Source organism: Streptomyces sp. NBC_01142 (genome assembly GCF_026341125.1).
Classification (GTDB): Bacteria; Actinomycetota; Actinomycetes; order Streptomycetales; family Streptomycetaceae; genus Streptomyces.
The window spans coordinates 3,472,201-3,571,565 of record NZ_JAPEOR010000002.1 but is presented as its reverse complement, the minus strand read 5'-3'; the positions used below and the strand labels follow the sequence as shown (position 1 = coordinate 3,571,565).

At 69.9% G+C, this 99,365-nt stretch carries 87 protein-coding genes, 1 tRNA gene and 5 pseudogenes (1 of these 93 running past the window's edge); 47 read left to right on the top strand and 46 right to left on the bottom strand.

Translation table 11 applies throughout. From position 1 onward, the window contains the following. Positions 1 to 327: 327 nt before the first annotated feature. From OG883_RS33965 to OG883_RS33930, 8 genes are read left to right on the top strand one after another with little or no spacing between them, the layout of a single operon-like run. A complete protein-coding gene (locus tag OG883_RS33965; RefSeq protein WP_266549122.1) occupies positions 328 to 1,356 on the top strand; it encodes a hypothetical protein in 1,029 nt (342 codons plus the stop codon). 33 nt (positions 1,357 to 1,389) lie between these two features. Continuing rightward, positions 1,390 to 2,229 (top strand): fumarylacetoacetate hydrolase family protein, encoded by an 840-nt coding sequence (locus OG883_RS33960; protein ID WP_266549119.1) that lies wholly within the window; start codon positions 1,390 to 1,392, stop codon positions 2,227 to 2,229. A 25-nt stretch (positions 2,230 to 2,254) separates the two neighbouring features. Then, positions 2,255 to 3,973: a non-ribosomal peptide synthetase gene (locus OG883_RS33955; protein ID WP_266549116.1), complete on the top strand. Its 1,719-nt coding sequence runs from the start codon at positions 2,255 to 2,257 to the stop codon at positions 3,971 to 3,973. A gap of 5 nt (positions 3,974 to 3,978) precedes the next feature. Next, entirely contained in the window at positions 3,979 to 5,751 is a 1,773-nt protein-coding gene (gene asnB / locus OG883_RS33950) for an asparagine synthase (glutamine-hydrolyzing) (RefSeq protein ID WP_266549114.1), read from the top strand. A gap of 51 nt (positions 5,752 to 5,802) precedes the next feature. Continuing rightward, entirely contained in the window at positions 5,803 to 6,492 is a 690-nt protein-coding gene (locus OG883_RS33945) for a thioesterase II family protein (RefSeq protein ID WP_266549111.1), read from the top strand. 37 nt (positions 6,493 to 6,529) lie between these two features. Then, positions 6,530 to 8,023, top strand: coding sequence for an FAD/NAD(P)-binding protein (locus OG883_RS33940; RefSeq protein WP_266549109.1), 1,494 nt, complete (start codon positions 6,530 to 6,532; stop codon positions 8,021 to 8,023). 23 nt (positions 8,024 to 8,046) lie between these two features. Continuing rightward, positions 8,047 to 9,342, top strand: coding sequence for an ATP-grasp domain-containing protein (locus tag OG883_RS33935; RefSeq protein ID WP_266549107.1), 1,296 nt, complete (start codon positions 8,047 to 8,049; stop codon positions 9,340 to 9,342). After that, a complete protein-coding gene (locus OG883_RS33930; protein ID WP_266549105.1) occupies positions 9,342 to 10,313 on the top strand; it encodes a hypothetical protein in 972 nt (323 codons plus the stop codon). Before OG883_RS33935 ends, OG883_RS33930 begins: the two co-directional genes overlap by 1 nt. A gap of 164 nt (positions 10,314 to 10,477) precedes the next feature. On the opposite strand, the pseudogene OG883_RS33925 reads toward OG883_RS33930, so the two are convergent. Together OG883_RS33925 and ssd are read right to left on the bottom strand one after the other, a co-directional pair. Beyond that, positions 10,478 to 11,335, bottom strand: a pseudogene (locus OG883_RS33925) (TadA family conjugal transfer-associated ATPase); the annotation flags it as partial. Beyond that, positions 11,332 to 12,435, bottom strand: a complete 1,104-nt coding sequence (gene ssd, locus OG883_RS33920) for a septum site-determining protein Ssd (RefSeq protein WP_266549103.1) — start codon at positions 12,433 to 12,435, stop codon at positions 11,332 to 11,334. The pseudogene OG883_RS33925 and the gene ssd, both read right to left, overlap by 4 nt. A 467-nt stretch (positions 12,436 to 12,902) precedes the next feature. On the opposite strand from ssd, the gene OG883_RS33915 reads away from it, so the two are divergent. Continuing rightward, positions 12,903 to 13,781, top strand: coding sequence for an HAD family phosphatase (locus OG883_RS33915; RefSeq protein ID WP_266549100.1), 879 nt, complete (start codon positions 12,903 to 12,905; stop codon positions 13,779 to 13,781). A 331-nt stretch (positions 13,782 to 14,112) separates the two neighbouring features. Here OG883_RS33915 and OG883_RS33910 read toward each other — a convergent pair whose 3' ends face one another. Further along, positions 14,113 to 14,943, bottom strand: a complete 831-nt coding sequence (locus OG883_RS33910) for an oxidoreductase (RefSeq protein ID WP_266549075.1) — start codon at positions 14,941 to 14,943, stop codon at positions 14,113 to 14,115. A 102-nt stretch (positions 14,944 to 15,045) separates the two neighbouring features. Here OG883_RS33910 and OG883_RS33905 point away from each other — a divergent pair, with 102 nt between their 5' ends. Beyond that, the gene (locus OG883_RS33905) at positions 15,046 to 16,041 is read left to right on the top strand and encodes an ATP-binding protein (RefSeq protein WP_266549072.1); all 996 of its coding nucleotides are present in this window, start codon (positions 15,046 to 15,048) and stop codon (positions 16,039 to 16,041) included. Here the strand turns inward: OG883_RS33905 and OG883_RS33900 are convergent. After that, entirely contained in the window at positions 16,019 to 17,284 is a 1,266-nt protein-coding gene (locus OG883_RS33900) for a hypothetical protein (protein WP_266549069.1), read from the bottom strand. The two genes, OG883_RS33905 and OG883_RS33900, sit on opposite strands and share 23 nt — an antisense overlap. A 276-nt stretch (positions 17,285 to 17,560) precedes the next feature. On the opposite strand from OG883_RS33900, the gene OG883_RS33895 reads away from it, so the two are divergent. The 3 genes from OG883_RS33895 to nhaA all read left to right on the top strand — a co-directional run bounded on the left by OG883_RS33895 (position 17,561) and on the right by nhaA (position 23,765). Beyond that, on the top strand, positions 17,561 to 19,948 hold the full coding sequence (locus tag OG883_RS33895; protein ID WP_266549065.1) for a SulP family inorganic anion transporter: 2,388 nt from the start codon (positions 17,561 to 17,563) through the stop codon (positions 19,946 to 19,948). A gap of 178 nt (positions 19,949 to 20,126) precedes the next feature. Continuing rightward, positions 20,127 to 22,082 carry an acetate--CoA ligase gene (acs, locus tag OG883_RS33890; RefSeq protein ID WP_266549063.1) on the top strand — a complete coding sequence of 652 codons (1,956 nt, stop codon included), beginning with the start codon at positions 20,127 to 20,129 and terminating at the stop codon, positions 22,080 to 22,082. Between the two features lie 285 nt (positions 22,083 to 22,367). Then, the gene (gene nhaA / locus OG883_RS33885; protein ID WP_266549060.1) at positions 22,368 to 23,765 is read left to right on the top strand and encodes a Na+/H+ antiporter NhaA; all 1,398 of its coding nucleotides are present in this window, start codon (positions 22,368 to 22,370) and stop codon (positions 23,763 to 23,765) included. Between the two features lie 293 nt (positions 23,766 to 24,058). Here the strand turns inward: nhaA and OG883_RS33880 are convergent, their stop codons facing one another. Continuing rightward, entirely contained in the window at positions 24,059 to 24,313 is a 255-nt protein-coding gene (locus OG883_RS33880; protein WP_266549049.1) for a hypothetical protein, read from the bottom strand. Between the two features lie 41 nt (positions 24,314 to 24,354). Beyond that, positions 24,355 to 24,575 (bottom strand): annotated as a pseudogene (locus tag OG883_RS33875) (site-specific integrase); the annotation flags it as partial. Positions 24,576 to 24,847: 272 nt separating this feature from the next. On the opposite strand from OG883_RS33875, the gene OG883_RS33870 reads away from it, so the two are divergent. The 3 genes from OG883_RS33870 to OG883_RS33860 all read left to right on the top strand — a co-directional run bounded on the left by OG883_RS33870 (position 24,848) and on the right by OG883_RS33860 (position 26,785). Next, the gene (locus OG883_RS33870; protein WP_266549046.1) at positions 24,848 to 25,297 is read left to right on the top strand and encodes a phage holin family protein; all 450 of its coding nucleotides are present in this window, start codon (positions 24,848 to 24,850) and stop codon (positions 25,295 to 25,297) included. A 115-nt stretch (positions 25,298 to 25,412) separates the two neighbouring features. Then, complete coding sequence (locus OG883_RS33865; RefSeq protein ID WP_266549043.1) at positions 25,413 to 26,360, top strand: alpha/beta fold hydrolase; 948 nt, start codon at positions 25,413 to 25,415, stop codon at positions 26,358 to 26,360. A 236-nt stretch (positions 26,361 to 26,596) separates the two neighbouring features. After that, entirely contained in the window at positions 26,597 to 26,785 is a 189-nt protein-coding gene (locus tag OG883_RS33860; RefSeq protein WP_266549040.1) for a hypothetical protein, read from the top strand. A gap of 39 nt (positions 26,786 to 26,824) precedes the next feature. Here OG883_RS33860 and OG883_RS33855 read toward each other — a convergent pair whose 3' ends face one another. The 3 genes from OG883_RS33855 to nth form a co-directional block, all read right to left on the bottom strand. Continuing rightward, the gene (locus OG883_RS33855; protein ID WP_266549037.1) at positions 26,825 to 28,024 is read right to left on the bottom strand and encodes a MarP family serine protease; all 1,200 of its coding nucleotides are present in this window, start codon (positions 28,022 to 28,024) and stop codon (positions 26,825 to 26,827) included. A 114-nt stretch (positions 28,025 to 28,138) separates the two neighbouring features. Next, complete coding sequence (locus OG883_RS33850; RefSeq protein ID WP_266549035.1) at positions 28,139 to 28,846, bottom strand: CoA pyrophosphatase; 708 nt, start codon at positions 28,844 to 28,846, stop codon at positions 28,139 to 28,141. Between the two features lie 85 nt (positions 28,847 to 28,931). Continuing rightward, a complete protein-coding gene (nth, locus tag OG883_RS33845; protein WP_266549033.1) occupies positions 28,932 to 29,774 on the bottom strand; it encodes an endonuclease III in 843 nt (280 codons plus the stop codon). 274 nt (positions 29,775 to 30,048) lie between these two features. Here nth and OG883_RS33840 point away from each other — a divergent pair, with 274 nt between their 5' ends. Continuing rightward, a complete protein-coding gene (locus OG883_RS33840) occupies positions 30,049 to 30,723 on the top strand; it encodes a Crp/Fnr family transcriptional regulator (RefSeq protein ID WP_266549031.1) in 675 nt (224 codons plus the stop codon). A gap of 69 nt (positions 30,724 to 30,792) precedes the next feature. Here the strand turns inward: OG883_RS33840 and OG883_RS33835 are convergent, their stop codons facing one another. The 7 genes and pseudogenes from OG883_RS33835 to OG883_RS33805 all read right to left on the bottom strand — a co-directional run bounded on the left by OG883_RS33835 (position 30,793) and on the right by OG883_RS33805 (position 34,930). After that, the gene (locus tag OG883_RS33835; RefSeq protein ID WP_266549028.1) at positions 30,793 to 31,659 is read right to left on the bottom strand and encodes a prohibitin family protein; all 867 of its coding nucleotides are present in this window, start codon (positions 31,657 to 31,659) and stop codon (positions 30,793 to 30,795) included. A 269-nt stretch (positions 31,660 to 31,928) separates the two neighbouring features. Then, the gene (locus OG883_RS33830; RefSeq protein WP_266549025.1) at positions 31,929 to 32,759 is read right to left on the bottom strand and encodes an MBL fold metallo-hydrolase; all 831 of its coding nucleotides are present in this window, start codon (positions 32,757 to 32,759) and stop codon (positions 31,929 to 31,931) included. A 40-nt stretch (positions 32,760 to 32,799) separates the two neighbouring features. Next, a complete protein-coding gene (locus OG883_RS33825) occupies positions 32,800 to 33,666 on the bottom strand; it encodes an NUDIX hydrolase (RefSeq protein WP_266549023.1) in 867 nt (288 codons plus the stop codon). Between the two features lie 67 nt (positions 33,667 to 33,733). Continuing rightward, on the bottom strand, positions 33,734 to 33,856 hold the full coding sequence (locus tag OG883_RS33820) for a hypothetical protein (RefSeq protein ID WP_266549021.1): 123 nt from the start codon (positions 33,854 to 33,856) through the stop codon (positions 33,734 to 33,736). Positions 33,857 to 34,019: 163 nt separating this feature from the next. Continuing rightward, positions 34,020 to 34,175: pseudogene (locus OG883_RS33815) on the bottom strand (PQQ-dependent sugar dehydrogenase); the annotation flags it as partial. 126 nt (positions 34,176 to 34,301) lie between these two features. Next, positions 34,302 to 34,772, bottom strand: coding sequence for a RidA family protein (locus OG883_RS33810; RefSeq protein ID WP_266549018.1), 471 nt, complete (start codon positions 34,770 to 34,772; stop codon positions 34,302 to 34,304). Continuing rightward, a complete protein-coding gene (locus tag OG883_RS33805; protein ID WP_003975360.1) occupies positions 34,769 to 34,930 on the bottom strand; it encodes a DUF4177 domain-containing protein in 162 nt (53 codons plus the stop codon). Before OG883_RS33805 ends, OG883_RS33810 begins: the two co-directional genes overlap by 4 nt. 72 nt (positions 34,931 to 35,002) lie before the next feature. Between OG883_RS33805 and OG883_RS33800 the strand changes: the two genes are divergently transcribed. Together OG883_RS33800 and OG883_RS33795 are read left to right on the top strand one after the other, a co-directional pair. After that, positions 35,003 to 35,965, top strand: coding sequence for an ArsA-related P-loop ATPase (locus tag OG883_RS33800; protein WP_266549015.1), 963 nt, complete (start codon positions 35,003 to 35,005; stop codon positions 35,963 to 35,965). Beyond that, positions 35,962 to 37,365, top strand: a complete 1,404-nt coding sequence (locus OG883_RS33795) for an ArsA family ATPase (RefSeq protein WP_266549013.1) — start codon at positions 35,962 to 35,964, stop codon at positions 37,363 to 37,365. Before OG883_RS33800 ends, OG883_RS33795 begins: the two co-directional genes overlap by 4 nt. Positions 37,366 to 37,413: 48 nt before the next feature. On the opposite strand, the gene OG883_RS33790 is transcribed toward OG883_RS33795, so the two are convergent. Beyond that, the gene (locus OG883_RS33790) at positions 37,414 to 37,758 is read right to left on the bottom strand and encodes a WhiB family transcriptional regulator (protein WP_177149633.1); all 345 of its coding nucleotides are present in this window, start codon (positions 37,756 to 37,758) and stop codon (positions 37,414 to 37,416) included. A gap of 395 nt (positions 37,759 to 38,153) precedes the next feature. Between OG883_RS33790 and OG883_RS33785 the strand changes: the two genes are divergently transcribed. Next, the gene (locus OG883_RS33785; RefSeq protein ID WP_266549010.1) at positions 38,154 to 40,430 is read left to right on the top strand and encodes a transglycosylase domain-containing protein; all 2,277 of its coding nucleotides are present in this window, start codon (positions 38,154 to 38,156) and stop codon (positions 40,428 to 40,430) included. A gap of 155 nt (positions 40,431 to 40,585) precedes the next feature. On the opposite strand, the gene OG883_RS33780 is transcribed toward OG883_RS33785, so the two are convergent. Together OG883_RS33780 and OG883_RS33775 are read right to left on the bottom strand one after the other, a co-directional pair. After that, entirely contained in the window at positions 40,586 to 41,050 is a 465-nt protein-coding gene (locus OG883_RS33780) for a GatB/YqeY domain-containing protein (RefSeq protein WP_266549007.1), read from the bottom strand. 250 nt (positions 41,051 to 41,300) lie between these two features. Continuing rightward, positions 41,301 to 41,588, bottom strand: coding sequence for a hypothetical protein (locus OG883_RS33775; RefSeq protein ID WP_266549005.1), 288 nt, complete (start codon positions 41,586 to 41,588; stop codon positions 41,301 to 41,303). Positions 41,589 to 41,835: 247 nt separating this feature from the next. Here OG883_RS33775 and mptB point away from each other — a divergent pair, with 247 nt between their 5' ends. The 7 genes from mptB to OG883_RS33740 all read left to right on the top strand — a co-directional run bounded on the left by mptB (position 41,836) and on the right by OG883_RS33740 (position 49,030). Further along, a complete protein-coding gene (gene mptB, locus OG883_RS33770; protein WP_266549002.1) occupies positions 41,836 to 43,296 on the top strand; it encodes a polyprenol phosphomannose-dependent alpha 1,6 mannosyltransferase MptB in 1,461 nt (486 codons plus the stop codon). Continuing rightward, positions 43,293 to 44,702: a glycosyltransferase 87 family protein gene (locus tag OG883_RS33765; protein ID WP_266548999.1), complete on the top strand. Its 1,410-nt coding sequence runs from the start codon at positions 43,293 to 43,295 to the stop codon at positions 44,700 to 44,702. Before mptB ends, OG883_RS33765 begins: the two co-directional genes overlap by 4 nt. Then, positions 44,642 to 45,454, top strand: coding sequence for a metallophosphoesterase (locus tag OG883_RS33760; protein WP_266548996.1), 813 nt, complete (start codon positions 44,642 to 44,644; stop codon positions 45,452 to 45,454). Before OG883_RS33765 ends, OG883_RS33760 begins: the two co-directional genes overlap by 61 nt. A gap of 87 nt (positions 45,455 to 45,541) precedes the next feature. Next, positions 45,542 to 45,615, top strand: a tRNA-Pro gene (locus tag OG883_RS33755). Positions 45,616 to 46,138: 523 nt separating this feature from the next. Beyond that, positions 46,139 to 46,534 carry a hypothetical protein gene (locus tag OG883_RS33750; protein ID WP_266548993.1) on the top strand — a complete coding sequence of 132 codons (396 nt, stop codon included), beginning with the start codon at positions 46,139 to 46,141 and terminating at the stop codon, positions 46,532 to 46,534. A gap of 672 nt (positions 46,535 to 47,206) precedes the next feature. Next, positions 47,207 to 48,166 carry an ATP-binding cassette domain-containing protein gene (locus tag OG883_RS33745; RefSeq protein WP_266548991.1) on the top strand — a complete coding sequence of 320 codons (960 nt, stop codon included), beginning with the start codon at positions 47,207 to 47,209 and terminating at the stop codon, positions 48,164 to 48,166. Between the two features lie 48 nt (positions 48,167 to 48,214). Then, positions 48,215 to 49,030 (top strand): ABC transporter permease, encoded by an 816-nt coding sequence (locus OG883_RS33740; RefSeq protein WP_266548989.1) that lies wholly within the window; start codon positions 48,215 to 48,217, stop codon positions 49,028 to 49,030. 85 nt (positions 49,031 to 49,115) lie between these two features. On the opposite strand, the gene OG883_RS33735 is transcribed toward OG883_RS33740, so the two are convergent. Both OG883_RS33735 and OG883_RS33730 read right to left on the bottom strand, forming a co-directional pair. Then, positions 49,116 to 52,280 (bottom strand): BTAD domain-containing putative transcriptional regulator, encoded by a 3,165-nt coding sequence (locus OG883_RS33735; RefSeq protein ID WP_266548987.1) that lies wholly within the window; start codon positions 52,278 to 52,280, stop codon positions 49,116 to 49,118. 210 nt (positions 52,281 to 52,490) lie between these two features. Next, a complete protein-coding gene (locus OG883_RS33730; RefSeq protein ID WP_266548985.1) occupies positions 52,491 to 53,513 on the bottom strand; it encodes a UvrD-helicase domain-containing protein in 1,023 nt (340 codons plus the stop codon). On the opposite strand from OG883_RS33730, the gene OG883_RS33725 reads away from it, so the two are divergent. Then, complete coding sequence (locus OG883_RS33725) at positions 53,512 to 53,793, top strand: hypothetical protein (RefSeq protein WP_266548983.1); 282 nt, start codon at positions 53,512 to 53,514, stop codon at positions 53,791 to 53,793. The two genes, OG883_RS33730 and OG883_RS33725, sit on opposite strands and share 2 nt — an antisense overlap. 240 nt (positions 53,794 to 54,033) lie before the next feature. Here OG883_RS33725 and OG883_RS33720 read toward each other — a convergent pair. After that, positions 54,034 to 54,402, bottom strand: a pseudogene (locus tag OG883_RS33720) (nuclease-related domain-containing protein); the annotation flags it as partial. A 246-nt stretch (positions 54,403 to 54,648) separates the two neighbouring features. Between OG883_RS33720 and OG883_RS33715 the strand changes: the two are divergent. The 6 genes from OG883_RS33715 to OG883_RS33690 all read left to right on the top strand — a co-directional run bounded on the left by OG883_RS33715 (position 54,649) and on the right by OG883_RS33690 (position 60,193). Beyond that, positions 54,649 to 54,942 (top strand): hypothetical protein, encoded by a 294-nt coding sequence (locus OG883_RS33715; protein WP_266548981.1) that lies wholly within the window; start codon positions 54,649 to 54,651, stop codon positions 54,940 to 54,942. A gap of 765 nt (positions 54,943 to 55,707) precedes the next feature. Beyond that, positions 55,708 to 56,376 (top strand): hypothetical protein, encoded by a 669-nt coding sequence (locus OG883_RS33710; RefSeq protein ID WP_266548979.1) that lies wholly within the window; start codon positions 55,708 to 55,710, stop codon positions 56,374 to 56,376. 108 nt (positions 56,377 to 56,484) lie between these two features. Further along, positions 56,485 to 56,721 (top strand): ferredoxin, encoded by a 237-nt coding sequence (locus OG883_RS33705; RefSeq protein WP_266548978.1) that lies wholly within the window; start codon positions 56,485 to 56,487, stop codon positions 56,719 to 56,721. Beyond that, entirely contained in the window at positions 56,711 to 58,105 is a 1,395-nt protein-coding gene (locus tag OG883_RS33700) for an NAD(P)/FAD-dependent oxidoreductase (protein ID WP_266548976.1), read from the top strand. Before OG883_RS33705 ends, OG883_RS33700 begins: the two co-directional genes overlap by 11 nt. Positions 58,106 to 58,151: 46 nt before the next feature. After that, the gene (locus tag OG883_RS33695) at positions 58,152 to 59,390 is read left to right on the top strand and encodes a cytochrome P450 (RefSeq protein WP_266548974.1); all 1,239 of its coding nucleotides are present in this window, start codon (positions 58,152 to 58,154) and stop codon (positions 59,388 to 59,390) included. 311 nt (positions 59,391 to 59,701) lie between these two features. Then, a complete protein-coding gene (locus tag OG883_RS33690; RefSeq protein WP_266548972.1) occupies positions 59,702 to 60,193 on the top strand; it encodes a hypothetical protein in 492 nt (163 codons plus the stop codon). 284 nt (positions 60,194 to 60,477) lie between these two features. On the opposite strand, the gene OG883_RS33685 is transcribed toward OG883_RS33690, so the two are convergent. Further along, positions 60,478 to 61,047, bottom strand: a complete 570-nt coding sequence (locus tag OG883_RS33685) for a PadR family transcriptional regulator (RefSeq protein WP_266548970.1) — start codon at positions 61,045 to 61,047, stop codon at positions 60,478 to 60,480. A gap of 99 nt (positions 61,048 to 61,146) precedes the next feature. Here OG883_RS33685 and OG883_RS33680 point away from each other — a divergent pair, with 99 nt between their 5' ends. Together OG883_RS33680 and OG883_RS33675 are read left to right on the top strand one after the other, a co-directional pair. Beyond that, positions 61,147 to 61,599, top strand: coding sequence for a nuclear transport factor 2 family protein (locus OG883_RS33680; RefSeq protein WP_266548968.1), 453 nt, complete (start codon positions 61,147 to 61,149; stop codon positions 61,597 to 61,599). Positions 61,600 to 61,698: 99 nt separating this feature from the next. Then, positions 61,699 to 62,274 (top strand): TerD family protein, encoded by a 576-nt coding sequence (locus OG883_RS33675; protein WP_266548966.1) that lies wholly within the window; start codon positions 61,699 to 61,701, stop codon positions 62,272 to 62,274. 92 nt (positions 62,275 to 62,366) lie between these two features. On the opposite strand, the gene OG883_RS33670 is transcribed toward OG883_RS33675, so the two are convergent. Then, complete coding sequence (locus OG883_RS33670; protein ID WP_266548964.1) at positions 62,367 to 62,978, bottom strand: TetR/AcrR family transcriptional regulator; 612 nt, start codon at positions 62,976 to 62,978, stop codon at positions 62,367 to 62,369. 126 nt (positions 62,979 to 63,104) lie between these two features. Here OG883_RS33670 and OG883_RS33665 point away from each other — a divergent pair, with 126 nt between their 5' ends. Then, positions 63,105 to 63,866, top strand: a complete 762-nt coding sequence (locus OG883_RS33665) for a 4'-phosphopantetheinyl transferase superfamily protein (protein WP_266548943.1) — start codon at positions 63,105 to 63,107, stop codon at positions 63,864 to 63,866. A 55-nt stretch (positions 63,867 to 63,921) separates the two neighbouring features. On the opposite strand, the gene OG883_RS33660 is transcribed toward OG883_RS33665, so the two are convergent. Further along, positions 63,922 to 64,332, bottom strand: a complete 411-nt coding sequence (locus tag OG883_RS33660) for a nuclear transport factor 2 family protein (protein ID WP_266548941.1) — start codon at positions 64,330 to 64,332, stop codon at positions 63,922 to 63,924. Between the two features lie 74 nt (positions 64,333 to 64,406). On the opposite strand from OG883_RS33660, the gene OG883_RS33655 reads away from it, so the two are divergent. Both OG883_RS33655 and OG883_RS33650 read left to right on the top strand, forming a co-directional pair. Then, positions 64,407 to 66,203, top strand: a complete 1,797-nt coding sequence (locus OG883_RS33655; RefSeq protein ID WP_266548939.1) for a prolyl oligopeptidase family serine peptidase — start codon at positions 64,407 to 64,409, stop codon at positions 66,201 to 66,203. A gap of 156 nt (positions 66,204 to 66,359) precedes the next feature. Continuing rightward, complete coding sequence (locus OG883_RS33650; protein ID WP_266548936.1) at positions 66,360 to 67,115, top strand: SURF1 family protein; 756 nt, start codon at positions 66,360 to 66,362, stop codon at positions 67,113 to 67,115. Positions 67,116 to 67,303: 188 nt separating this feature from the next. On the opposite strand, the gene OG883_RS33645 is transcribed toward OG883_RS33650, so the two are convergent. The 4 genes from OG883_RS33645 to OG883_RS33630 form a co-directional block, all read right to left on the bottom strand. Next, the gene (locus OG883_RS33645; protein ID WP_266548934.1) at positions 67,304 to 68,434 is read right to left on the bottom strand and encodes a hypothetical protein; all 1,131 of its coding nucleotides are present in this window, start codon (positions 68,432 to 68,434) and stop codon (positions 67,304 to 67,306) included. Positions 68,435 to 68,505: 71 nt separating this feature from the next. Next, entirely contained in the window at positions 68,506 to 69,081 is a 576-nt protein-coding gene (locus OG883_RS33640) for a SigE family RNA polymerase sigma factor (RefSeq protein ID WP_266549694.1), read from the bottom strand. Positions 69,082 to 69,578: 497 nt separating this feature from the next. Next, positions 69,579 to 70,628: an aspartate-semialdehyde dehydrogenase gene (locus OG883_RS33635; protein ID WP_266548931.1), complete on the bottom strand. Its 1,050-nt coding sequence runs from the start codon at positions 70,626 to 70,628 to the stop codon at positions 69,579 to 69,581. Beyond that, the gene (locus OG883_RS33630) at positions 70,625 to 71,896 is read right to left on the bottom strand and encodes an aspartate kinase (RefSeq protein WP_266548928.1); all 1,272 of its coding nucleotides are present in this window, start codon (positions 71,894 to 71,896) and stop codon (positions 70,625 to 70,627) included. Before OG883_RS33630 ends, OG883_RS33635 begins: the two co-directional genes overlap by 4 nt. Positions 71,897 to 72,124: 228 nt before the next feature. Between OG883_RS33630 and OG883_RS33625 the strand changes: the two are divergent. After that, positions 72,125 to 73,067 (top strand): annotated as a pseudogene (locus tag OG883_RS33625) (class I SAM-dependent DNA methyltransferase); the annotation flags it as partial. 76 nt (positions 73,068 to 73,143) lie between these two features. On the opposite strand, the gene OG883_RS33615 reads toward OG883_RS33625, so the two are convergent. From OG883_RS33615 to OG883_RS33600, 4 genes are all read right to left on the bottom strand, one after another. Beyond that, positions 73,144 to 73,563 carry a PIN domain nuclease gene (locus tag OG883_RS33615; RefSeq protein ID WP_266548919.1) on the bottom strand — a complete coding sequence of 140 codons (420 nt, stop codon included), beginning with the start codon at positions 73,561 to 73,563 and terminating at the stop codon, positions 73,144 to 73,146. Continuing rightward, positions 73,560 to 73,814 carry a hypothetical protein gene (locus OG883_RS33610; RefSeq protein ID WP_266548917.1) on the bottom strand — a complete coding sequence of 85 codons (255 nt, stop codon included), beginning with the start codon at positions 73,812 to 73,814 and terminating at the stop codon, positions 73,560 to 73,562. The genes OG883_RS33615 and OG883_RS33610 overlap by 4 nt, the downstream gene beginning before the upstream one ends. 49 nt (positions 73,815 to 73,863) lie before the next feature. Next, positions 73,864 to 74,802, bottom strand: coding sequence for a hypothetical protein (locus OG883_RS33605; protein WP_266548914.1), 939 nt, complete (start codon positions 74,800 to 74,802; stop codon positions 73,864 to 73,866). A gap of 272 nt (positions 74,803 to 75,074) precedes the next feature. After that, positions 75,075 to 75,266, bottom strand: coding sequence for a DUF397 domain-containing protein (locus tag OG883_RS33600; RefSeq protein WP_266548912.1), 192 nt, complete (start codon positions 75,264 to 75,266; stop codon positions 75,075 to 75,077). A gap of 66 nt (positions 75,267 to 75,332) precedes the next feature. On the opposite strand from OG883_RS33600, the gene OG883_RS33595 reads away from it, so the two are divergent. Further along, positions 75,333 to 75,485, top strand: coding sequence for a hypothetical protein (locus OG883_RS33595; RefSeq protein WP_266548909.1), 153 nt, complete (start codon positions 75,333 to 75,335; stop codon positions 75,483 to 75,485). Positions 75,486 to 75,551: 66 nt separating this feature from the next. Here the strand turns inward: OG883_RS33595 and OG883_RS33590 are convergent, their stop codons facing one another. The 6 genes from OG883_RS33590 to OG883_RS33565 form a co-directional block, all read right to left on the bottom strand. Continuing rightward, a complete protein-coding gene (locus tag OG883_RS33590) occupies positions 75,552 to 75,884 on the bottom strand; it encodes a hypothetical protein (protein WP_266548907.1) in 333 nt (110 codons plus the stop codon). After that, positions 75,877 to 76,221, bottom strand: a complete 345-nt coding sequence (locus OG883_RS33585) for a hypothetical protein (protein ID WP_266548904.1) — start codon at positions 76,219 to 76,221, stop codon at positions 75,877 to 75,879. The genes OG883_RS33590 and OG883_RS33585 overlap by 8 nt, the downstream gene beginning before the upstream one ends. 2 nt (positions 76,222 to 76,223) lie before the next feature. Continuing rightward, positions 76,224 to 76,964: a hypothetical protein gene (locus OG883_RS33580; RefSeq protein ID WP_266548901.1), complete on the bottom strand. Its 741-nt coding sequence runs from the start codon at positions 76,962 to 76,964 to the stop codon at positions 76,224 to 76,226. 127 nt (positions 76,965 to 77,091) lie between these two features. Beyond that, positions 77,092 to 77,751, bottom strand: a complete 660-nt coding sequence (locus OG883_RS33575) for a DUF5063 domain-containing protein (protein ID WP_266548899.1) — start codon at positions 77,749 to 77,751, stop codon at positions 77,092 to 77,094. After that, positions 77,744 to 78,343: a recombination mediator RecR gene (gene recR / locus OG883_RS33570; RefSeq protein WP_266548897.1), complete on the bottom strand. Its 600-nt coding sequence runs from the start codon at positions 78,341 to 78,343 to the stop codon at positions 77,744 to 77,746. The genes OG883_RS33575 and recR overlap by 8 nt, the downstream gene beginning before the upstream one ends. 55 nt (positions 78,344 to 78,398) lie before the next feature. Then, complete coding sequence (locus tag OG883_RS33565) at positions 78,399 to 78,734, bottom strand: YbaB/EbfC family nucleoid-associated protein (protein WP_266549692.1); 336 nt, start codon at positions 78,732 to 78,734, stop codon at positions 78,399 to 78,401. Positions 78,735 to 79,021: 287 nt separating this feature from the next. On the opposite strand from OG883_RS33565, the gene OG883_RS33560 reads away from it, so the two are divergent. Then, the gene (locus tag OG883_RS33560) at positions 79,022 to 79,768 is read left to right on the top strand and encodes an SLATT domain-containing protein (RefSeq protein WP_266548895.1); all 747 of its coding nucleotides are present in this window, start codon (positions 79,022 to 79,024) and stop codon (positions 79,766 to 79,768) included. A gap of 168 nt (positions 79,769 to 79,936) precedes the next feature. On the opposite strand, the gene OG883_RS33555 is transcribed toward OG883_RS33560, so the two are convergent. The 4 genes from OG883_RS33555 to OG883_RS33540 all read right to left on the bottom strand — a co-directional run bounded on the left by OG883_RS33555 (position 79,937) and on the right by OG883_RS33540 (position 85,068). Then, on the bottom strand, positions 79,937 to 80,908 hold the full coding sequence (locus OG883_RS33555; protein WP_266548893.1) for a class I SAM-dependent methyltransferase: 972 nt from the start codon (positions 80,906 to 80,908) through the stop codon (positions 79,937 to 79,939). A 189-nt stretch (positions 80,909 to 81,097) separates the two neighbouring features. Continuing rightward, on the bottom strand, positions 81,098 to 81,748 hold the full coding sequence (locus OG883_RS33550) for a hypothetical protein (protein WP_266548891.1): 651 nt from the start codon (positions 81,746 to 81,748) through the stop codon (positions 81,098 to 81,100). Between the two features lie 90 nt (positions 81,749 to 81,838). Next, a complete protein-coding gene (locus OG883_RS33545) occupies positions 81,839 to 84,385 on the bottom strand; it encodes a dolichyl-phosphate beta-glucosyltransferase (protein WP_266548889.1) in 2,547 nt (848 codons plus the stop codon). Positions 84,386 to 84,387: 2 nt separating this feature from the next. Further along, complete coding sequence (locus OG883_RS33540; RefSeq protein ID WP_266548887.1) at positions 84,388 to 85,068, bottom strand: GntR family transcriptional regulator; 681 nt, start codon at positions 85,066 to 85,068, stop codon at positions 84,388 to 84,390. A gap of 93 nt (positions 85,069 to 85,161) precedes the next feature. On the opposite strand from OG883_RS33540, the gene OG883_RS33535 reads away from it, so the two are divergent. Then, a complete protein-coding gene (locus OG883_RS33535; protein ID WP_266548886.1) occupies positions 85,162 to 85,599 on the top strand; it encodes a hypothetical protein in 438 nt (145 codons plus the stop codon). 3 nt (positions 85,600 to 85,602) lie between these two features. Here OG883_RS33535 and OG883_RS33530 read toward each other — a convergent pair whose 3' ends face one another. Beyond that, complete coding sequence (locus OG883_RS33530; RefSeq protein WP_266548885.1) at positions 85,603 to 87,102, bottom strand: glycosyltransferase family 39 protein; 1,500 nt, start codon at positions 87,100 to 87,102, stop codon at positions 85,603 to 85,605. A gap of 91 nt (positions 87,103 to 87,193) precedes the next feature. Between OG883_RS33530 and OG883_RS33525 the strand changes: the two genes are divergently transcribed. Then, positions 87,194 to 90,886: a hypothetical protein gene (locus OG883_RS33525; protein ID WP_266548884.1), complete on the top strand. Its 3,693-nt coding sequence runs from the start codon at positions 87,194 to 87,196 to the stop codon at positions 90,884 to 90,886. Here the strand turns inward: OG883_RS33525 and OG883_RS33520 are convergent. Then, positions 90,876 to 91,883: a GlxA family transcriptional regulator gene (locus OG883_RS33520; protein WP_266548883.1), complete on the bottom strand. Its 1,008-nt coding sequence runs from the start codon at positions 91,881 to 91,883 to the stop codon at positions 90,876 to 90,878. The two genes, OG883_RS33525 and OG883_RS33520, sit on opposite strands and share 11 nt — an antisense overlap. Before the next feature lie 117 nt (positions 91,884 to 92,000). Between OG883_RS33520 and OG883_RS33515 the strand changes: the two genes are divergently transcribed. Next, complete coding sequence (locus OG883_RS33515; protein WP_266548881.1) at positions 92,001 to 92,936, top strand: NADP-dependent oxidoreductase; 936 nt, start codon at positions 92,001 to 92,003, stop codon at positions 92,934 to 92,936. A gap of 160 nt (positions 92,937 to 93,096) precedes the next feature. Here the strand turns inward: OG883_RS33515 and OG883_RS33510 are convergent, their stop codons facing one another. Continuing rightward, positions 93,097 to 94,452 (bottom strand): aspartate aminotransferase family protein, encoded by a 1,356-nt coding sequence (locus OG883_RS33510; RefSeq protein WP_266548879.1) that lies wholly within the window; start codon positions 94,450 to 94,452, stop codon positions 93,097 to 93,099. 167 nt (positions 94,453 to 94,619) lie between these two features. Here OG883_RS33510 and OG883_RS33505 point away from each other — a divergent pair, with 167 nt between their 5' ends. Further along, entirely contained in the window at positions 94,620 to 99,320 is a 4,701-nt protein-coding gene (locus OG883_RS33505; RefSeq protein ID WP_266548876.1) for an RHS repeat-associated core domain-containing protein, read from the top strand. 8 nt (positions 99,321 to 99,328) lie between these two features. Next, positions 99,329 to 99,365, top strand: partial view of a HEAT repeat domain-containing protein gene (locus OG883_RS33500; RefSeq protein ID WP_266548873.1) — the 5' end (the start) only. It continues 497 nt past the right edge of the window; only the first 37 of its 534 coding nucleotides appear in the window; its start codon is at positions 99,329 to 99,331; its stop codon lies beyond the right edge, outside the window.

Genomic DNA, 99,365 nt, shown 5'->3' with positions numbered 1-99,365 from the left:
CACTGCCTGGCCGGGTAGGCCTGGATTACATGGGAACTCCGCTCTGAACTCCTCCACAGAATCCTCCGTGAAGGGCGCGCCGTCGCGTCGCTCTCTGATGAGTCCGTGCGCTATGTGTTGCCATGCCGCACCGGACGCGGCGGAATACAGGCGTCGCCCTGGAGTACCGGTGCGCACTGCGTCGATGTGAAGTCCGCGGATTCCATAACGGTTTCGCGGAATCAGGGGTCAATCTCCTGCTCTACTCCTGGTTCTTGTGCTGTCGGCGCTCAATTCGCGACGGTAGACCAAGTCCATGTCCACACTTCCGAGCTCCGGAGGAAACATATGTCTGCAGTACATACCCCGCCGTTCCAGCCGCGGAAGGCGGAAATTCTTGACGCGACACTGCGTGATGGTTCCTACGCAGTCGACTTCCAGCTCGACGAGAAGTTCGTCGGTGAGCTCCTCGGCCGGCTCAATGAGACGCCGATCGGCAAGGTCGAGATCGGACACGGCCTCGGCTTCGAGGCGGAGCGGTCCGGCATCAAGGCCTGCAACATCGATCTCGCGCGCTGGTGCGCGATCGCGCGGGAGGAGCTGACGGCCACCTCGTGGGGCATGTTCGCGCAGCCAGAGTTCAGCCGGCTCTCCACGCTCCGCGAACTTTGTGACGAGGGAATGTCGTTCGTCCGCATCGGCATGGAGCCCGAGCGGGTCCCGGACCACCTCGAGTACATCGAGCGCGCCACCGAGATCTGTGGCGAGGTCTACCTCAACCTGATGAAGACGAGCGGCACGCCCGCTGAGGAGATTCCCGGCCTGCTGAGTGGCGTCACTCCCGCCATCGCCGGTGTGTACGTGGTGGACTCGTACGGCTCCATGCTTCCCAGCGACGTCCACCGCTACGTGGCCGTCGCGAAGGAGAGCTTCTCCGTCATCGGATTCCACGGCCATGACAACCTGGGCATGGCAAACGCGAACAGCATCGCCGCGATCGAGGCGGGCGCCGCGATCGTCGACGGAACGCTCGACGGAATAGGCCGCGGCGCCGGCAACGCGGAGACCGAGTCGCTGGCCGGGATCATCAGCACTCTCGGTGAAGATCGGTTCGACTACAAGCAGCTGGCCAGGCTCGCGCACTTCTGCCGGACCAGCCTGGACCTCCTGCCCGAAGACCGGAACATGCAGGTGCTCGGCGGCGTGATCGGCATGCACTCCGGATTCTTCCCGCTCATCGAGCAGTTGTGCTCCGAGCTCATCGTCGACCCGGCTTCCTTGATGGAGGCCGCCGTCGAGCTGGCCCCGCGGAGCGCGGGCAAGAACGACATCCGTGCCGCGGCTCAGCGAATTTCCCAGCGCACGGCCGTGGCCTGACCCCTTCAAACCACGCGAATAGGGAGCAACAAAGTGCGACTGGCACGGTTCAACACCGAAGACGGGCACCAGATTCTGGCGAGCCACCGCGGCGGCTGGATTTCACTGTCCGGCATCGAAGGCTACAAAGCCCCGCACCGCCTGGCCGACCTGCTGGACGCGTCCCGCAGGAGCGAGCTCGCCGGGCTGCTCGAGTCCCGGCCGGACGCCGAGCCGGCCGACGTCCGCCTGGAGGAGGCCGCGACCATCATCGACGCCGGCGACATCTGGGGGGCCGGCCTCAACTACAAGGGGCACTCCCAGGACCTGAGCGCACAGCAGCCCTCGTCCGGGCCCGGCTCGTATCTGCGGCCGGCCAACTGCCTCATCGGAAACGGCGGGGTGATCGAGCTTCCGTCGCAGAGCAAGCGGGTGACCGCGGAAGCGGAACTGGGCCTCGTCGTCGGGACGGAATGCAAGAACGTGCGGCGCGACGAGTGGAGGTCGGTCATCGCGGGTGTCACGGCCGTCCTCGACATGACTGCGGAAGACGTCATCCGAGAGAACCCCCGCTACATTCCGTGGGCCAAGGGATTCGACACGTTCTGCAGCGTGGGCCCGCAGCTGGTGACCCTCGACGAGTTCGAAGACGCGGACCTTCAGTCGATCCGGGTCTCGACCGTGCGCAACGGTGAGGTCGTCGCCTCCGCACAGGTCTCCGACATGAAGTACGACCTCGGCTACCTGGTCGAGTACTTCACGGCCGGCCGCACCCTCGTGCCCGGAACCGTCATCTGCACGGGAACTCCGGGAGCCGCAGTGATCAACTCCGGCGATTCCATCACCTCTGTCGTAGAGGGCATCGGCACCCTCTCCCACTCCGTGAAGGGCTGAAGGCGTGCCCGTACAGCAGATATCAGTGGCAGACGCGATCGAGCACACCATCCAGGAGCGTCCCGAATGCACTGCCCTGGAGACCGCGGACGGGGTGCTCAGCTACCGGGAATTCGGCGAGCAAGTGCGGGAGTTCATCGGGCAGCTCGAAGCACTGACCGCGCCCGGTGAGTTCATCGGGATCGAGGCCATACGTACCTCGGGCTCCATTGTCGCCATGGTGGGCGCATTGCGGGCCGGACGCCCGTTCGTGTTCATCGACCCCCGTGACAGCGGGTCCTCGAACAGGACCAAGGTGTCCTCGCTCGGTATCAACAGGGTCGCCAAGAGCCCTGCCTTGTCGCACCCGCCAGAGCTCGTCGACACGCCGGCCGAGTGGCGCGGGGACGCGGGAGAGCGGCAGCTGCGGGCACCTGCGGAGCTTGCGCCGTACCAGGGCAGTGTGGGTTACGCGATCCACACCTCGGGATCGACGGGGGAGCCCAAGTGTGTGCTGGTGCGCACCGGACCGCTGGCCCGGATGGTCCAGGACCATGTGCGCTCTCTGGAGTTGGGCACAAAGAGCCGTACGCTGCAGTTCGCCCGACTGACCTTCGACGGATGCATCACGGAGATCCTGTGGACCCTGACCGCAGGCGCGTGCCTGGTGGTTCTCGGTGAGGAGCAGCTCAGCCCAGGAACGGTGCTCCAGGCCACTCTGGAGAAGTTCCGCATCACTCATCTGAAGACGACTCCGTTCGCGCTGACGGCGACCGAGCCGTCGAGCGCGATGAGCCTGGAGCACGTCATCAACGGCGGCGGAGCCTGCCGCCAGGCGGTGGTACAGAAGTGGTCGTCGGAGGCGGCGCTCCACAACGCGTACGGGACCACGGAGACCACCGTCTGCAACTTCCTCAGCGACCCGCTGGACCCGGACGACTGCACCGAGTCCGTGCCGCTCGGCGCGGTGGTGGGCGATTGCAGTTACGACATCCTCCCCCTGCCGACGGCGGGCGGGGACGGGCCCACCGGATCGCAAGTCACCCGTGGTGAGCTGGTCATCACCGGCGAGAGCGTCGCGATCGGCTATCTGACCGCGCAGGGCCTGCGGCCCTTCACCGACGGCGCGGCGAGCCGGGTCTACCGGACCGGCGACATCGTCGAACGCCGCGGCGGGCAGGTCTTCTTCGTCGAACGGCTGGACCGGCAGCTGAAGATCCGGGGCTACCGGCTCGATCCCGGCGAGATCGAGAGCGCGGCATGCCGGCTCGACGGAGTCGTGGAGGCGGTGGTGACCGCAGAGTCGCATGAGGGCGCGGACGACTACGCCGCTGAGGCTCTGGTCTGCTACTACCAGGGCACCGTCACCCCCCGGGCGCTGCGTGCGCACCTGGAGACGGTCCTCGACTCCTACAAGGTCCCCTCGGTGATCCAGCAGATCGAGTCGCTTCCCTACACGCGTAACGGCAAGGTCGATCGCGACGCTCTCAAGGCCAGCCGTCATTCCGCGCCGGAAGTTGGTGAGACCGGCGGCAAAACCGTCCCGCCGGAGGAGCAGATCCTCGATCTGGTGCGCCACCTCACCGGTGTGAACGACGCCGCCCTCAACGACAACTTCTATGACATCGGTGGCGATTCGGCCTCCACGGTGATCCTCGTCAACAAGCTGAAGGAACTCGGCTGGATGGATGCCGGTGTCCGGGACGTACTCCGGGCGGAGAACTTGAAGGTCCTTGCCGACGAACTTCGTGACCGGGGTGTGTGAAAGCGATGTGTGGCGTATGCGGGACTTTTTCCCCGAACGGTGGGGTTGATCGCAGCATTGCCGCTGCCATGCACTCCCGGCTCATCCACCGTGGGCCCGACGAGACCTACTCGCTGAACACCGAGACGATCTCCGCGAAGCTCGGCCGCCTCGGCTTCACCGGCCTGACCGACGGGTGGCAGCCGGCCGAGGACCGCAGCGGCCGCTACGTGGCCATGACGAACGGCGAAGTGTTCAACGCTCGGGATCTGCGCGCCAGAGTGGGCGCCGACCGGCAGAACAACGGCGTCGACGTATCCGTCATCCCAGAGCTAGTCGCACAGTACGGGATCGAGGGACTCCGACTGGTGGACGGACAGTTCGCCACGGTCGTTCTCGACCGCGCCGAGAATGCGATGTTCCTGGCCAGGGACCGGTTCGGCATCTGCCCGATGTACTACACCGCTACGGGTCCGGACGTGCACTTCGCCTCGGAGATCAAGCCGCTGGTTCAGTGCGTCAGCCGGTCCTGGAAGGTGGATATGGGGGCGGTCGACCAGTATTTCTCGATGGGCAACATCGTCGCGCCGCGCACTCTCGTGAAAGAGGTGCAGGCCGTTCCCCCCGGCTGCGCCGTCCGGTTCGACGCCAGTGGCCGGGAGACCCTGCGTTACTGGCGCTACGGCGACTTCGCACCGGCCGCGGAACCCGTATCCGGCGAGGCGCTGCGCGAGGGACTGCAGCGGTCGGTCCGGGACCGCCTGCATGCCGACGTGGAGATCGGCGCCTATCTGAGCGGAGGATTCGACTCCACCGCGATTCTGACGGAAGCGGTGGCTCTCACTGCCCGGCCTGTCCGGACGTTCTCGGTAGTCTTCGACGATCCGGGCCTCGACGAGGGACGTTTCCAGCGGGAAGTGGCGCAGGCAGTCGGAAGCAAACACGAGCAGATCCTGTGCCGGCAGACCGACATCGCCTCGAAGTTCGAGCAGATGGTCCGGCACTGCTGCTATCCGCAGCGTGAGACGTACAACGTGGCCGCCATGATGCTGGCCGATAGCGTGCGCTTCTCCGGAATCAAGGGAGTGGTGTCCGGCGAAGGCGCGGACGAGCTGTTCTTCGGCTATGACTCCTACGCCTTCGACAGTGCGACCCGCTCGAGCCGGACTTCCCGCGCGGAGAACGAGCGGGCGTGGGGCAGGGCGGACTTCAGCTGGGAGGTCGACTGGCGCAAGGTGGGCCAGCGGCGGGACGACTACCTCGCCCCTGTGGCGCAAGAAGCGCTGGAAGGCGACGAGTTCTGGCGTACGAGGCTCATCCCGTTCTCCGAGGACGAGGTGAAGTCGCTTTCACCGATGCAGTTGCGCTCCATCGCCGACGTGTACGTCCAGCTGTCGGGCCACCTGCTCGGCGATCACGGCGACTCGATGCTCATGGGAAATTCCATTGAGGGGCGCTACCCGTTCCTCGGCAATGCGGTCGTCTCACTCGCCCTGCAAGTCGAAGACAGCGCGAAGGTGGTCGACTTCGAGGGGAAGGCCTGCCTGAAATCGGCGTACGAGGGAATCGTCCCGGACTCGGTTCTCCGCCGTGGGAAGCACGGATTCACCGCATACGATCTGCGCTCGGTCACGGATGCGCGGACCTGGGACGAGTGGCGCGGCCTCGTCGAGGCCAGTGGCATCTTCACTCCCGGCTGTCTCGGCACACGCGCCGGTCAGGGCGCGGAGAAGTGGGACTTCAGGCTCAGCGCGATCAGCATCGCCATGGTCATGGACGAGCTCGGCCTTGGACTCTGACTCCCGTGGCCCCGATACGCGCGCACTCGTGTCTGAGGATTGGAGAATTCAGTGAGTCCCGAGAGCCCAGGCATCATCGTCTTCCCGGGTGCCGGTTCGTTCGGCAGTGAGCTCCGTCCACTGCTGCGTGAGCTGGAACCCTCCGCGTGGCTCGCCCGGTATCCAGGCCGTTTCGGTAGGGATTTCGGCAAGGCGGCGGCATCGTTCCAGAAGGTCGTGGAGTCGTGCGTCACCCAGGTGGGGCGGCTTCAGCCGTATCGCCCGGTTCTCGTCGGGCACAGCTTCGGCGCCTACGTCGCCTATGCCACGGCAAGGGAACTGGAGGACCGCGGGACGGAGGTCTCCGCACTGGTGGTCGCCGGAGCCACCGCGCCGGCCCTGCTCACGGTGCCAGAGCAGGCGTGTCGGAGCCGGTCGGACACTGCGGCCTACCTGGACGGTATCGACCCTGGCCTGCTGCCGGACGAGTCCGATGAGTGGCGGGACATCGTTGTGGACACCGCGGGGGAGGACCTCCGGGTACTCAGGGAATTCACCGCCTCGGCCCATCCGGAAGTGCGGTGTCCGGTCTTCGCCGTGCGTGGTGAAGAGGACCCGCTCACGTCCGCAGGCGGAATCGGCGCATGGGCCGGTGTCACTGCCAAGGGGTGTATCCACCGGGAATTCCCAGGCGGTCACTCGGCCCTGCTGAACTCGCCCGAATTCGCCGCATGGCTGCGTGAGATACGTGTACGCGGCTGAGCAAACGCCGTCCCTGGCGGGAAAGGAGATCTGTCCTGTGAACAGCCGTCCCCTCACCGCGGGCGGGCACCTGGTGGTTATCGGCGGTGGTGCCGCCGCGACGGCGGTGCTGCACCAACTGACGGAGCACGCCGGGTTCCGGCCCGGATCGGTGACGGTGGTGGACCCGCGGCCGGCCGGGTTCGGCGTGGCCTTCGGCACCACCGACCCAAAGCTGCGCTGCAACACCTCGGTCGATGTCACCTCGCTGTACCGCGCTGACCGCTCTGACCTCCAGCGCTACCTGGCGGCACGGGGCTGGCCGGTGGGCCGCGCCGACTTCGTCCCGCGTGCGCTGGTCGGGCAGTACTGCCGGGAACGGTTCGGGCAGCTGAGCCGGGAGCTTCAGGCGCGGGGGGCCCAGGTGCGCCAGGTGACCACGCGGGCCCGTACGGTACTCCCGGCAGAACGCGCGGGCGAGGGATACCGGGTCACCCTGGACGACGGCAGCACGCTGGAGGCCACCGATGTGGTGGTGGCGGCCGGTGGCGACCAGCCGCACCTGCCCGAGCTGCTGCGCGCGTATGCGGACCATCCGGATCTACTTGCCGGCCCCTACCCCACGGACCGGCTCCGGGCACTGCCCACCGACGCCAGAGTGCTGGTCGTCGGCAGCAAGCTGTCCGCGGTGGATGCCGCTCTGGTGCTGTGCGGGGCTGACCGGCAGGTCACCTTGTGCTCGCCTTCCGGCGAACTGCCAGCCGTCCGCAACCGGCTGTGCCGTACGGCCCGGCCGACCGGGCTGTTGGCCGACTTGCGCGAACTGAACCCCGGCACCCCGGATTTCGACCGGACGCTCACCCGGGTCCTGGCGCGCGCCGTCCGGAGCGCCAGGGCCGGCTGGGGGCACCCGGCGGCCGCGCTGCGTCGGCAATTCGGCACCGAACCCAAGGCGCTGGAGCGGCTCACCACAGAACTGCGGCAGACCGAGGCGGGCGACAATGCCTGGCAAGACGTGATCGCCGAACTCATCGAGGCGGTGAACGACTGGACCGAGGGCTGGCCCTCCGCCGAGCGAGACCGTCTGCTCACGCGCTTCCGCCCGCTGATCGCCCGCCACATCTCGGCCATCCCGGTGTCCAGCGCCCGCGCCCTGGCCGGGCACGGCCTGGCCGGACGGCTCGCCGTGCGCCGCGGCACCCCTGCGGCGCTCACACCGGACCCGGACGGCGGCTGGCAGGTGCGCTGGACGGCCGCCGGCCCGGCCGAGCACCACACTCATGTGCTGTCGGCCTCCGGATACCTCAGGCCTGCCGTGTGCACGCACGGCCCCGCGCTGCTCGCCCTCGGTCCCGCCGCCTGCTCCCCGCACTGCGCTCCACCGCTCACCGGCCCGGACCTACGGCTGCTGCGTCCCGGCGGAGCCGACCCGGAACGCATCTGGATGGTCGGAGCCATGGGGGCCGCCCGCACCGCCATCGTCAACTACCTGTGGACCGCGGCTGGCCAGGCGGGCACCGTCGCCCAGGCCCTCGCCGTCTCCACCCGTTGAATCCTGTCGAAAGGACGCCGCCCATGTACGTGCTCGTCGATCCCGTCTCCACCGGCCGTGAGCTGGCCGCCGCCTTCCGCGAGGAGGGTGCGGACTGCCTGCATCTCTACGAGGCCGCCCTGCACGCCGAGCACGCGAGCGACCCGGCCCCGCACACCGGCCTGCTGACTGCCACCGGACCGCAAGCCGTTGCCGAGGCCGCAGAGCTGCTGCGCGACAAGCAGATCACCGCGGTGATCGCGGCCAGCGAACGCGGGGTGCTGCTGGCCGACGCCCTCGCTCACGCACTCGGACTGCCGCACCACGACGTCCAGCTGGCCGCCGCCCGCCGTGACAAGGAACTCATGGTGCGCGCCCTCGAGGCCGAGAGCGTGCCGGCCGCCCGCACCCGGGCAATCAGCTCGCTCACGGAGCTCGACGAGACCCTCGACGCCTGGGGCGCTGCCCCCGGCACCCCGCTGGTGGTCAAGCCGCGCAACAGCGCGGGCAGCGACGGCTGCACCGTGGTCGCCAGCCGCGCCGAAGCCCGCGCAGCGGCCGAGGCCACCCTGCTCCAGCCCAATCTGATGGGCGAGACCAATACCGACGTGCTGCTTCAGGAGTACCTGGAGGGGACCCAGTACATCGTCAACACCGTCAGCATGGACGGCCGCCACCTGCTCTCGGAGGTGTACCGGGAGCGCATCGACACCATCGCCGGGGCGCCGGTCCTGCGCCACATCGTCTCCCGACCCCAACTCGACGACCGCGAGCAGGACCTCGTCGCGTACGTGCTGCGCTGTCTGGACGCCCTCGGCATCCGGGAAGGCGCCGCGCACACCGAGGTGATGCTCACCACGGCCGGACCACGCCTGGTGGAGGTCAACTCCCGGGTGATGGGGCCGTCCCTGGCACCCGACCCGTACCACGCCGCCTTCGGCTACAGCCACCAGCACCTGGTCGCCGAGCGTTTTCTGCGCCCGGACGACTTCGCCCAGCGCTTCGAGCTGCCCTACGGGGGAGGCCGTACCCTCGCCAAGATCTTCCTGCGCACCTTCCGGGAGGGGGTACTGGCCGCCGTGGACGGAGCGCGCATCCTGCGCCGACTGCCCGGCTTCCACTCCATCGACCGGCTGCCCGCGACCGGCGTGCCGATCCCGGACCCGACGCTGACCACCGGCGCCTCCGGCATCGCCTACCTCGTCCACGATGACGAGGAACTTCTTTACAGCTCCCTGGGGTTCATCCACCACCTGGAGGACGACGGCGCCTTCTACCGCATGGCCGACCCCGGCCAACGGCACGACGCCAGCGAGCCGCTGCAGCGGACGGCGGCCTGATGGCAGGGGCACCCGCACTCATCGCCCTCTCGGTGCTGCTTCAGGCCGCCGCTGAGGCGTTCCTGTCCGGCCGCATCAGTAGCGGCGACAGCCTGCGCTTCTCTCTGGTGGCCTTCTTCGGCTGCACGCTGCTGTTCCTGGCTGTGAGCCGGATACGCCGCACACCGGCTCGCCGGGCGGCAGAGCCGCATGCCGGGCCGGGGAAACTGCGCCTGTTCGCGGCCCTCAACGTAGCCAGCGCGGTGACGTTCCTGGGCCTGTACCTGGCGCTGGTGTGGGTGCCAGCTGCGTTCGCCGCCAGCCTGATGGCGGGGGTCGGCCCGACCGCCGCGACGGTGCTCGCCACCCTGTCAGGCCGACGCCACACGGCGGCGAGCTGGCTGCGCTCCGCAGGTCTGTTCGCCGCCTCCGTGATCACCGCTGCGGCCGTCCAGCCCTCCCTCCTGGACACCTCCACTTGGCAGTCCGGGCCAGCCGCCAGCGCGGTCGGCGCCGGGCTCGCGGTACTGGCCGGGGTGGGCGCCGCGGCCATCGCCCACCTGTCCCTGCAGCTCGGTGCACACGGAATCGCACCAGCCGTCGTGATGGCTCACCGCTTTCACCTGACCTACCTGCTCGCCGCCCTCGCCCTGACCAGCGACGGCCTGACCCAACCCCCTCGCCTCAGCTGGACGGTGACCGCGCTGATCGCCCTCGTCGGCGTGGTCCTGCCTCTGTACATCCTGCAGATCGGTGTCCAACGGACTCCGGCCGCCGTCACCATGGCTCTCCTCGCCACCCAACCCGGCCTCGCTTACCTCGTGCAAGGCGTACTCGGCTACCCACTTACCTGGACCGGCACCATTGCCGTCCTCTTCCTGATCGTGGCGGCCATCGTCGTCGCCCGAACCGAACACCGCGCCAGCTCCAGCGGCCCGCCCGCGGGAAAGGACACGGGTGGGGTCAAGGGAAAGGTGGGCAGCAGCCCCTAACCACGCTGCACCGTACGACAGCTTGCGCCCGTCACGCACCCGAGCTGCGGCAAGGGCGCACCAGTCACCGTCACCCTTGGTGGTCGCACTGAAATCTTTCGTGCGCTACTGAAATCTCTACTGAAATGAATCTTGCGCTACTGAAATCTTCAGAGCCACCCGACACCGCAGCCGCCTTCGTGGCCGGTGTTCAAGGCGCTGAGGAGCTCCGTCACCTCGGCTCCCCGCACTTCCCCCACCACCAGCCGGTCGGGCCGCATCCGCAGCGCCTGTCGCACCAGGTCCCGCAGCGTCACCCGGCCCGCGCCCTCTTGGTTGGCCGTCCGCGACTCCAGCCGCACCACGTGCGGGTGCTCGGGCCTGAGCTCCGCCGAGTCCTCGGCCAGCACGATCCGCTCGCGCACCCCCACCAGCCCCAGCAGACTCGAGAGCAGGGTCGTCTTCCCCGATCCCGTACCACCGCTGATCAGGAACGACAGCCGGGCCTCGATGAGAGCCCGCAGCACCCGGTCCCCGCCCGGCGGCACCGTCCCCGCCGCCACCAGTTCCCCTACCGAGAACGCCCTGGGCCGCACCACCCGCAGCGACAGGCACGTCGAGCCGACCGCGACCGGTGGCAGCACCGCATGCAGCCGGGTACCGTCCGGAAGCCGGGCATCCACCCACGGCCGCGCGTCGTCCAGCCGCCGCTCCGCCAGCCCCGCGAGCCGCTGAGCCAGCCTGCGTACCGAGGCCGCGTCCGCGAACGTCACCTCAGTGAGCTCGAGCCCACCGCCCCGGTCCACCCACACCCGGTCCGGCGCGGACACCAGCACATCCGTCACCGCCGGGTCGGCCAGCAGCGGCTCCAGCGGCCCCGCGCCGACCAGGTCGCACCGCAACTCCTCGGTACCGCCCAGCACTTCCGTGTCCCCGAGCAACCGCCCCTGTGCTCGCAGGGCGGCCGCCACCCGCGCCGGCGTCGGCTCGGCACCGCTCTGGGCGAGCCGCTGCCGTACGGCATCCAGCAGCCCGGCGCTCATGAGACCCCACCCCCGGCCAGCGCCCGCTCCCAGAAGGCCGTACAGAACCGGGCCAGCGGCCCGCGCGCGCTCCCGCCCGGCGGAGCTCCCCCGTCCTGCGCGGCCAGCAACCCTGCTTCCAGGGGCAGTTCGCCCGCCAGTGGCAGCCCCAGCGCGTCCGCAACCCACTGCTCGTCCAGCCCTGCGGCGTACGGACCGCGCACCACCGCTCGCAGGTCCTCAAGGACCATGCCCACCGTCGACGCCACCCGGTTGGCCGCGGCGACCGCCCGCAGCTCGCCGGGCACCACCAGCAGTCCGAGATCCAGCTGGGCGAGCGCCTCCACCACACCCTCGTCGACCCGGCGCGGCAGATCCACGACCACCACCCCGCCGCGCCTGCGGGCAGCGGCCAGCACCGACCGCATCGCTTCCGGCGGGATCACCACCGAGTCGCCGCGATCCCAGCTGAGCACCCGCAGCGCATGCAGCTCGGGCAGCGACTCCTCCAGCGCGCCGCCGGCGACCCGGCCCTTGGAAGCGGCGAAATCCGGCCATCGCCTGCCTTCCGCTTGTTCCCCGCCGAGCAGGATGTCGAGGCCTCCGCCCAGCGGGTCGCCGTCGACGAGCATGGTGCGCCGCCCCGTACGGGCCGAGGTCACTGCCAGGGCGCAGGCCAGCGTCGATGCGCCGGCGCCGCCTCGTCCGCCGATCACCCCGACGGTCAGCGCCTGGCGCCCCACCCCCTCGACCACATCGGCGATCCGGTCGACGAGCCATCCCTCCGCATCGGGCAGCCGCAGCACACAGTCGGCCCCGATCTCCACCGCCCGCCGCCAGACGTCCGGGTCGTCCTGATCACGCCCGACGAGCAGCACACCGCGTCTGCGCGTGGCTCCGCGGCAGCGCGCGGCCGCGTCGTCGCCGACGAGGACCAGTGGCGCGCCCTCCCAGCTTCCCCTGCGCTCCGGCACCGAATGATGAACGTCCGGCTCGGCTCCCGCCGCGGCGCACAGCCGCAGCAGATCGTCGAGCAGTTCCACATCTTCAGTGACGATCAGCGGTCCGTCCCGCCGCCCTTCGGCGACCGGCGGTCGATCAGATGTGATGGATCCAGCCACGATCTCCACCCCCTCATTACTGCGATCTCGCTTCACGCCGAGATCTGCGATTCCTTCGGTCCGCGAACTGCGCGGGTGGAATCACCGTGCAGCGCACCGGCAAATCGTGTGGATCTTGCTGAAAAACTGTGGACAACTAGCCACTTGTGAATATCCCGCTAGCTCATACCGGTGACTCCCGGAGAGCAGCGCAACCACTACGCACAGTGACAAGTCTGGGCAGTGGGGAGCCAGTGCCTGCACGGCCCGAACAAGGGAAGAACGATCGGAGTCGATCGCGAAAGGCGGACGAAACGCGTCCGGACATGCGACGACCCCCGCCGGGGGGGAGAGCGGGGGTCGTCTCTCCGGCCGACTCGGGGGGGGGAGGAGCCGGACCGGGTTAGCACGGTCGCGAACGATCCGTGACTTCCATGGTGTACCCGAGAGCCTTCTCAGGCAAACCCACGCGCCCGAGCGTACGCCGAATGGCGGGCACCTATGCTCGGCTCGTGGAAAACCACTCCTTGCCGCGCACAGCCGCCTTCTTTGACCTGGACAAGACGGTCATTGCGAAGTCATCGACTCTGACCTTCAGCAAGTCCTTCTACCAAGGCGGGCTGATCAACCGCCGCGCCGTGCTGCGCACGGCCTATGCCCAGTTCGTTTTTCTCGCCGGCGGAGCCGACCACGACCAGATGGAGCGGATGCGCCAGTACCTCTCCGCCCTCTGCCGGGGCTGGAACGTCCAGCAGGTCAAGGAAATCGTCGCCGAGACCCTCCATGACCTGATCGACCCGATCATCTACGACGAGGCCGCCTCGCTCATCGAGGAGCACCACACCGCGGGCCGCGACGTCGTCATCGTCTCCACGTCGGGCGCGGAGGTCGTCGAGCCGATCGGCGAGCTCCTCGGCGCGGACCGGGTGGTGGCCACGCGCATGGTGGTCGGCGACGACGGCTGCTTCACCGGCGAGGTGGAGTACTACGCGTACGGGCCGACGAAGGCAGAGGCGATCAGAGAGCTCGCCGCGTCCGAGGGATACGACCTGTCGCGCTGCTACGCGTACAGCGACTCGGCCACCGACGTGCCGATGCTGGCGTCGGTCGGCCACCCGTACGCCGTCAATCCGGACCGTACGCTGCGCCGCGAGGCGACCGCCCGAGAATGGCCGATTCTCGTTTTCAACCGGCCGGTACGACTGAAACAGCGACTGCCCGCCTTCTCCATGCCGCCGCGCCCCGCCCTGGTCGCCGCGGCCGCCGTGGGTGCGGCGGCCGCGACCGCCGGCCTGGTCTGGTACGCCAGCCGTCGACGCAGTGCCGCTTCCCAGGCGGCCGCTATGAATCAGTTCGTCCGCATTTGAACCTAAAAGTAAAGAAGTGCAGGCAGGGGTTCCGCTTCCCGGCGGACAGGAGTAGAAAGGAGTCAACGGCCCGCGAGACCAAGGACATCCGAAAGGATCACCTTTAACGCATGAAGGCCCCACGGACCGAAGCATGAAAACCGAGTACCCACGCGACGTCGACCCGTCGATTACGGGCCAGCCGCACCAGGTGACGGGCAGAAGTTCCCGACCTGATGGGCAACACTTCGAGGACGCTTGGTAACACGGTGGACGTGCCAGCGGCGGTACCAATTCCGGTACCGCCGCAACCCTGTTCAGGGGCTTTTTCCGGGGACTCTGCAGGAGTGGTTCAGGCAGCGCCGCGCTGCAGCGCCTCGCATACCGCCGTCGACTCCCTGACTCCCAGCTCCACCGCCCGCCCGCAGTGCGCGATCCAGGCGGCCATGCCCTCAGGGGTCCCCGTCAGGTAACTCTCGAAAGCCGCGACGTACGCCGCCCGGCCCTGCTCCGCGTGACCGACCTCGGCCGGACAGATCGACTTGGGGTCGAGACCGCTGCCGATCAGCACGATGCGCTCGGCCGCCCGCGCGACTAGGCCGTTGTACGAGCCGAAGGGGCGCAGCGCCAGCAGTTCCCCATGGACCACGGCCGCCGTCACCAGCGCCGGCGCGGAACCGCCCGCGATGATCAGCTCCGCCAGGCCGTCCAGCCGGCCATTCACCTCACTCGCGTCCGGCAGCGGCGCCTCGATCAGCGGCTCGTCGACCTTTTCGCCGTCGAGGCGCGGGCGTCCCACACTCTCCTCGTCGTCGGCGCCGGACGCCGCGACCAGATGCAGCCTGGCCAGCACCCGCAGCGGCGACTGCCGCCAGATGGAGAGCAGTTGACCGGATTCGGCGGTCAACCGCAGCGCCGCGCCGACCGTGCGTGCCTCGGGCTCGACGCTGAAGTCGGTGCGCCGCCGCACCTCTTCCAGCGCCCAGTCGGCGCCGGAGAGCGCGGCGGAACCGCGCGCTCCGCGCAGCGCCGCCTCCGAGGTGACCTCGTTGCTGCGGCGCCGCATGACCCGGTGTCCGTAGACCCGGTCGACGGCCTTGCGCACGGAGTCCACGGCGTCGGCGACACCCGGCAGGGTGCCGAGAGCCGCGAGGGGGTCGGCCGACGAGGCATTCGTACTCATAGGTAGCGAGGCTACGCGCCCACGGCGCACGCCCCACCTTGGAGTGGTCTTCTTCACGCACTTCGACCACACCATGCGATCGAACCACTACCCTAGGTGAACATGAAGATCGCTTTCGTAGGGAAGGGCGGCAGCGGCAAGACCACGCTGTCCTCGCTCTTCATCCGCCACCTTGCCGCCAATGAGGCTCCCGTCGTCGCGGTGGACGCCGACATCAATCAGCATCTGGGGGCCGCGCTCGGCCTCGACGAGGCGGAGGCCGCCGCGCTGCCCGCGATGGGCGCGCACCTGCCGCTCATCAAGGAGTACCTGCGCGGCTCCAACCCCCGGATCGCCTCCGCCGCAACGATGATCAAGACCACGCCGCCCGGGGAGGGCTCGCAGCTGCTGCGTGTCGACGAGGACAACCCGGTCTACGACGCCTGCGCCCGCACCGTCCGCCTCGACGACGGGGACATCCGGCTGATGGCGACCGGCCCGTTCACCGAGTCGGACCTGGGGGTGTCCTGCTATCACTCGAAGGTCGGCGCGGTCGAGCTCTGCCTCAACCACCTCGTCGACGGCCCCGACGAGTACGTGGTCGTGGACATGACCGCGGGATCGGACTCCTTCGCCTCCGGGATGTTCACCCGCTTCGACATGACGTTCCTGGTGGCCGAGCCGACCCGCAAGGGCGTCTCGGTCTACCGCCAGTACAAGGAGTACGCGCGGGACTTCGGCGTCGCGCTGAAGGTCATCGGCAACAAGGTCCAGGGCCAGGACGACGTGGACTTCCTGCGCGACGAGGTGGGCGACGACCTGCTGGTCACCCTCGGGCACTCCGAATGGGTGCGGGCGATGGAGAAGGGACGGCCGTCCCACTTCGAGCTGCTGGAGGTGGACAACCGCATGTCGCTCCAGGTCCTGCAGAACGCCGCGGAGGACTCGTACGAGAACCGCGACTGGGAGCGCTACACACGCCAGATGGTGCACTTCCACCTGAAGAACGCGGAGAGCTGGGGGAACGCGAAGACCGGGGCCGACCTGGCTGCGCAGGTCGACCCCGCCTTCGTGCTCGGTGAGCCCATGTCAGGGGTCAGCGCCGCTCAGCCCGCTTGACCTCGGTCGAGGCGGGCCGGACCGGCGGCTGGGCGGCGAGGAAGCTCGCCCAGCCGCCCTTCGGTGCCTGGCCGACCTTCAGGGTGCGCATCTTCTGCACCACCTTCGGATCCTGGGCGTCCAGCCAGTCGGCGAGTTGCCGGAACGACACGCACTTCACGTCGGGCTTCACACAGACCGTCGCGATCGTCTCCTCGACAGCGCGCATGTACGTGCCGCCGTTCCAGGACTCGAAGTGGTTGCCGGCGATCAGCGGTGCCCGGTTGCCCCGGTACGCGCGGTCGAAGGCCTGCAGCAGGCCATCACGCATCTGGTTGCCCCAGTACCTGTGCATCGACGGGGCGCCACTGGCGGTGCCGGACTGGTTGACCATGAAGTTGTAGTCCATGGAAAGCGTCTCGAACGCGCGACCCGGCACCGGGACCATCTGCAACGAGAGGTTCCACAGGCCCAGTTCCTTCTCGGGCCAGACCTGGGGGTTGATGCCGCTGGTGTCGTAGCGGAAGCCGAGTTCACTCGCGGCGCGCAGGAAGTTCGGCCGGCCCTCCAGGCACGGGGTGCGGGCGCCGATGAGCTCCTTCTCGTAGTCGAAGGGCAGCGGCTTCTCTTTCTTCAGGCCGGCGTTCGTCTTCCAGTTCCTCACGAAGGACTTGGCCTGGCTGATCTCGCTCTTCCACTCCGCGACCGACCAGGTGCCCACCCCGCCGTCCTTGCCGCAGAAGTGGCCGTTGAAGTGGGTGCCCACCTCGTTGCCGTCGTACCAGGCCCCGCGCAGCTCCCGCACGGTGTTCTTGACTCCCTGGACGTCGTTGAAGCCGATGTCCGAGCGCCCGGCCGCGTGCTTGGGCGGGTCGTAGAGGTCCGACTTCTCCTCGGGGAGCAGATACACACCGCTGAGGAAGTACGTCATCGTCGCGTTGTACTTCTTGCCCACCCGGCGGAAGTGGGAGAAGAGCTTCTGGTTGTCCTCGCCGGCTCCGTCCCACGAGAAAACAACGAACTGCGGCGGCTTCTCGCCGGGCTTCAGTCGCTCCGGTTTGAGCAGGCCCGGCTGGGCTCCGGTGACCGCGGTGGAGCCGTCGCCGATGAGGCGTGCCGAGCTCTTGGGGGCGGCGGCGCCCTCTTCCGCCTCCGGGGAGCCCATTTTGGGGTCCGACTCGTCCGAGCCGGAACATCCGGTGAGTCCTGCGACCAGCGCCGCGGCAACTGCGGCGACGGCGATCCTCTTCGTGGCGGCCAACATCCGCCCACCTCTTTCCCTCTCCCTGTACGACGCGGGTTCCTGCGGCGCCGACAAAGTTGCATCGCGGTGCTGAGGGGGAGGCGCGACGAGCCGCGATGAAATTACTAATCACTGAATCGGGTGAACAACTGCCCTATTTGCCCCGAAAATCATGCCTGATTCTTTACTCTGCATTACGATCCATTTACCGAGAGTTGAAGCATCCCGCCACTGCACGCCGTGACCCACGGCCGCGCCCCATCCCGCGACCGCGCTGCCCCGGAGGAGACGGGAACCATGTCCGCCTGCGTCCCCACTCGCACCGATGACCCTTCGCGCAAGCCCCGCAAGAAGCGTTCATCTCGCACCTACATCGCCGCGCGCTTCCAGCGCCTGAACCGCCCAAACCGACCGCACGGCCCGCCACCGCCCGGAGGCGGCCGCCCCCGCCGATTCCGTATCGCCGGCGCCGACCTGTCCGCCTCGATCTCCGTCTTTCTGATCGCGCTGCCGCTCTCCCTCGGCATCGCGCTCGCCACCGGCGCACCGCTCCAGGCCGGGCTGGTGGCCGCCGCTGTCGGCGGCATCGTCGCCGGCCGGCTCGGCGGGTCACCGCTGCAGGTCAGCGGCCCGGCAGCCGGGCTGACCGTCGTCGTCGCCGACCTGATCCAGCGGTACGGCTGGCGCACCACCTGCGCCATCACTGTCCTCGCCGGATTCGCCCAACTCGGTCTGGCTGCCCTGCGGGTGGCCCGGTCGGCTCTCGCCGTCAGCCCGGCGATCGTGCACGGCATGCTGGCCGGCATCGGCGCCACAATCGCCTTCGCCCAACTCCATATCGTCCTCGGCGGCACCCCCCAGAGCTCCGCGATCGAGAACGTCCGCGGTCTGCCCGCCCAGTTGGCCGATCTCCATCCGGCCGCACTCTCGGTCAGCGTCCTGACCGTTGCCCTACTACTGCTGTGGCCACGGATTCCGGGGCGCACGGGCCGGATCGCACGGAAGATCCCGGCCGCCCTCGCCGCAGTGGCGGGCGCGACCGTCCTCGCCGCGCTCGCCGGGCTGAGCCTGCCGCGTGTCGATCTGCCGTCCTGGCGCAACCATGCCCTGCCCGAGCTGCCCGAGGGGCCGGTGCTCGGCATCCTCGCCGCTGTCCTCACCATCACCCTGGTGGGCAGCGTGGAGTCGCTGCTGTCGGCCGTGGCGGTCGACAAGCTGGCGGCCGCCCGCAAAGAGCCGGACGTCCGCCTTCCGCGCACCCATCTCGACCGGGAACTGGCCGGGCAGGGTGCGGCGAACGTCGTCTCCGGCGCGCTCGGCGGGCTCCCCGTCACCGGGGTCGCCGTCCGTAGCGCCGCCAATGTGTCCGCGGGCGGCGTGAGCCGTAACTCCACGATGCTGCACGGCCTGTGGATCGCGGTCGCCGCGCTGCTACTGGTGCCTCTGCTCGATCTGATCCCGCTGGCCACCCTGGCCGCGCTGGTGATGGTCGTGGGCGTCCAGATGGTCAACATCACGCATATGCGCAGCGTGAAGCGGAACCGGGAGATGCTGGTGTACGCAATGACACTGGCCGCGGTCCTTGTCACCGGCGTACTGGAAGGCGTGCTGATCGGGGTCGCGGTGGCGGTCGCGGTCGCGCTGCACCGGCTGACCCGAACCCGGATCACCGTGGACGAGCAGGAGCGGCTCCACCGGGTGCGGGTGCGGGGCCAGCTGACCTTCCTGGCCGTGCCGCGGCTGAGCCGGATGCTGGGGCAGGTGCCCCAGGGGGCCGACTGCGTCGTCGAGTTGGACGGCTCCTTCATGGACCATGCCGCGTACGAAGCACTGCACGACTGGCAGGCCTCGCATGTGGCGCAGGGCGGGACGGTGGAGTTCACCGGCCGCGCCGGGGGCCGGATCAGTGAGCCCGCCTCCGAGACGCATGGCTGCTGCCGCCCCTGGACTCCCTGGCGCAACCACCACTGCGACGAGCAGCCCCGGCGCACAGCCTCGCATCAACTGGCGAGCGGCCTCAGCTCGTTCCAGCGCAATACGGCTCCGCTGGTGCGCGACGAGCTGGCACGGCTGGCGCGCGAGGGTCAGCGGCCCTCGCAGCTCTTTCTCACCTGCGCCGACTCCCGCCTGGTCACCAGCATGATCACGGCCAGCGGTCCCGGCGATCTCTTCACCGTGCGGAATATCGGCAATCTGGTGCCTCTGCCCGGCGCCGAGAGCAGCGACGATTCGGTGGCGGCCGCGATCGAGTACGCCATCGAGGTGCTGGAGGTCGACTCGATCACCATCTGCGGGCACTCCGGCTGCGGCGCGATGCAGGCCTTGCTGAGCAGCCCGCCCCGGAACGCCCGGACCCCGCTGGGACGCTGGCTGCGGCACGGGCTTCCAAGCCTCGAGCGGATGAGGAGCCGCAACCATTCCTGGGCCAGGATCTCCGGACGGCTGCCCACCGACGCCGTGGAGCAGCTGTGTCTGACCAATGTGATCCAGCAGTTGGAGCATCTGCGCGCCCATGAGGCGGTGGCCCAGCGGCTGGCCGACGGCAGGCTGCAGCTGCACGGCATGTATTTCCATGTCGGCGAGGCGCAGGCGTATCTGCTGGCGAGCAGCGACGAGCACGAGATCGACGAGGTCTTCGACCGGGTTGCCCCTGCCCCCTCGGCGCTCCAGAAGGCGCGCGTCTGAACTTCTCGCCCGCCTTGTCCGTGAGAACGTGTGGCCCCTCTTTCCCACTGCCCGGGGAGAGGGGCCACCCACAGGTCTAAACCAATTTCCGGAAGGCCCTTGTCACCCGGCCGTCTGGCTGATGAGCTATGGCCTGGGACACATAGGCACATAGGACGCCCTGGGAAAGGGAGATGTCGTGAGCAACGAAAGCCTGGCCAACCTGCTCAAGGAAGAGCGGCGGTTCGCGCCGCCGACCGAGCTGGCCGCCAACGCCAACGTGACGGCGGAGGCGTACGAGCAGGCAAAGGCGGACAGGCTTGGCTTCTGGGCCGAGCAGGCGAGGCGGCTCACCTGGGCCACCGAGCCGACCGAGACCCTCGACTGGAGCAACCCACCCTTCGCGAAGTGGTTCGCGGACGGCAAGCTGAACGTCGCGTACAACTGCGTGGACCGTCATGTCGAAGCGGGCAACGGCGACCGGGTCGCCATCCACTTCGAGGGCGAGCCGGGCGACAGCCGCGCCCTCACCTACGCCGAACTCAAGGACGAGGTCTCCCGGGCCGCCAACGCCCTGACCGAGCTGGGAATCGGCAAGGGCGACCGGGTCGCCGTCTACCTCCCGATGATCCCCGAGGCCGCCGTGGCGATGCTGGCCTGCGCCCGCATCGGCGCCGCGCACTCGGTGGTCTTCGGCGGCTTCTCCGCCGACGCCGTCGCCTCCCGTATCCAGGACGCCGACGCCAAACTGGTCATCACCGCGGACGGCGGCTACCGGCGCGGCAAGCCCAGCGCGCTCAAGCCCGCGATCGACGAGGCCGTCGCCAAGTGCCCGCAGGTCGAGCACGTCCTGGTGGTACGGCGCACCGGCCAGGACACCGCCTTCAGCGAGGGTCGGGACGTGTGGTGGCACGACATCGTCGCCCGGCAGTCCGCCGAGCACACCCCGGAGGCCTTCGAGGCGGAGCAGCCGCTGTTCATCCTCTACACCTCCGGTACGACGGGTAAGCCGAAGGGCATCCTGCACACCTCCGGCGGCTACCTCACCCAGGCGGCCTACACCCACCACGCCGTCTTCGACCTCAAGCCGGAGTCGGACGTCTACTGGTGCACCGCCGACGTCGGCTGGGTGACCGGTCACTCGTACATCGTGTACGGACCGCTGGCCAACGGCGCGACCCAGGTGATGTACGAGGGCACGCCCGACACCCCGCACCAGGGCCGCTTCTGGGAGATCGTGCAGAAGTACGGCGTCACGATCCTCTACACCGCGCCGACCGCGATCCGTACGTTCATGAAGTGGGGCGACGACATCCCCGCGAAGTTCGACCTGTCGTCGCTGCGGCTCCTCGGGTCGGTCGGTGAGCCGATCAACCCGGAGGCGTGGATCTGGTACCGGGAGCACATCGGCGCAGGCAAGACGCCGATCGTGGACACCTGGTGGCAGACCGAGACCGGCGCGATGATGATCTCGCCGCTGCCCGGCGTCACCGAGACCAAGCCCGGCTCGGCGCAGCGCGCGCTGCCCGGCATCTCGGCAACCGTCGTGGACGACGACGCCAACGAGGTTCCCAACGGAGGCGGCGGCTACCTCGTCCTCACCGAGCCGTGGCCGTCGATGCTGCGCACCATCTGGGGCGACGACCAGCGCTTCATCGACACGTACTGGTCGCGCTTCGAAGGCAGGTACTTCGCAGGCGACGGCGCCAAGAAGGACGACGACGGCGACATCTGGCTGCTCGGCCGCGTCGACGACGTGATGCTGGTGTCCGGCCACAACATCTCGACCACGGAGGTGGAGTCGGCGCTGGTCTCACACCCGAAGGTCGCCGAGGCCGCGGTCGTGGGCGCGGCGGACGAGACGACCGGCCAGGCGATCGTGGCGTTTGTGATCCTGCGCGGTACGGCGAGCGAGGACGAGAACCTCGTGAGCGATCTGCGCAACCACGTGGGTGCGACGCTCGGCCCGATCGCCAAGCCGAAGCGGATCCTGCCGGTGGCGGAGCTGCCGAAGACCCGTTCCGGAAAGATCATGCGCCGGCTGCTGCGTGATGTCGCCGAGAACCGTCAGCTGGGCGATGTCACGACGCTCACGGACTCATCGGTGATGGACCTCATCCAGACCAGGCTGCCGAGCGCCGCCAGCGAGGACTGAGCAGGGGACCGACCAGGAGACCGATCAGTCCCCCGATCAAGAGACCGATCGGGGGACTGGCCAGGAGACTGGCCGGGTTCGGATTCCCTGGAGGGGCACTCGGCAAGAACGCGCCGGGTGCCCCTTTCGCACCTAAAGTGACGTTCACCGGATACGTCCTTGCGCACTTGGGTAAGGTGAGGACCGCTTCACCGCGTCAATGACGCGACAAGAAAGACCCAGGTGCGCCGGGAAGTCTGGTCGGCATGTGCTTTGTCCTGCCCACCCGACCGGAGGTCCGCCGACGTGGCCGCGCCCACCCCCACCCACCGCAAGTTCCTCGGACGCCTTCCTCTGCCCGAGCGGACGTACGTGGCGGACGCGCTGCGCACCGAGACCGTCGGTGGCGTACTTCTCCTCGTCGCCGCGATCGCCGCCCTGATCTGGGCGAACACCCCGCTGGGCGACAGTTACGAGTCCGTACTCGACTTCCACATAGGTCCCGCCTCGCTCGGCCTGGACCTCTCCCTGCAGCACTGGGCCGCCGACGGGCTGCTCGCGATCTTCTTCTTCGTCGCCGGCATCGAGCTCAAGCGTGAACTGGTGGCCGGTGAGCTGCGCGACCCCAAGGCCGCCGCCCTCCCCGTGATCGCCGCGATCTGCGGCATGGCGGTGCCCGCGCTCGTCTACACCCTGACGGTCACCGTCGGCGGTGGGTCCACCGCCGGCTGGGCCGTACCGACCGCCACCGACATCGCCTTCGCGCTGGCCGTTCTCGCGGTCATCGGCACCTCGTTGCCGTCCGCGCTGCGCGCGTTCCTGCTGACCCTCGCCGTCGTCGACGACCTCTTCGCGATCCTGATCATCGCGGTCTTCTTCACCAGTGACCTGAACTTCGCGGCGCTCGGCGGAGCCGTCGTCGGACTCTTCGTCTTCTGGCTGCTGCTGCGCAAGGGGGTGCACGGCTGGTACGTGTACATACCGCTGGCCCTGGTCATCTGGGGGCTGATGTACAACAGCGGCGTCCACGCCACCATCGCCGGTGTCGCGATGGGCCTGATGCTCCGCTGCACCCGGCGGGAGGGCGAGCAGTACTCCCCCGGCGAACACATCGAGCACCTCGCGCGGCCGATCTCGGCGGGACTCGCCGTTCCGCTGTTCGCGCTGCTCTCAGCGGGTGTCTCGATCTCCGGCAGCGCGCTCACCGATGTCTTCAGCCGGCCCGAGACCCTCGGTGTCGTTCTCGGCCTGGTGGTCGGCAAGGCCGTCGGCATCTTCGGCGGCACATGGCTCGCCGCGCGCTTCACCAGAGCCGAGCTCAACGACGACCTGGCGTGGCCCGACGTCTTCGCCATCTCCGCGCTCGCCGGAATCGGCTTCACCGTCTCTCTCCTCATCGGAGAGCTCGCCTTCTCCGGCGACGCGACACTGACCGACGAGGTCAAGGCCGCGGTCCTGATGGGCTCGCTGATCGCCGCCGTACTCGCCGGGATTCTGCTCAAGCTGCGGGTACGCAAGTACCAGGCGCTGTACGAGGAGGAGGAGCGCGACGACGACCGCGACGGTATCCCCGACGTCTACGAGGAGGACAAGCCCGAGTTCCATCTGCGGATGGCGGCCATCTACGAGGAGAAGGCCGCGGAGCACCGTCGGAAGGCCGAAGTGGCGGGGGCGTCGCGCAACGACGGCGACAGTCCGGCGTGATCTGACGGCAGACGGCCATGAAGAAGCCCCCTACCAGCGGATTTCCCACCAGGAGGGGGCTCGGTCACGCTGCCTGGGCCGTCTCCGGGCCGTCGTTCGCCTCGGTGGTCGTCCTACAGGGCCCGGAACTCCTCTCTCTGATCCCAGGGGCGAAGCAACCCCTGCGGGGAGTCATCGTCGACAAACGGTGGACTCCCACGGACCGGCTCGCCGGTTACTTGTCCCTGGTGTCCGAGATCGGGGCCCGGGACCGTGGTGCGGAAGCGGGTGGGTGTTATCGGGGCATGACCCGGTTACGCCAGAAACCCGCCCGCCAAGGGGACCCACTTGTACTTGTCTCCGCCGACCCATCTCACGTCCGCGGGATCGTCGAGGTCGAGATGGGTCAGCCCCGCCCGGTGCGCCAGGCTGATCACATCCACCATGTCGAAGGCACGCCCGGCCAACTCCCCGTTGATCTCCACCAGGCGGTACGGCGGGTCGTCCGGCACGACACCGAGGACGACCAGGGGGGCGGGGTGGAATGCCTCTTCAGCATCGTTGGTCATGCTTACAGCGTGTGGCAGGGGCGCGAGGCGCACATGTCGAGCCGCTCCTTGCCGCCCTTCGGCGGGGCGAATACCGGCTGCCCCCTCACCAGCTCTACCTGACAAGCCACGTGCAGCCGGCCACCGCGAACGCCGGTTTCGTCGGCGGGAGCCCGAAGATCTCCCCTTGCCGAAGCCCGCAGCCGCCCCCGAGATCGGCCGTGGCGCGGTACCGGCCGGGCAGACCTGCACGCACCCGGAACACCCGCACAGCAGGCCATGGCTTCACGCCGCCCGCCCGACAGATCACGGATTCATGGAGGAAACCGCTGCCCCTGAACAGTTGCCGTCCAGTCGCTGAGCGAGCCTCGGTGGGCAGGCCGGGCCGTCTGTGGGCCGTCAGAAGGCAGCCAGTGGCGACCAACGACGACCGACGTCCACCACCCGGCGGCACGTCAGGGGCAGGCAGGGCCACAAGCCCCCTGCCGGGGCAGAATGCTCGGCAGTCCGGCATGATCTGACATCGGATCCGTAGATGAGGAGAGGGAGTCAGCGATGAGCGACCCCGGCAACAGCGCGGCAATCGCTGTAGGCGCCGACCGCAGTCTCGGCCAGTTGGTCGCCTCGGCGACCGCCGAGATGTCCGCGCTCGTGCACGACGAGATCGCCCTGGCCAAGGCCGAACTGCGACAGGACGTCAAGCGCGGCGCGATCGGTGGTACGGCCATCAGCATTGCGGGAGTGTTCGCGCTCTTCTCGCTTCCCGTGCTGAGCTTCGCGGCGGCGTACGGGATCCACAATCTGGGCCTCGGCCTCGCCTGGTCCTTCCTGATTGTGGGCGCAGCGTTTCTGCTGCTGGCAGCGCTGCTGGCGCTGCTCGCCGTGTCCAAGTTCAAGAAGGTCAAGCCACCGGAGAAGTCGATCGCCTCGGCCAAGCAGACGGCGGCTGTACTGCAGGGCGTCAAGCCGCATACCCGACCGGCTCAGGACAAACTCACCGTGTGAGAAGGCGGGCGCGCCCGGGTCGATCTGCGGCTCCGTCGCGTTGACGGGGTGTACGGGGCCCGGGTGAGCGGCCGGTGGCGACCGGGAGGCGTCCAGGTGTGGCACGCTCGTCAGCATGACGGCCCTTGATACCAACCCCGGCGGCTTCGGCAGCCTCGGCAGTCCCGTACGCCTCGATGGTCCCTGGACCCACCGCGACGTGGCGGCCAATGGTGCGCGCTTCCATATCGCCGAGGTGGGCGACGGGCCTCTGGTGTTGCTGCTCCACGGCTTTCCGCAGTTCTGGTGGACGTGGCGGCATCAGCTGACCGCGCTCGCCGACGCGGGATTCCGGGCGGTGGCGATGGACCTGCGGGGTGTGGGCGGCAGCGACCGTACGCCACGGGGTTACGACCCCGCGAACCTCGCGCTCGACATCACGGGCGTCGTGCGGTCGCTGGGCGAGCCGGACGCGGCGCTGGTCGGGCACGACCTGGGCGGGTATCTGGCGTGGACCGCGGCGGTGATGCGGCCCAAGCTGGTGCGCCGGCTCGCGGTCTCCTCGATGCCGCATCCGCGCCGGTGGCGCTCGGCGATGCTCTCCGACTTCTCGCAGAGCCGCGCGGGGTCGTACATCTGGGGCTTCCAGCGGCCGTGGCTGCCGGAGCGTCAGCTCGTCGCGGACGACGCGGCCTTGGTGGGCAAGCTGATCAACGACTGGTCCGGGCCGCAGCTGCCGGACGAGGACGCGGTCGAGGTCTACCGGCGGGCGATGTCCATCCCGTCGACGGCGCACTGCTCGATCGAGCCGTACCGGTGGATGGTGCGGTCGATGGCACGGCCGGACGGGATCCAGTTCAACCGGCGGATGAAGCGCCCGGTGCGGGTGCCGACACTGCATCTGCACGGCTCGCTGGACCCGGCGATGCGGACGCGCAGCGCGGCGGGTTCGGGAGAGTACGTCGAAGCGCCGTACCGCTGGCGCCTGTTCGACGGCCTCGGCCACTTCCCTCATGAGGAGGATCCGGTGGCGTTCTCCACGGAGCTCATCAACTGGCTCAAGGACCCCGAACCCGACCGCTAGGTCCGGACGCGGCCCGTATGCAATCCCCGCATGCCGTGGGCAATCCCCGCACGTCCCGTTTGCAATCCCCGCACGTCCCGCGGGCAGCCCCCGCACGTCCCGTGTCGCGGCCGTAAGCCACTCCCCGTCAAGCACAGGGAACGCTTGTACGACGAACAGCCAATTGCCTGGCGCATAGGCCAATTGGCCGCCCCTGACGCGGTTACCGACCATGGGGCACGGGCACAGGTCGAGGTATGGGCTGGACGCACGACTACGGTGACGCAGCACGCAACCGCCGCTCGGCCAGTGGGCCGATCACCCACGAAAGGGGCGGCCCCCCGGGCGAAGGCCACGAGCATACGGGGCAGGGGATCGGCATTCCCCGCATCCTCAGGCGCCGGGCCCGCTGGGTCTCTGCGCGGTTGCGTCATACCCGCGGCTGACGCCCGGCTCTCCCTCTGCCGTCGCTCCACAAGCCGCCTCTACAGCGCGCATGCCTGGCTGTCGACCTGCTGGTTGGCGGCCAGGCCCCGCGTGATGTCCTCGCGGATCTCGTCGGCCGTCAGGGCGTACCCGGTGTCGGCATCGTCCAGCGACCTCGCGAAGATGACGCCGTAGACCTTGCCGTCCGTGGTGAGCAGCGGGCCGCCTGAGTTGCCCTGACGCACCGTCGCGAACAGGGAGTACACATCGCGGCGCACGGTGCCGCGGTGGTAGATGTCCGGGCCGTTGGCGTTGATGCGGCCACGGACGCGGGCCGAGCGCACGTCGTACGAGCCGTTCTCCGGGAAGCCCGCGACGATCGCGCTGTTGCCGCTGCGCGCGTCGGCGTCGGCGAACTGGAGCGGCCGCGCCTTGAGATCGGGCACGTCCAGCACGGCGATGTCGCGCTGCCAGTCGTAGAGCACGACCTTCGCGTCGTAGAGCCTGCCCTCGCCGCCTACCTGCACGGTCGGCTCGTCGACGCCGCCGACGACATGGGCGTTGGTCATCACCCGGCGATCGGAGAAGACGAACCCGGTGCCTTCCAGGACCTTGCTGCAGCTCTGGGCCGTACCGACGACCTTGACGATGGACTGCTGGGCGCGGGCTGCGACCGGGCTGCCCACGAGCGCCGGGTCCGGCGCCTGGACCTCGGTGATGGGTTCGTTGGCGAACGGGCTGAAGACCTGCGGGAAGCCGTTCTGGGCAAGGACGGAGGAGAAGTCCGTGAACCAGGTGGAGGCCTGAGTGGGCATCACCCGGGAGACCCCGAGCAGGACCTTGGAGTTGCGGACCTCCTTGCCGAGCGTGGGCAGGGAGGTGCCGGCGAGGGCGGAGCCGATCAGCCAGGCGACCAGCAGCATCGCGACCACATTGACCAGCGCGCCGCCCGTTGCGTCCAGAGCGCGGGCGGGTGACCAGGTGATGTACCGGCGCAGTTTGTTGCCCAGGTGGGTGGTGAAGGCCTGGCCGACCGAAGCACACACGATCACGATCACGACGGCGACGACCGCGGCCGTGGAGGACACGTCCGAGTCGTCCGTCAGCCAGCCCCAGATCACGGGGAGCAGGTAGACCGCGACGAGACCGCCACCGAGAAAGCCGATCACCGACAGAATGCCGACGACAAAACCCTGGCGGTAGCCGACGATCGCGAACCATACGGCGGCGAGCAGCAACAGGATGTCCAGCACGTTCACCGTCATTAGCCTCGCAGTTTCGTCGCCGGGTGCTCCGTCCGGCTGGGGGTCCGGGCCGGCGGCGGAGCCGCCTGCGATGCTGCGCCCCCGGAAGCGCAGTACTGGGTCAGCCTGTCATGAGCGCCAGTCCAGCGGGACCTGCTTCGTGCGGTCCCACGGCTGCTCCCACTCGGCGAAGTGCAGAATCCGGTCGATCACACCGGCGGTGAAACCCCAGACCAGAGCCCCCTCAACCATGAATGCCGGTCCGCGGTGGCCACTCGGGTGCACGGCCGTCGCGCGGTTGGCCGGGTCCGTGAGATCCGCCACGGGCACCGTGAAGACCCGGGCGGTCTCCGCGGGATCGACGGCTCCGACAGGGCTCGGCGTCCGCCACCAACCCAATACGGGTGTGACGACGAAACTGCTCACCGGGATGTACAGCTTGGGCAGCACGCCGAAGGTCTGGACGCCCGACGGGTCGAGGCCGGTCTCCTCCTCGGCCTCGCGCAGCGCGGCCCGCAGCGGGCCCGTCGTCTCCGGGTCGCCGTCGTCCGGGTCGAGCGCACCGCCGGGGAAGGAGGGCTGCCCGGCGTGCGAGCGCAGGCTGCTGGCGCGCTCCATCAGCAGCAGCTCGGGGCCCCTGGCGCCCTCGCCGAACAGGACGAGGACGGCGGACTGCCGGCCGCGCCCGCTCTCGGGCGGCAGGAAGCGGCTGAGCTGCTCGGGCTCGACGGTGTGCGCGGCGCGCACGACGGGATCGAGCCACTCGGGCAGACCGTCGGTCGTGACGGCCACCTCGCCGTCGTGCATTCCTTCGTACGTCTCTTCTCCAGCGCGCATCAGTGCACCCCCTCGTTCCCAACGCCATGGGGCGCATGGATCGTTCCGTGAGTTCTGCGCCGCCGTACGGCTCCGGGGCAGGGCGTCACTCGGCCGCGCTCAGCGCCGGGGCCGGTTTGCCCGGGTAGTCCGGGGGCGGGTTCAGACGCTGGCCCGGCCGGCCGGCCATCTCGTACTTCAGCAGCAGCTTCGCCTTCTCCGGATCCGTCTCCCCCTCGCCGTACGAAGGGCAGAGGTGCGCGATGGGGCAGGCGCCGCAGGCGGGTTTACGGGCGTGGCAGATGCGGCGGCCGTGAAAGATGATCCGGTGCGAGAGCATCGTCCACTCGGACTTCGGGAAGATGGCGGCGATCTCCGCCTCGATCTTCACCGGGTCCTCCAGCTCGGTCCACTTCCAGCGCCGCACCAGCCGCATGAAGTGCGTGTCGACCGTGATCCCGGGGACGCCGAAGGCATTGCCGAGCACCACGAAGGCGGTCTTGCGGCCGACTCCCGGCAGCTTGACCAGATCGTCGAGGCGGCCCGGGACCTCCCCGCCGAAGTCGTCCCGCAGAGCCCTGGCGAGGCCCATGATCGACTTGGTCTTGGCCCGGAAGAATCCGGTCGGGCGGATGATCTCCTCGACCTCCTCGGGCACGGCGGCGGCCAGGTCCTCGGGCGTCGGGTACTTCACGAAGAGCGCGGGGGTGGTCTGGTTCACCCGCAGGTCCGTCGTCTGGGCGGAGAGGACCGTGGCGATCAGAAGCTGGAAGGGGTTCTCGAAGTCCAGCTCCGGATGGGCGTACGGAAAGACCTCGGCCAGCTCCCGATTGATCCGGCGGGCACGGCGGACCATCGCCAGTCTTGATTCCTGTTTGGGCGTTTTCGTCGCTTTCTTAGGGCCGGGTGAGGACTGTTCGCCCACAGCGGAATTCTGCTTTCCGGACACTCTCCCAGCCCCCTTGGCCTGCGCTCTCACCGGCGAATTGGACACCCGGCCAGCCTAAGGGCCACCACTGACATCCGCCCCGGTCACCGCCAATCAGGACCCAATCGGGCCCCTGCCGCACGAACAGGCGCTCCCGTGCGTCAAACTTGTTGTGACTGATCGCACGAATTTTTACTGCCGGGGGTCCGGAGGGTTGCCCTCCGGACCTGCACACCGCAGTCCGGCATCATGGGGGGCCGACGGTCCCCTGAGCAGGTCGACAAGGAGAGAACTCGTGGACGACGTTCTGCGGCGCGCCCCGCTCTTCGCGGCGCTCGATGACGAGCAGGCCGCGGAGCTCCGCGCCTCGATGAGTGAAGTGACGCTCGCCCGCGGCGATGCGCTCTTCCACGAGGGCGACCCGGGCGACCGCCTGTACGTGGTCACCGAAGGCAAGGTAAAGCTCCACCGCACCTCCCCCGACGGCCGCGAGAACATGCTCGCCGTCCTCGGCCCGGGCGAGCTGATCGGTGAGCTGTCGCTCTTCGACCCGGGCCCGCGCACGGCTACCGCCTCCGCTCTGACCGAGGTCAAGCTCCTCGGCCTCGGCCACGGCGATCTGCAGCCCTGGCTGAACGTGCGCCCCGAGGTGGCCACCGCCCTGCTGCGCGCAGTCGCCCGTCGGCTGCGCAAAACCAACGACCAGATGTCCGACCTGGTCTTCTCCGACGTTCCGGGCCGCGTGGCCCGCGCGCTCCTCGACCTGTCACGCCGCTTCGGTGTGCAGTCGGAGGAGGGCATCCACGTCGTGCACGACCTCACCCAGGAGGAGCTGGCCCAGCTGGTCGGCGCCTCCCGCGAGACCGTGAACAAGGCCCTCGCGGACTTCGCGCAGCGCGGCTGGCTGCGACTGGAGGCGCGTGCGGTGATCCTGCTGGACGTGGAGCGCCTCGCCAAGCGTTCGCGCTAGTACGCATACGCACGAGAAGGGCCGTCCCGGTCGATTCCGGGGCGGCCCTTGTCGTACGCGTACCTGAGGTCAGTTCTTGGTGCCGTCCACGATCAGCGGGTTCCCCGAGCCCCCGCCGCACGGCACGGCGTACACCGGGTTCTTCGCCGCCGCGTGCTTGTAGGCGTCGATGCACTGGTTGGTCAGGACCTTGTCGGTGAGCGAGTCGTTCAGGATCCTGTTGGCCTTGGCGATGCCCTCGGCCTCGATCCTGCGGCGCTCCGCCTCGGCCTTCGCCGTACGCGCCGCCTCGGTCGCCCGCTCCGTCGCCTGCTGCTGCTGGATCTTGCGGTCGATCTGGTCCTGCAGACGGTCGGACGGCTTCACATTGCGCAGATTGACGGTGGTGACGTCGATGCCGCGGGGGGCGAGCCGGTCCTTGATCAGATCACCGATCTCAGAGTTGATCTTCTCGCGGGCGGAGGAGTAGCCCTCCTCGCTGGTGTGGCGGGCGAAGACATTGCGGATGATCTCCCGGCTGTCCGGGAAGACCAGCCGCTGCTGGATCGCACTCTCGCTGCCGGCGAGCCGGTAGAGCTCGACGGACTTGGCCGGGGTCACCGCCCACTTCACGGTGAGCTCCACGTACATCACGCCGCCCTGCGAGGAGCGCACCTCGACGACGTCCTTGTCGGAGAGGTTGAGGTCCACCGGGCGGGTGGAGAACGTGGTGACGTTGGTGAACGGCGAGGTGACGTTCACCCCGGGGGTCATGGGCGTGCCGACCTTGCCGAAGGTGACGGGGACGCCGACCTCGTAGGCGCTGACGATGTGCACACAGCTGGCGACACCGGCGAACAGACCGGCGATCAGGGCGCCGAGAGCGCCGAGCTTGAGGCCGCGGAGGTCGCCGCTGCGCGCGACGAAATACATCACGATCGCAGCGAGAATGAGCACGATGAACAGGACAAACACGACGGTTCCCCCCAGGAACGGATGCCAGAAGTAAACGGAGCGTAAAGCATGAGTCAATGCATCCTGCGCGAGGGGTCCAAGGGAGCGGGCACCCCGGTTCCGGCCTCCCGGAGCCTGCCGTAGTGGGTCAGCCCGCACGTGGATCGGGCACCCCAGGATCGGGCCCAGCCTGGATCCAGCCGTACGGGACCCAGCCGTACGGGACCCAGCCGTACGGGATCAGCCCGTACGGGATCAGCACCCGGCCCGTACTAGATCAGCCCGTGCTCCCGCAGATACTCCAGCTGCGCCCGCACAGACAGTTCCGCCGCCGGCCACAGCGACCTGTCCACATCCACGTACACCTGCTCCACCACCGCGGCCGCGGTGACGTGCCCGGCCTCGACCGCCGTCTCCACCTGGGCCAGGCGGTGCGCGCGGTGGGCCAGATAGAACTCGACCGCGCCCTGGGCGTCGTCGAGTACGGGGCCGTGACCCGGCAGCACCGTGTGCACCCCGTCGTCGACCGTCAGCGAGCGCAGCCGCCGCAGCGAGTCGAGGTAGTCGCCGAGCCGCCCGTCCGGATGCGCGACCACCGTCGTGCCGCGGCCGAGGACCGTGTCACCGGTCAGCACGGCCCGGTCGGCGGGAAGGTGGAAGCAGAGCGAGTCGGCGGTGTGGCCGGGTGTGGGGACGACGCGCATCTCCAGCCCGCCGGTGGTGATGACGTCCCCGGCGGCGAGCCCCTCGTCGCCGAGCCGGAGAGCCGGGTCGAGTGCCCGGACGTCCGTACGCGTCAGCTCGGCCAGGCGCGCGGCACCCTCGGCGTGGTCGGGGTGGCCGTGGGTGAGGAGGGTCAGGGCGACCCGTTTGCCCGCCTTCTCGGCGGTGGCGATGACGGCCTGGAGGTGCCCGTCGTCCAAGGGGCCGGGGTCGATGACGACGGCGAGCTCGGAGTCGGGCTCGGAGACGATCCAGGTGTTCGTGCCGTCGAGGGTCATCGCCGACGGATTGGGCGCGAGGACGTTGACGGCACGGGCTGTGGCGGGTCCGGAGAGCACGCCCCCACGGGGCTGCCCGGGCAGCGCTGCGGCATCGGTCATCGGGTGCCTCCCACGGGAACCACTGCCGCTCCGGCGTCGGTCATCGCGGGCCCTCCATCGGGATGTGCTTCGTGAATTCTTCGTGGCCCGGCCAGCTCAGGACCAGCTTTCCCGCCTCCAGGCGCGCCTGCGCCAGTACGGGAGTGAGGTCCTGCTCCCGCGCCGCCGACAGCGCCGCCGCTGCCGTCGTGTGCGGCTGCAGTGCCCGCAGCGTGGAGACCGTCGGCGGCATCATCAGCAGGTCACCCTTGTCGTAGCCCGCCACCGCCTCCGAGGGGCGGATCCACACCGTGCGATCTGCCTCCGTCGAGGCGTTCCGGGTGCGCTGGCCCTCGGGGAGTGCCGCCACGAAGAACCAGGTGTCGTAGCGGCGCGGCTCGAACTCCGGAGTGATCCACCGCGCCCACGCGCCCAGCAGGTCCGAGCGCAGCACCAGGCCGCGCCGGTCCAGGAAGTCCGCGAAGGAGAGGTCGCGGGCGACCAGCGCCTCGCGGTCCGCCTCCCACTCCGCGCCCCTCGTGTCGCTCACCACCGAGTCCGGGGTCTCGCCGGCGAGCAGGACGCCCGCCTCCTCGTACGTCTCCCGCACCGCCGCGCAGACGATCGCCTGCGCGGCGGAGGGGTCGGTTCCGAGACGGGACGCCCAGGCGTCCAGCGGCGGGCCCGCCCAGCGCACCAGGTGGTCGTCGTCGCGGGGGTCGACTCCCCCGCCGGGGTATGCGTACGCGCCTCCGGCGAAAGCCATGGAGGCGCGTCGGCGCAGCATATGGACAGCTGGGCCGTCCGCCGTGTCGCGCAGCAGCATCACCGTCGCGGCCCGCTTCGGCGTCACGGCGGTGAGTTCGCCGTTCGCGAGGGCGCGAATCCGGTCCGGCCACTCCGGCGGGTACCACTGACCATTGGACATGGACGGATGCTATGCGCATCTGTCCTGATGTTCGAGGGGCGGCCGGGGCGGGCTGCCTCTCGACCGCTCAGGCAGGTGCGTCGGAGCTGCCGCGCAGCGTCACCTTCGCGGCGCTCGCGTTCTTGATCGCCGCTACGATCCGGGCCGTCGACGAGCCGGAGGTGACGCCTGACACGGTCACGGTATTCACCGCGTACAGCGTGAAGGTGCCCCGAGCGTGCCGCCCGGGCAGACGATGCCGATCAGCAGGACCCGGTCGTTGTCGTTCGTGCCGTCCTTGTCCCTCGACATGGTGAGCCGGATGCCGCCGTCATGGTCGACCTCTACGGTGAGCAGTCGGTCGTACGTCCCCTGGTCTGCTTGGGGGCGCTGCAGCCGGCGCAGCTGCCGCTGGTTCCCTCGCAGTTGGGCCAGCCGTAGTTGCCGCCCTCCTGGATGAGATTGACCTCGTCCATGACGCTGTTGCCGAACTCCGCCTGCCAGAGCCGTCCCTCGGAGTCGAAGTCGACGCGCCCACGTCAAGAGAAGCGCAAGAGATTGCCACACACATGCCGCGGCCCCGCACCCGCCGGCGGACCGGCGGACACGGGGCCGCATACGTACTGACCGGCGGTTCAGCGCCGGACGAACACCACTCAGTCCTGAACGAGCTCCACCTGGATCTCGACCTCGACCGGAGCGTCCAGCGGCAGCACCGCCGCGCCCACCGCGCTGCGCGCGTGCACACCCTTGTCGCCCAGCACCGCGCCCAGCAGCTCACTCGCGCCGTTGATCACGCCGGGCTGCCCGGTGAAGTCCGGGGCGGACGCCACGAATCCGACGACCTTCACAACCCGGGCAATCCGGTCCAGATCGCCGATGACCGACTTCACGGCGGCCAGGGCGTTCAACGCGCAGGTCCGCGCAAGCTCCTTGGCCTCTTCCGGGGTGACCTCGCCGCCCACCTTGCCGGTGACCGGAAGCTTGCCCTCCACCATCGGGAGCTGGCCCGCGGTGTAGACGTAGACGCCGGACCGCACGGCCGGCTGGTACGTGGCGATCGGCGGCACGACCTCGGGGAGCGTCAGCCCCAGCTCGGCCAGCTTCGCCTCGACAGCGCCGCTCACGCCTGCTTCTCCCGCTTCAGGTACGCCACGAGCTGCTCGGGGTTGTTCGGCCCGGGCACGACCTGGACGAGCTCCCAGCCGTCCTCGCCCCAGGTGTCCAGAATCTGCTTGGTCGCGTGCACGAGAAGGGGCACGGTCGCGTATTCCCACTTGGTCATGGAGCCGACTGTAGTCGCACCGACGGGCAGCCTCGTGCGTAGGCGGCGGCCCGACTGGTTAGGCTCGAATATGTGAGCAGGCTCCAGGTCGTCAGCGGCAAGGGCGGTACCGGTAAGACGACGGTGGCCGCTGCCCTCGCGCTCGCCCTCGCGACCGAGGGAAAGCGCACTCTCCTCGTCGAGGTCGAAGGGAGGCAGGGCATCGCACAGCTCTTCGAGACGGAAGCGCTTCCGTACGAGGAGCGGAAGATCGCCGTCTCCTCGGGCGGCGGAGAGGTGTTCGCGCTGGCCATCGACGCCGAGCGGGCGCTCCTCGACTACCTCCAGATGTTCTACAAACTCGGCGGCGCCGGCCGTGCCCTCAAAAAGCTCGGCGCGATCGACTTCGCGACGACCATCGCGCCGGGCGTGCGGGACGTACTGCTGACCGGCAAGGCATGCGAGGCCGTACGCCGCAGGACGAAGCAGGGGAAGTACGCGTACGACTACGTGGTGATGGATGCCCCGCCCACCGGCCGCATCACCCGCTTCCTCAATGTCAACGACGAGGTGGCCGGCCTGGCCCGAATCGGCCCGATACACAATCAGGCACAGGCCGTGATGCGCGTACTGAAGTCCCCCGAGACGGCGGTCCATCTGGTCACCCTCCTGGAGGAGATGCCGGTCCAGGAGACCGCGGACGGCGTCGCCGAACTGCGCGCCGCCGACCTGCCCGTCGGCAATGTCATCGTGAACATGGTGCGGCCGCACCTCCTCGACGAGGAGGCGGTGCGCAGTGCGGCGGGCGACCGGCGGGCGGACATCGCCAAGGCGCTCACGGCGGCGGGCGTCAGCGGCTCCGCGAAGCTCGTCTCCCCCCTGCTCGAGCAGGCCGCGGACCACGCCCAGCGCGTCGAGCTGGAGCGCGAACAGCGCGCGGCGCTGACCGGCCTGGATCTGGCCTCGTACGAACTCCCCCTGCTGAGCGAGGGCGTCGACCTGGCCGGGCTCTATCAACTGGCGAAGCAACTGCGAAAGCAAGGGGCCGGCTCATGACTCTGGACGCCTCGGCTTCTCTCGAGGTCGATCCGTTGATCGACGACCCGGGCACCCGCATCATCGTGTGCTGCGGCGCGGGAGGTGTCGGCAAGACGACGACCGCGGCGGCTCTGGGCGTACGCGCGGCGGAGCGCGGCCGCAAGGTGGTCGTCCTGACCATCGACCCGGCCCGCCGGCTCGCCCAGTCCATGGGCATCGACTCGCTCGACAACATCCCGCGCAGGGTCAAGGGCATCGAGGACCCGACGGGCAACGGCGAACTGCACGCCATGATGCTCGACATGAAGCGGACGTTCGACGAGATCGTCGAGTCGCACGCGGAGGGTGAGCGGGCCCGCGCGATCCTGGAGAACCCCTTCTACCAGTCCTTGTCGGCCGGTTTCGCGGGCACGCAGGAGTACATGGCGATGGAGAAGCTGGGGCAGCTGCGCGCCCGCGACGAGTGGGATCTGATCGTCGTCGACACCCCGCCCTCGCGCTCGGCGCTGGATTTCCTGGACGCACCCAAGCGACTGGGGTCCTTCCTGGACGGGAAGTTCATCAAGCTGCTGATGGCCCCGGCGAAGATGGGCGGCCGGGCCGGGATGAAGTTCCTCAATGTCGGCATGTCGATGATGACGGGGACGCTCGGCAAGCTGCTGGGGGGCCAACTCCTGCGCGACGTACAGACCTTTGTGGCCGCGATGGACACGATGTTCGGCGGCTTCCGCACCCGTGCGGACGCGACCTACCGGCTGCTCCAGGCCCCCGGCACGGCCTTCCTGGTGGTCGCGGCGCCCGAGCGGGACGCGCTGCGCGAGGCGGCGTACTTCGTGGAGCGGCTGGCCGCGGAGGACATGCCGCTGGCCGGTCTGGTCCTCAACCGGGTCCACGGGAGCGGCGCCGCCCGGCTGTCGGCCGAGCGCGCACTGGCCGCGGCAGAAAATCTTGATGAGGGCCGCATTGTGGATCAGGCGTCCGGGAAGACTGGTGTTCGTGACGCCACGGGCGTCTCTTCCGAGCCTTCGTCCGAGCCCTCTTCCAAGCCTTTTCCCGAGTCTTCATCCGAGCCCTCTGCAGAGTCCCTTCCCGAATCCCCGCCCGAGGATCACGCCCCCGAGAATCCCGAATCCGGGGACCACGCCAACGGAGACCACGCCAACGGGGACCGCACGACAGACGGCACGGCAGATCACACGACGGAGCAGCTGACGGCGGGTCTGCTGCGCCTGCACGCCGAACGGATGCAGGTGCTCGCGCGTGAACAGCGAACGCGCGACCGCTTCACCGCCCTCCACCCGGAGGTGCCGGTGGCCCACGTGCCCGCTCTGCCCGGCGATGTACACGATCTCGCGGGGCTTCGGGCCATCGGTGATCGACTCGCGACCGGTGGTCGTACCCCGGCCGGAGCTGCGTAGAGCCGCAGCAGGTGACGGTCGTCCGCCCCACCGCTGCCTACGGGGTGGCTACCCCACCGCTGCGTACGTCTCGTACGTCTCGTCGTCGTCGAGGCCCACGGGCAGGATGCCCGCGCTGCGCTCGTACTCCGTACGCGCGGTCTCGAGCAGTCTGCGCCAGGAGGTGACCGTGGGGCGCCTGCGCAACAGTGCGCGCCGCTCCCGTTCGGTCATTCCCCCCCACACGCCGAACTCGACGCGGTTGTCGAGCGCATCGGCCAGGCACTCGGTCCGCACCGGGCATCCGGTGCACACCGCCTTGGCCCTGTTCTGCGCTGCTCCTTGTACGAACAGTTCATCCGGATCGGTAGTGCGGCAGGCTGCCTGCGCACTCCAGTCGGTTACCCAGCCCATGCCGGCGCCGTCCTCTCCCGAATCGAGGCTCCCCCACGGCGGCAGCGGCATATTCACCGCTACCAGTTGAGGACGTTACGGAAGGTGGGTGCAGCGCAACACCCCCGTGGGGCCCACTCTTGAATGGCCCGAACGGACTATGCGTACGCGGCAGATCACCCAGGGGAGTGACCTGAGGGCATACAAGACTATTCCGGCAATCCGGGACGGTTCAGTAGAGTCACAAAGGACGTCTGATGACGGATGAGGCGGATTCGGACATGGGTCCGCCGGATTCGGGGGCAGCGGAGGTCATGTCGCGTGCTTGGTACAAAACAGCACTGCTGTGACAGTTGTGAGCAGCTTAGGCCAAGGCCTATACGCGTGTCCGGCGAATGAGAACGTAGGCTGCCCCCATGCCAAAGAAGCGCTCGGGCGGAGGTCTGACCGGGACCCAGCAGGCCGCCAAGTTCCTCGGTGTCAGCGTTCTCTCGGGAGCCGTGCTGGCAGGCATCGCCCTGCCCGCCGCCGGAGCCCTGGGACTCGCGGCCAAGGGAACGATCGAGGGATTCGACGAGATCCCCTCCAATCTCAAGACGCCGCCGCTGAGTCAGCGCACCACCATCCTGGACGCGAAGGGCGGGCCGATCGCCACGGTCTACTCCCGTGACCGCACGGTGGTACCGCTCACGGACATCTCCCCGTACATGCAGAAGGCGATCGTCGCGATCGAGGATTCGCGCTTCTACGAGCACGGGGCGATCGACCTCAAGGGTGTGCTGCGCGCCCTCAACCGCAACGCCCAGTCGGGCGGCGTGTCCCAGGGTGCTTCCACCCTCACCCAGCAGTATGTGAAGAACGTCTTCGTGGAAGAGGCCGGCGACGACCCGGACAAGGTCGCCCACGCCACCCAGCAGACCATCGGCCGTAAGATCCGCGAGCTCAAGTACGCGATCCAGGTCGAGGAGGAGCTGGGGAAGAAGAAGATCCTCGAGAACTACCTCAACATCACCTTCTTCGGGCAGCAGGCGTACGGCATCGAGGCGGCGTCCAAGCGCTACTTCTCCAAGTCGGCCAAGGACCTGAAGCTCGAGGAGGCGGCGCTGCTCGCGGGTGTCGTCCAGTCGCCGAGCCGCTACGACCCGGTCAATGACATGCAGGAGGCGACCAAGCGTCGCAACACCGTGCTGCAGCGCATGGCCGAGGTCCACGAAATCTCGCAGGCCGAGGCGGACCGGGCGAAGGCGGCCCCGATCAAGCTCAAGGTCAGCCGGCCGAAGAACGGCTGCATCACGGCGGTCGACGGCGCGGGCTACTTCTGCGACTACGTACGCAAGGTCATCCTCGCCGACCCCGTCTACGGGAAGACGGAGGAGGAGCGGCAGAAGCTGTGGAACCTGGGCGGCCTGACCATCAGGACCACCCTCGATCCGCGAGCACAGGAGGCCGCCAACGAGGCCGCCACCTCGAAGGTCAACAAGGACGACAAGGTCGCGGCGTCGGTGGTTCAGGTCCAGCCCGGCAGCGGCAAGATTCTGTCGATGGGCCAGTCCCGCCCGTACGGCCTGGACCAGAGTCAGAACGAGTCGGTGCTCAACCTCGCCGTCGACAACAGGATGGGCGGCACCACCTACGGCTTCCAGGTCGGTTCGACCTTCAAGCCGATCACGGCCGCGGCAGCACTGGAGAAGGGCATCAGCCCGGCCCAGGCATTCTCCAGCGGGTGGAAGCTCTCGGTGCCGATGAACTCCTTCACCAACTGTTCGGGCGGCACTGCCGGAAGCGGCAACTGGGACCTGCAGAACGAGGTGGCGTCGGAGACCGGCTCCTGGGACATGACGAGCGCGCTCGGCAAGTCCATCAACACCTACTTCGCGCTGCTGGAGCAGAAGACCGGGCTGTGCGAGACGGTCGAGATGGCGAAGAAGATGGGCTACGAGCGGGGCGACGGCAAGAAGCTCGGCGAGAACCCGTCGATCACGCTCGGCGGTGAGGAGAGCACGCCGCTCTCGATGGCCGCCGCGTACGCCACGTTCGCCAACCGCGGTACGTACTGCACGCCGGTCGCCATAGAGTCCATCACCAACGCGGAGGGCAAGCGCCTCAAGGTGTCGGGGTCCTCGTGCTCGCAGGCGATGAGCCAGGGCACCGCGGACTCCATCAACCAGATGCTCAAGGGCGTCGTCGAGGACGGCACCGGTACCCAGGCCGGTCTCAGCGACCGCGACAACGCGGGCAAGACCGGTACCACCAACGACCGCAAGGACGCCTGGTTCGTCGGCTACACCCCGAATCTCTCCACGGCGGTGTGGGTGGGTGACGACATCGGCGAGAAGTCGTCGATGTACCGGGTCACCATCGGCGGCCAGTACTACGACAAGGTCTGCGGCGGCTGCCTGCCCGGTCCCATCTGGAAGATCGCGATGACCGGGGCGCTGGACGCCGCGGAGACCCCGTCCTTCAACCCCGTCTCCGTACCCCGTGGAAACACCGAGCCGGAGGGCGAGGACGACGAGGACAGGGGCAGGGGCCGGGACAGGGACCGGCACGACGACAAGCCCCGTGACATCGGCGGCGCCGGTGGTCAGGAGCCCTTCCCCGGCATCTCCATTCCGCCGGACCTGATCGGCGGCGGGACGAACCGCGGTCAGGGCAACGGCGGCGGGAACGGCGACGGCGGCGACGGGCCGTAACGCTCGGCCGTCGAGCAGGGCCGTCGAGCAGGGCAACGGCAAGGGCCGTAACGACGGCCGGCAAGCTCGGCCGCAGGCAAAGTGAGGGGGACCCGGCCGGTGGCCGGGTCCCCCTCATTCACTCCGTGCGCGCTCTCCCGCGTCTTCGTACGCGCTCAGCCCGCGAGGAGCTGCTTCACCGCGGAGGCGACCCTGCCGCCCTCGGCGCGGCCCGCCACCTTCGGGTTCACGATCTTCATGACGGCACCCATCGCACGCGGGCCCTCGGCGCCGGCGGCCTTCGCCTCTGCGACGGCCTGCGCGACGATGGCGTTCAGCTCGTCGTCGGAGAGCTGCTTCGGCAGATACGCGTCGAGCAGCTCGCCCTCGGCCTTCTCCCGCTCGGCCGACTCGGTCCGACCGCCCTGCGCGAATGCCTCGGCCGCCTCACGGCGCTTCTTCGCCTCCTTGGCGATCACCTTCTGCACCTCGTCGTCGGAGAGCTCGCGCGCCGTCTTGCCGCCGACCTCCTCCTTGGTGATCGCGGTGAGGGTGAGCCGGAGCGTGGACGAGCGCAGCTCGTCGCGCGCTCTGATGGCGGCCGTGAGGTCTTCCTGCAGCTTGGACTTGAGCGTTGTCATAGTTCCTTCATAGCCTTGTTCCATGGACCCGGCAAACGAGTTTTCGCAGGTCAGCAGCGACTCGGAACGTCTCCGCAAGCCGGCCGGATGACCGGCGCCCAGCGAGGCAAGCGCAGCCGCACCGACGGGACCGGGGACCCGGCAGCGATCTGTTGCCGGATCTCGCACGTCAACGACGACGGCCGGACAGGTGTCGACCGACAAGAGCGTATCGCCGCGACATCGCGCAGCGTCCCGGTGTGATGGCCGATCAGCGCACGCTCTTCGTGGGCAACATCCGCTCGGCGTGGCGGCGCAACAGGAAGCGGAAGGGGTGTGATGCCCTGCTCGATACCGGCCCGCGCCGCAGCGTGTACCGCAGAGGGAGGGCGCCGACGGTCGCCGGGACGATGCGCCGCCCCTGCTGACAGAGCGCCGTCGCGCCACCGCCGATCACTGGGCTGCCGTGATGGAGCAGGTCCCCCGTGGGCAGCCGGGTGCCCACCGTCCGGTAGTCGCACCGCGGGCGGCGGCTGATGACGGGAGCACGGCTGAGCATACGATCTGCGGCACCCCGCCCACGGTCAACGGTCAGCGGGGCGATGGCTCAGTAGTTCGCCGACCAGAGCGCCGGGTTCGCCCGCATCCGGCGGCAGGTTCGCCCGCGTCCCGAGTCTCGACTCGTGTGGCTTGCGCAGGCCGGAACGCGGTTCCCCTGCCTGCCGTAAGACGGCCGACATACGGCGGCCGCTCGACGGCGGTGCCTGCGTCGCCTCGCCGACACCGCCCGTTGACAGTCTGCTCAGATGCCGGCCGTTCCCCTCCCCCTCGACACCCGCCGCTGCCAACTGCTGGGGCTGCTGGGTTCGGCAGCGCTCGCCGCGGGTGGCGTGACCGCGGGTGCACTGCCCGTCCGGGAGGCCCTCGCCCCGGAGTCCGGCCGGGCTGCGCTCGGCCTGGTCGGCGCGTACTTCGGACTCGTACTCCTGGTCGCGGCCTGGGCGTTGCTGGGGCGGGCGGTGCGCGGTCCCGAGCCACCGGACCGCCGTACCCTGCTGCTCACGCTCGGGCTGTGGGCGGCGCCGCTGCTGCTGGCGCCGCCGCTGTTCAGCCGGGATGTGTACAGCTATCTCGCCCAGGGCGCGATGGTCGACGCGCAGATCGATGTGTATGCGTACGGCCCCTCCCGGCTCGGCGGACCGCTCACCGCAGAGGTGGCGCCGCTCTGGCAGCACACCCCGACTCCGTACGGCCCGGTCTTCCTCGCCTGCGCGACCGCCATAACCGGCTTCTCCCGTACCGAGGTGTCCGCGGGAGTGCTCGGCATGCGGCTCGTCGCGCTGCTCGGGGTCGCCGTGATGGTCCTCTGTCTGCCCGCGCTGGCCCGGCGCTGCGGCGCGGATCCGGCCGCAGCGCTCTGGCTCGGGGCGCTCAACCCGCTGGTGCTGCTGCATCTCGTCGGCGGGGCCCACAATGACGCGATCATGCTCGGCCTGCTGGGTGCTGGGCTGGTGGCCGCGCTGGGCCGGTGGCCGGTGACGGCTGCCGTACTGATCACCCTCGCCACCCTGGTGAAGGCGCCCGCCGTGCTGGGACTGCTGGCCGTCGCCCTGCTCTGGGGCCGGCAGCTCGGCGGCCGGGCGGGGCGGCTGAAGGCGGCGCTGGCCGTGCTCGGAGTCTGCGCCGCCACCACCGCGGCGACAACCGCCCTGGCAGGCACGGGATACGGGTGGATAGCCGCACTGAACACCCCCGTCTCACCCCAGAACTGGTCACTCACCTCCTCGCTGGGCCGGTTGACCGGCGCCCTGCTGGAGAGCGCCGACAGCGGTCTCGCCCCATTCGCCACCCCTGCCTGGCACTTGGCGGGGCTGGCCGCCACCGCACTCGCCGTACTGATCGCCTGGCGGCGCCACCATCTGCTGCGCCCGGTCTACGCACTCGGGCTGAGCCTGACGGCAGTGGCTGTGCTCGGACCCGCGATCCGGCCCTGGTACGTGCTGTGGGGGCTGTTCCTGATAGCCGCCGCCGGGCCGGGCACCTCGGTACGCCGCGCGGTCGCCGTAGCGAGCGCGGTACTGGCCCTGGCCGTACTGCCCAGTGGATTCGCACCGGACAGGGCGCAGCTGGCGCTGGCCACCTGCGGCGGGGCACTCGCGGTGCTGACGCTGTGGTGCACGCACCGCATCGCGGGACGCACCGGGGCAGGCGCCGGGACAGGGACTGGTACTGGTACCGGGACCGGCCCGGTGGGGAGCACGGCATGACATGGCCGACGGGCACCCGCGGACGGCTGCTTCTCGTGGTGGGGCTGGCGGCAGCCGTCGGACTCTTCCTGGCGACGGTCCCGCTGCACCGGGACTGGTTCGATCTCGGCGTCTACTACGGAACCGTCGACCACTGGGTCCACGGCGGCCGTATCTACGACTATCTGGTGCCGGGCACGCACTACGGCTTCACCTATCCGCCGTTCGCCGCCGTGACCATGCTGCCGATGACGCTGGTCGGCTGGCGGAGCGCCGTCGCGATCAGTCTGCTGCTGAACGCAGTGGCGGCGGCCGCTGCGCTGTACTGGTCGGCCGCATCCTTCGTCCGCCGGCAGGGCTGGAGCCGATGGTTCACCTTCGCCGTCGCGGGCTGTCTGTTCGCCCTGCTGGAACCGGTCCGGGACACCATCAGCTTCGGGCAGGTCAATCTGCTGCTGCTGGCGCTGGTTCTCGCCGATGCCTGGCTGCTGTCCACGGGGCGGGGGCGCGAGCGGTTCGCGGGCCTCGGCATCGGCCTCGCCGCCGCGATCAAGCTCACGCCTGCCGTCTTCATCGGCTATCTGCTGATCACCCGGCGCTGGCGGGCAGCGGGTACGGCCGGGGCCGTCGCGATCTGCGCCACACTGCTCGCCCTGTGGACGGCCCCCGACGCGTCCCGGGTGTACTGGACCGAGGCGATGTGGGACACCGACCGCGTCGGCTCACTCGCGTACGTCTCCAACCAGTCCTGGCAGGGAGTCCTGGCACGCCTGACGGAACCCGCCGCCCCCAGCCGTACGGTGTGGGCGCTCGGCGTGATCGTGCTCCTGTGCGTCTGGGCATGGCGGGTGCGCCGGGCGGTCGCCGCCGGCGACGAGTGGGCGGGCTTCGCCCTGACCGGTCTCACGGCCTGCCTCATCAGCCCGGTCACCTGGGTGCACCACCTGGTCTGGCTGTTCCCGGCCCTCGCCGTACTCATCGACGCGGGACTCCGCTCCGGGGAGGGCAGCGTGCGCCGACGGCGGCTGCTGACGTGGGCCGTCGCGATCTACGTCGTACTGTGCAGCAGCGTCGTCTGGCTGTGGAGCTGGGACGCCACGGGCATCGACGGCTTCCTCGGCAGCAATACGTACGTCTGGATCTCGCTCGGCCTGCTGCTCGCCCTTCCCCTGCGCGAGAGCGCGGTGGAGATCGCGGTGGAGGAATCCGCCCACCCCGGCCCGCACCCGGAAGGGTCTGCAACGATGGGCGCATGCGCGCACGCTACAAAGTACCCCTGGGAATCACGGCAGTCGGCGCCGCCGGTCTCGCCTACGCCGCCGGCATCGAGGCCCGCTCCTTCCGGCTCCGACGGATCACCGTTCCCGTGCTGCCGCGCGGAATGCGGCCGCTGCGCGTGCTCCAGGTCTCCGACATCCACATGGTGAGCGGCCAGCGCAAGAAGCGGGCATGGCTGCAGTCCCTGGCCGGTCTGCGCCCGGACTTCGTGGTCAACACCGGCGACAACCTCTCCGACCCGGACGGCGTGCCGGAGGTCCTCGACGCTCTCGGCCCGCTGATGGATTTCCCCGGCGTCTACGTCTTCGGCTCCAACGACTACTACGGCCCCACGCTCCGCAACCCGGCCCGCTATCTGTTGGAGAAGGCGCAGGGCCGCCACGGCCTGAACGGCAACGCACCGGCCGTCGGCGTGGTCCACAACCCGTGGGAGGACCTGCGCGACGCCTTCGACTCGGCGGGCTGGGTGGACCTGAGCAACACCCGCGGCCGGCTGAAGCTGGAGGGCTACGAGCTCGCCTTCACCGGCCTCGACGACCCGCACATCAAGCGGGACCGCTACGAGGAGGTCGCGGGCGGCCCGGAACCGGACGCCGATCTGTCAGTGGCCGTCGTCCACGCCCCGTATCTGCGCACACTGGACGCCTTCACGGCCGACGGCTACCCCCTGATCCTGGCGGGCCACACGCACGGCGGCCAGCTGTGCATCCCCTTCTACGGGGCGCTGGTCACCAACTGCGACCTGGACACGGACCGGGTCAAGGGCCTCTCCACCCACCAGATGGCAGGAAACGTCTCGTACCTGCACGTTTCGGCAGGTTGCGGCACGAGCCGCTACACACCGGTGCGGTTCGCCTGCCCGCCGGAGGCAACACTCCTGACGCTGACCGCGCGCGACTGACGGCCGCCGAGGGGGCGCGAAAACCGGATTTCGCCTCCCGGCGCGGGTGGGCTAAAGTAATCGATGTCGCCGCGACGCCGGTGACATCGGGGTGTAGCGCAGCTTGGCAGCGCGCTTCGTTCGGGACGAAGAGGTCGTGGGTTCAAATCCCGCCACCCCGACAGCTGAAACACCAGGTCAGGCCCGGTCTCCTTCATTGGAGACCGGGCCTGATTCGTTTTTCTGAGTGCCCTGGGGAGTGGATCAAGGAAACTCTAGGACCGCGAGTCCACGCGCGCCACGCTGAAAAGGCGCCACCGCCGACCCCAAGTCAAACGACGGACTGAGTACCACGACAACGGGTCCGTGATGGGGCTGCGGCCGATAGCCGCAGAAACAGCACGGGCGGTCGCCACTACCCGCTGTCTGCTCATGCCGTAATGGTGCTGCAGCTGACAGCGGCAGAGACAGTCGGCTTCCATGGCCTGCCAGTCGCCGATCAGGTACCCGTGATGGTGCTGCGGCTGGTTATGTCCATGAGAACGGACAGCAGATGTTCACCACTTCGGGAGGCACCGCTGTCTGGCACTGTTCGATTGCGGCAGCAGCACTCGCGCTTCAACCTCCGCGGGCGCCGCGCGGCCATTTCCTCCCATCCGTGCCATCGAACACGGTCCGGCGGGAGCTAGGTGCGATCCTGCATGTATGAACCATCTCGGCGACGCGCACCTGCGCACCTGGACGCTGCGATTTATGGCCCTCCTCGCAGCCGACACCCAGGATCAGCTTGCCTGGCTGGGCGAGCGTGAGCTGGAGACGGAGCCCGTCGTTGAAGAGGTGGAGCTCCTCTGCCGCATCTCCGAAGGACTCGCGGAGCGCGGAGCCTTCGAACCCAGGAATCTGCGCGATCTTCAGGCCATCGGCCGTCGCCTCGGCGAGATCGATGCCGCCTGCCGCGTCGGCCTCTGGGCCAACGCACTGGCCACAGATCCGGAGTGGGACGAAATACGTTCTCTCGCCCGCCAGTTTCTCCTCACGACCCTGGGCGACTGGCGTCAGCCACTGCCACGCCCCGTGCGCCCGCACACGGGCGACCACTGACCACGTCCAGGCCGCCTGTTCGACTCATGGCGCCTCCCGAAGTCGTGAACATCTGCTGTCCGTTCTCATGGACGTAGCCACGGCCGCGATGAGGGTGGTCATGGTGCTCACCTCCTCCTTGCGAGGTGTTGGGGTCATGGGGTGGGCGGCCTCGCCGCCGCGGTGTCCAGAGCCCGCTCGTCGTGGGCGGCCTGCATCGCGGTCGGCAGGTGCGGCCAGTACGTGAACTGGGTTGCGGTGCGGTCCTTGACCGACCGGAGCGCGGCCCCTCGTCGGATTGGGGGTACGACGCGGACCTTCCTCACCGCCCGGCGCTGGATGGGCTCCTCCGAGACAGGGCTGCCGACTTGCGTCGTAACCGCGCTGCGTCAGCTGTCCCGGCGGATCGACGGCGAGACCGCACATGTGTTGTTCAGAATCTCCGGAATGAAGTAGCCCCCGCTGCCGCACACACATCGAGACGCAACACCTCCCCTTGGTCAACCACCGGCTCATTCGGCCCGGCACACGTTCCTCGGGGAGCGTGTGCCGGGCGCCCGTTCGCGCAAGCCTCTGATGCCGCCTGACAGCTGTCGGCGACCGCTGTCAGCGTGCTGTCCGCGGACTGTCAGCGGGCCCCGGCATCGTCATGGTCATCGAGAACGACGAGGACCTGACGAGGAGTTGTTGAACATGGCGTACGCAATCCGGGCCGAGGGACTGGTCAAGAAGTACGGCGACTTCACCGCCCTGGACGGCGTCGACCTGGAGGTCCCGGCCGGCAAGGTCGTCGGCGTCCTGGGCCCCAACGGCGCCGGGAAGACCACCACCGTGCGCATCCTGGCCACGCTGATGCGCCCCGACGCCGGGCACGCCAGCATCGGCGGCCACGACATCGTCAAGGACCCGGTCAAGGTCCGGCAGTTGATCGGGCTGACCGGTCAGTACGCCTCCGTGGACGAGACCCTGTCCGGCGCCGAGAACCTGGTGCTCATCGGGCGGCTGCTCGGCCTGTCCCGGCGCGATGCGAAGGCGCGGGCCGCCGAGCTCCTGGAGAACTTCTCCCTCACCGAGGCGGCCCGCAAGCCGATCGCCACCTTCTCCGGCGGTATGCGGCGGCGCCTGGACCTGGCCGCCTCCTTGGTCGGCCGGCCGCAGGTGCTCTACCTGGACGAGCCCACCACCGGCCTGGACCCGCACGCCCGGCAGGAAGTCTGGGATGTCGTACGGCAGTTGGTCGCGGACGGCTCCACGGTGCTGCTGACCACGCAGTACCTCGAAGAGGCCGACCAGCTCGCCGACTCCATCACCGTCTTCGACAAGGGCCGCAAGGTCGCCGAAGGCCGGCCCGGCGAGCTCAAGCGCCGCGTCGGCGGCCAGATCCTCCAGGTCCGGCCCGCCATGGCCGCCGATGTGCCGCAGGTCGAGCAGCTGCTCGCCGAGTTGTCCGGCCACTCCCCCGCGCAGGACTCCGGCGTGCTGACCGTCCCGGCCGACGACCCGCTGCTCGTCGCCGCGGTCGCCCGCCGCCTGGACGGCGCCGGCATCACCGCCGACGAGCTCGGCCTGCGCCTGCCCAGCCTCGACGAGGTCTTCCTCGCCCTGACCGGACACGCGCCCGCCGTCACCGACGAACAGCCCGTCGCCGTCTGAGCCCCCGGCTCCCCCGTTCCGCGCAGACTTTCCCGAGAGGACCCCGTCATGAGCACCCAGCCCCTCAGCGCCCACGCCGAGCTCCCCAGCCGTATCGGCCTCGCGCAGACCGCCCAGCACAGCCTCGCCCTCGCCGGCCGCGGCGTCACCCGGTTCATGAAGTCGCCGATCCAGCTGGTCGATGTGATCCTCACCCCGATCATCAGCCTGCTGATGTTCATCTATCTCTTCGGGGACGCCATGTCCGGCGGCGACACCGACCGCTACCTACAGCTCGTCACCCCCGGCGTCATGGTCATGGCCGTCTTCCAGGCCAGCGTCGGCATCGGCGCCTCGCTCTGCGCGGACGCCAGTACCGGGATCTTCGACCGGTTCCGGAGCATGCCGATCGCCCGCTCCAGCCCCCTGATCGGCGCCGTCCTTGCCGACATCGTCCGCTATGTCGTCTGCCTGGGCACCCTGGTCGTCCTCGCCCTGGTCATGGGCTACCGCGTCGAGACCGGCCCGGTCGCCACACTGGCCGCTCTCGCCCTGCTCGTCGGCTTCGCTCTCAGCTTCTCCTGGATCTCGGTGTATCTCGGCATGCTGATCAAGAACCCCGCCTCCGTACAGGGCCTGATGACCATCCTGATCCTGCCGCTCACCTTCGCCAGCAACGTGTTCGTCCCCACCGACAAGATGGCCGACTGGCTCCAGGCCTGGTCCGACGTCAACCCCGTCTCCCTGGTGGCCGACGCGGTCCGCGGCCTGCTCAACGGCGGCCCGGTCGCCGACTCGCTCGTCGGCACCTTCGCCTGGATGGCCGGCGTCATCGTGGTCTTCTTCCCGCTGGCCATGCGCGCCTACCGCAAGAACGCCGAATGATCCTCCGGTGACAAGCCCGGCCGGGCGGGGTCCGCACCCACAGTGCGGACCCCGCCCGGCTGTCCGCATGACCGCGCGCGCCTCGTCAGATCCGCTGCACTGCCCGCAAGGTCTCTGCCTCCAGCCACCGCAGCGCGTCCTCACGGGAGTACGCAGCCCCCTCCTCGTACGCCTGCTTGAAGCCCTCCTCGCCCAGTGTCGTCACGATGCGGTCGACCAGCTCGCACCGCTCCGGCTCGCCCCAGTCGAAGGCGCCGCGCATCACCTGGCTCATGCCGAGCGACCTGGCGCCCTCTTCGGGAGCGCCCTCCAATGTCCCTAGCCCGCCCAGCAATTCGGCCACCCAGGCGAGCGCGGCGCCCGCGCCCTGGCCGAGCAGGGCGCCCGCCGCCTCCGGCAGCAGGGCCCTGGCCTGCACGGCATCACCCTCAGCGAGACGGTTCTCGATGCGGGTGCTGACGATCAGGTCGCGGGCCAGTTCTCTGAGGGAGGGGCGCCGGGCGCTCAGCGCCTCGAGACGGTCGAGGGTCGCGTCGGACTGCGCCAGGTCACCGGCCCTGCGGTGCACATTGGCCAGGCCCACGAGGATGTTGGCCTCCAGGCGCAGCTGTCCGCGCTCGCGGGCCTGCCGGTGTGCGGCGTGCAGATCGCGGAAGGCGCCTTCCAGGTCGCCGCTGCGCCGGCGTTCGCGGGCGAGTCTGGCCTTGCTGAGGTAGAGGTAGTCCTCGGTGCCGAGTTCGGAGCTGAGTGCCACGGTCCGTTCGAAGGTGGCGATGGCCTGGGGGTACTCGCCGCGCAGGGAGTGGTCGCGGCCGATCGGGAGCAGGCTCATCACGAGCCCCCAGCGGTCGCCCACCTCCTCAAAGCCGCGCAGGGCCTCGATCCGGGACTCGGCGCCGGTGACCAGGTCGCCCTGTTCGGTGAGCGCGAAGTCCCGTGCCAGGTGGGCGCTGGCCCGGACCCAGGGGTCGGGCGAGTCGAGGGGGTCCTGGTCCGCGGTTCCGCCCGGTCCTGATACGCGTGCGGGGAAGGAGGCTTGGGACATCCGCAGGAGCAGTACGGCCGGGTGGAACTCACGCGCCGTCGCCGATTCACCCTCGGCGGCCGGACGTTCGCTGCCCGCTGCCCGTACGGAATCTCGCGCCTGTACGGAATCCGGCCCGCCGGGCCCGGCTGCCTCCTCCAGATATGTGTCGAGCCGGGTACTCATCCCCCTGATCCCCCAGTACCAGAACATCGCCCCGGCGAAGCGCGCGGCCAGGTTCCCGTCCCGGGCGTCGACGACCGAGCGCAGCGCGAGGACGAGGTTGTCGTGTTCGGCGTCGAAGACCTCGATCGCGCGCAGCTGTTCGCCGGTACGAAGGCGGGGTTCGTGTTCTTCCGCGAGGGCCAGGAAGTACGCGGCATAGCGCTTGGTGACGGCGTCCCCGGACTCGGCGTCGGCGAGCTGCCTCGCCGCGTACGCACGTACCGTCTCAAGCATCCGGTAGCGCGGCTCGCCCACCCCTTCGTCGACGGTGTGGACCAGTGATTTCTCGACCAGGGCGTCCAGGACGTACGGGATGTCGGCGGCCGGCAGCGACGGGTCCGCGCAGACCGCTTCGAGCGCGGGGACGGTCGCGCCGCCCGGGAACACCGACAGTCTGCGGGCGAGGATCCGCTCGGGTTCGTCGAGCAGGTCCCAGCTCCAGTCAACCAGGGCGAGCAGGGTGCGCTGGCGGGGCAGGGCCGTGCGGCTGCCCGAGGCGAGGAGGCGGAAGCGGTCGTCGAGGCGGCGTGCGATCTGCTCGACGCTCATCGAGCGGAGCTTCGCCGCGGCCAGTTCGAGGGCGAGCGGCATCCCGTCGAGCCGTCGGCAGACCTCGACCACGGCGTCGAGGGTCGAGTCGTCGAGCGTGAAGTCCGGCCGGACTCCGGCGGCCCGGTCGACGAAGAGGCGGACGGCGGGCGACTGCGCGGCCTCGGCAGGCTCCGGTGATCCCATCGGTATGTCGAGGGGGCCGAGGTGGCACAGGGCCTCGCCGGTGATGGCGAGGGCCTCGCGGCTGGTGGCGAGGATCCGCAACTCCGGTATCTGCTCGAGAAGTTCGGCGGTGAGTTCCGCGGCCGCCTCGACGAGGTGCTCGCAGTTGTCGAGCAGGAGCAGGGCGTCGCCGCTGCCGAAGAGTCCGGCCATGCGCTCGACCGGGGTGGTCCGCTGCCCCTGGCCGGCGTCGTAGAGGCGGCCGTCGGTGGAGCTGAGGGCGCCGAGTACCGCGTCGGCCAGCTGGTCCGGTGCGCTCACACCGGCGAGCGGCACGAACCAGATCCGGCGGCGCGCGTGGGCGCGGTCCCGGGTGGCCGCTTCGAGGGAGAGCCGGGTCTTGCCCGAGCCGCCGGGGCCGACGATGGTGACGAGCCGACTGTGGTCCAACTGCCCCGCGAGCCGGTCCAGTTCACTGTCTCGGCCGACGAAGCTGGTCAGCCGGGCCGGGAGGCGGCTCGGGGCGGCCTCGGCCCGCTCGGCCGGCGTCTCCAACTCGCCTCGCAGCAGGACCAGATGGATCTCCCGCAGTTCGGCCGACGGATCGACGCCGAGTTCGTCGCCGAGCCGCTTGCGTATCGCCTCGTACACCGAGAGGGCGTCGGACTGCCGTCCGGCCGCGGACAGCGCCCGAATCCGCAGCCCGGCGACCCGCTCGCTCAACGGCCGCTCAGCCCCGGCCGCTTCGAGGTCGGCCAGCACCTCTCCGTACCGTCCGAGCCGCAGCTCGGCATCGCAGCGGTCCTCGGCCGCCACGGTCCGCAGATCATCGAGCCGGGTCGCGACGGGCCCGGCGAACGGGGCGTCGAGGACATCGGCGAGCGCCGCGCCCTGCCACAGCCCGAGCGCCGTTCCGAGCAGCGAGGCCGCCTCGTCGGGCCGCCCGGCTGCGAGTGCCCGTCTGCCCCGGGCGGCCAGATCCTCGAAGCGGTGAACGTCCACGTCCTCGGCCCGTACCGAGAGCCGGTAGCCGCCGGACGCGGACTCCACCGCCGCGGACCCGCGCAGCACCCTGCGCAGCCGGGACACCAGCGCCTGCAGCGCGTTGGCCGCGTCGGCGGGCGGTTCCTCGCCCCACAGGCCGTCGATGAGCGAGTCGACGGACACGGTCCTGCCCTCTTCGAGGGCGAGCCTGGCGAGGAGCATCCGCAGCCGGACGCCACCCACCTCGACCGGCGTCCCATCATCGGCGTACACATGAATCGGTCCAAGCAGCACTACGCGCACGACCACGGCCTCCCCCTCTGCACCGACCGGCCCCGCCGTGTCGATCATTCCTCCAACGCCGGGTCAGCATCACCCACTCGACGCCCCTGGTAAAGCCAGGACGAGGCATCCGACCAGACGCACGGCCACCATGAGTCCCACGGCTGCACCCGCCTCTGGCTCGGTCCGCGATCGCACCCCCGACTGATCACGTACGGGGAGCCCTCTTCGTTACCGGTTCACGCTGCCCAGCCACAGCACGTCGCGAGCCCGCGTCATCGCAACGAAGAGCTGGCTGCGGGACAGCTCGTTGCGTTCGTGCGCCGTCTCGGACAGTCCCTCGTTGCCCGCCGCGGAACTCTGGGACAGGGCAGCATCGTGCTCCGGCAGGTACACGCGCTTGAACTCCAGGCCCTTTGCCCGGCGGTAGCTGCCGAGCTTCACGGCGTCGACGGGCCGTCCGTCGTAGTGCTCCAGCTGGCATACGGAGATGCCCGCCCGTTCGAGGAGCCGCTGGTAGTGGCCGATGGCGCGCATGGAGGGGCACAGCACCGCAGTGTCGGCGCGAGCTCCGGGCGGCAGGCCGTGCAGCGCCTCCAGGAGTGCCTGGTCGTGCTCGTCCAGTGCCGACTTCGAAACACGGATCACTTGACCGTCGTGGTATGTCATGTCGACATCTCGGCGGCCCGGCGTGCGCAGTCCGTCGATGTCCTCGAAGGCGTCCTCGGCGACGACCGCGAGCGCCGCGTCAAGGATCTCCTTGCTGTTGCGGTAGTTGGTCCGCAGCACTTGTCCGCGATCCCCGCGGACGTCGATACCGGCATCGGACAGGCGGAATCCGCCGGGGTAGACGGCTTGTTGGCCATCACCGACCAATAGCAGTCCGTTGGGGGCATCGCCGACCAGGGCGTGCAGAAGCCGTACTCCGACGAGGGTCAGATCCTGGACCTCGTCCACGATCACGGCCGCGTAGCGAGGCGGGCCTGTGCGGCGGCGCGCTTCTGTCAGTGCGAGGGAGAGCACGTCGTTGAAGTCGTGCACTCCGCGCTCGGTGCGGATGGATTCGTATGCCTCGTACAGAGCCCATACGGCCTGCCGGTGCGGACGCCGTAAGCTCGCGCGACGGCGTCGGCGGGGCACCGTGGCGTACTCCTCGAAGGAAGCGATGCCGCGGCCCTTGATGACGTGGGCGATCTCTTCGCGCCAGTAGCCCGGTGCCGGGTCGATCTCCGCCAGACAGCTGTCGCGCCCCATGTGCTTCCACGCGAGGCTGAACGTACAGGATCCGGCCGTTGGTGCGCCGGGCGAGATAGGCCGCGCGGTGCAGGCCGACGACCGTCTTGCCGGTGCCGGCCGGGCCGCTGATCCGGGCGGGGCCGGCCCAGTTGCGGCGCACCAGTGCGACCTGGTCGGGGTGGAGGAAGGTCATCCACTGCTCGATCGGGGCCCGCAGCGCCTCTTCCAGGGCCGCCTCTCGCAGGCCGTCGATGTCGAACAGGCCATCGGTGGGCTCTTCTGGGGGCTGGGCCCGTAGCGGTACCGTCCGCGTGACGGTCGATCCCTCGTACTCGGGGAAGACCCGTTCCAGGTGGTCGGCGATGGCCCGTACGGATTCGGCCCGCAGCCTGTGACGCTCCGACAGCAGTGCGGGACCGACCTCGCGCTCCCCCAGGAGCCGGACCCGGCCCGACTCGGCGTCGACCCGCTGCCCCGCGAAGACCATGAGGGGCTGGACCGCCACCGGGGACAGCCCCAGCGAAGCCACCGCGCCTTCGGCCGCCTTCGTCACGGCCAGGAGTTTGGCCACGTGCTCGTCGCGCGGCTCGCCTCCTGCTCGGAGCTTCCCGTCCGAAGTCTCCGGTGCGGAGCGCCAGTTCTTTACATCGAGAACGAATACACCGCCGGGGCCGATCAGCAGCATGTCCACGTTGGCTGCTCGCGTGCCCGGCCATCTGCGGTCGACCAGGAGCCGCCACCCACGCTCGGTCAGGATCAACAGCTGGGCAGCGACGCGGCGTTCCCCCTCGCTGGCGGCTTCCCACCTGCGCGCCTGCTCCCGGGCCGCCTGCCACTGCTCCCGCAGCAGCCGCTCCTGCCGCCGTGCCTCCTGCGCCCGCCGCGACGCCGATCCGCCAGCCGTCATGCCACGCCCCCTCGTGCAAGGAGTAGCGATCATAGAACGGTCAGCGACGGGCACGGCAGGGCGCACGATGGAGAGAGCGCGTCCGTTCCGGACAACTTCGGCCATGCGCTCCGGTCACCGCGGATACGGCGGACTGTGGGCAGACCTGCCTTTCTGTGGGCTCACTGTCTTCTTCGCGCTCGAGTGGCTCACGAGGGCACTTTCACGCCCCGACGGACGCCGCCCGTTCGGCACCACTACCCGCGTATGCCGAGCACCCTGTCGGGCACAGCCACCGAGGATCGCGGATTCATCGCCCGGGTGCCGTTGATCCAGACCGGCGTTGGCGTCGCCGTCGGGGATGGGCGCCCCGGCGACCCAGTGGCCGGCCGGGCCGCCGCCGGCTGGTCGAGAACCTGCGAGATCCGCCATCAGGCCCTCGCGCATCTGCCGAGTGATGTGCGTGCAGCGCGCCTGGACCGAACCGTCCAGGTGGCCCATCCGCTCGTCCATCGGCTTCGGCGGGGCACGGAACCCTCCATGAGCGTCTTGGCTGTGTGACGCAGCCCGTGAGGAGGCAGCCCCTTCGCGATCAGGACCCGGCACGCGTCCGAGCTTGGCCCGGCAACCCGAGTCCCGGCAGGACCTGACTCACACGCGCCTTTGAGGAGTGTGCGCGGCGGACGCGCGCCTTCGAGGAGCCGATGGCGGCCGTCGCGGCGCTCGCGGACGCTGTGGCTCGACGCAACTGATCAAAGCCGTCAGCCGGTTGCCGGACGCGATACGAGCGTGAGCGCGCTCACGGGACAGCGGGCTCCGCCGGGGCGGGTGCCTCTGGTGCCGACGGGAGCCGGGCGTCACTGGGTTTCAGCCGACGGCGGGAGTTTCCTCGGTTCCTCCGGTTGCTCACCGGGGGCTTCCTCGGTTCCTCCGGCTGCTTGGCCGGGGCTTCCTCGGTTCCTCCGGCTGCTTGGCCGGGGCTTCCTCGGTTCCTCCAGTTGCTCACCGGGGGCTTCCTCGGCCGGGTCGGGGGATTCGCCGGCGCCACCGGTGCCAGGGGCCGCCATCGTCACGAGCGGCGACGCGCCGCCGCCCCCGCGCGTCACCCTCACGCGTGGTCCGGGTGGCGCGGCCGCGTGCGCGGGTGCTTCCTGGTTCCAGGTCGTCCTCCGGGGCCCGCGCAGGCGCAGTACGTGTCCGGCCCCTGTGACACGAGCCGCGGAAGCGGCGCCTCCCGGTCCTTTCCTGCCGCCACCGCCGAGCGGGGATCAGGCTGTCACGGGACCGGTTGACGCACGGACAGGGAGAGGAAGCGAACGACAGCCCATGGAGAGGACCAGTCAGGCGCTGCGCACTCCACGAGCCGCGGGAGTGGTGGGGATCGTCTTCGCCCTCCTGCTCACTGCTGCCATCATCCTTGTCCGCCTGGCCCTGCCCGACGGGCCGATTTCCGCGGACAACAACTGGATCTCCGATTCCTCGCGCCTGCACACGGTCCAGGCGGCGCTCAGCCTCATCCCGTTCGCCGGCATTTTCTTTCTGTGGTTCATGGGCGTGGTGCGCGCGCGGATCGGGAAGGCGGAGGACCAGTTCCTCGCCACGGTGTTCCTGGGCAGCGGTCTGCTCTTCGTGGCGACACTTTTCGGGGCCGCGGCAGCAGCGGGAAGCCTGTTGGCCGCGGCCGACGAGGCCGGGGCCGATTCCCAGTCTCAGCTGTGGTCCTTCGGCCGGCACTTCACCTACAACCTTCTGATGACCTACTCGATGCGCATGGCCGCGGTGTTCACCCTCTCGACGTCCGCCATCGGGCACCGTCTCGGGGTCCTTCCCCGCTGGCTCTCGGCCCTGGGCTATCTGGTCGCCCTCACACTGCTCTTCGCGGCGAGCAGCGTCCCCTGGTGCGAACTGGTCTTCCCCCTGTGGGCGCTGATCATCAGCGTCCACATCATCGTCGTCAGTTTCCGCCGACAGCCGGCGCCGACCGTCGAGTCGTGACCGGCATCTCCCGCGGCGTCGTCCGATGACCCTTCTGGCCCGCTGTGCTCGCGCAAGCACGACGGCACTCGCATGCTGAGGCAGGGAACTACTGGAAGGGCGGCCTTGATGAGACTTGTCGTCGATCTCAACCGGTGCCTGGGGTACGCGCAATGCGCCTTCCTCGCACCCGATGTATTCACCATGCACGGCGACGAGGCGCTGCTGTACAACCCGCACGCCGACGACGCACAGCGCGAGCATGTGGCGCGTGCCGCCGCGGCGTGCCCGGTCCAGGCCATCTTGGTGGACGACCTGGGCGATGACCCCGCCACGGTGAGGGAAGGCCTGTCCGGTGTCCGGTGACGCGTTCTTGGAGTCGCTGAGGCGCGAGGGGCGGATCGTGATCGTGGGCGCTTCCCTGGCCGGCCTCCGGGCGGCGGAGACCCTGCGGGCAGAGGGCTTCACCGGATCACTGACACTGATCGGCGACGAGCCCCACGAACCGTACGACCGGCCTCCGCTCTCCAAACAGGTACTGCTGGGCGTTGCGTCCGCCGACCACACCGCACTGCCCCGGCGCATGGAGCTCGACGCGCAGTGGCGGCTCGGGGTCGCCGCCACCGGGCTGGACATGGCGGCCAAACGGGTGCGTCTGGCCGACGGTGACGAGGTGGAGTACGACCGGCTGCTGATCGCGACCGGCGTTCGTGCCCGGCCATGGCCGCATGAGACAGAAGCCGACCTGGACGGGGTCTTCGTACTGCGCACGCGCGACGACGCGGCGAGCCTTCACCGGCGGCTCGCGGCCACCCCCCGCCGGGTGCTCGTCATCGGGGCCGGCTTCACCGGCTCGGAGATCGCATCCGCCTGCCGTGAGCGAGGGCTGCCGGTCACCGTCGTCGAACGCGGCTCGGCGCCTTTGGTGGGCGCGCTCGGTGGCGTGATCGGCCATGCGGCCGCAGAGCTGCAACGAGAGCACGGCGTGGACCTGCGCTGCAACATCATGGTCACGGGGCTGGAGGGCGACTCCGCAGGACGCCTGCGCTGTGCGCACCTGTCCGACGGCAGCACGATCGACGCGGATGTCGCGGTGGTCTCGCTCGGCGCGACGCGCAACACCGGATGGCTCGCAGACTCCGGACTGGGCGCCGGCCCGCGCGGAATCGCCTGCGACGCCGGATGCCGCGCCTTCGACGTCCGGGGCATCGTGACGGACGACGTCTTCGTCGCCGGCGACGTCGCACGTTCCCCGCACGCGCTCTTCGGGTACCAGTTCCTGTCCCTCGAGCACTGGGGCAATGCCGTCGCACAGGCCGAGATCGCAGCGCACAACATGATCAGCGCCAGCTCGGACCGCCGTCCGCACCTGTGGGTGCCGGCCTTCTGGTCCTCCCAGTTCGGGGTCAGCATCAAGTCGGTGGGCGTCCCGTCCCTGGGCGAGGAGATCCTCATCGCCCAGGGGTCACTCGCCGAGCGCCGCTTCGCCGGTGTGTACGGGTACCAGGGCCGCGTCATCGCCGCCGTCACCTTCGACCACACGAAGTGGCTGGAGTTCTACCAGCGGATGATCGAATCGGCTGCGCCCTTCCCGCCGACATTTCCCATGGTGGACCGGCGTCCCGAAGGGCTGCGGCCGGTCTCGGCAGATTTCCCCGACCCCTCCGTGCCCACCCACGGGCCGTCCGTCACCCTCAGCGGCTACTCGCCGACCGACCGGCGGATCACCTTCACCCCTGCCCGAGCCTGACCACGGCGCGGCAAGCCCGCTGTCCAACGCCCACAAGGACGCCACCATGACGCAAGGCATGCTCCTTCGGCAGATCACCGACTACGCCAACCGCGCGGACCCGTACCCCCTGTACGCCGAGCTGCGCAAGACGCCCGTGTCCCAACAGGGAGAGGGGCTGTTCGTCGCCAGTACCTACTGGGAGATCAAGAGCCTCCTGCACGATCCGCGGATCAGTTCGGACGCCCGTAACCTCTCCGCCCAGGCCACCGGCGCACTTGACCAGCAGGAAGAGGAAGCATCGCCGCTGCCGCCCTCCTTCCTGAAGCTCGACCCTCCGGAACACGACCGGTTGCGCCGTATGACGACGCGCCCCTTCGGACCGCCGCACACACCCCGGCGGATCCACAACATGCACGGCGAACTCGCCGGGATCGTCACCGACCTCATCGACGGCTTCGGGGACCGGGACCGGATCGACCTCGTCGACAATTTCTCCTACCCCTTCCCCGTGACCGTGATCTGCCGGCTGCTCGGGATTCCACGCGAGGACGAAGCGCGCTTCCACTCCTGGGCCGACACCATCGCCGCCAGCCTCGATCCGGACCCGGACCAGGACCCTGCCGAGCGGAACCGGGTCTCCCAGTCGGCCCGCAACGAGCTGGGCATGTACCTGTCCGAGCTCGTCGCGAAACGCCGCGCCGCGCCCGGCGACGACATGCTCTCCGCCCTCGTCACCGACCACAGCCCGGACGGGCAGATGACCCCGATCGAGGTGCTCAGCACCGCCGCCCTGCTCCTGATCGCCGGCCACGAGACCACGGTCAACCTCATCACCAACGGAATGCTCACCCTTATGCGCAACCCGGACGTTCTCCAGCGGCTGCGAAACGACCCCCGGCTGGCCGTCCCGCTCGTGGAAGAGCTCCTGCGCTTCGAGCCGCCCGTGCAGCTGCTTCCGCAGCGCACCACCCTCGATGACATCGACATCGCCGGCACCACCATCCCCAAGGGAGCAGCCGTGTGGCTCCTCCTGGCCTCCGGCAACCGGGACCCGCAACGGTTTCTCGACCCCGACCGCTTCGACCCCGACCGAAGGGACAACCAGCACCTGGGCTTCGGCAGCGGTATCCACAGCTGCTTCGGCGCGCCGCTGGCCCGCCTGGAGGCACAGCTCGCCCTGACCGAGCTCGCCCGCAGGCTCGACAACCCCCGCCTGGTGGAGGATCCGCCCCCTTACCGCCAGAACGCCGTGCTGCGTGGACCCCGCCACCTCAACATCTCGTTCGACGGTCTGCGTGCCTAGGGCCTTTCAGCGACGGGTCGGGAGAACAGACGTCTCCCGGCCCGTCGCCGTGTGACCCGGCACGTCGTCCCGTCCCACGGCCTCCTCGTCGAGCGCCGGTCGGCAGGTGGCGCGGGCGCGCCGCTCGGGCTGCGCCGAGCAGGACTGATTTTCACGGGCTGCGTGATACTGCCGGCGACCTCGGCGTGTTGTGGGAGATGCCGCCGGATGGATGAACCAGGCACTTTTGATGAGTTTGAGAATTGACACTACATCGCACAATGAGAATTCTTGAGCGCATCAAAGAATCCGCGTTCATCAGGCGAGGAAGAATGCTTTCAATTTCGAAGTGGGGCGCGGTGGCAGCAACGGCGTTGTCGCTCGCGACGGTCGCCGGTCCCGCCTCTGCGTCCAGCGACCCGTATCCGCTGGACCGGGGCAGGGACAAGTACACGGAGGTCATCAGCCTCACGTCGACGGGCACAGGAACCACGGTGGTCGACAACGGCACACCCGGACCCGGGGTCGGCGATCAGATCATCATCACCGCGAACCTCTACCGCAGAGGTCTCAGCTATGGCACCGAGGGAGCGGTGTGCACCCGGGTGGCAGCCCAAACCACGCACTGCACAGGCACTTTCAGCCTTCCCCGGGGACAAGTGACCTGGCAGCATCTGCAGACCACCCCTATCGGCACCCCGCCCAGCGACTTCGACCTCGCCGTCACCGGCGGCACCGGCGCGTACGCCACCGCCCGCGGCTACGGTCACGTCGCCCGCATCTCTGAGTCAGGCGGAGCCTTCACCCTCTATCTCGTGCACTGATTCCCGTCGTCCCTGAACGTGCGGTCCCGCATCACGCGCTCCGAATTACTCGGCAGCATCCGCCCCCGGGACAATCAGGATCCCACGCAAAGCGACCGGACAATGGGTCAAGGGAAACGACGTCTGGTACGAACTTTTCCAGCGCCGTACGGCCGGGCCGCCGCACTTTACGTGGAGAACCTCAACCTCATCCAGCGCTGCGCCACGAATCGATTGAGCAGTTCCACGCCGTCGTTCACACGCACACGGACGAGAATCGGGTCGTGAGCAGTACGGCCCGGTGCTCACCGCTCGGCGCGAGCCGTCCGCCTGTCCCGCAGCACGGCCGCGATCCGCAGACACCAGTTCCGGTTGTCCGTCTCGAAGGCCAGGCCGCGCAGGCACGTCAGATACGGGCCGATCCGCTCGCCCCGGCGCAGGAACTCCTCCTCGTCCCGTTCGCCGCGCATCTGTCGCAGCAGCTTGCCGAAGAGCTCGATCTTGGCCTCGGCGACGGACGCTCGCTCCTCGAGCTGTTCGATCAGCGGGCCGGTGCTGATCCGGTCGGCGGCCTGGACCTTGACCAGCAGGTCGTCGCGGATGAACGAGGGTTTCGACGCGGCCGCCGCGAACTGTTCCAGCTCGGCGAGACCGGCGTCGGTGACCTTGAACAGGCGCTTGTTGGGCCGCGTCTCCTGGACCACCTGGCGGCCCGTGACCAACCCTTCCCTCTCCAGCCTGGTCAGCTCGGCGTACAGCTGCTGGGGCAGGGCGTGCCAGAAGTTCGCCACTCCGACGTCGAACGCCTTGGCCAGCTGGTATCCGCTGTACTCGCCGTCCAGCAGCGCCGCCAGTACCGCGTGTCGCAAGGCCATCGCAGCAGCCCCTTCCCTTTCCTCGTCCGTCCCTGCATCATCCTACTCAAGAAACTGACTAGTCAGATTGTTGAGTAGGACAAGGTACGAGGAGAGACCATGGAGACTGCCGAAGGATTCCGCGCCGCCGTGGAGAAGCGGGATCTCACCGCGCTGGACGGCCTGTTCACCGAGGACGTCCGCCTCTACAGCCCGGTGAAGTTCAAGCCCTTCGAGGGCCGGCCGATGGTGGTGGGGCTCTTCGGGGTCCTGTTGCGTACCTTCAAGGACTTCCGTTACGTCGGACAGTTCGAGGGCGCCGCCGAGACCAGTGGGGACGGCGAGGAAGCCCCGTCGGAGATCCTGCTCTTCCGGGCCACCGTGAACGGCAAGCAGATCCACGGCATCGACCTGCTCCAGTTCGACGAGGCAGGCCGGATCAAGGAGTTCACGGTCATGGTCCGGCCGCAGTCCGCGGTGCAGGCGCTGAGTGAGGCCGTGCTCGCCGGCCTGGTCGCGGACGGACTCGTGGCCCAGCCCGACAAGCCCGTCAGCCCCTTGGCCCATTCCTGACGGCCACAGGGGAACCCGAGCCGGTGGTCACTCGTTGGGCCGGTGGGCAAAGGAATCGTCAAGAGGCGCGGCCCGCGCCGGATTGCGCAGGGGATTTCCATGGGTGTCAGCCTTTCCAAGGGCGGCAACGTCTCGCTCAGCAAGGAGGCCCCGGGCCTGACCGCGGTCGTCGTGGGTCTGGGCTGGGACGTACGCAGCACCACCGGGACCGACTTCGACCTCGACGCCAGTGCCCTGCTGGTGGACGCCAACGGCAAGGTCGTGTCCGACCAGCACTTCGTGTTCTTCAACAACCTCAAGAGCCCCGAGGGCTCCGTCGAGCACACCGGTGACAACCTCACGGGTGAGGGCGAGGGCGACGACGAGCAGATCAAGGTGAACCTGGCGGGCGTGCCCGCCGAGGTCGACAAGATCGTGTTCCCGGTCTCCATCCACGAGGGCGAGAGCCGTCAGCAGTCCTTCGGCCAGGTGCGCAACGCGTTCATTCGCGTCGTCAACCAGGCCGGCGGCGCCGAGCTGGCGCGCTACGACCTGAGCGAGGACGCCTCGACCGAGACCGCGATGGTCTTCGGCGAGCTGTACCGCAACGCGGCGGAGTGGAAGTTCCGCGCCGTCGGCCAGGGGTACGCCTCCGGTCTGCGCGGTATCGCTCAGGACTTCGGCGTCAACATCTAAGTCGCGGTCTGCGGTCTGCGGTCTGCCGGCCAACAGCTCAAGGGCCTGATCCTCATCGAGGGTCAGGCCCTTGGCGTGTTCCGGGTGAGGTGTCAGGGAACGTACGCACCCGCCCGGGCGGCGGACTCGGCGGCGGCGGCCGCGCGGTCTGCGGCGGCCTCGTCGAGAGGGTCGCCGCTGGCCAGCAGGCGGTAGTAGAGCGGGGCCGAGACCGCGCGGATCACCTCATGGGCGTCGGTGCCCGCGGGCAGCTCACCGCGGGTGATCGCGCCCTCGACGCACGGCACCCACTCCTTGATCCGGGTCGCGTAGAAGCGGTGCAGGGCCTCGGCGGTGCGTTCGTCGCAGGTGGCGGCGGCGATCACGGCTTTGAAGAGGGGGCCCTGGCGGGGGTCGCCCAGGGTGCCGGCGACGAGGCGGGCGTTGGCCCTGAGGTCCTCGGTCAGCGAGCCCGTGTCCGAACGCGGTACGGACTGTTCCGCCATGTCGGCCAGCAGATCGGCGACCAGGCCGGTGGTCGTGCCCCAGCGGCGGTAGACGGTTGTCTTGCCCACCTCCGCGCGGCGGGCCACATCGGTCAGGTCGAGGCGGTGGAAGCCGTGCTCGACCAGGGCGTCACCCGCCGCTCGCAGGACGGAGGCCCGGACGCGTGCGGTGCGCCCGCCGGGCCGGACGGTGCCCGGGTCCGCATCCTCGGCATTCATCACGGGGCTCCAGTTCTCACGTTCCGACGCAGTACCTTTCATCTTAACGGAACCATGGATCTGTTAAATGTCTGGGCGTCGAAACGGCACACTGTGCAGTACTCGTACAGGATGTTGGGAGACACCATGGTTCACCTCCCCGCCCCCCGCCCGGCGACGCTGCCCGGCGTGGAACTGCTGTGGTGCGGGCGGGTGTCCGACCACGCCGAGGACGCCGTCGCCCACCGCGGCCTCCTCGACGCCGACGAGGCCGCGCGCCTCGCCGCCTTCCACCGGAGCGCGGACCGCGACGCCTACGCGGTCGCGCATGTGACCCTGCGCCGGCTGCTCGGCGAGCGGCTCGGGCAGACTCCGCAGGCGGTCACCATGGCGCGCGAACCGTGCACCCACTGCTCCGGCCCGCACGGGCGGCCCCACGTGCCCGGCTACGCCGTGCACTTCTCGCTCTCGCACACGGGCGGCATCGTGATGATCGCCCTCGCCGAAGCCCCCGTCGGTATCGACGTCGAAGCACTCCCCGACCCCGCCACGGTCAGCGAGGTCGCGGCCCGGCTGCACCCCAGGGAGCGTACGGAACTGGCGGCACTGCCCGCCGCCGAGCGCCCGGCCGCCTTCGCCCGCTGCTGGACCCGTAAGGAGGCCCTGCTGAAGGCCACCGGGGTCGGCCTGAACGAGGATCTCTCGCTCACTCATGTCGGCGCCGGGCCCCAACCGGCCACGCACGCCGACTGGTTGGTGGCCGACCTGGCCACCGACCCCGGCTATGCCGCCGCCCTCGCGGTGCGCCGCCGTACGGACAGCGCGGACAGCGCGGACCACTCGGACCGCACGGACCGCACGGACAGCGCGGCTCCAACGGACCGGACCAGCGGCTGGGAAAACGGCTAGAACCCCTTGGCCGTGCCCGGCCCGGTGACAGAGACCGTTGACGGCACGGGGGCCTTCAGTAACGCTCGACCAGGTGCTCGCGGCCCGGCGGGGGCTCGTACGCCTCCGGCCAGAAGTCCGTGATCGTCGTGATCCGGCCCTCCTCATCACCGGTGAAGAACGTGAGCGCGTACATCTCCTCCAGCCCCACGGCGGCATGGATCCAGGTCACGACCTGTCCTCCCTCGGCGACGATGCGCTCGACGCGCAGATGCCAATCACCGGGGTACTCCCGGTAGAACTGGAGGAACGCCTCCTTGCCACGTATGCGCTCACGCGTCTGCGGCAGCTCGTAGACCACGTCCTCGGCAAGGGTCGACTCGAAGGTCACCCAGTCACGCGCCTCGGCCGAAGTCCAGTGTGTCTCCACTGTCTTGCGCAGGTCGATCGATGAGGACGGTGGTGTCGACTCGGTCGGTGAGGTCATACGCCGAGTGTGCACCCCACCACTGACAACGGGCCTCGCACCTGTGGCTCACCGCCATCAGGTTTCATGGAGGCATGACCGACGCCGATGCACAGACCATGCCCGACTGGGAGAAGCGCTTCCGCGCGCCCCGCGTCTCGCTGCCCGACTGGGCCGAGGACGCTCCGGACCGTTCCCTCTTCGTCTCCAATGCGACGGGGACGTACGAGCTGTACGCCTGGGACCGGGCCAGTGGCGAGCAGCGGCAGGCGACGGACCGGCCGAACGGCACCACGGACGGCGTCCTGTCCCCCGACGGCACCTCGATCTGGTGGTTCTCCGACACCGACGGGGACGAGTTCGGGGTGTGGATGCGGCAGCCCTTCGGCGGCGGCGACGACGTGCCCGCGGCGCCCGGCCTCGAGCCGTCGTACCCGGCCGGGCTGGCGATCGGCCGGGACGGCACGTCCGTGGTCGGCCGGTCGACCGACGAGGACGGTACGACGATCCATGTCGTACGGCCCGGAGCCGAGCCGGTCGAGATCTACCGGCACCGGGAGTCCGCCGGTGTCGGCGATCTCTCCCGCGACGGGACGCTGATCGCGCTCGAGCACACCGAGCACGGCGACGCGATGCACTCCGCCCTGCGCGTGGTCCGGCTGGACGGCGGCCCGGTGGCCGAGCTCGACGACACCAAGGGCGGCACCAGGGAACTGGGCCTCGAGGTCCTCGGGTTCGCTCCCGTGGACGGGGACACCCGGCTGCTCATCGGGCATCAGCGGCGCGGCCGCTGGGAGCCGATGATCTGGGACGTCGCCTCGGGCCGGGAGACCGATCTCGCGATCGACCTGCCGGGCGACGTGAACGCGGAGTGGTATCCGGACGGCTCCGGGCTGCTGGTCGCGCACAGCTTCGAGGCGCGCGGCGAGCTGTGGCGGTACGACCTGGCCTCGCGCGAGCTGGTGCGGATCGAGACGCCGACCGGTTCCGTCTCGGGCGCGACGGCCCGGCCGGACGGGGCCGTGGAGTATCTGTGGTCGTCCGCCGCGCAGCCGCCGCAGGTGCGGTCCACCGCGGGCGGGGTGGTGCTGGACCCGCCGGGGATGAAGGCGCCCGGGTCGGTGCCGGTCGAGGACGCCTGGGTCGAGGGGCCCGGGGGCCGTATCCACGCGCTGGTCCAGAAGCCGGCCGGGGCGGGTCCGTTCCCGACCGTCTTCGAGATCCACGGCGGGCCCACCTGGCACGACAGTGACGCCTTCGCGGCCGGCCCGGCGGCCTGGATCGACCACGGGTACGCGGTCGTGCGGGTCAACTACCGCGGCTCGACCGGGTACGGACGGGAGTGGACGGACGCCCTCAAGCACCGGGTCGGGCTGATCGAGCTGGAGGATATCGCGGCGGTCCGCGAGTGGGCGGTGACGTCCGGTCTCGCCGACCCGGCGAAGCTGGTCCTGGCGGGCGGCTCCTGGGGCGGGTATCTCACCCTGCTCGGTCTCGGCACCCAGCCCGAGGCATGGGCGCTGGGCCTCGCGGCCGTACCGGTCGCGGACTACGTCACGGCGTACCACGACGAGATGGAGGCCCTGAAGGCCATGGACCGCACGCTGCTCGGCGGGACCCCGGAGGAGGTCCCGGAGCGGTTCGAGGCCTCGTCCCCGCTGACGTACGTCGACGAGGTCAGGGCTCCGGTCTACATCTCGGCGGGCGTCAACGACCCGCGCTGCCCGATCCGCCAGGTCGAGAACTACGTGGATCGGCTGGCTGCACGCGGCGCGGTGCACGAGGTGTACCGGTACGACGCGGGCCACGGCTCGCTCGTGGTGGAGGAGCGGATCAAGCAGGTCCGGCTCGAGATCGAATTTGCTGCCGCGCGTCTCGGACAGCCCGGATAGCCGAGACAGCCCGGATAGGCGAGACAGCCCGGGCAGAGAGAGGGAGGGGGTACGGTTCCGCACCGCGTCCCCTCCGCTCCGTCGGGGCCCGGCCGGTGGGCATCCCGCGCAACCCCCGCTCCGGGGCCGCCTCGGCGCAGCCCGTACCGTGGAGGGGTGTACCGGTTCCTGCTGACGCCCCGCTGGTGGGGGATCAATCTCTTCGTCGTGCTGGCGATCCCCTTCTGCGTCTTCATGGGCTCGTGGCAGCTCGGCAAGTTCGAGGACCGCGTCGACTCGCACCAGAAGGCCGAGCGGAGGCCCGGCCCGGGTGAGCAGAAGGCCGTGGCGCTCGACGAGCTGCTGCCCGTCGACCAGGAGACCTCCGGGCGCACGGCGACGGCCACCGGGCAGTACGGCAAGCAGTTCCTGGTACCGGAACGGCAGTTGGACGGCAAGCGCGGCTCGTACGTCCTCACGCTGCTGAAGACCGACGGCGGCCGGACGTTGCCCGTCGTCCGCGGCTGGCTCGCCGAGGGCGCACGAACCCCCGCGGCCCCGGCCGGTGAGGTCACCGTGACCGGTGCCCTGCAGGCTTCCGAGACCGCAGGCACCGACGGGGTGCATGCGGCGGGTGGACTGCCGAGCGGACAGCTGGGGATGATCAGCGCGGCCTCGCTGGTGAACCTGGTGCCGGACGATGTGTACGACGCGTGGGTCACCCTGACCGAGGCGGACGGCGGGCTGAAGGCCGTGCCCGCGGCGGCGCCGCAGGGCAGCGGGCTCGACCTCAAGGCATTCCAGAACCTGGGTTACACCGGGGAGTGGTTCGTCTTCGCCGGCTTTGTGCTCTTCATGTGGTTCCGGCTGCTGCGGCGCGAGGCGGAGGCGGCCAGGGACCGGGAGCTGGGCCTGGAGCCCGAGCCGGTGTAGGCACGGCGGAGCATGGGCCTGGGCAGGGCGTGGACCCTGGGCGGGGGCTGGGCCTGGGGCAGCGCGTGGTCCCGGACAGGGCATGGACCCGGGGCAAGGCGTGGCCTCGCACAGAGGCGTGGACCTGGGTCGGGAGATGAATGTGGGGCGGGCCGCTCAGCAGCGGTCCCGTCCCACGTTCGCGTTGTTCAGGCCTGCAGCATGCCCGTGCGGTAGATCGTGCCCGCACAGGCGTTGGAGATCGTCGTCTGCGCGGCCGGCCCGCCCGCCTCGGGGGTGTGCGACACGAGCACACTGCCGTCCTGCGTCCCGCCGTCCTCGCTGCCCAGCTGGGGCTGGGTCTCCGCCTCCGTGCCCGTGCCGCTGGTCGCGCCCGAGGAGCCGCCGTCCGTCGGCGTCGGGTCGGGCGAGGCGCCGGTGGTCGGGCAGGTTTCGGACGGCACCCAGGCGAACTTCACCTCGTACGCCGCGTTCGACTGCAGCAGCAGCGGACCCGCCGCCTCCTGCGAGGGGTCGGGCAGTCCGCCCGCCGCGTCCCCTGCCGTGTGCGAGATGACCATGATCTTGGCGCGGTCGGCGGCGCCCAGCGTCTCGATCCCGACCGAGCCGGCGCCGCTGACCGCACAGTCGCTCTGCGAGACATTGACGATGCGGAAGGTGCCGTAGACCTTGCCCTCGGCGTCCGGCGCGCCCGACTGCCCCGAGACGCTGAGCTGGGCGGCGCCGCAGACGGGTGTGGTCGCCGCCGCGGTACCCGGCGGGACGGCCGTGCCGCCCGTCGTGCCCTGCGAGGCGCCGGCGCCGGGCTCCTCGCCCGGCTCCTGCTTCTTCCCGTCCGTGTCCTTCTCGGTGTCCTTGCTGCCGGCGGAGGGGTTGTCCGTTCCCTTCCCACCGCCCACGACGCCCGTCTCGTCCCCGGTGCCGCCCTGCGCCTGCTCACCGTGTCCGGCGTTGACGGGGCTGGCGTTCTCGCTGCCGCCCGAGCTCGCCACATGGACGAAGGCGGGGACGGCGGTGCCGATCAGCAGCGCCGCGGCCGCCATGCCGACGAGCGCCTGCCTCTTACGGGCGCGCCGCGCGGGGACCGCCCTGCGCAGATGGTCGAGTGCACCGTCGGAGGGCGCGAGGTCCTCCACAGCACCCTGCAGCATCCGCCGCAGGGCTGCTTCGCCGCCGCTCAGCGCCTCGCCGTCCAGGCTCCCGCCGCCCGGGCCTTCGCGGTCACCCAGGCTGCCACCGAGGCTCCCGGCGAATCCCTGCCCGGACCCCTGCTCGAGGGGCCCGAGGCCACCCAGCTCATTTTCCGGCCCGTTGCTCACAATTTCGTTCCCAGTCCGGTCGTCAAACGGCCCGTCCGGCCCGTACCGCTCAAACCTGTGCCCGTGCCCGCTCATGCCGTGGCCTCCATCGCGACGCGCAGCGCCGCGATACCCCGCGAGCCGTACGCCTTCACCGAGCCCAGGGATATCCCCAGCGTCTCGGCGACCTGAGCCTCGGTCATGTCGGCGAAGTACCGCAGCACCAGCACTTCGCGCTGGCGCCGCTGCAGTCCGCGCATCGCCTTGATCAGCGCGTCCCGCTCCAGCTGGTCGTACGCCCCCTCCTCGGCACTCGCCATGTCCGGCATCGGCTTGGACAGCAGCTTCAGGCCGAGGATGCGGCGGCGAAGCGCGGAACGGGAGAGGTTGACCACGGTCTGACGCAGATACGCCAGGGTCTTCTCCGGGTCCCGCACCCTGTTGCGCGCCGAGTGGACGCGGATGAACGCCTCTTGGACGACGTCCTCGCAGGAGGCCGTGTCGTCCAGGAGCAGGGCAGCGAGACCCAGCAGCGACCGGTAGTGGGCGCGGTAGGTCTCGGTGAGGTGATCGACGGTGGTGCCCGCGGCCATGGTGCCGTCAGCGCCCTCGCGCTGGGAGGGGATGCGGGTGGTACGCGGAGCGGGCATGGGAGCGATCACCGGCATGCCGCCGGCCGGGCGGGGTCTGCGGAGCGGGCGCACTGCTGCGCCGCGAACCGGGACCATCCCTGTGATGTCGAGAACCTCTGCCACGCCTGTTGGACACGCTTCCCCCCGTCAGGGTTGTACGCGCACGCCACCGTTTTTGGCGGTGATCTGAATGCCCTCATGCGTACCCGCTCTTCCCCAATGCCCCAGTTTCGCGGCAGCGCGAAGGGGCGACCGCAAAGACGCCTCCCACCCAACTACCGGTTGCAGCAAGGGGGAAGCGAATAATCGAACATACTGACTGCCCAGTTCAAGCGGTCCAGACCTTCGACTTGCTCACAGGGCGTTCACAGATCCTACAAAGGACTCGGGCCGAGTCCCGGCGAATTCGAACCCGGGCGGGACCGCGGGCGAGGACCCAGCCGGAACCAGTCAGAACCGCAGCCCGAACCGCAGCGCGAACCGCGGCCGGGATCGCGGCCGGAACCCAGTCAGAACCGCATCCCGAACCCGGCTCAGAACTCGGCGGCGATCGCCTCAGCGATCTGCGCGGAGTTCAGGGCCGCCCCCTTGCGCAGATTGTCGCCGCAGATGAAGAGCTCGAGCGCACATGCGTCGTCCGGCGCCCGCCGCACCCGTCCCACCCACACCGGATCCGTCCCCACCACATCGGCCGGCGTCGGAAAGTCGCCCGCCTCCGGGTTGTCGTAGAGCACCACACCCGGCGAGGTGGCGAGGATCTCGTGCGCCCGCCCCACGGTGACCTCGTCCTCGAAGCGCGCGTGCACAGCGAGGGAGTGCGTGGTGACGACCGGTACGCGCACGCACGTCGCCGTCACCCGCAGCCCGGGCAGGCCCAGGATCTTGCGCGTCTCGGCCCGCAGACCGAGCTCTTCCGAGGACCAGCCGTCCTCCTCGAGCGTCCCGGACCAGGGCACCACATTGAGCGCGAGCGGCGCGGGGAAGGACCCCTGATGGTCACTCACCGCACGGCGTACGTCTCCGGGACCCGCGCCCAGCTCCGTACCGGCAACCAGCGAGAGCTGAGCGCGCAGCGTGTCGACGGCGTCCCGGCCGGCACCGCTGACGGCCTGGTAGGAGGAGACGACCAGTTCGCGCAGCCCGAACTCGGCGTGCAGCGCCCCGACCACCGGAAGCATGGCGAGCGTGGTGTCGTGCGGGCTCGCGACAATGCCGCGCGGGCGGACCCGTACGGCATGCGGATTGACCTCGGGGACGACCAGTGGAACGTCCGGATCCATCCGGAAAGCAGCCGAATTGTCCACGACTACCACGCCCTTGGCCGCGGCGATCGGCGCCCACTGCGCGGACACCTCGCCCGGCACCAGGAAGAGCGCGACGTCGACGCCCTCCAGGGCTTCTTCGGCCAGCGCGACGACTTCTGTCTCCTCGCCGCGCACGGCCAGCTTGCGGCCGGCCGAGCGCGACGAGGCGAGCAGTCGGATGTCGCCCCAGACGTCGGCGTGCTGCGACAGGATCTGGAGCATCACCGCACCGACGGCTCCGGTCGCTCCGACGACCGCGAGCGTCGGCTTACGGGTCATCGCCCGGTGCCCCCGTAGACGACCGCCTCGTCGGAGTCGCTGTCGAGACCGAAGGCGGTGTGCACGGCGCGCACGGCCTCGTTGACGTCGTCGGCGCGGGTGACCACCGAGATACGGATCTCCGAAGTGGAGATCAGCTCGATGTTCACGCCCGCGTCGGAGAGTGCCTCGAAGAACGAGGCGGTGACGCCGGGGTTGGTCTTCATACCGGCGCCGACCAGCGAGATCTTGCCGATCTGGTCGTCGTAGCGCAGCGACTCGAAGCCGACGGCGGCCTTCGCCTTCTCCAGGGCGTCGATGGCCTTGCGGCCCTCGGCCTTGGGGAGGGTGAAGGAGATGTCCGTCAGAGCGGTGGTCGCCGCCGAGACGTTCTGGACGACCATGTCGATGTTGATCTCGGCGTCCGCGATCGCGCGGAAGATGGCCGCGGCCTCGCCCGGCTTGTCCGGTACTCCGACGACCGTGACCTTGGCTTCGGAGACGTCGTGGGCGACTCCGGAGATGATGGCGTGCTCCACCTGCTGGTCTCCCTGCGGCTCGTTGCTGACCCAGGTGCCGCGCAGTCCGGAGAAGGACGAGCGGACGTGGATCGGGATGTTGTATCGGCGTGCGTATTCGACGCAGCGGTGCAGCAGCACCTTGGAGCCGGAGGCGGCGAGCTCCAGCATGTCCTCGAAGGAGATCCAGTCGATCTTCCGGGCCTTCTTCACGACCCGCGGGTCGGCGGTGAAGACACCGTCCACATCGGTGTAGATCTCACAGACCTCGGCGTCCAGTGCGGCGGCGAGGGCGACGGCTGTGGTGTCGGAGCCGCCACGGCCGAGGGTGGTGATGTCCTTCTTGTCCTGGGACACACCCTGGAAGCCGGCGACGATGGCGATGTTGCCCTCGTCGAGCGCCGTACGGATCCGGCCCGGCGTCACATCGATGATGCGCGCCTTGTTGTGGACCGAGTCGGTGATGACGCCTGCCTGGCTGCCGGTGAACGACTGGGCCTCGTGGCCCAGGTTTTTGATCGCCATGGCCAGCAGGGCCATGGAGATCCGCTCTCCTGCGGTCAACAGCATGTCGAATTCACGCCCGGCAGGGATCGGGGATACCTGCTCTGCGAGATCGATCAGCTCGTCCGTCGTGTCGCCCATCGCGGATACCACGACGACCACCTGGTGGCCGTTCTTCTTGGCATCGACGATTCGCTTGGCGACGCGCTTGATGCCTTCGGCATCGGCAACGGAGGAGCCTCCGTACTTCTGCACGACAAGGCCCACGTGCGCTCCTCGCTCAAATCCATTGCGGCAGTCATTACCGCGGTCGGCTCAGTCTAACGAGCGGGCCGGTTCCGCCCCGCAGATACCACATGGTGAGATGTCCCGCTCACTCCGTGATCATGGGGCGGCCGTACCCGCTCTCGAGCTGTGCCTGCCCGCTGGAAGGCGGGACACACGGAAAGTGGGGTGGCTCACACATGCGACTCGACTGCCGGCCCACAGGGCCCAAAGGGCGACGCCTACGAAGGGCTGCTCGCAAAGGGCGCCGAAGACACCAAGACCGGGGCCGGCCAGTCCTTCACGCCCCGTGCGCTCATCGACGCCATGGTCGACGTGATGCGGCCGGGGCCGAACGACACCATCACGGACCCCGCCTGCGGCACCGGCGGCTTCCTCATCGCCGCGCACAGTTACATCCGCAAGCACCACATGAAGGGCCTTTCCCGGGAGCAGCGCCACGCGCTCGGCGAGGGCAAGATCTTCGGTACGGAGCTCGTCCCCGGCACCGCCCGTCTCGCCGCGATGAACCTGCTGCTCCACGGCATCGGCGACAGCAACGGCGACAGCCTGATCACGGTCGAGGACGCCCTCGCCAAGAAGCCCGCCAAGCACGCTTCTCTGGTCCTGGCCAACCCGCCGTTCGGCAAGAAGTCCGCGATCACCGTCATCGGCACGGACGGTAAGACGGACCGGGAGGACATCTCCTACGACCGAGACGACTTTCGCGCCACCACCACCAACAAGCAGCTGAACTTCCTCCAGCACATCATGTCGCTGATGGAGATCGACGGCCGTGCCGCTGTCGTCCTCCCCGACAACGTGCTCTTCGAGGGCGGCGCGGGCGAAAAGATCCGCCGCCGCCTCCTTAAGGAGTTCGACCTGCACACCCTCCTCCGCCTGCCGACCGGCATCTTCTACGCGGGCGGCGTCAAGGCGAACGTCCTTTGACTACGACGACCTGATCAAGCGCGACAAGTTCAATCTCGACATCACCTGGATGAAGGACCCGGCCCTCGACGACGCGGACAGCCTGCTGCCGCCCGAGGTGATCGCTCAGGAGATCGTCGAAGACCTTCAGGCCGCGCTGGACGAGTTCGCGGCGATCGCGGAGGCACTGGGCGGCGAGGTCAAGCCGGACCCCGACGCAGAGGAAGCAATCGCGGAGTCCTGAGCCCCCGCTCGAATCCGCCCGCGCGGTCCGCACTTCCAAGCCGAAATGCCCCGGGCCACTGGCTCGGGGCATGCGGCTAAACGTCGGCCGTTCCCGGCTCGACGACCCACCGGCTCGGGTATCCGGTCAGTTCGGCGATCTGGTCGTAGTCCTGGTCGTAGTGAAGGACGGTGACTCGGTGCCGCTGCGCGGTGGCGGCGATCACCAGGTCGGCGAGCGAGAGAGCGCGGTGGTTGCCCTTCGCGATCGCCTTGTCCTGAGTCTCGATCGCCGCGTCCCATACTTCGTCGGGGCAGGGCAGGCAGTCGAAGCCGCGTAGCCGACCGTCCAGCCGCTCCGACTCCTGCCCATCACGTGCCGAATACTTGACTTCGATGTGTACGGCACCGGTGATGCACAGCAGTCCCCGATCGTGAAGGGGGTCCAGCACATCGGCCACGACAGCCTGCTCCCAGCGCGCGAGCGCCGACTTGTCGATGAGGTATCGCTCACTCACGCCGCCGACGACCCCTCACCGGGCTCATCTCGAACGTCGTACTGCAAGTCGATCCTCCCCGACCTGACGTCCTCGATGAAGTCCTGGCGGCGCACGTACTTCGCCAGCCGCATAGCGGCTTCCTTCACAGCTGCCTCGTCTGTCTCCACACCGAAGACCTTGCGCAGGTCGGCGAGGAAGTCCTCATCCATCTCGATGGTGACGTTGCGGGCCATGTCAGGCCCCCCTTCGGCGTCCAAGCTGGTCTTCACGGTGTCTCCTCCACGATAGGTCCCCTTCGGTTCTCGGGTATTGATTCGGTCAGCCCAGGCCCCGCGGCGGCAGCCCCGCCGCGATGCGGGCCTCGTCGGCGCGGTAGTGGTGGTTCACGACGTACTCGACCGGGGCCGCGCGGAAGGTGTCGGGGATATAGCCGACGGGGGGCCATGCGTCGTCCCCCTCGGGCTCCCGGTCCAGTTCCTCTCGACAGGTGGCGCACAGGCCGTTGGTGAGCTTTGTGGTCGTCTCGTCGGCCTCGCAGCCGCCACACAGCATCACGACCTTGTTGACGCGGGCACGAGTCGCGTTCGGGGTGGACTTGGGGGGCATCTTGTTCTCCAGTCGGGTACGGGCGATGGCGCCCGGGCTGTGTACAGGCGACGGCAGGCCGGCGGTCAACGCCTGGGTGAGGTGGTTGTGGGTGGCCCCACGCGCCAGCCACTCGGCGGCCAGCGGTTCGAGTGCTGCACACTCGGCAGCGGACAGGGTCATACGGGGTTCGGTGCGGCCGAGCCGAGCCAGGACGCCGTAGGCCTCCGACGGGGAGGTCGCTCCGGCGGGTGCCGGTTCGTCTGCCTCATCTGCTTCGTCCACGCGGGCCAGGCCCGCCCGGCCCAGCACCGTGACGTCGACCCCGTGCACGCGGCGGACGAACTCCGCCCACCACACATCCGACCTGCGGATACGGGACCAGTAGGTCCTCGTCACCCAGCGCATCGTGGAGTCCGCCAGTGTCAGGTGCTCCTTGACCAGCCGTAGGTGTCCGGCGTCCGTGAGCTCCTTGAGAGCGCTGCGGCAGGCCTGTTGGCCGTAGACGGGATGTGTGGCGGCGAGCGCCTTGTATCCCATTGCGGAGCCCTCGGGCAGGCGGTCGATGAGCGAAGCCAGTTCCGCCGCGCGCCTGGGCAGATGTGCGAAGTCCGCTTCTGCGCGCGGGCTTTCGTCAGCCGTGAGGCGCTTTCCGTACCCCGGATTAGCCATGGGGTGTGCGGACACAGGCAGGGCAGGGCTAGTGTGAGCGTAAGCCACGATCGAGTGCTTTCGATGCGTAGGTGAGGCCCCGACCTGGTGTTGCTAGCACCGGCCGGGGCCGTTTCCTTGCCGCGAACGTAGGCGGTGCATACGTTGCGATGCAAGCTGATCACACAAAGTCACTCACGTGGGTGACGTGGCCTCAACTCGCCTACAGGGGAGGGCGGGTGGGTTCAAATCAACCCACCCATTCCTTGCAAAAAGGGCTCGGGACTCGAGGCTCAAGCTCCGGGCCGACCTGGGACGTTGGCGACGAATGCGGCCCAGGCCGCGGCGGGGAGGGTCAGTTCGGGGCTCTTGGCGAGCTTCGAGTCCCGGACGTGGATGGTCGTGGGGCAGGCGGCGATCTCGACGCAGGCACCACCCTCGCCGTCGCTATAGCTGGACTTGAACCACTTCAGCTGCTCGCTCATAGCTCTTCCACCATCCGCTCGACGAACCGGGCCGACTCAGCGGGGCTGAAGGCCTGGCCTTTGGGCGTGCAGCGGTTCGGCATCGCGGGCAGCCGCACGGTCGCGTACATCGGGATCCCCGCGCTGGGCGGGAACACCTGGCCCCTGTGCTGGTACTCCGAGCCGACGCCCACCGCACCCTTCGTCGCCCCGTCGGCCCTGCTCTCAGCTCTCGCCTAGACCTGCCACCGACGAGCGTGTTTCCCTGCTCGCTGACGTCGGCCTGCCCCAGGTGAAGACGGCGCCCTACGGACCCGGAGCGAACACCATCCGTACAACTGCCGTCAGGATCAGCGCAGCGGGAATCACGTACCACCATCGCCGCAGGCGTCCCAACGCGATGAACGCCGCAGTGACAGCTGCGGCTACAAGCTCCGCCACCAGGGCGAGGACAGCCATCAACCGCACGGTGTCGGTGACGGTGGCGTCCCACGGGCCCTCGGACTCGGTAAGCAGGGCGTTGAGCAGAAAGAAGCCTCCGACGGCGTGCAGCGCCATCAGAACCGCGGCGCACAGCACTGTCGCGAAGACAGCCGTCGGCGGCCTTCCCGGGCGCTCCTTCGTCTCTTGCTCAGTCACCCAGGGCCTGCCTCGCATCGTCGATGTTGCGGCTGAAGCCACGACCGTATGCCTGGGCGTCGTTCGTCTGCCAACCCGGGCCGCCGTTGTACCGGGCAGCCAGTTCCTGGTACTGCGCCGGTGTCATCTGGTCCGGCGGTACATCGGCGAACGAGCTCTCCGCTTTCAGCTGGGCAAGGTACTCCCACGCAATGTAGACGTTGGTCGCCGGATCCTGGGTCGCCTTCTCAACCTCAGGGTTGTCGAGGCCGAGACGAGTGACGCCATCGACTGGATCGAGCGGGTGGCACTGGCCTTCGCAACCGTCCTCGGCTGACGCGCACCCGCTCCGCCCCACACTCAGCGCGCGGTGACCATCAGCGACGTACGCGCCGGGACGCCCCGCCCGTCGCTCGCGCTCTCCGGCGCCGCGGTGTCGACCAGGCGGATCATCAACGGCATGGAGCCTTCCGCACCGGCCGATCCGGCCCGGATGCGGTAACGCTCGGTCCGGGGCACGTCCTTGGCCAGTGGGGTGCCGCCGCTGAACAGATAGTGCGGCTGGACGTCATTGGCGACCCGCAGCTCGACCGCACGCCAGGCGCCGGTGACCGGGTCGCGGCGTTCCAGTACGAAGCCGTTCTGCGGCGGGGTGGCACCCCCGGCCGACTCCATCATCTCCATCTGGAAGACGACGAGCAGTGCGCTGTACGCCCGGGTGTTGCCGTTGCGGACGGCGACCGTGAATTCCTGGGCGGCGCCGCCGCGGACCAGGTCCACCCGGCCACCCGCAGCGGTCGAGGCATGCATCGACAGGACGGTCGGCTTCGGCTGAGGCTTGGGCTGCGGCCTGGGCTGCGCCGGACGCGCCGCCGGTGCGGCGGACGTCCGGGAGGGTGCTGCGGACGACGGCGTGGCCTTCGACGGCGAAGCCACGGGGGACGCGGACGCCGGCGGGGCGGCCGTGGGCGAGAGGGAGACGGAGGGCGTGGCGCTGCCCCCGTCGGATGTCCGGACCTCGTCCGGCGAGCACCCGGCCACCAGCAGACCGGCCGTCACCGCCGCGAGCCCCGCCACCCTGCGTATCCAGCCATGTCTCACTGCGACCGCTCCCCGGCTCTGTCCCGACAGTGGCCGGAAAGTAGCAGTGCGGCGAGGACGACCAGGACACGCGGATGTCCCGGTTCCGCTACAGGGAGGCGGCTCCCAGGCCTCAGGCTCCCAGGCTTCAGGTGACCGTACGCAGACCGAGCGGGCCCGCGATCTCCTCCACCATGACCCTGCCGGCCTCCTCCGCCAGCGCGTCCTCGGCGAGGTCCTCGTCCGTGTCCAGGCCGTCCAGCTCCTGCAGGGGCTGGTCGAGGCGTACGTGGGCGACCAGGGACTGCAGGGCGCGCAGCGTCGCGGAGGCCGTAGGGCCCCAGTTGGAGAAGTAGGAGAACTGCCACCACCACAGCGCCTCGCTGGTGCGGCCCGCCCGGTAGTGGGCCAGGCCGTGGCGCAGGTCGGTGACGATGTCCGCGAGGTTGTCGGAGATCCGGGAGGCGACCGGCAGCTTGCGCGGCTCGTACGGGTCGAAGACCTCGGAGAAGATGTCCACCGGGTCGAGCAGCACGGCGAACCGCTCACGCAGATCGTCGACATCCAGGTCCGGACCGGTGTCCGGTTCGTACCGCTCGTCCGGGATGATGTCCTCGTGCGCGCCCAGCCGACCCCCGGTGAGCAGGAGTTGGGAGATCTCCAGGAGCAGGAACGGCACCGCACTGTCGGGCTCGTCGCCCTTCGCGACTTCCGTGGTCGCCACGATGAAGGACTCGATCGAGTCGGCGATCTGGACGGCGAAACTGTCCGGATCCTGGTTCACGGCGTGCAGGTTGGCGTCAGACATCGAGAAGTCGTCTCCCCTCGAAGGCACGCCCGAGCGTGACCTCGTCGGCGTATTCCAAGTCTCCCCCCACGGGCAGACCGCTGGCCAGCCGGGTGACTTTGAGTCCCATCGGCTTGACCATACGTGCCAGGTACGTGGCGGTGGCCTCGCCCTCCAGGTTGGGGTCCGTGGCCAGGATGAGCTCGGTGATCGTCCCGTCCGCGAGACGGGCCAGCAGCTCGCGAATCCGCAGGTCGTCGGGGCCGACGCCCTCGATGGGGCTGATGGCCCCGCCGAGCACGTGGTAGCGGCCCCGGAACTCCCGGGTCCGCTCGACCGCCACGACGTCCTTCGGTTCCTCCACCACGCAGATGACCGAATGGTCACGGCGCGGGTCACGGCAGATACCGCACTGCTCCTGCTGCGCGACATTGCCGCACACCGCGCAGAAGCGGACCTTGTCCTTCACCTCGAGAAGGGCGTGCGCGAGGCGGCGGACGTCGGTGGGCTCGGCCTGGAGGATGTGGAAGGCGATCCGCTGCGCGCTCTTGGGACCGACGCCGGGCAGCCTGCCCAGTTCGTCGATGAGGTCCTGAACCACGCCTTCGTACAACGGAAACGCCTTTCTTCAATTACCTGGTACGTACGGTAGTTGGTACGCCGCGCCGTTAGAAGGGCAGGCCCGGCATGCCGCCCAGACCCTGGGCGAGCGGGCCGAGCTTCTCCTGCTGCAACTGCTGCGCGTTCTCGTTCGCGGCCTGAACGGCGGCGACGACGAGGTCCGCGAGGGTCTCGGTGTCGTCCGGGTCCACTGCCTTGGGGTCGATGACGAGTCCGCGCAGCTCGCCGGAGCCGGTGACGGTGGCCCTCACGAGGCCGCCGCCCGACTGGCCTTCGACCTCGGTCTGCGCCAGCTCCTCCTGGGCCTGTGCGAGATCCTGCTGCATCTTCTGGGCCTGCTGGAGGAGCTGCTGCATATTGGGCTGGCCACCACCGGGAATCACGGTCACTCCTGGCATTTCGACGACGATTGTTCGGTATGCCGAGCCTACGTGGTCACCGGGCGCCGTGCCCCACCCTGTGGTGACAACTCTTTCGAGTGAAATGGGCGGAGCTCCGCTTACCTGATCAAGACCCCCGTGCGGGCGGAAATACCGGGATTTCCGGCGCGGCAGCCCACCATTCGGCGGTAGGAAGGGCATGCGCATCAGGACACGCACGCGCACCGTACGTCACGCATTGTCACGTCACGCACCTTGTCGAGAGAGCTTGAGCGCAGAGGAGTGCCCCGGTGAGCCAGCCGGAGATGCAGCCCGGGGGGCCGGCCCGGGAGGAGGGCGGCGAGGCGCCGCTCGGTGACCTGGCCGGGCGGCCGTTTCCGCTCGGCGACTGGGGGGAGCCGGCGGAGCGCCTCGACGAGCTGTACAGGTGGGTCGAGGCGGGGGCGCTGCGCACGGCCGAGTGGTACCTGGCGGACCGGGTCCGCAAGCGGCGCTGTGCGTGGGTGCTGCGGGTGGGGACGGCCCTGGGGGTACTCGCCGGGGTCACGCTGCCCTTCCTCGATCTGACGGGCGTGGCGGAGGGTGCCGCGGGGTGGGGGTATCTGTCCCTGCTGCTGGGGGCGGCGTGCCTGGCGTGCGACCGCTACTTCGGACTGACCTCGGGCTGGATGAGGAGCGTCGCGACGGCGCAGGCGGTACAGCGCAGGCTGCTGGCGCTGCAGTTCGACTGGGCGTCGGAGAGTGTGCGGGAGGTGCTGGGCCCGACGGACGGCACGGCGAGCGAGGCGACGGAGCGGTGCCTGGGGGTGCTGCGGCGGTTCTCGGAGGACGTCACGGAGCTGGTGCGGTCGGAGACCGCGGACTGGATGGTGGAGTTCCGCTCGGGGCCGGTGCCGCTGGTGACGCAGTCGCTGGGGGCGGGGGCGGGGGTGACGGCGGCGGCGCGGACGGAAGGGCACCCGTCGGGGCGGATGCCGCTGCCTCCGGGTACGCGCCCGAACATGCCGCGCCAGCGGCCGCCGGAGCCGCCGCGCTGAGGGAGCGTTCCCCACCCCGCCCCTTCCCGGAACCGGGGTGCCTCCGGGGCACCTGGCGGGGGTGGGCAGGAAGGGAACGTGGGGGCTGACGCCCCCACCCCTCAGCGCCGGCTTCGCGGCGCGCAGGCGCCCGGGGGCAGGGGCGGGGTGGCCGGCGTGGCGGGGGGGTCAGCGGGGGCTGCGGGAGGTGAGGGCCCTGGTGACGATCGGGGGGAGCAGGTCCTTTGCCAGGCGGCGGGTGAGCGAAGAGCGGCGGCGGGGCTTCGCGGCGGGGCCGGGCGTCGTCACCGCGGGCGGCTCCGGGGTCGGGTCGGGCTTCGGGGCGGGCTTCGGCTCCGGCTGGTGGCGGGATTGCGGGTGAGCCGGGACACCCGCCTTGTTGCCCTTGATGCGGATCAGCGGCAGGCCCGCGACCTCCTCCACTCCGTGCCACATGTCCGTACGCGTCTGCAGCCAGGCCAGCAGCGCCTCGCGCACCTGCGTCGGGTCGCCCCACGTGCCGTACAGCTTCGTACCCGTGATGCAGATCGGCTTCAGGCCGGTCGTCGCCACCGCTCCCCACACCGCCGCCGAGACCCCCGGGCAGTGCTCGGCGCGGAAGTCGTCGAAGGACACGATGCCCTCGGGCATCAGCAACTCCTTCGCCGCCGCGATATCGCCGTGCACGTGCTCGTACAGGTGCGATGCGTCGACGTGGACGAAGCGGCAGCTCCGCGGGCGGACCCGGGAGGTGATCACCGAGGTCGGGGCCTGCACGAGCGTGGGCAGCTCGTCGTGGAACGACAGATAGTTCGCCTCGAACGCCCGCCGCGTCAGCGTCGAGTAAGACCGGTCCATCTCCGCGCTGTTGGGGTCGTCCGGCGCCTCCGAGTCCCAGAGATCGCAGACCGTGAACTCCTCTCCCTCCCGCAGATACCCGCCCGTGAAGATCGCGCTCTTGCCCAGATACGCACCGAGCTCGAGCAGATCCCCCCGGCCGTCCGGATCCGTGTCCCGCTGATAGCTCAGGAACCAGTCGAAGAGCAGTTGGTCGGCGGGCCAGAACCAGCCCTTCACGTCCGCGAAACTCGTCGGCCGGGCGAGCGATTCCCCCGCGGTCGTCGCCGCGGGGGACTGTGCCGAGGTACTCGTCTGTGCCATGCACCGGTCCTACAGCGCCGAGGTGTCGCGGAGTTTAAGGACACGCATTGCGCGGGTGAGCTTCAGCCGAAGCCGGGCAGAGAATCCACCCCGCGGAAGCAGCGCGGCAGCCCCGCGGCAGCAAGGCAGAAGCCCCGACGCAAGCCATGCCCGAGCCATGCCCGAGCCGGACCCGAGCACCGCGGAAGTTCAGCTGAAAATGATCATGGATCCCTGGCCCAGGCTGCGCGTCGCCGCCGCATGCAGCCCCAGCCACACATACCTCTCCCGTGCGAACGGGCTCTCGTCGTAGGGAATCGGGCCGGCCGGCTCCTCCAGCGACGTGGGCCGCTCGGGCGGCTGCGGAGCCTCCGGCGGGTTCGCCGGGTCGATGCCGATCGACGGCGCGACGTACTCCAGTTCGCGCAGCAGACCCTGCGTGGAGCCCAAGGGTCCGCCGCCCGACAGCAGTTCGTCGTTGGACAGCGGCGATGCAAAGTCCACGGGGACGTACGCCCCCGCGTGGTCGTAGTGCCAGACCAGATGCGAGCTCTGCGCCGTCGGCTCGAACATCTCCAGCAACTGCTCGTAGTCACCGCCCAGTTCGTCGACCGGCGTCACCGCCAGACCGCACAGCTGGAGCAGATACGCACGGCGCAGGAAGTGCAGCGCGTCGTAGTCGAAGCCTGCTACCGGCGCCACATCGCCCGACAGGCCCGGCATATAGGCGAAGACCGGGACCGTGGGCAGACTGGCGTCGGTCAGGGCCTTGTCGTAGGACGCGATCTCTTCGGCGAAGGGATTGTCGGGGCTGTGACACAGCACATCGACGAGGGGGACCAGCCACAGGTCACAGGCCAAGGGAAGGCTCGCTCTCCAAGGGGTTCTTACGCATTCGTGCGATGGTCGGGACAGCGTAGTGCCACCCGTTCGTTCAGCGAAGAGTGCCGGTCAGCTCCGTACCCCTCCGCCGGTCGGCGCCGCGCCTCCCACGTCCCATACCCAGACGCCGCCCACTCGCTCCCCCGGCCGCCCGAGGAGTTTCTCCACCGTCTCGTACAGCGCCGCCTCGTTGTGCTGCGGCACCAGCACCACCACGCCCGCCTTCCATGCCTCCAGGTCGGCCCGTGCCTGCTTCTGCCAGCCGTCCGCGAGCACCGGGGCGCGTCCGCTGTTGCGGACGTCGTTGAGGAGGTTGGAGGTGTGGCGGGGCGTCGCGCCGTAGATTCCCATCCGCTCCGGTCCCCATGGGCCGTTGAAGTAGCCGCCGGCAACGGAGAAGCCGAGCCCGGTGGCCGACTGCCAGTACAGGGCCTCCGCACTGCCGGGGTGGGGCAGCGGCACGGTGACGACCGATTCGTCCTCAAAGACGTACGCGCGGTACATCCCCTCAGTGAAGAACGCCGGGATCTCGGCGCGCTCCCGCACCGGGTACGGCGTCGGCAGCACCGGCAGCAGCGCCGCCGCCACCGCGGCCAGGCCGGCCACCCGGTGCACGCGCTCCCGCGTGACCAGCAGCCGGTCGGCCGCCAGCGCGACCAGGACGCCGAGCACCGGCGCGCAGATCATCGCCACCCGCGACTCGATGACCGACTCGAAGAGCGGCTGGTGCGCCAGCGCCCGCCACGGGCCGGGCAGGACGATGTCCGTGTACGGGATACGGAACGTGGGCCCGAGGGACAGGAACGCCGCCACGACCGCCGTGAACGCCAGCGCCTTGACCAGCGCGAGCCGCCACAGCCGCACCACGATCGCCACGGCGAGGGCGATCAGCGGCCAGCCGTAGAAGGCGTTCTGCTCGGTGCGGTTCATCGCGAGCGGGTCGGCACCCTCGTCGGAGCCCATCAACGAGCGGCCCGCGAACTGGAGGAAGGCGAGCAGGCTGTTGCCCGCGTTGTCGCCGTGCAGCACGCTCGTGTAGCTCTGCGGGCCGAAGAACTGCCAGGCCAGCGGGAAGGCGACCAGCGGCAGACAGACCACGGCTGCGATGCCGAGCCCGCGCAGCAGGGGCCGCCATGCGGCGCGTGCCACATCGCGGCGCACCAGCGCGTACGAGAGGGCGAAGAGCAGCATGCCCATCACCGCGAGCAGCAGCGCCTCCTCGCCGAGGAAGATCTGGTACGTCGCGAACAGGCCGAGCAGCACCCCGTCGCGTACGACGTTGTTGCGGCCCCCGGCCCCGGCCCCGCCCCCGCGCCCGGTCCCGCCCTCGCGATTGCCCTCGCTCCCGCCCTCGCCCTCGCACAGCCGCAGCGCCCGGTCCACGATCAGCGGAATCATGAACAGGACGAGGAAGTTGGGGTGCGCGTTGCCGTGCGAGATCATCGGCGGCGCGAACGCGGCGAGCGCTCCGCCGAGCGCGGCCGCCCACCGGTTGCGGACCAGCCGCCGCGCGATCAGCCAGTACCAGGCTGCGGCGGTCGCGGCCAGACCGAGCGTGAGCACGAGCGCCCAGGTGACGGTCGGCCCGAGGAGCAGGGTCACCGGTGTGAAGGGGACGGAGAGCCCGAGCATGACGGTGTTCGCCATCAGGTTCACGCCCTCGGGATGCCCCTGCAGAGTCGTGAACAGCGGATTCCGCAGATGCGCGACATTGTCGGCGGTGACCGCGAAGAACCACTCCCACTGGTTCTGGTCCGACCCCGCGTCGGCGAGATAGCCGCGGTCGAGGTCCGCCCACAGGTCTTTGTAGAGCAGTACGGAGGCGACGAGGAAGAGGCCCAGGACGGCGAGGTCCGCACGCCGTACGGCACGCGCCTTCAGTCTCACCAGTTCCAGCAGCACCCTGCCGTAGTCCAGCGGTCTGACCTTCGAGCCCGCCTGGTGCGACCAGCGCACCGGGACCTCGGTCACGGGCCAGCCCTCCCGCCGGAAGAACCGCAGTATCTCGACGTCGATGCCCCATCCGTCGAGCCGCGAGTCGGCGAAGGCGGCGCGCGCCCTGTCGCCGTCGAAGAGCTTGAAGCCGCACTGGGTGTCATGGATGCCGGGAACGGCGACGGCCCGTATGAGTCGGTTGCCCATCCGGCCGAGCCATTCGCGCATCCGGCGCTGGTGCACCTCGATACGGGAGTCGGGGTGCGCGCGCGAGCCGATCGCCGCCGCGCTGTCCTCCGCGGCGAGCTGCTTGTCGAGGCGGTCGAGTTCCTCGATGGGCGTCGCGAGGTCGGCGTCGGTGACCAGGACGCGCCGGCCGTAGGAGGCGAGCACGCCCAGCCGCAGGGCGCTGCCCTTGCCGCGGTTGCCGTCGCCGGAGATCAGGTGGATGCGCGGCTCCTCTGCCGCGGCCTCCCGGGCGATCTTCGCGGTGGCGTCGGTGGAGCCGTCGTCGACGACGATCAGCTCCCAGCTGCCCCAGCGGCCCGGTTCCGCGCGCAGGTGTGCGCAGATGGCGTCCAGCGTGGGACGCAGCCGCGCCTCCTCGTTGTACGCCGGGACGACGACGCTCAGGTCCACGGCCACGCTCAGGTCCCCGCTCACGGTCGCGGTCTCGCTCACGGTCACTGCTCCAGCCGATCCGCCCAGGCGAGCGCATGGTCGTTGTACGCACGGATCACCGCGCGCACGGCCTCCTCGTCGCCGCGGGTGACGGCGTCCACGAGCTCCTCGTGACCGCTCCACAGCCACTCGGACAGCTCGGCGTCGCCGCGCAGATACGGGACCGCGAAGACCCAGACCTGGACGCGCAGCCGGTACACGAAGTCGGAGATGTAGCGGTTGGCGACGAGCGAGCTCAGCTCGCGCCAGAAGCGCAGGTCGTAGCCGATGAGGATGTCCAGATCACCGCCGCGGGCGGCCCGGGCGGCCTCCTCGGCCCGGCGGCGTACGGACACCAGCGCCTTGCCGTGCAGCCGGCTGGGACCGCGCTCGGCAACGTGCTTGAAGACGCCGTCCCCGATCAGCGAACGCGCCTCGATCATGTCGCGGTAGTCGTCGAGCGAGAACTGGTGGACCTTGAAGCCGCGGTGCTGGTCGGAGTCGAGCAGCCCCTGGGCGGAGAGGTCGACGAGAGCTTCCCGGACGGGGGTCGCGGAGACGCCGTACTGCTCGGCGATCTGCTTCACGGTGAACTCCTGGCCCGGCTTCAAACGTCCGGCCAGCACCTCGTCACGCAGCGCGTCGGCGATCTGCTGACGCAGGGTGTTGCGGGTGACAGCGCTGTTGCTGCCGGTGCCGCGCATCGTGGCCTTCTCCTTCGCCGGGGGGTCCCGGACACGATAGGCCAGGGCACCGGCGTTTCCACGGCCGGTACGGTGGCGGGCAGGGAGGCCGACGTGGGGGACGTGTTCGAGGTGGCCACCGGCGACGGGCCGCCGACCGCGGCCGACGGACCCGGCCGGGTCGCCGAGGTGCGGACGGCGTTCGACGGCCTGCTCCAGATCCGCCGGGTGACGAACACCGCACCCGCGGCCTGGGAGCTCCACCAGATGGTGCGGGCGGTTGCGCTGGCCCTGGAGGCCGCGGGCATCCCGCCCTCCGCCCTGGACGCATCCGGTGCCAGGACGACGACGGGCTTCCGGGTCCGCACATCCGACCGCGCGGACATGGTCTGCGTGGACTGGCTGGGCCCGGCAGGCAGCGGCGCGGCCCAGGAGGAGGAACAGCGGCTCACCCGGTGCGCGGCAGTGCTGGGCGAACTGGGCTGGGAGGCGCTGCTGTACCGCGGCCCGCGCCGCCGCCGCTTCCTCGAGGTGGAACCCGCGCCGCGGTGAGGGTCAGGGTGTGCGACACCCGCCTGCGCCGATCCGCCCGCCGATCCGCCCGTCGATCTGTACATACAGCGTGATCCGCGCCTGCCCGACCGTCCTGCTGCCGCACTCCCGGAAGTGCGTACGCAGCACCTCCCGCTTCACCACCTCCGGCTCGACCGCGTCCAGCGGCTGGCCCACCAGGTCCTGTACCACCACGATGCGCCCGCTCGCCCGCATCCGGGCACGGATGTCGTCGGGCGCGGCCTCGGTGCCGAACAGTGTGCCGGAGGCGCGGGGCGAGCGCTCCAGCGAGAGATCGGTGAGCCCGCGGAAGGCGTCCGGGTGGACCAGCGTCCACACCCGCCGCCGGCTGGGCGTGAAGAGCAGGCCGTCGCCGGGCCGGGACGCTTCCTGTACGGCGAGGGCGACCGCCCCCACGTTGCTCTTGCGGCTCTCCGGGGAGCGCAGCTGCGGCCCGTGGACGACCAGGGTGAGCAGCACCGCCGCCGCTGCCGACAGCGCGAGCGTCCGGGACCAGTAGTGGTCGAGCACCGCGCCCAGCAGGAGCGCGAGCCCGATGACGTACGGCAGCACATAGCGGTCGACGAAGAGCGGGTGCACATACGAGACCGCCATCAACAGGCCCATGGGCAGCACCAGGAGAGGCAGGGCGACGGCACGGACCCGCGCACCCGCCGGGGTGCGGGCGCAGGCCCGGCCCAGCAGCGCGAGGGCGGCGAAGGCGGCCACCTCGGACACGCCCGGCGCGCCGATCCAGTCGACCTGCGCGGCCTGCGTGGTGCTGAAGACGGCGAGCGGGGCGAGACCCACGGCCACACAGAGGGCGGCCACGGCCCACGGCCGCATCTCCGTACGCAGGACGGGCACCCTCTTCGTGCGCAGGACGGGCACGGACTCCGCACGCAGGACAGTCACGCCGTGCGCGAGCAGCGCCAGCACCGCGAACTCGTGCAGCAGACAGGCGAACAGCATCACGACCGCGTACGCCGCCCACCACCGCTTCAGCAGCAGCCACGTCCCCCAGGTGACCAGCGCGCACACCAGGGCATACGAACGGCCCTCCTGCGCGTACCGCTGCACCGTCGGCAGCAGCGCCAGGACGAGTCCGGCCAGCAGCCCGGCCCGCGGTCCCGCCAGCCGTCGGCCGATCAGCGCGACTCCGGCCGCCGTCGCGCACATCGCCAGGACGGACGGCAGCCGCAGCGCCACCAACCCGCCGTCCCAGAGGGCGAACACGGTGTGCATGAGGAGGTAGTACAGGCCGTGCACGGCGTCGATGGAGCCGAGCGTCCGCCAGATCTCGGGCACGGTGCGGTGCGCGATCTCGTACGTCACCGCCTCGTCGCCCCACAGGGTGTCCTCGCGGCCGATCCCCCACAGCCCGAGAGCCAGCATCAGGGCCGCGGGTGCGAGAGCGACCGTACGCGTACGGAGCGCCAACCGCCGTACAGGCGGGGCGGCTTCGGAGCGTGGGGCAGCGAGCCTCTGAACCGTGTCGATCATGCGGCGAGTCCACCGGCCGGCTCATTGATGGGCAGGCCCCCTGCGCCACACCAATCAATTACGCTCCAGGTCGGGGGAACGGAGACACGGGATGGGGCGCCGCGAGAAGCCGTTGGACCCGGCCGCCGGGCCGGTGCAGCGTTTCGCCCACGACCTGCGCGAACTCCGCCGCGAGGCGGGCACCCCCACCTATCGGGCAATGGCCCGGCACTCCGCCTACTCCGCGCCGACCCTCTCCTCGGCCGCCGCCGGTGAACGCCTGCCGTCGCTGCCCGTCGCCCTCGCCTACGCGGCCGCGTGCGACGGCGACCCCGACCGCTGGGAGAAACGCTGGCGCGAGGCGGTCGCCGAAGCCGCCGAGGAGCCCGTCGCGAGCGACGAAGAAGCGACCGCCCCCTATCCCGGCCTCGCCCGGTACGGCCCCGAGGACCGCGACCACTTCTTCGGCCGCGAACAGCTCGTCGCCGATCTTCTCGATCTGACCCGGCGGCGCAGCTTCGCGGCGGTCGTCGGCGCGTCCGGCAGCGGTAAGTCCTCGCTGCTTCGGGCGGGTCTTGTCCCGGCGCTGCGGGACGAGTCCGCGCAGGACGGCCCGCGCCCGGACGTGATCCGCATCCTCACACCGGGACCGCACCCCGCCCGTACGCATGCCGCGCTGCTCACGGAAGGCGCGCTGGTCCTGGTCGACCAGTTCGAGGAGATCTTCACCCTCTGCCACGACACGGCCGAACGATCGGCCTTCATCGGTCTGTTGCTGGGCTCGGGCGCACGCGTCGTCATCGCCGTACGCGCGGACTTCTACGGCCGGTGCGCCGAACATCCCGCGCTGGCCCAGGCCCTGAAGGACTCCGCCCTGCTCGTCGGGCCCATGACACCGGCGCAACTGCGGGAGGCGGTCGTCGGGCCCGCCACCGTGCAGCGGCTGATCGTGGAGCGCACCCTGACCGCCCGGATGGTCGCCGATGCCGCGGACGAGCCGGGCGGGCTGCCGCTGATGTCGCACGCTCTGCTGGAGATCTGGCGCAGACGGCGCGGCCGGACGCTCACCGAGAGCGCGTACGAGGCGATCGGCGGCCTGCAGGGCGCGATCGCGCACACGGCGGAGGAGGTCTTTGCGGACCTGTCGGAGGGGGAGGCGCGAGCGGCCCGGTCCCTGCTGCTGCGGCTGATCTCCCCCGGTGACGGCACCCAGGACACCCGCCGCCCGGCCGCCCGGGACGAGCTGGTCACCTCGGAGCAGGCCGGGAGGGTGCTGGAGCGGCTGGTTCGGGCCCGGCTGCTGACCGTCGACGACAGCGCCGTGAACCTCGCGCACGAGGCGCTGATCACCGGTTGGCCGCGGCTGAACGGCTGGATCGAGGAGGACCGCGACCGGCTGCGGCTGCACCGCCGGCTGACGGAGGCGGCGGCGAGGTGGGAGGAGCTGGGCCGGGACGCGGGAGCGCTGTACCGGGGCGGCCAGCTGGCGTCTGCGCGGGCGGCATTCACGGGGACGGGGATCGGAGCGGGGACGGAGACCGGCACGGGCGCGGAGACCGGCACGGGCGCGGGGGGCCTCCTGACCGTGTCCGAGCGGGAGTTCCTGACCGCCTCCCTCTGTGCGCATCAGCGCGAGACGCGCGCCGCCGCCCGCACCACCCGTCGGCTGCGCGCCCTTACCGTGACCCTCTCCGTACTGCTCTGCCTCGCCGCCGTCGCCGGGCTGACCGCCTGGCAGCAGAGCCGGGTCAGCGACCGCCGGGCCACCGAGGCGGAGGCGCGCCGGATCGCCGGCGTCGCGGACACGATGCGGCACTCCGACCCCAGGACCGCGATGCAGCTGGGCGTGGCCGCCTGGCGGATCGCCGATCTCCCCGAGACGCGGGAGGCCCTGTTCGCCGCGGCCGCCCAGCGTGAACTGGACACCTTCACCCCGCCGTTGTCCGAGTTCATGCCGGAGGACAACGGCGTCTGGCGGCGGCTGAGCCAGGACGGCCGCACCCTGACGGTGGTCGGCCCGGACCGTACGCACCGCTGGGACGTCACGACGCGCCGCAAGCTCCCCGCGTACGCGGGCCTGGGCCGCCACGCCGCGCACATCGTGGCCGTCAGCCCCGACACCCGTACCGTCGCCGTCCGGACCTCGCGCGGCGTACGGCTGTGGGATCTGGCCACCGGACGGCTGACCGGCCCGGCGTTCGGGCCGCCGGGGGACGAGTCCGACGGCTGGTTCACCCCGGGCGGGCGCATCTTCGCCGTGCACCGCCACGGAGCCTCGCTCCGGCTGTGGGACACGCGCCGGGGCCGTACGCTCCTCGACACCGGCCGCGCACGGCAGGAGATCCGCAGGCTCGAAGTCGGCGCGGACGACCGGCTGCTGGCCTTCTGCGCGGACCACGAGCCGCTCCAGGTGTGGGACGTACGCGCACGCCGCAGGCTGCCCACCCCGTGGGCCACGCAAGCCAAGGTCTGCGAGTCGGAGGAGAACCAATTCACGCCCGACGGCCGGTCGCTGGCGGTCGACACCGCGGCCGGGGTGCGTATCTGGGACGTACGGTCGGGCAGGGAACGCCCCCGCATCCCCACCTCCGACTTGTCGGACACCGTGTTCAGCGCGGACGGCGCCCATGTCGCGACCCTCACGGAGAAGGAGATCCGGCTCTGGCGGACCGCCGATCCGTCGTCGCCGGTGCTCCGTCTTCCCATCACCGGCGTGGGGCTGCACGATCTGCGGCTGGACATGGCGGGCGGGAACGGCGGGGTCCTGCGGTACCAGGACAGCCAACAGACCGGCCGTACGATGCGGACCGTCGCGCTCGACGCCGCGGCTCTGGGACCACCGCGCCAACAGCCGTTCGCCGCAGCCAGGTTCGGCCCGGACGGCAGCACGCTCGCCACCGCCGCCCGGCAGAAGGTCGAGCTGCGGGACGGTGACAGCGGCCGGCTGCGGACGGCCTTCGGCGGACCGGACTGCGAGCGGTCCTGCACGACCCTGATGGCCTTCAGCCAGGACGGCCGGACCTTCGCCCATCTCAACGCCTCGGCCGCCGTCACCGTACGCACCGTCGCAGCGTCCTCGAAGGTCTCGACTCTCCCGCCACGCCCCGGTGTCGACGGTCTCGCGCTCGGCCCCGACGGCCGGACGGCCGCCGTGTCGTCGGCCCTCGCCATCGACGCCCTGCCCCTCGGCGGACGCACCTGGTCCATCCTGCGCCGCGACCGGAACGGCGCGCTCGTGGCGACGGCACCCGACGGCCGGCTGCTCACCGAGCACCGTCGGCTGATCGACCCCGGGACGGGCCGGGCGACGCGTGTGATGCGTGGCGAGGACCGGGCCCTGGCGGTGGCGTTCAGTCCCGATGGGCGCCACCTCGCCATGAGCGACTCCGCCGGCCGCACCACCCTCTGGGACGGCACGGGCAAAAAGCGTCTCGCGGTGCTGACGCCCGCGGTGTCGGACGCCCCTGAGCGCGACGACTGGCGGGTACCGGCGCTCGCGTTCTCGGCGGACGGCCGCACCGTCGCCGTCGGCGACGCGGACGGCGCGCTGCGGCTGTGGGACACCGCGTCCCCGCGCTCCCAGGGCTCGCCCCTGCCGCCCGCGGACGGCCCGGTGCTGGCCCTGGCCTTCGGCGACGACGACTCCGAGCTGCGGGTGACGACCCCGCACACCGCGGTCCGCAGGTATCCGCTGGCCCCGGAGCGTACGGCCGAGGCGGTCTGCGTACGGGCGGGCGGCAGCGGCCTGTCCCGCGCGGCCTGGAAGACGTACCTCCCGACCGTGCCGTACCGCCCTACCTGCTGACCGCCACGGTTTCCTGCGCGCTGTCGACCGGCACGGTTTCCTGCGCGCGGAACGTCTGCCGGTATGCCATCGGCGACACCCCGATCGCCACCGCCATGTGCTGCCGCATCGACGCGGCCGTCCCGAACCCCGCCTCCCCCGCGACCCGGTCCACCGGCCAGTCCGTCGTCTCCAGCAGCCGGCGCGCATGCTCGACGCGCTGCTGGGTGAGCCACTGCCCGGGCGTCATCCCCACCTCGTCCCGAAAGCGCCGGGAGAACGTACGGACACTCATCCGCGCGTGCCCCGCCAACTCCCCGAGCGTGAGCGGACGCTGGAGCCGGCCGAGCGCCCAGGCGCGGGTCGCCGAGGTGGTCGCCGCCGACGGCTCGGGGACCGGGCGCTCGATGAACTGCGCCTGCCCGCCCTCCCGCCACGGCGGTACGACACACAGGCGCGCCACGCGGTTGGCGACCTCGCTGCCGTGGTCGCGGCGTACGAGATGGAGGCACAGGTCGACGCCCGCGGCGACGCCCGCCGCGGTGAGCACATCACCGTCGTCGACGAACAGCACGCCCGGATCGACCTTGACCTCGGGGAACATCCGCTGGAAGTCGGCGGCCTCGTTCCAGTGGGTGGTGGCCGGGCGGCCGTCGAGCAGTCCGGCGGAGGCGAGGACGTACGACGCGGTGCAGATCGACACGATGCGGGTCCGGCCGGGCCGCAGCAGGGCGAAGGCGTCGGCCAGCGGCTTCGGCAGCCACTCCCGGTCCTCGTCGTGACCGCAGGTGAAGGGCGGGATCACCACGGTGTCCGCCGTCGCGAGGACGTCGGCCGTGTGCTCCACGGTGACGGAGAAGTCGGCGCTCGTCCGGACGGGCCCGCCGTCGAGGCTGCAGGTGAGCACCTCGTAGAGCGGCTCGCCGCCGGGTCCCTCCGCGGTGCCGAAGATCCGTACCGGAATGCTCAGTTCAAAGGGATAGACGCCCGCAAGGGCGAGTACGACGACACGATGCATGGCCAGATCCTTGCACACATTGGCCATCTGGCCACTCGAAGGGCTCCGGCGGCTCCCGCAGGGTTGTCCGTAGACAGCAGCACCCCGCCTCACGGCAGCAACAGAGGAGCAGAGACCATGCGTGCCATCGGCCAGGACACCCTCGGCGGACCCGAAGTTCTGAAGATCGTCGAGATCGACCGTCCGGAGCCCGGCTTCGGCGAGGTCCTCGTCCGCGTCCACGCGGCCGGCGTCAACCCGACCGACTGGTGGCACCGTGCCACCGGTGGCCTGCTGGGCGACGGACCGGTCCCGCTCGGCTGGGACGTCTCCGGCGTCGTGGAGGCGGTCGGCCTGGGCGTGACCATGCACCGCCCCGGCGACGAGGTCTTCGGCATGCCGCGGCTGCCCCAGCCGGCCCGCGCGTACGCGGAGTTCATGACCTCCCCCGCCCGTCACCTCGCCCGCAAGCCGGCCGGTCTCACCCACGTACAGGCCGCGGCTCTCCCCATCGCCGCGCTCACCGCCTGGCAGTCCCTGGTCGACACCGCCGACGTACAGCCGGGTCAGCGGGTCCTCGTGCACGCCGCGGCGGGCGGCGTCGGCCACCTCGCCGTCCAGATCGCCAAGGCCCGCGGCGCGTACGTCATCGGCACCGCCAGCGCGTCCAAGCACGACTTCGTCCGCGGCCTGGGCGCGGACGAGGTCATCGACTACCGGCAGACCGACTTCGTCACGGCGGCCCGCGACATCGACGTCGTGCTCGATGCCATCGGCGGCGAATACGGCCCACGCTCGCTCAGGACACTGCGTCCCGGCGGCATCCTCGTCTCCATCGCCTCGCCGGAAGAGGACTACCTCGCGGAGACGGCCCGGGAGCAGGGCCTCCGCGGCGGGTTCACGATCGTCGAGCCCGACAACGGCAGCCTGAAGGAGATCGCCGCGCTGGTCGAGGCGGGGAAGCTGCGCGTCGAGATCGACACGGTGCTGCCGCTCGAGCAGGCGGCCAAGGCCCATGAGATCGGCGAGACGGGCCGCACGACCGGCAAGATCGTCCTCACGGTCGCCGGCTGACGGCCGACGGCCGAGCCATAGCCACGGCCACGGCCACGGCCACGCGGGAAACGCCGCACCCGGAGCCCGTACTTCCTGGACTCCGGGTGCGGCGCTTCGTGCAGCCCAGCTCACGGCTCAGCTCACGGCTCAGCTCACAGCTCGCTCAGCTCAGCCCGACTCAGACGGTGTGCTCGTCCGCGACCGACAGCGCCACATCCAGCGCCGCCAGCCCCTCCTTCGCCTCCGCCTCGGTGACATTGCAGGGCGGGACCGCGTGCGTGCGGTTCATGTTCACGAAGGGCCACAGGCCGTTCTTCTTGCACGCGGCGGCGAACGCGGCCATCGGGGCGTTCGCCTCGCCGCTCGCGTTGTACGGCACCAGCGGCTCGCGCGTCTCCCTGTTCCTGACCAGGTCCAGCGCCCAGAACACGCCGGTACCGCGCACCTCGCCCACGCTCGGGTGGCGCTCTGCGAGGTCGCGCAGGCCCGGGCCGAGGACCGTCTCGCCGATGTGGGCCGCGTGCTCGACGATCTTCTCGTCCTCCATCACCTTGATCGTGGCGACGGCGGCGGCGCAGGCCAGCGGGTGGCCGGAGTAGGTGAGTCCGCCGGGGTATGGGCGGGTCTCGAAGGTCGCGGCGATCTCCGCGGAGATCGCGACGCCGCCCAGCGGCACATACCCGGAGTTGACGCCCTTGGCGAAGGTCAGCAGGTCGGGCACGACACCGTAGTGGTCGGCGGCGAACCACCGGCCCGTACGTCCGAAGCCCGCCATCACCTCGTCCAGGACGAGGACGATGCCGTACCGGTCGCAGATCTCCCGTACGCCCGCGAGATAGCCGGGCGGCGGCGTCATGATCCCCGCGGTCCCGGGGATCGACTCGAGGATGATCGCGGCGATTGTGGCCGGACCCTCGAAGGCGATCGTGTCCTGAAGGTGCTGGAGCGCGCGGGCGCACTCCTCCTCCTCGGTCGCGGAGTAGAAGGGCGAGCGGTAGAGGAACGGCCCCCAGAAGTGGACGACGCCCGCGGTGCCGTTGTCGGAGGCCCAGCGGCGCGGGTCCCCGGTGACATTGACCGCGGTCGCGGTGCCGCCGTGGTACGAGCGGTAGGCGGAGAGCACCTTGGGGCGGCCCGTGTGCAGACGGGCCATCCGGATGGCGTTCTCGACGGCCTCGGCGCCGCCGTTGGTGAAGAAGATCTTGTCGAGATCGCCGGGGGTGCGCTCGGCGATGAGGCGTGCGGCCTCGGAGCGTGCCTCGACGGCGAAGGCGGGCGCGAAGGTCGTGAGTTTGGCGGCCTGCTCCTGGATCGCGGCGACGACCTTGGGGTGCTGGTACCCGATGTTGGTGTAGACGAGGCCGCTGGTGAAGTCGAGGTAGCGGTTCCCGTCGTAGTCCCAGAAGTACGAACCCTCGGCACCGGCAACGGCGAGCGGGTCGATCAGGCCCTGGGCGGACCAGGAGTGGAACACGTGCGCGCGGTCTGCGGCCTTCACGGCCGCGCCGGCCTGGGGATCGGCTTGAGGGGTCATGCGGGCAAGCGTAGGGATGTGCAGGTGGGGGCGGACATGGCCACCTTGTATGGCCTCTGCCACTTTCATGGGCATGGTGTCGGGTCCGAGGGCGGGTGGCTTCGGCAGGGGCCTGCGCTACTAACCTGACCCCTTTGAATGCACCATTCCGCAACGGGGGTCGGAACATGGCAGTGACAGTGCCGGACTGGGCAGACACGATGCTGGACCTGATCGGCGTGGCGTGGCCCAACGTCGATGAGGACGCGTACCGCGACATGGCGGACGCTTTGAGGGAGTTCGCGGACGACCTCGAGGACGACGGCCAGCTGGCCAACAATCATGTGCAGCGTTTGCTGTCGTCGGGGCACGGCGAGGCGATAGTGGCGCTGAACGGCCACTGGAACAAGGTCAAGGACAAGCACCTCAAGGACATCTCGGGAGCGGCGCGGACGATCGCGGGGGCGCTGGACACGGCGGCCGGTGCGATCGAGGCGATGAAGCTGGCCGCGGTCGTCCAGCTGGGGTATCTGGCTGCCGAGGCCGGTATCTCGATGGCGTTGATCCCGGTGACCGGTGGTCTGTCCGCGCTGATCGGCGCGGGGGCGATGCGGGCCACGCAGGAGGTCGTGAAGCGGCTGATCAAGGAGTGCATGGAGGAGGTCGTCGCCTACATCGTCGAGGCGATGACCGAGCCGGCCGTCGCGGCGCTGGAGAACATGGCGGCCGATCTGGTGGTGCAGCTCGGCTCCGCGGCGCTCGGCCTGCAGAGCGGCGTGGACCTCAACCAGGTCGGCCAGTCCGGCAAGGACGGTTTCAAGGAAGGCGTCGGCAGTGCGAAGGACGCCATGCATCTGGCCTCGGCCGGAGGCGGGGGCGGGGGCGGCGGTGGCGGTGGGGCCGGCAAGGCGGGTGACGGCTTCCACATCGAGCACGACGAGCACGACCGCGCCGGCACCAAGCTGAACCTCGTCAGTGTCGGTCTGCACGGCAAGACGACCGGGAAGCTCACCAAGGCCAAGTCCCACCACGGCCGCACCCGCGGCAAGGACGACATCGCCCAGGCCCTCGACCCCGTGGTGGACAAGGTCATCGGCGCCCTGGGCAAGGCGACCAAGGAGTTCGGCGACCACCTCGGCACGGGTCTGCCCAAGGCCGTCAAGCAGATCTCCGTCGACCACAAGAACACCGACCTCGACATCAAGGCCCGCCTGGCCAAGCAGCGCAAGGACGACGGCAAGGACGGCAAGGGCCGCGGCAAGGACTCCGGCAACGGCCCGCACAAGGGCCCGGACGGCCTGTCGGGCGCCAAGAACAACACCCGCGTCAACAGCGTCGAGCTCGACAAGACGACCTGCAAGGGCGACCCGGTGGACGTGGCCACCGGCGAGGTGCTGCTGACACAGACGGATCTCCAGCTGCCGGGCACCCTGCCGTGGTCTTTGCAGCGCACCCATCTGTCGAACTACCGCTACGGCCAGTGGTTCGGCCGCAGCTGGGCCTCCACCCTCGACGAGCGCATCGAACTCGACCTGGCCGGCGGCGCGGTATGGGCCCGCGAGGACGGCTCCCTGCTCGTCTACCCCGCGCTGCCCGCCGCGGACCGGCCGCAGATCTCCCCCGTGGACGGCCCCGACCTCCCCCTCGTACGGGACGGATCGGACGACAGGGAGCTGGAGTTCACGGTCACCGATCCCCGCACCCGGCTGACCCGCCGCTTCTCTCCGGCACACCCCCACGACACCCTGCGCTACTGGCTGTGGGCCGTGGAGGACCGGAACGGCAACCGGGTCGAGATCGTCCGCGGGGCGGACGGCATGCCCCTCTCCGTGGTCCACTCCGGCGGTTACGAGGTGACGCTCGACGGCGACCGCGCCGCCGGCCGCCTCACCGGTGTCTCTCTGCGCACCCCGGACGGTTCTGTGCGGGTGATGTCGTACGGCCACGACCGGGCGGGCAACCTCGCCGCGGTCACCAACTCCTCCGGCCTGCCGCTGCGTTTCGCGTACGACGACGAGACCCGCCTCGTCTCCTGGACCGACCGCAACGACTCCACGTACCGGTACACGTACGACACCGAGGGCCGTGCCGTGCGGACGGTCGGCCCGGACGGCTGCCTGACGGCCGAGTTCCGTTACGACACCGAGGCGCGCCGCACCCACTACACCGACTCCACAGGCGCCACGACCGTCTTCCAGCTCAACGACCGGTACCAGGTCGTCGCCGAGACCGATCCGCACGGTCACACCGTCCACCGCACATGGGACCGCCGGGACAATCCGCTCTCCCGCACCGACGCCCTCGGCCGCACGGTCCAGGTCTCGTACGACGCCGAGGGCCTCCCGGTCGCGATCACCCGCGAGGACGGGCTGGTCTCCACGATCAGGTACGACGCGCTCGGGCTGCCCGTCGAGCTCACCGCGACCGACGGCGCCACCTGGCGGCAGCGCTTCGACGAGAGCGGCCGCCGTCTCTCGCTCACCGACCCGTCCGGCGCCACCACGCGCTACACGCACGACGCGTCGGGCCGCCTCACCGGGGTGACCGACGCCCTGGGCAGCACCACCCGTGTCCGCTGCGACCGGGCCGGTCTCCCCGTCGAGTTCACCGATCCGCTGGGGGCCGTCACCCGCTTCGAACGGGACGCGTTCGGCCGCCCGGTCACCATCACCGACCCGCTCGGCGGCACCACCCGGCTCACCTGGTCGCCGGAGGACAAGGTGCTGCGCCGGGTGGCCCCGGACGGCGGCGAGGAGACCTGGACGTACGACGGCGAGGGCAACTGCACCCGGCACACCGACGCAGCCGGCGGCACCACGCAGTTCGAGTACACGCACTTCGACCTGATGGCGGCCAGGACGGGCCCTGACGGCGCACGGTACGAATTCGCCCACGACACCGAGCTGCGGCTGACCGAGGTCACCAATCCCCAGGGCCTGAGCTGGAGTTACGTCTACGACGCGGTGGGCGACCTGGTCTGCGAGACCGACTTCGACGACCGCGCGCTCAGCTACGCGTACGACCCGACGGGCAGGCTCGCCGCCCGTACCAACGCCGCCGGCGAGACCATCCGTTTCGAGCGCGATGCCCAGGGGCGTGTCCTGCGCAAGGATGCGGCGGGCGCACTCACGACGTACGCGTACGACCCGGCGGGCCGCCTCGTCGGCGCCAACGGTCCCGATTCCACGGCCACATGGGAGCACGACGTACTGGGGCGGGTCGTCGCCGAGACAGTGGACGGCCGCACCCTCAGCCACCGCTACGACACGCTGGGGCGGCGCACCCACCGCACCACACCGACGGGCGGCGTCTCCACGTTCGCGTACGACACCGCGGGCAACCGCACCCGGCTGTCCTCCTGCGGCCACTCGATCGCCTTCGAGCACGACGCGGCGGGCCGTGAACTGACGCGCCACATCGGCGAGAACCTCACGCTCGCCCACACCTTCGACGCGGCAGGCCGGCTCACCGGCCAGCAGCTGACCCGCGACGACCGCACCCTGCGCCACCGCGCGTACACCTTCCGCGCCGACGGCCTGCTCTCCCGGGTGGACGACGAGCGCTCCGGGTCCCGCCGCTTCGACCTCGACGCCGCCGGGCGCGTCACCGCCGTGCAGGCCCAGGGCTGGACCGAGAACTACGCGTACGACGAGGCCGGGAACCAGACGGCCGCCGAGTGGCCCGCCGCCCATGCGGCGACCAGTGCCACAGGCCCGCGCGAGTACTCCGGCACCCGCGTCAGCAGCGCGGGATCCGTCCGTTACGCGTACGACGCGGCCGGCCGCACCGTCGTACGCCGTGCCAAGCGGTTGTCGGGCGGCTTCGACACCTGGCACTACACCTGGGACGCCGAGGACCGGCTGACGGCCGTCACCGTCCCCGACGGCAGTATCTGGCGCTACCACTACGACCCGCTCGGCCGCCGCACCTCCAAGCGGCGTCTGGACGCCGACGGCGGGACCCTGGAGCAGGTGGACTTCACCTGGGACGGGACGACTCTGTGCGAGCAGACGACCCGGGCGGCCGGGCTCCGGCATCCGGTCAGCCTCACCTGGGACCACGACGGACTGCGCCCCGTCGCCCAGACCGAGCGGATACTCGCGGCCGGCCCGGCCGCCGACGCGCCGCAGGAGGAGATCGACCGGCGGTTCTTCGCGATCGTCACCGATCTCGCCGGGGCTCCCACCGAACTCGTCGACGAGGACGGCGAGATAGCCTGGCGCGCCCGCAGCACCATCTGGGGCACCACCACCTGGCCGCGGGGCACCACCACGTACACGCCCCTGCGCTTCCCCGGCCAGTACTACGACCCCGAGACCGGGCTCCACTACAACTACTTCCGCCACTACGACCCGGCCACCGCGCGCTACCTCAGTCCCGATCCGCTCGGGCTGGCCGCGGCGCCCAATCCCGTCGCCTACGTCCACAACCCGCTCACCTGGACCGACCCGCTGGGCCTGGCGCCGTACGAGGTCTTCTACCGGGTGATGTCCGCCAAGGAGTACAACGGCCTCGGCCCGAAGGGCGAGATCACTCCGCGCGGCGAGAACTTCGTGACGCAGGAGAAGGAGTACGTGACCGGGATCGCGGAGCGGTTCACGCGCCGCGGCGGCCGCAACGCCCAGAAGTACACGCACTTCGTGCGCTACGAGATGGAGCCGGGCACCCGGGACGCGCTGATCGCGAACGGGCGGGGCTCCGGCGGCAACAAGGACACGATCAAGGAGGAGTTCGGCATCGACCTGGAGGAGATCGGCGACAGCGACAAGTTCGTGCACGTCAAGCTGGAGCGCGACGGGCTGAACTTCGGGCTGCGCGCCGACTCCGCCGACGTCTTCAACTCGCGCATCAAGAACATGAGCTTCAAGCCCCTCCCCCTGGACGAGTGATCAGCACCATGACGAACAACGCAATCGCCCGCGTCGACGACCTCC

Coding starts and splice junctions, on each gene's coding strand:
- OG883_RS33965 (WP_266549122.1), top strand. CDS start 328: ATGTCTGCAGTACATACCCCGCCGTTCCAGCCGCGGAAGGCGGAAATT.
- asnB (WP_266549114.1), top strand. CDS start 3,979: ATGTGTGGCGTATGCGGGACTTTTTCCCCGAACGGTGGGGTTGATCGC.
- OG883_RS33935 (WP_266549107.1), top strand. CDS start 8,047: ATGTACGTGCTCGTCGATCCCGTCTCCACCGGCCGTGAGCTGGCCGCC.
- OG883_RS33930 (WP_266549105.1), top strand. CDS start 9,342: ATGGCAGGGGCACCCGCACTCATCGCCCTCTCGGTGCTGCTTCAGGCC.
- OG883_RS33915 (WP_266549100.1), top strand. CDS start 12,903: ATGGCGGGCACCTATGCTCGGCTCGTGGAAAACCACTCCTTGCCGCGC.
- OG883_RS33910 (WP_266549075.1), bottom strand. CDS start 14,943: ATGAGTACGAATGCCTCGTCGGCCGACCCCCTCGCGGCTCTCGGCACC.
- OG883_RS33905 (WP_266549072.1), top strand. CDS start 15,046: ATGAAGATCGCTTTCGTAGGGAAGGGCGGCAGCGGCAAGACCACGCTG.
- OG883_RS33900 (WP_266549069.1), bottom strand. CDS start 17,284: ATGTTGGCCGCCACGAAGAGGATCGCCGTCGCCGCAGTTGCCGCGGCG.
- OG883_RS33895 (WP_266549065.1), top strand. CDS start 17,561: ATGTCCGCCTGCGTCCCCACTCGCACCGATGACCCTTCGCGCAAGCCC.
- OG883_RS33880 (WP_266549049.1), bottom strand. CDS start 24,313: ATGACCAACGATGCTGAAGAGGCATTCCACCCCGCCCCCCTGGTCGTC.
- OG883_RS33870 (WP_266549046.1), top strand. CDS start 24,848: ATGAGCGACCCCGGCAACAGCGCGGCAATCGCTGTAGGCGCCGACCGC.
- OG883_RS33865 (WP_266549043.1), top strand. CDS start 25,413: ATGACGGCCCTTGATACCAACCCCGGCGGCTTCGGCAGCCTCGGCAGT.
- OG883_RS33860 (WP_266549040.1), top strand. CDS start 26,597: ATGGGCTGGACGCACGACTACGGTGACGCAGCACGCAACCGCCGCTCG.
- OG883_RS33850 (WP_266549035.1), bottom strand. CDS start 28,846: ATGCGCGCTGGAGAAGAGACGTACGAAGGAATGCACGACGGCGAGGTG.
- OG883_RS33830 (WP_266549025.1), bottom strand. CDS start 32,759: ATGACCGATGCCGCAGCGCTGCCCGGGCAGCCCCGTGGGGGCGTGCTC.
- OG883_RS33825 (WP_266549023.1), bottom strand. CDS start 33,666: ATGTCCAATGGTCAGTGGTACCCGCCGGAGTGGCCGGACCGGATTCGC.
- OG883_RS33805 (WP_003975360.1), bottom strand. CDS start 34,930: ATGACCAAGTGGGAATACGCGACCGTGCCCCTTCTCGTGCACGCGACC.
- OG883_RS33795 (WP_266549013.1), top strand. CDS start 35,962: ATGACTCTGGACGCCTCGGCTTCTCTCGAGGTCGATCCGTTGATCGAC.
- OG883_RS33790 (WP_177149633.1), bottom strand. CDS start 37,758: ATGGGCTGGGTAACCGACTGGAGTGCGCAGGCAGCCTGCCGCACTACC.
- OG883_RS33785 (WP_266549010.1), top strand. CDS start 38,154: ATGCCAAAGAAGCGCTCGGGCGGAGGTCTGACCGGGACCCAGCAGGCC.
- OG883_RS33780 (WP_266549007.1), bottom strand. CDS start 41,050: ATGACAACGCTCAAGTCCAAGCTGCAGGAAGACCTCACGGCCGCCATC.
- OG883_RS33775 (WP_266549005.1), bottom strand. CDS start 41,588: ATGCTCAGCCGTGCTCCCGTCATCAGCCGCCGCCCGCGGTGCGACTAC.
- mptB (WP_266549002.1), top strand. CDS start 41,836: ATGCCGGCCGTTCCCCTCCCCCTCGACACCCGCCGCTGCCAACTGCTG.
- OG883_RS33765 (WP_266548999.1), top strand. CDS start 43,293: ATGACATGGCCGACGGGCACCCGCGGACGGCTGCTTCTCGTGGTGGGG.
- OG883_RS33750 (WP_266548993.1), top strand. CDS start 46,139: ATGAACCATCTCGGCGACGCGCACCTGCGCACCTGGACGCTGCGATTT.
- OG883_RS33745 (WP_266548991.1), top strand. CDS start 47,207: ATGGCGTACGCAATCCGGGCCGAGGGACTGGTCAAGAAGTACGGCGAC.
- OG883_RS33740 (WP_266548989.1), top strand. CDS start 48,215: ATGAGCACCCAGCCCCTCAGCGCCCACGCCGAGCTCCCCAGCCGTATC.
- OG883_RS33725 (WP_266548983.1), top strand. CDS start 53,512: ATGTGCTTCCACGCGAGGCTGAACGTACAGGATCCGGCCGTTGGTGCG.
- OG883_RS33730 (WP_266548985.1), bottom strand. CDS start 53,513: ATGGGGCGCGACAGCTGTCTGGCGGAGATCGACCCGGCACCGGGCTAC.
- OG883_RS33715 (WP_266548981.1), top strand. CDS start 54,649: ATGCCGAGCACCCTGTCGGGCACAGCCACCGAGGATCGCGGATTCATC.
- OG883_RS33710 (WP_266548979.1), top strand. CDS start 55,708: ATGGAGAGGACCAGTCAGGCGCTGCGCACTCCACGAGCCGCGGGAGTG.
- OG883_RS33705 (WP_266548978.1), top strand. CDS start 56,485: ATGAGACTTGTCGTCGATCTCAACCGGTGCCTGGGGTACGCGCAATGC.
- OG883_RS33695 (WP_266548974.1), top strand. CDS start 58,152: ATGACGCAAGGCATGCTCCTTCGGCAGATCACCGACTACGCCAACCGC.
- OG883_RS33690 (WP_266548972.1), top strand. CDS start 59,702: ATGCTTTCAATTTCGAAGTGGGGCGCGGTGGCAGCAACGGCGTTGTCG.
- OG883_RS33685 (WP_266548970.1), bottom strand. CDS start 61,047: ATGGCCTTGCGACACGCGGTACTGGCGGCGCTGCTGGACGGCGAGTAC.
- OG883_RS33680 (WP_266548968.1), top strand. CDS start 61,147: ATGGAGACTGCCGAAGGATTCCGCGCCGCCGTGGAGAAGCGGGATCTC.
- OG883_RS33675 (WP_266548966.1), top strand. CDS start 61,699: ATGGGTGTCAGCCTTTCCAAGGGCGGCAACGTCTCGCTCAGCAAGGAG.
- OG883_RS33670 (WP_266548964.1), bottom strand. CDS start 62,978: ATGAATGCCGAGGATGCGGACCCGGGCACCGTCCGGCCCGGCGGGCGC.
- OG883_RS33665 (WP_266548943.1), top strand. CDS start 63,105: ATGGTTCACCTCCCCGCCCCCCGCCCGGCGACGCTGCCCGGCGTGGAA.
- OG883_RS33660 (WP_266548941.1), bottom strand. CDS start 64,332: ATGACCTCACCGACCGAGTCGACACCACCGTCCTCATCGATCGACCTG.
- OG883_RS33655 (WP_266548939.1), top strand. CDS start 64,407: ATGACCGACGCCGATGCACAGACCATGCCCGACTGGGAGAAGCGCTTC.
- OG883_RS33640 (WP_266549694.1), bottom strand. CDS start 69,081: ATGCCGGTGATCGCTCCCATGCCCGCTCCGCGTACCACCCGCATCCCC.
- OG883_RS33635 (WP_266548931.1), bottom strand. CDS start 70,628: ATGACCCGTAAGCCGACGCTCGCGGTCGTCGGAGCGACCGGAGCCGTC.
- OG883_RS33605 (WP_266548914.1), bottom strand. CDS start 74,802: ATGGCTAATCCGGGGTACGGAAAGCGCCTCACGGCTGACGAAAGCCCG.
- OG883_RS33600 (WP_266548912.1), bottom strand. CDS start 75,266: ATGAGCGAGCAGCTGAAGTGGTTCAAGTCCAGCTATAGCGACGGCGAG.
- OG883_RS33575 (WP_266548899.1), bottom strand. CDS start 77,751: ATGTCTGACGCCAACCTGCACGCCGTGAACCAGGATCCGGACAGTTTC.
- OG883_RS33555 (WP_266548893.1), bottom strand. CDS start 80,908: ATGGCACAGACGAGTACCTCGGCACAGTCCCCCGCGGCGACGACCGCG.
- OG883_RS33540 (WP_266548887.1), bottom strand. CDS start 85,068: ATGCGCGGCACCGGCAGCAACAGCGCTGTCACCCGCAACACCCTGCGT.
- OG883_RS33530 (WP_266548885.1), bottom strand. CDS start 87,102: ATGATCGACACGGTTCAGAGGCTCGCTGCCCCACGCTCCGAAGCCGCC.
- OG883_RS33525 (WP_266548884.1), top strand. CDS start 87,194: ATGGGGCGCCGCGAGAAGCCGTTGGACCCGGCCGCCGGGCCGGTGCAG.
- OG883_RS33520 (WP_266548883.1), bottom strand. CDS start 91,883: ATGCATCGTGTCGTCGTACTCGCCCTTGCGGGCGTCTATCCCTTTGAA.
- OG883_RS33515 (WP_266548881.1), top strand. CDS start 92,001: ATGCGTGCCATCGGCCAGGACACCCTCGGCGGACCCGAAGTTCTGAAG.
- OG883_RS33510 (WP_266548879.1), bottom strand. CDS start 94,452: ATGACCCCTCAAGCCGATCCCCAGGCCGGCGCGGCCGTGAAGGCCGCA.
- OG883_RS33505 (WP_266548876.1), top strand. CDS start 94,620: ATGGCAGTGACAGTGCCGGACTGGGCAGACACGATGCTGGACCTGATC.